Annotated in this window: 87 protein-coding genes and 3 pseudogenes (2 of these 90 cut by a window edge); 35 read left to right on the top strand and 55 right to left on the bottom strand. The window is 63.7% G+C overall.

Annotation, left to right across the window (positions count from 1 at the left end; genetic code table 11):
* Positions 1–1,404, bottom strand: the 5' portion of a protein-coding gene (locus tag B9A23_RS04165) for a phosphomannomutase (RefSeq protein ID WP_368655925.1). It extends 117 nt beyond the left edge of the window; the window shows 1,404 of its 1,521 coding nt (coding positions 1–1,404); the start codon lies at positions 1,402–1,404; the stop codon falls past the left edge of the window.
* 296 nt (positions 1,405–1,700) lie between these two features.
* Here B9A23_RS04165 and B9A23_RS04170 point away from each other — a divergent pair, with 296 nt between their 5' ends.
* From B9A23_RS04170 to B9A23_RS04185, 4 genes are all read left to right on the top strand, one after another.
* Positions 1,701–3,416 (top strand): ABC transporter transmembrane domain-containing protein, encoded by a 1,716-nt coding sequence (locus tag B9A23_RS04170; protein ID WP_139797314.1) that lies wholly within the window; start codon positions 1,701–1,703, stop codon positions 3,414–3,416.
* Between the two features lie 3 nt (positions 3,417–3,419).
* Positions 3,420–4,565, top strand: a complete 1,146-nt coding sequence (locus B9A23_RS04175; protein WP_084277617.1) for an efflux RND transporter periplasmic adaptor subunit — start codon at positions 3,420–3,422, stop codon at positions 4,563–4,565.
* Entirely contained in the window at positions 4,562–6,007 is a 1,446-nt protein-coding gene (locus tag B9A23_RS04180) for a TolC family protein (RefSeq protein ID WP_084277618.1), read from the top strand. Before B9A23_RS04175 ends, B9A23_RS04180 begins: the two co-directional genes overlap by 4 nt.
* Positions 6,008–6,084: 77 nt before the next feature.
* Positions 6,085–8,307, top strand: coding sequence for a TonB-dependent receptor (locus B9A23_RS04185; protein WP_084277619.1), 2,223 nt, complete (start codon positions 6,085–6,087; stop codon positions 8,305–8,307).
* 14 nt (positions 8,308–8,321) lie between these two features.
* Here B9A23_RS04185 and B9A23_RS04190 read toward each other — a convergent pair whose 3' ends face one another.
* Positions 8,322–9,809, bottom strand: a complete 1,488-nt coding sequence (locus B9A23_RS04190) for a sensor histidine kinase (RefSeq protein ID WP_084277620.1) — start codon at positions 9,807–9,809, stop codon at positions 8,322–8,324.
* 197 nt (positions 9,810–10,006) lie between these two features.
* Here B9A23_RS04190 and B9A23_RS04195 point away from each other — a divergent pair, with 197 nt between their 5' ends.
* The 3 genes from B9A23_RS04195 to B9A23_RS04205 all read left to right on the top strand — a co-directional run bounded on the left by B9A23_RS04195 (position 10,007) and on the right by B9A23_RS04205 (position 14,576).
* Positions 10,007–12,049: a sensor histidine kinase gene (locus B9A23_RS04195; RefSeq protein WP_254894975.1), complete on the top strand. Its 2,043-nt coding sequence runs from the start codon at positions 10,007–10,009 to the stop codon at positions 12,047–12,049.
* On the top strand, positions 12,049–13,701 hold the full coding sequence (locus B9A23_RS04200) for a two-component system response regulator (protein WP_084277622.1): 1,653 nt from the start codon (positions 12,049–12,051) through the stop codon (positions 13,699–13,701). The genes B9A23_RS04195 and B9A23_RS04200 overlap by 1 nt, the downstream gene beginning before the upstream one ends.
* Positions 13,702–13,808: 107 nt before the next feature.
* Positions 13,809–14,576 (top strand): SDR family oxidoreductase, encoded by a 768-nt coding sequence (locus B9A23_RS04205; protein WP_084277879.1) that lies wholly within the window; start codon positions 13,809–13,811, stop codon positions 14,574–14,576.
* Positions 14,577–14,666: 90 nt separating this feature from the next.
* Here the strand turns inward: B9A23_RS04205 and B9A23_RS04210 are convergent, their stop codons facing one another.
* A complete protein-coding gene (locus B9A23_RS04210; RefSeq protein ID WP_084277623.1) occupies positions 14,667–15,599 on the bottom strand; it encodes an oxygen-dependent tRNA uridine(34) hydroxylase TrhO in 933 nt (310 codons plus the stop codon).
* A gap of 127 nt (positions 15,600–15,726) precedes the next feature.
* On the opposite strand from B9A23_RS04210, the gene B9A23_RS04215 reads away from it, so the two are divergent.
* From B9A23_RS04215 to B9A23_RS04225, 3 genes are read left to right on the top strand one after another with little or no spacing between them, the layout of a single operon-like run.
* Complete coding sequence (locus B9A23_RS04215) at positions 15,727–16,176, top strand: MarR family winged helix-turn-helix transcriptional regulator (protein ID WP_084277880.1); 450 nt, start codon at positions 15,727–15,729, stop codon at positions 16,174–16,176.
* On the top strand, positions 16,169–17,257 hold the full coding sequence (locus tag B9A23_RS04220) for an HlyD family secretion protein (RefSeq protein WP_084277624.1): 1,089 nt from the start codon (positions 16,169–16,171) through the stop codon (positions 17,255–17,257). Before B9A23_RS04215 ends, B9A23_RS04220 begins: the two co-directional genes overlap by 8 nt.
* Positions 17,244–18,755: a DHA2 family efflux MFS transporter permease subunit gene (locus tag B9A23_RS04225; protein WP_084277625.1), complete on the top strand. Its 1,512-nt coding sequence runs from the start codon at positions 17,244–17,246 to the stop codon at positions 18,753–18,755. Before B9A23_RS04220 ends, B9A23_RS04225 begins: the two co-directional genes overlap by 14 nt.
* Positions 18,756–18,789: 34 nt before the next feature.
* Here B9A23_RS04225 and B9A23_RS04230 read toward each other — a convergent pair whose 3' ends face one another.
* From B9A23_RS04230 to B9A23_RS23495, 7 genes are all read right to left on the bottom strand, one after another.
* The gene (locus tag B9A23_RS04230) at positions 18,790–21,204 is read right to left on the bottom strand and encodes a response regulator (RefSeq protein WP_084277626.1); all 2,415 of its coding nucleotides are present in this window, start codon (positions 21,202–21,204) and stop codon (positions 18,790–18,792) included.
* A 143-nt stretch (positions 21,205–21,347) separates the two neighbouring features.
* Positions 21,348–22,670, bottom strand: a complete 1,323-nt coding sequence (locus tag B9A23_RS04235) for a PQQ-dependent sugar dehydrogenase (protein WP_084277627.1) — start codon at positions 22,668–22,670, stop codon at positions 21,348–21,350.
* Positions 22,667–23,098 carry a DUF2231 domain-containing protein gene (locus B9A23_RS04240; protein WP_084277628.1) on the bottom strand — a complete coding sequence of 144 codons (432 nt, stop codon included), beginning with the start codon at positions 23,096–23,098 and terminating at the stop codon, positions 22,667–22,669. Before B9A23_RS04240 ends, B9A23_RS04235 begins: the two co-directional genes overlap by 4 nt.
* A 72-nt stretch (positions 23,099–23,170) precedes the next feature.
* Positions 23,171–23,452, bottom strand: a complete 282-nt coding sequence (locus B9A23_RS04245) for a hypothetical protein (protein WP_084277629.1) — start codon at positions 23,450–23,452, stop codon at positions 23,171–23,173.
* Complete coding sequence (locus tag B9A23_RS04250) at positions 23,449–25,995, bottom strand: cbb3-type cytochrome c oxidase subunit I (protein ID WP_084277630.1); 2,547 nt, start codon at positions 25,993–25,995, stop codon at positions 23,449–23,451. The genes B9A23_RS04245 and B9A23_RS04250 overlap by 4 nt, the downstream gene beginning before the upstream one ends.
* Positions 25,992–27,029 (bottom strand): cytochrome c oxidase subunit II, encoded by a 1,038-nt coding sequence (locus B9A23_RS04255; protein WP_084277631.1) that lies wholly within the window; start codon positions 27,027–27,029, stop codon positions 25,992–25,994. The genes B9A23_RS04250 and B9A23_RS04255 overlap by 4 nt, the downstream gene beginning before the upstream one ends.
* Entirely contained in the window at positions 27,022–27,363 is a 342-nt protein-coding gene (locus B9A23_RS23495; protein WP_368655926.1) for a cytochrome c family protein, read from the bottom strand. The genes B9A23_RS04255 and B9A23_RS23495 overlap by 8 nt, the downstream gene beginning before the upstream one ends.
* A 72-nt stretch (positions 27,364–27,435) precedes the next feature.
* Here B9A23_RS23495 and B9A23_RS23500 point away from each other — a divergent pair.
* A pseudogene (locus tag B9A23_RS23500) lies at positions 27,436–27,999 on the top strand (cytochrome c); the annotation flags it as partial.
* A 13-nt stretch (positions 28,000–28,012) separates the two neighbouring features.
* Here B9A23_RS23500 and B9A23_RS23245 read toward each other — a convergent pair.
* From B9A23_RS23245 to B9A23_RS23250, 3 genes and pseudogenes are all read right to left on the bottom strand, one after another.
* A complete protein-coding gene (locus B9A23_RS23245) occupies positions 28,013–28,684 on the bottom strand; it encodes a cytochrome b (protein ID WP_139797315.1) in 672 nt (223 codons plus the stop codon).
* Positions 28,681–29,424: a cytochrome c oxidase assembly protein gene (locus B9A23_RS04275; protein ID WP_084277632.1), complete on the bottom strand. Its 744-nt coding sequence runs from the start codon at positions 29,422–29,424 to the stop codon at positions 28,681–28,683. The genes B9A23_RS23245 and B9A23_RS04275 overlap by 4 nt, the downstream gene beginning before the upstream one ends.
* A 262-nt stretch (positions 29,425–29,686) precedes the next feature.
* A pseudogene (locus B9A23_RS23250) lies at positions 29,687–29,980 on the bottom strand (NADPH-dependent oxidoreductase); the annotation flags it as partial.
* Between the two features lie 261 nt (positions 29,981–30,241).
* On the opposite strand from B9A23_RS23250, the gene B9A23_RS04285 reads away from it, so the two are divergent.
* Positions 30,242–31,144 (top strand): alpha/beta hydrolase, encoded by a 903-nt coding sequence (locus tag B9A23_RS04285; RefSeq protein WP_254895012.1) that lies wholly within the window; start codon positions 30,242–30,244, stop codon positions 31,142–31,144.
* Between the two features lie 11 nt (positions 31,145–31,155).
* A complete protein-coding gene (locus B9A23_RS04290) occupies positions 31,156–33,642 on the top strand; it encodes a glycoside hydrolase family 9 protein (RefSeq protein WP_084277634.1) in 2,487 nt (828 codons plus the stop codon).
* Positions 33,643–33,833: 191 nt separating this feature from the next.
* Here B9A23_RS04290 and B9A23_RS04295 read toward each other — a convergent pair whose 3' ends face one another.
* Genes B9A23_RS04295 through B9A23_RS04310 form a run of 4 tightly spaced genes read right to left on the bottom strand, consistent with a single transcriptional unit; the run spans position 33,834 to position 38,434 of the window.
* Positions 33,834–35,120: an MFS transporter gene (locus B9A23_RS04295; protein ID WP_139797316.1), complete on the bottom strand. Its 1,287-nt coding sequence runs from the start codon at positions 35,118–35,120 to the stop codon at positions 33,834–33,836.
* A complete protein-coding gene (locus tag B9A23_RS04300) occupies positions 35,117–36,163 on the bottom strand; it encodes an amidohydrolase family protein (RefSeq protein WP_084277636.1) in 1,047 nt (348 codons plus the stop codon). Before B9A23_RS04300 ends, B9A23_RS04295 begins: the two co-directional genes overlap by 4 nt.
* Complete coding sequence (locus B9A23_RS04305; RefSeq protein ID WP_084277637.1) at positions 36,160–37,458, bottom strand: fumarylacetoacetate hydrolase family protein; 1,299 nt, start codon at positions 37,456–37,458, stop codon at positions 36,160–36,162. Before B9A23_RS04305 ends, B9A23_RS04300 begins: the two co-directional genes overlap by 4 nt.
* A complete protein-coding gene (locus B9A23_RS04310) occupies positions 37,448–38,434 on the bottom strand; it encodes an MBL fold metallo-hydrolase (protein WP_084277638.1) in 987 nt (328 codons plus the stop codon). Before B9A23_RS04310 ends, B9A23_RS04305 begins: the two co-directional genes overlap by 11 nt.
* A gap of 79 nt (positions 38,435–38,513) precedes the next feature.
* Between B9A23_RS04310 and B9A23_RS04315 the strand changes: the two genes are divergently transcribed.
* Positions 38,514–39,155, top strand: a complete 642-nt coding sequence (locus B9A23_RS04315) for a TetR/AcrR family transcriptional regulator (RefSeq protein WP_084277639.1) — start codon at positions 38,514–38,516, stop codon at positions 39,153–39,155.
* Positions 39,156–39,161: 6 nt separating this feature from the next.
* Here B9A23_RS04315 and B9A23_RS04320 read toward each other — a convergent pair whose 3' ends face one another.
* The 4 genes from B9A23_RS04320 to B9A23_RS04335 are packed head-to-tail and all read right to left on the bottom strand — an operon-like array spanning position 39,162 to position 44,633.
* The gene (locus B9A23_RS04320; RefSeq protein WP_139797317.1) at positions 39,162–40,121 is read right to left on the bottom strand and encodes a fumarylacetoacetate hydrolase family protein; all 960 of its coding nucleotides are present in this window, start codon (positions 40,119–40,121) and stop codon (positions 39,162–39,164) included.
* Between the two features lie 17 nt (positions 40,122–40,138).
* Positions 40,139–41,254 (bottom strand): FAD-dependent oxidoreductase, encoded by a 1,116-nt coding sequence (locus B9A23_RS04325; protein ID WP_084277884.1) that lies wholly within the window; start codon positions 41,252–41,254, stop codon positions 40,139–40,141.
* On the bottom strand, positions 41,251–42,159 hold the full coding sequence (locus B9A23_RS04330) for a VOC family protein (protein WP_084277640.1): 909 nt from the start codon (positions 42,157–42,159) through the stop codon (positions 41,251–41,253). The genes B9A23_RS04325 and B9A23_RS04330 overlap by 4 nt, the downstream gene beginning before the upstream one ends.
* Positions 42,160–42,194: 35 nt before the next feature.
* The gene (locus B9A23_RS04335) at positions 42,195–44,633 is read right to left on the bottom strand and encodes a TonB-dependent receptor (RefSeq protein WP_084277885.1); all 2,439 of its coding nucleotides are present in this window, start codon (positions 44,631–44,633) and stop codon (positions 42,195–42,197) included.
* A 207-nt stretch (positions 44,634–44,840) separates the two neighbouring features.
* Between B9A23_RS04335 and B9A23_RS04340 the strand changes: the two genes are divergently transcribed.
* On the top strand, positions 44,841–46,136 hold the full coding sequence (locus B9A23_RS04340; protein WP_084277641.1) for a Rieske 2Fe-2S domain-containing protein: 1,296 nt from the start codon (positions 44,841–44,843) through the stop codon (positions 46,134–46,136).
* A 6-nt stretch (positions 46,137–46,142) separates the two neighbouring features.
* On the opposite strand, the gene B9A23_RS04345 is transcribed toward B9A23_RS04340, so the two are convergent.
* From B9A23_RS04345 to mdlC, 4 genes are read right to left on the bottom strand one after another with little or no spacing between them, the layout of a single operon-like run.
* Positions 46,143–47,066, bottom strand: coding sequence for a ketopantoate reductase family protein (locus B9A23_RS04345; protein ID WP_084277642.1), 924 nt, complete (start codon positions 47,064–47,066; stop codon positions 46,143–46,145).
* A 10-nt stretch (positions 47,067–47,076) separates the two neighbouring features.
* Positions 47,077–47,568, bottom strand: a complete 492-nt coding sequence (locus B9A23_RS04350) for an aromatic-ring-hydroxylating dioxygenase subunit beta (RefSeq protein WP_254894977.1) — start codon at positions 47,566–47,568, stop codon at positions 47,077–47,079.
* 5 nt (positions 47,569–47,573) lie between these two features.
* On the bottom strand, positions 47,574–48,923 hold the full coding sequence (locus B9A23_RS04355; protein ID WP_084277644.1) for an aromatic ring-hydroxylating oxygenase subunit alpha: 1,350 nt from the start codon (positions 48,921–48,923) through the stop codon (positions 47,574–47,576).
* Positions 48,920–50,476, bottom strand: a complete 1,557-nt coding sequence (gene mdlC / locus B9A23_RS04360) for a benzoylformate decarboxylase (protein WP_217806582.1) — start codon at positions 50,474–50,476, stop codon at positions 48,920–48,922. Before mdlC ends, B9A23_RS04355 begins: the two co-directional genes overlap by 4 nt.
* Before the next feature lie 219 nt (positions 50,477–50,695).
* On the opposite strand from mdlC, the gene otsB reads away from it, so the two are divergent.
* The 3 genes from otsB to B9A23_RS04375 are packed head-to-tail and all read left to right on the top strand — an operon-like array spanning position 50,696 to position 54,590.
* Positions 50,696–51,415, top strand: coding sequence for a trehalose-phosphatase (gene otsB, locus B9A23_RS04365; protein WP_254894978.1), 720 nt, complete (start codon positions 50,696–50,698; stop codon positions 51,413–51,415).
* Positions 51,412–53,196: a glycoside hydrolase family 15 protein gene (locus B9A23_RS04370; RefSeq protein ID WP_084277888.1), complete on the top strand. Its 1,785-nt coding sequence runs from the start codon at positions 51,412–51,414 to the stop codon at positions 53,194–53,196. The genes otsB and B9A23_RS04370 overlap by 4 nt, the downstream gene beginning before the upstream one ends.
* On the top strand, positions 53,193–54,590 hold the full coding sequence (locus B9A23_RS04375; protein WP_084277645.1) for an alpha,alpha-trehalose-phosphate synthase (UDP-forming): 1,398 nt from the start codon (positions 53,193–53,195) through the stop codon (positions 54,588–54,590). Before B9A23_RS04370 ends, B9A23_RS04375 begins: the two co-directional genes overlap by 4 nt.
* A 3-nt stretch (positions 54,591–54,593) precedes the next feature.
* Here the strand turns inward: B9A23_RS04375 and B9A23_RS04380 are convergent, their stop codons facing one another.
* On the bottom strand, positions 54,594–55,763 hold the full coding sequence (locus B9A23_RS04380; protein WP_084277646.1) for a zinc-dependent alcohol dehydrogenase: 1,170 nt from the start codon (positions 55,761–55,763) through the stop codon (positions 54,594–54,596).
* The gene (locus tag B9A23_RS04385) at positions 55,763–56,464 is read right to left on the bottom strand and encodes an SRPBCC family protein (protein ID WP_084277647.1); all 702 of its coding nucleotides are present in this window, start codon (positions 56,462–56,464) and stop codon (positions 55,763–55,765) included. Before B9A23_RS04385 ends, B9A23_RS04380 begins: the two co-directional genes overlap by 1 nt.
* A gap of 198 nt (positions 56,465–56,662) precedes the next feature.
* Between B9A23_RS04385 and B9A23_RS04390 the strand changes: the two genes are divergently transcribed.
* Positions 56,663–57,448 carry a Crp/Fnr family transcriptional regulator gene (locus B9A23_RS04390; RefSeq protein ID WP_084277648.1) on the top strand — a complete coding sequence of 262 codons (786 nt, stop codon included), beginning with the start codon at positions 56,663–56,665 and terminating at the stop codon, positions 57,446–57,448.
* On the opposite strand, the gene B9A23_RS04395 is transcribed toward B9A23_RS04390, so the two are convergent.
* Complete coding sequence (locus tag B9A23_RS04395; RefSeq protein ID WP_084277649.1) at positions 57,390–57,989, bottom strand: Crp/Fnr family transcriptional regulator; 600 nt, start codon at positions 57,987–57,989, stop codon at positions 57,390–57,392. The genes B9A23_RS04390 and B9A23_RS04395 overlap by 59 nt on opposite strands.
* Positions 57,990–58,004: 15 nt before the next feature.
* Positions 58,005–58,583 (bottom strand): hypothetical protein, encoded by a 579-nt coding sequence (locus B9A23_RS22705; RefSeq protein ID WP_176217881.1) that lies wholly within the window; start codon positions 58,581–58,583, stop codon positions 58,005–58,007.
* On the opposite strand from B9A23_RS22705, the gene B9A23_RS22160 reads away from it, so the two are divergent.
* The gene (locus tag B9A23_RS22160; RefSeq protein ID WP_176217882.1) at positions 58,564–59,916 is read left to right on the top strand and encodes a hemerythrin domain-containing protein; all 1,353 of its coding nucleotides are present in this window, start codon (positions 58,564–58,566) and stop codon (positions 59,914–59,916) included. The genes B9A23_RS22705 and B9A23_RS22160 overlap by 20 nt on opposite strands.
* A gap of 320 nt (positions 59,917–60,236) precedes the next feature.
* On the opposite strand, the gene B9A23_RS22165 is transcribed toward B9A23_RS22160, so the two are convergent.
* From B9A23_RS22165 to B9A23_RS04410, 3 genes and pseudogenes are all read right to left on the bottom strand, one after another.
* Positions 60,237–61,079 (bottom strand): TonB-dependent receptor domain-containing protein, encoded by an 843-nt coding sequence (locus tag B9A23_RS22165; RefSeq protein ID WP_139797319.1) that lies wholly within the window; start codon positions 61,077–61,079, stop codon positions 60,237–60,239.
* Positions 61,080–62,088: 1,009 nt separating this feature from the next.
* Positions 62,089–62,490, bottom strand: a pseudogene (locus B9A23_RS23505) (TonB-dependent receptor plug domain-containing protein); the annotation flags it as partial.
* A 245-nt stretch (positions 62,491–62,735) separates the two neighbouring features.
* Entirely contained in the window at positions 62,736–63,416 is a 681-nt protein-coding gene (locus B9A23_RS04410; RefSeq protein WP_084277650.1) for a GntR family transcriptional regulator, read from the bottom strand.
* A 95-nt stretch (positions 63,417–63,511) separates the two neighbouring features.
* On the opposite strand from B9A23_RS04410, the gene B9A23_RS04415 reads away from it, so the two are divergent.
* Genes B9A23_RS04415 through B9A23_RS04425 form a run of 3 tightly spaced genes read left to right on the top strand, consistent with a single transcriptional unit; the run spans position 63,512 to position 67,517 of the window.
* Positions 63,512–65,059 carry a malonate--CoA ligase gene (locus B9A23_RS04415; RefSeq protein WP_254894979.1) on the top strand — a complete coding sequence of 516 codons (1,548 nt, stop codon included), beginning with the start codon at positions 63,512–63,514 and terminating at the stop codon, positions 65,057–65,059.
* A gap of 55 nt (positions 65,060–65,114) precedes the next feature.
* Positions 65,115–66,350: an SLC13 family permease gene (locus B9A23_RS04420; protein ID WP_084277651.1), complete on the top strand. Its 1,236-nt coding sequence runs from the start codon at positions 65,115–65,117 to the stop codon at positions 66,348–66,350.
* Positions 66,351–66,404: 54 nt separating this feature from the next.
* Positions 66,405–67,517, top strand: a complete 1,113-nt coding sequence (locus B9A23_RS04425) for a helix-turn-helix transcriptional regulator (protein ID WP_084277652.1) — start codon at positions 66,405–66,407, stop codon at positions 67,515–67,517.
* Here the strand turns inward: B9A23_RS04425 and B9A23_RS04430 are convergent, their stop codons facing one another.
* On the bottom strand, positions 67,518–68,195 hold the full coding sequence (locus B9A23_RS04430; protein ID WP_084277653.1) for an SDR family NAD(P)-dependent oxidoreductase: 678 nt from the start codon (positions 68,193–68,195) through the stop codon (positions 67,518–67,520).
* Between the two features lie 164 nt (positions 68,196–68,359).
* On the opposite strand from B9A23_RS04430, the gene B9A23_RS04435 reads away from it, so the two are divergent.
* Positions 68,360–69,283, top strand: a complete 924-nt coding sequence (locus B9A23_RS04435; protein ID WP_084277654.1) for an SDR family NAD(P)-dependent oxidoreductase — start codon at positions 68,360–68,362, stop codon at positions 69,281–69,283.
* A gap of 56 nt (positions 69,284–69,339) precedes the next feature.
* On the top strand, positions 69,340–70,269 hold the full coding sequence (estDL136, locus tag B9A23_RS04440; protein ID WP_084277890.1) for a chloramphenicol hydrolase: 930 nt from the start codon (positions 69,340–69,342) through the stop codon (positions 70,267–70,269).
* A 4-nt stretch (positions 70,270–70,273) separates the two neighbouring features.
* Here the strand turns inward: estDL136 and B9A23_RS04445 are convergent, their stop codons facing one another.
* Both B9A23_RS04445 and B9A23_RS04450 read right to left on the bottom strand, forming a co-directional pair.
* Positions 70,274–72,244, bottom strand: coding sequence for a putative bifunctional diguanylate cyclase/phosphodiesterase (locus tag B9A23_RS04445; RefSeq protein ID WP_084277655.1), 1,971 nt, complete (start codon positions 72,242–72,244; stop codon positions 70,274–70,276).
* Between the two features lie 127 nt (positions 72,245–72,371).
* Positions 72,372–74,006: a choline dehydrogenase gene (locus tag B9A23_RS04450; protein ID WP_084277656.1), complete on the bottom strand. Its 1,635-nt coding sequence runs from the start codon at positions 74,004–74,006 to the stop codon at positions 72,372–72,374.
* A gap of 137 nt (positions 74,007–74,143) precedes the next feature.
* Here B9A23_RS04450 and B9A23_RS04455 point away from each other — a divergent pair, with 137 nt between their 5' ends.
* On the top strand, positions 74,144–76,228 hold the full coding sequence (locus B9A23_RS04455; RefSeq protein WP_084277657.1) for an alpha-glucuronidase family glycosyl hydrolase: 2,085 nt from the start codon (positions 74,144–74,146) through the stop codon (positions 76,226–76,228).
* A gap of 89 nt (positions 76,229–76,317) precedes the next feature.
* Here the strand turns inward: B9A23_RS04455 and B9A23_RS04460 are convergent, their stop codons facing one another.
* Positions 76,318–77,319 (bottom strand): LacI family DNA-binding transcriptional regulator, encoded by a 1,002-nt coding sequence (locus B9A23_RS04460; RefSeq protein WP_084277658.1) that lies wholly within the window; start codon positions 77,317–77,319, stop codon positions 76,318–76,320.
* Between the two features lie 59 nt (positions 77,320–77,378).
* On the bottom strand, positions 77,379–78,557 hold the full coding sequence (locus B9A23_RS04465) for a cytochrome P450 (RefSeq protein ID WP_139797321.1): 1,179 nt from the start codon (positions 78,555–78,557) through the stop codon (positions 77,379–77,381).
* Between the two features lie 82 nt (positions 78,558–78,639).
* Here B9A23_RS04465 and B9A23_RS04470 point away from each other — a divergent pair, with 82 nt between their 5' ends.
* From B9A23_RS04470 to B9A23_RS04495, 6 genes are all read left to right on the top strand, one after another.
* Positions 78,640–79,947: an MFS transporter gene (locus B9A23_RS04470; protein ID WP_254894980.1), complete on the top strand. Its 1,308-nt coding sequence runs from the start codon at positions 78,640–78,642 to the stop codon at positions 79,945–79,947.
* On the top strand, positions 79,944–81,113 hold the full coding sequence (locus B9A23_RS04475; protein ID WP_254894981.1) for a multidrug effflux MFS transporter: 1,170 nt from the start codon (positions 79,944–79,946) through the stop codon (positions 81,111–81,113). Before B9A23_RS04470 ends, B9A23_RS04475 begins: the two co-directional genes overlap by 4 nt.
* Before the next feature lie 120 nt (positions 81,114–81,233).
* Positions 81,234–83,408 (top strand): TonB-dependent receptor, encoded by a 2,175-nt coding sequence (locus B9A23_RS04480; RefSeq protein ID WP_254894982.1) that lies wholly within the window; start codon positions 81,234–81,236, stop codon positions 83,406–83,408.
* A gap of 33 nt (positions 83,409–83,441) precedes the next feature.
* Positions 83,442–84,941 carry a cytochrome c biogenesis protein ResB gene (locus tag B9A23_RS04485; protein ID WP_084277662.1) on the top strand — a complete coding sequence of 500 codons (1,500 nt, stop codon included), beginning with the start codon at positions 83,442–83,444 and terminating at the stop codon, positions 84,939–84,941.
* Positions 84,938–85,708 (top strand): OmpA family protein, encoded by a 771-nt coding sequence (locus B9A23_RS04490; protein WP_084277663.1) that lies wholly within the window; start codon positions 84,938–84,940, stop codon positions 85,706–85,708. Before B9A23_RS04485 ends, B9A23_RS04490 begins: the two co-directional genes overlap by 4 nt.
* Before the next feature lie 279 nt (positions 85,709–85,987).
* Positions 85,988–88,750 carry a TonB-dependent receptor plug domain-containing protein gene (locus tag B9A23_RS04495; RefSeq protein WP_084277664.1) on the top strand — a complete coding sequence of 921 codons (2,763 nt, stop codon included), beginning with the start codon at positions 85,988–85,990 and terminating at the stop codon, positions 88,748–88,750.
* A 75-nt stretch (positions 88,751–88,825) separates the two neighbouring features.
* Here the strand turns inward: B9A23_RS04495 and ybaK are convergent, their stop codons facing one another.
* On the bottom strand, positions 88,826–89,302 hold the full coding sequence (ybaK, locus tag B9A23_RS04500) for a Cys-tRNA(Pro) deacylase (protein WP_084277665.1): 477 nt from the start codon (positions 89,300–89,302) through the stop codon (positions 88,826–88,828).
* A gap of 55 nt (positions 89,303–89,357) precedes the next feature.
* Here ybaK and B9A23_RS04505 point away from each other — a divergent pair, with 55 nt between their 5' ends.
* Positions 89,358–89,864, top strand: coding sequence for a GreA/GreB family elongation factor (locus B9A23_RS04505; RefSeq protein ID WP_084277666.1), 507 nt, complete (start codon positions 89,358–89,360; stop codon positions 89,862–89,864).
* On the opposite strand, the gene B9A23_RS04510 is transcribed toward B9A23_RS04505, so the two are convergent.
* From B9A23_RS04510 to B9A23_RS04530, 5 genes are read right to left on the bottom strand one after another with little or no spacing between them, the layout of a single operon-like run.
* Positions 89,849–91,231, bottom strand: a complete 1,383-nt coding sequence (locus B9A23_RS04510; protein ID WP_084277667.1) for an MmgE/PrpD family protein — start codon at positions 91,229–91,231, stop codon at positions 89,849–89,851. The genes B9A23_RS04505 and B9A23_RS04510 overlap by 16 nt on opposite strands.
* Complete coding sequence (locus tag B9A23_RS04515; protein ID WP_084277668.1) at positions 91,228–92,745, bottom strand: tannase/feruloyl esterase family alpha/beta hydrolase; 1,518 nt, start codon at positions 92,743–92,745, stop codon at positions 91,228–91,230. The genes B9A23_RS04510 and B9A23_RS04515 overlap by 4 nt, the downstream gene beginning before the upstream one ends.
* Entirely contained in the window at positions 92,745–95,354 is a 2,610-nt protein-coding gene (locus B9A23_RS04520) for a TonB-dependent receptor (RefSeq protein WP_084277669.1), read from the bottom strand. Before B9A23_RS04520 ends, B9A23_RS04515 begins: the two co-directional genes overlap by 1 nt.
* Positions 95,355–95,414: 60 nt before the next feature.
* Entirely contained in the window at positions 95,415–96,443 is a 1,029-nt protein-coding gene (locus B9A23_RS04525; protein ID WP_084277670.1) for a hypothetical protein, read from the bottom strand.
* Positions 96,440–97,588, bottom strand: a complete 1,149-nt coding sequence (locus tag B9A23_RS04530) for a CapA family protein (RefSeq protein ID WP_254894983.1) — start codon at positions 97,586–97,588, stop codon at positions 96,440–96,442. Before B9A23_RS04530 ends, B9A23_RS04525 begins: the two co-directional genes overlap by 4 nt.
* Positions 97,589–97,674: 86 nt before the next feature.
* On the opposite strand from B9A23_RS04530, the gene B9A23_RS04535 reads away from it, so the two are divergent.
* Positions 97,675–98,601, top strand: a complete 927-nt coding sequence (locus B9A23_RS04535) for an alpha/beta hydrolase (protein ID WP_254894984.1) — start codon at positions 97,675–97,677, stop codon at positions 98,599–98,601.
* Positions 98,602–98,618: 17 nt separating this feature from the next.
* Here B9A23_RS04535 and B9A23_RS04540 read toward each other — a convergent pair whose 3' ends face one another.
* The 12 genes from B9A23_RS04540 to B9A23_RS04595 are packed head-to-tail and all read right to left on the bottom strand — an operon-like array spanning position 98,619 to position 114,666.
* Positions 98,619–99,905 (bottom strand): alpha/beta fold hydrolase, encoded by a 1,287-nt coding sequence (locus B9A23_RS04540; RefSeq protein WP_084277671.1) that lies wholly within the window; start codon positions 99,903–99,905, stop codon positions 98,619–98,621.
* Positions 99,902–101,077, bottom strand: coding sequence for a CaiB/BaiF CoA transferase family protein (locus B9A23_RS04545; protein ID WP_084277672.1), 1,176 nt, complete (start codon positions 101,075–101,077; stop codon positions 99,902–99,904). Before B9A23_RS04545 ends, B9A23_RS04540 begins: the two co-directional genes overlap by 4 nt.
* A complete protein-coding gene (locus B9A23_RS04550; RefSeq protein WP_084277673.1) occupies positions 101,074–101,997 on the bottom strand; it encodes an alpha/beta hydrolase in 924 nt (307 codons plus the stop codon). Before B9A23_RS04550 ends, B9A23_RS04545 begins: the two co-directional genes overlap by 4 nt.
* Complete coding sequence (gene dctP / locus B9A23_RS04555) at positions 101,994–103,025, bottom strand: TRAP transporter substrate-binding protein DctP (protein ID WP_084277674.1); 1,032 nt, start codon at positions 103,023–103,025, stop codon at positions 101,994–101,996. The genes B9A23_RS04550 and dctP overlap by 4 nt, the downstream gene beginning before the upstream one ends.
* Positions 103,022–104,323 carry a 2-hydroxyacyl-CoA dehydratase subunit D gene (locus B9A23_RS04560; protein WP_084277675.1) on the bottom strand — a complete coding sequence of 434 codons (1,302 nt, stop codon included), beginning with the start codon at positions 104,321–104,323 and terminating at the stop codon, positions 103,022–103,024. Before B9A23_RS04560 ends, dctP begins: the two co-directional genes overlap by 4 nt.
* On the bottom strand, positions 104,320–106,407 hold the full coding sequence (locus tag B9A23_RS04565) for a CaiB/BaiF CoA-transferase family protein (protein WP_139797323.1): 2,088 nt from the start codon (positions 106,405–106,407) through the stop codon (positions 104,320–104,322). The genes B9A23_RS04560 and B9A23_RS04565 overlap by 4 nt, the downstream gene beginning before the upstream one ends.
* Positions 106,404–107,282, bottom strand: coding sequence for a hypothetical protein (locus B9A23_RS04570; protein WP_254895013.1), 879 nt, complete (start codon positions 107,280–107,282; stop codon positions 106,404–106,406). The genes B9A23_RS04565 and B9A23_RS04570 overlap by 4 nt, the downstream gene beginning before the upstream one ends.
* A gap of 16 nt (positions 107,283–107,298) precedes the next feature.
* Positions 107,299–108,606 (bottom strand): TRAP transporter large permease, encoded by a 1,308-nt coding sequence (locus B9A23_RS04575; protein WP_254894985.1) that lies wholly within the window; start codon positions 108,604–108,606, stop codon positions 107,299–107,301.
* The gene (locus tag B9A23_RS04580; protein ID WP_084277677.1) at positions 108,606–109,055 is read right to left on the bottom strand and encodes a TRAP transporter small permease subunit; all 450 of its coding nucleotides are present in this window, start codon (positions 109,053–109,055) and stop codon (positions 108,606–108,608) included. The genes B9A23_RS04575 and B9A23_RS04580 overlap by 1 nt, the downstream gene beginning before the upstream one ends.
* Positions 109,052–110,155, bottom strand: a complete 1,104-nt coding sequence (locus B9A23_RS04585) for a CapA family protein (RefSeq protein ID WP_254894986.1) — start codon at positions 110,153–110,155, stop codon at positions 109,052–109,054. The genes B9A23_RS04580 and B9A23_RS04585 overlap by 4 nt, the downstream gene beginning before the upstream one ends.
* Before the next feature lie 17 nt (positions 110,156–110,172).
* A complete protein-coding gene (locus B9A23_RS04590) occupies positions 110,173–112,875 on the bottom strand; it encodes a TonB-dependent receptor domain-containing protein (protein ID WP_084277678.1) in 2,703 nt (900 codons plus the stop codon).
* A gap of 54 nt (positions 112,876–112,929) precedes the next feature.
* Positions 112,930–114,666: a CocE/NonD family hydrolase gene (locus B9A23_RS04595; protein ID WP_254894987.1), complete on the bottom strand. Its 1,737-nt coding sequence runs from the start codon at positions 114,664–114,666 to the stop codon at positions 112,930–112,932.
* A gap of 130 nt (positions 114,667–114,796) precedes the next feature.
* Between B9A23_RS04595 and B9A23_RS04600 the strand changes: the two genes are divergently transcribed.
* Positions 114,797–115,343 carry the 5' portion of a GntR family transcriptional regulator gene (locus B9A23_RS04600; RefSeq protein ID WP_084277680.1) on the top strand. The gene runs 119 nt beyond the window's last position, so 547 of the gene's 666 nt are visible here — the first part of the coding sequence; the start codon lies at positions 114,797–114,799; the stop codon falls past the right edge of the window.

The raw sequence follows: 115,343 nt of genomic DNA on the forward strand, positions 1-115,343 counted from the left end.
CGCGTTTCCCGAAGGACGGAAATGGATGATCGCACCATCTGCAAAGGTCATGCGATAGCCGTCGGTCTTGTCGATAGTGGTGGGGAAACCGGCAATTTCGCCAAAGAGGCGCGCGATCCGCGCCAGTTGTGCGTCTTCCTCCCCTTCCAAGAGCAGCGCCAGCAGCGCCTTGCTGTCAGCTTGCGGAAAATCAGCCACGCGATCACTGAAGGTGAAGCGTGGCGGCAGTTCTGCCAGAACATCGGCAATGGGGCATTGCCTTGCCAGGCTTGCAACCGCAATGATCGGCAGCGCAGCATCGCGCGTCGGCAGGGGTGCAAGACTTCCCACCGGACTGCCGAGTAGAAAGCCGCCGTTGGCTTCATAACCGCAGACGCGGGCTGCGGGATCAGCCTGCGCCGCCTGCATCATCTCGGCAATGACATAGGGTGATCCAATACGTGTCCGCAAGACCTTGGGCACAGCGCCGCTAAGTTCCAGGACAGTGTTTGAACTGACCGGCGTTACCGCCACATCGGCATCCATCGCCTTGGCACAAAGCAGGCCGACGATGTCACCACGCAGCCAGGTCCCACTGGCATCGGAAATCAGCGGGCGGTCTGAATCGCCATCGGTCGATATTATGGCATCGACCTGGTTCCAGCCTGCCCAGTCGGCAGCGAGTTCGCTGTCCTCCTGCCGGATTGCCTCGGTATCGACAGGTACGAAGGTTTCCGACCTTCCAAATGGGAGCGCCTTTCCGCCCAGTGCCTCGACGAGACTCACGAGCATGTCACGACCGACGGCGGAGTGCTGATAGACCCCGATCGTCAGGCCAGAGAGTGCATCAGAGCCAAAGTGCCGAACGTATCGAGCGACATACGGAGCCTCGACATCGACCGCTTCGGGAAGGTCAAAAGACGACAGCAGACCGCCGTCGTTGCCGAAACTGGCGGGATCCTGGCGTACGCGTTGCGCGACGATGCCAGCCTCGTCGCTCTTGAGCACTTCGCCATGGGGACGGTAGAACTTGATGCCGTTGCGATCGGCCGGGATGTGGCTTCCGGTTACCATCATCGACGGCATTCCTTCGCCCATGGCGTAGAAGGCCAGAGCGGGGGTAGCCGTGCGGCCGCAATAGACGACCTCACCGCCGCAATCGCGGATTGCTGTGGCACAAGCCGAAAGGATACGCGGGGTGCTGATGCGCAAGTCGCCTGCCAGCGCGACCCGATCACCGGCGGAAAACTCTCCAATCTGGCGCAAATACTGAAGGAACGCCGTTGCGTAGGCGTGGCAGAGCCGATCGGTCATGTCGTTGGCCAGACCGCGAACTCCGCTGGTGCCAAAAGGCACGCCCGAAGTCGCCATCAGTTCTGCAACCGTCGGTCCGGCTTCTTCGGGAAAGTCGTTCATCGCCAGCATGTTCCTTTGAGTATCCGGCAAGCCGCAGCCGGCCTGCCCAAACTGCCTTTAGACAAACCCTGCGGACTTGGCCAAACGCCTTTACTGCAATCCGAACCGGGCGAACCCCTCGCGGGTTCCCAACTGTGCTATCGATATCCCCGCCTGCTACAGCTATGTCCCGGTTCATATCGACTGCCGTCCAGCAAAAAAAGTTCACACAAGGTTGCCACATCGTAACCGTTTGCTCTCCACTTGTGCTGCACTTGCGAAGACCTTCCGCCATTGGCTCTAACAGATCGGATCGAACCAATTCCATGGCTTTGAATGCCGAAACCAGCCCGCCCGGGGGCGAGGCACACGGTAGCCACCACGTTCCTACCTTTCGCGACTTCCTTCGCTGGGCGCGCCAGGTGCTGGGACCGGATTCGGGTTTCATCCGCCTCGCGCTGGTCTTTGGCGTGGCGATCTCGCTGCTCTCGCTGGCAACGCCGATATCGGTTCAGCTTCTGATAAATTCGGTTGCGAACACTGCGCTTCCGGCGCCGTTGCTGACCCTTGCCGCGATACTGTTCGTTCTGCTCCTCTGTTGGGCCGTATTGAGCGCGTTCCGCGTGCATCTGCTGGCGCATTTCGAACGTCGTTTCTTCGCGCGGCTCGTGGCCGAGATCACGATGCGCGCGGTGCATGCTCAGAACCCGTTCTTCGTCGATGCGCGGCGTGGGGACCTGTTCAACCGGTTCTTCGACATGGGCGTCGTGCAGAAATCACTGACAAGCCTGCTGATCGCCGGATTCACGATCGTCCTGCAAAGCATCGTGGGGCTGGTGGTGACGAGCTTCTACCACCCGTTCTTCCTCGCCTTCAATCTGGTGCTGACGATCACCGTACTGGTGATATGGCGAGTCTGGGCAAATTCCTCGATCGCAAGCGCCGTGGCCAAGAGCCATGCAAAACACGCCACCGCCCACTGGCTGGGAACGGTCGGCGCCTCGAACGGCGTCTACAAGTCGAGCCGCCACATGGCTTTCGCCATTGCCCGGTCGGAAGACATGACGGCCGGATACGTCGCCGCCCATCGCCGACACTTCCACTATACCTTCGGACAGACGATCGCATTGCTGCTGCTCTACGCACTGGCAAGCGCAGGTCTTCTGGCGATGGGGGGCTGGCTGATTCTTCAGGGAGAACTTTCGATCGGCCAGCTGGTGGCGGCAGAACTGATCCTGTCGGGGGTGTTCTATGGCGTTGCGCAACTGGGCACTTACCTTGAGGTCTTCTACGAAATGGCCGGCAGCCTCGAGGAGTTGCACCTGTTCTGGGAAGTGCCGCAGGAAGCCATACCGCAGCCCGACGCAGCCTGTCCGCCTGATGGCTCGATCCGGCTGCGTGATGTTCGCCACGGCGGCAACCGCTATGACTTTGCCGTTCCGGCTGGCGCGCAGGTCGGCGTGATCGCAGAGCCTGGCGTTGATCGCAGCCTTGCTGCGCTGCTGAAGCGGCTTGAGGTGCCCAAGAGCGGCTTCGTGTCGGTTGGTGGCGCGGACCTCGGCACGCTCGACATGTATCGCCTGCGCTCCGACATCATCGTGCTTGATCGCCCGACGATCGTCGAGATGTCGGTGCGCCAGTACCTGTCGCTCAGTGCGCCGGGCCAAGCCGAGGCGATGCTGGAAGCGCTCGAACTGGTCGGGCTGGATCGGCGGATCGGTTCGCTTGAAGGCGGCCTTGATGCCCTGCTGTCCACTTCGGGCTGGCCGCTGTCGATCGGAGAGACAATGGCGCTCAAGCTGGCTGGCGCGGTGCTGGCCCGGCCGCGCGTGCTGATGCTCTCGGCGATCTACGATATGCTCCCGCCCGAACGGCTGGACCGAGTGCTCGAAGCGCTGCGCCCGCATGGCACCACGGTGCTCCAGTTCACAGGGCGCCCACAGGGCCTTGGCCGCGACATGTGGCTATGGCTCGGGGCATCGGAACAACGACAGGGCGCAACGCCGCAAGCGGTCGTGCCGACCCGCGAAGGGGACGTCTGAGCCATGGCTGCACCATCAAGCTCCCACCGTGCCCACGACTTTCCCGGCTTCGGTACGCTTGCGTCGCTGAAGGTGCCCCGCACCACACGCGCGCTTGGCCGGATGATCCTTGTGTCGATCCCCCTGATCCTGATCCTGCTGTTTGCGGTTGACTGGGTGCAGACGGCTCCTGGCCGCGGTGAGGTGATCGCTCTCAATCCCGAGGATCGCGTGCAGCAGGTGACTGCCTTGGTCCCGGGCCGCGTGGAAAAGTGGTACGTGGTCGATGGCCAACAGGTGCGAAAGGGTGATCCGATTGCCCGGATCATCGACAACGACCCCATGCTCCTGTCACGCCTGGGCGCCGAGCGTGAGCAGGTTCTCGCCCAGATCGCGGCTGCAGAACAGGCGATGACAACCGCTCGTCTCGACGTAAACCGCTTTTCGGCTCTCTACGCCGAAGGCCTGGCTGCGCGGCGCGATTATGAATCTGCGCAGATCAAGGTGGCCGAACTCAATGCAAAGCTGGCCGAGACCCGTGCCAAGCTCAACAAGGTCGATATCGCACTTGGCCGGCAATCGGCGCAGTTGGTTCGCGCGCCGCACGATGGACGGATTCAGTCGCTCAACACCGCCGCCGGTGCAACGCTGGTGAGCGCAGGCGACATGCTGGCGACCCTCGCACCAGATAACGCACAGCGCGTTGTCGAACTACTGGTCGATGGCCGGGATGTCGCGCTGGTCCGCAAGGGACAACCGGTGCGGCTGCACTTTGAAGGCTGGCCGGCGATCCAGTTCAGCGGCTGGCCCTCAGTGGCGCAAGGGATGTTCGATGGCAGGGTGTTGACCGTTGACCCTTCGGCGCAGACGAACGGCCTGTTCCGCGTGCTGGTCGAGCCGGCGCCAGGCAAGCCTGCCTGGCCGGACGTCAACTACGCGCGTCTAGGGTCGAAAGTGCGTGGCTGGATCCAGATGGAAACCGTCAGCATCGGCTACGAACTATGGCGCCAGCTGAACGACTTCCCGCTCGAATTCCCGACGCCCGTCGATCCCGGTCCTCGCAAGGGTACAGCAGCCAAGGCCCTGTCGGACAAGGACGCGGCAAAGCGTAAGAGCGCGAAGTCGGGCAGCTATGAAAGCGACGGTTACGGGAGCGAGGACGCGAAATGATCCGCCGCCTGCCCCTGCGGATCGCGCTGGGACTGGTCGTGGCGCTTGCCGGGGCTCTGCCGCCGGCAGCTGCCCAGACAAGTATCGCACCACCGGCGAAGGGAACTGCCACCTCTCCCGAGCTCACCCTGCGCGACGTGCTGGAATCATCGGCCGCGCACGCGCCGCAGATTCTCGAAGCCATGGCAAGGCAACGTCAGGCAGACGCGCGTGCGCTGACGGCAGAAGGCGCGTTCGATCTGGTCTTCAATGCCGAGGCGAACCTTCGGCCACTTGGCTATTATGATGGGTCCACGGCAGAAGTTTCGGCCTATCGACCACTGCAGAACAACGGCGGCCAGATCTATGGCGGCTATCGCGTCTCCAGCGGCAGCTTCGCCAGCTATGACGGCAAGCAGATCACCAACAAGCTGGGCGAGCTGAAGGCGGGTGGGGTGTTCTCGCTCCTGCGCGACCGGGTGATCGACGAGCGTCGCGGCCGGCGTGAGCTGGCGCAAGGCGATATCGACCTTGCCGAACTCGACCGCGATCTTGTGGCAATCGGGGTTCAGCGCCGTGCGATCGATGCGTACCAGCAGTGGGTGGCCGCAGGTCTCCGCGTGCGCATCTATCGCGAGCTGTTCGAACTTGCCGAAGCGCGCCAGGCCTCGATCGAGCAGCAGATCCGGCTCGGCGCCCGCCCCGCCATTCTCGGGATCGAGAACCAGCAGAATATCATGCGCCGAAAGGGGCTGATGCTGCAGTGGGAGCAGAACCTGCAGATTCAGGCAACTGCGCTGTCGCTGTTCCTCCGTGATGGCCTTGGCCAGCCAGTCGTACCCTCGCCCGACCAGTTGCCGCGAATGCTGACCGATGGTGTCGTCCCCCGGCTGGTCGACCAGAACTCGGCCATCTCCGGGCGTCCTGACTACCAGACGATAATCACACGCATCGAGCAGGCGGGAATTCGCGCACGCCTTGCCGAAAACGAACTCAAGCCCCGTCTTGACGTGCGTGCCGAAGCATCGAAGGATTTCGGTCCTGGATCGCCGGTACGGCGTCCCCTCGAAGGGTCGGTTGGCGTACGCTTCTCGGTTCCGCTCGAACAGCGTGCGGCCAAGGGACGGATCGCCGAAGTGGCTGCCGAACAGGACGCCCTGTCGCTCCGCTTGCGCTTTCTGGAAGAGCAGATCGGCGTCGAAATCTCGAACCTGCGAACGCAAGTTGCCGGCGCAGAAAAGCTTGCGGGTCTCGCCACCGCCGAGGCGGCTCTTGCCCGCCGCATGGCCGAGGCCGAACGCCGGCGCTTCACCTTGGGGGCAAGCGATTTCCTGCTGGTCAATCTGCGCGAGGAATCGCTGGCCGATGCCACAATTCGCGAGATCGACGCGAAATATCGGCATGCCGCGGCACAGGCAGAACTCGTGGCGGCCTTGGCCGACCGCGAGCAATTAGGCCTCTAGGGGGTTTTCCGGAGGCGGCGGTTGGCGCTGATGCAACCGCCTTGTCCTAGTGCGGGACAAACCCTTCCGGAGCCGTCATGTCCGTCCTTGCCGCAGGGCTGTGCAGCCTACTTGCCACCTCGGTTGAAGCTGCCGCGCCAGCACCCGAAGCCGCGTCGGCTGGCGAGGCTTCTGCCGAAATCGTTGTGACGGCGCAGAAGCGCGCCGAGAACTTGAGCAAAGTTCCGCTGTCGCTTTCTGTGCTGGACGGTCAAACCGTTGCAGCCGCTCGCTTCACGCAGGCCGACGATCTCGTCAGCCGCATTCCCAACTTGCGCTTCAGCGCCACCGTCGGAGAAAATACCCCGATCTTTTCGTTGCGCGGCGTCTCCATGTCAGACTTCAGCCTGAACCAGGCAGGACCGGTCGCAGCGTATTACGACGAGGTCTACAAGGGAAACTTCGCGTTCTTGGGGCTGCAACTCTACGATCTTGCCCGGATCGAGGTCCTGCGCGGTCCGCAGGGGACGCTTTATGGCAAGAACACGACCGGAGGCGCGATCAACTATGTCGCCGAGAAGCCGCGTTTTGAAAATGGCGGATACCTGAGAGCAGGCCTTGGCAACTACAACCGGGCCGAAATGCAAGGCGCGTTGAACATTGCTGCAACCAGCACGATCGCAGCCCGCATCGCTTTCACCGCCGCCCGCGCCGATGGCTGGTTCCGCAATCGCCTGCCAGGGCAGGACGATCTTTCTTCAACGCGCGAGTATGGCGTCCGCGGCACGCTGCTGTGGGAACCGTCGGACCGCGCAGAAATCGTTCTGCGGCTGTCCACCAGTCTGCAGAATCCTCGCAATTACGGCAACTATTCCAAACCCGGCCCGGATGGTGTCGGCGCAGGGGTGTACGAGGCCTATGGGCAAGGCAGCAGCTACTTCCGCGAAGGACTGGGCCCACGCGAACTGGAAGCAAATTTCACCGCCCGCCGCCGTGCCCGCACCTGGTCTGCTGCCCTTACCGGCACATTTCGGCTGACCGACGCCCTGACACTGACCTCGGTCAGCGGGTGGGACCGCGGCAGCCTTTTCGTGCCAGAGGATACAGACGGCAGTCCGACCCGCGCCCTGGAGATCCCCTATACCGATCGCGGTACGCAGCTCGGCCAGGAGTTGCGCCTCGCATGGGATGATGGCGGACCTTTCAGCGCGATTGCTGGAATACACCACCACCGCGAAGATCTGTTCAACGCTACCGACCTCAACTTCTGGACTGATCTCGACGTTGACGGCAATGGACAGGTTGATGCCGGCGATTGCACCGCGAACAGCAGCCTGCTGGCCTGCGTCATTTCCAACCGGTTCGATCAGCAGAAGCGGTCGTGGGCAGCATTCGGCGATGCGCGCCTCAAGATCGCCCCACGTACAACGCTCCGCGGCGGATTGCGCTTCACGCATGACAGCGGCCTGCAAAGCGGCCTCACTTCGCAGGTGCGCGGTGTCGATGGCGTGCTGGTTGCGACCCTGATTCCCCCGCTCGACCGGCGGTTCTCGGGCAACAACCTTTCCGGCAAGGTGGGCCTGGATCAGGAACTGGAGGGCGGCACACTCCTGTTTGCCAGCTACAGCCGCGGCTATCGCGCAAGCGGATTCAACGCACAGGCCTTTTTCGACCCGGCAGAAGCCGGCGTCGCACGCCCGGAAACGATCGACGCCATCGAAGCAGGTTCGAAAGGCAAACTTGGCACGCTCGCGCTGTCATTCACAGCATTCCACTACATCTATCGGAACCAGCAGTTTCTGTCGGTCAATCCCGCTGACGCAACGCAAACACTGGTCAATCTTGACCGTTCGCGCATCTACGGAGCGGAACTGGAGATCGATGCGCGCCCGCACCCCGATGTCTTGTTGAGCGGCGGGCTGGGCTTGCTTCATGCACGTGCCATCAGCGGCCTGATCAGTGGTCTCGACGTGCGCGGGCATCATCTCTCGAATGCGCCTGCCGTCACTGCGAACGGTAGCGTCACGTGGACCGCGTGGTCAGATGGCAAGACGCGGATCATTTTGCGTGGTGACGCTTCCTATGTTTCCTCGCAGTACTTCGAGATCGTCAACATCCCGCGCCTGCGCCAAGGCGGATATGCGCTGATAGGCGCCGGTATCGACTATCAGCGCGGCGACTGGACCCTGTCGCTCTGGGGCAAGAACCTCACCGACAGGACGTACTTCACCTCACGCATCGATCTGTCAGGTTTCGGCTTCGACTACAATCACGTCGGAACGCCCCGGACCTGGGGCGCGAGCCTGCGGCGCAGTTTCTGACCAGACCTTGCCGTTCAGGCGGGTACGGGAAAGGCGATCGTGAAGGTCGTCCCTTGCCCTTCCCGTGATTTCACACTGATGCGCCCGCCGTGGAGTTCCATATAAAATCGCGCTGCATGAAGGCCTACGCCACTGCCCTTGATGCCCTTGGCATTGGCAGAGCGGAAGAAGCGCGTGAACAGCCGGGAGAGGTCTTGTGACGGGATACCGATGCCATGGTCGGCGACCGTCAGCAGGATTTCACCGCCCCGCTCGAAGCAGCGTATCTCGATCGGCTGGTCGGGCTGCGAATACTTGATGGCGTTGGACAACAGGTTGTCAAGCACGCGTTCGACCAATCCCGCATCGAGCATCAGCGTCGCGGCATCGGCCAATTCGACCACAAACGGGCGCGCGGGGTTCAATGCGCGCTGGTTGAGCAATGCCCGTTCGACAAGCGGCCGTAGCGCCATGCGCTCAGGCCGAAAGTCCACCCGGCCCTCGGCAATGCTGGCCCATCCTAGCGTGCGGTCAACCGCTGCAACCATTGCGCGGGTCGTCTCGCGGATCGTCTCGGAGCGCTCGGCAATCGGCGAACCGGGTTCGGCAAGCTTGCCTATGCGCCGCGCGGCACCGTCAATGACTGCCAGCGGTGTGCGGAAATCGTGGCTCGTTACGGACAAAAATTGCCGCTGCATCTCGGCAATGGCACGCTCACGCGCCAGAGATTTGTGAAGCCTGCGCTCCATGCGGTAGGCCCGTGTCACGTCCTGCTGAGTCATGATCAGCGAGATCCGGCCCGTCGCCGGATCCGTCAGGCGCCGCAGGCTTACGTCATGGACGAGAAAGGTTGGTCCAGCCAGGCGCAAGGTTGCATCGGCACTGCCCGCTTCGAGCGCGCTGCGCCTCAGTTGAGAAGCTTCCGCATGATTGGCGAACATGGCAAGGAAGTTGTCGAGACCTGGCAGATTGACCATGCCCAGCGCGTTGGCCAGCCGTTCCGCGGCAGGATTGTGCATGAGCCATTGGCCACTTTCCGTGACCAGCGAAATCATCAGCGGCGTCTGGCGAATAGCCTCGATTGCCCGCAACTCGGGTGAATTATCGACCTTTTCGTGATCCGGATTGCCCGCGTCGACCAGAACGGCAACGCGGTGATCGGGAAGCTGCACGCCTGACAGACGACAATCTCGTGAAGCCGGTTGGTTCTTGGGGTAAAATGTCCACTGTTCGCGGCGTGTTTCGCCGCATTCCATGGCCGCGCGCAAATTCGCCAGGCGATCGATCGTGCCGAGTGCAGCCGGGCTGAAGTCTCGCCCGCGCAATGCACTGGCGTCGGCCGCATGCCAGAATTGCAAGCCCGCGCTGTTGGCCCAATGCATCCGGTTGCGGTCGAAATCGTAGATCCACAGGACGCGGTCGACCAGATCCAGCAGCCTGAGCGCTCCATCATCTGCGACCGGTAGCGAGGTTGCATCAGCCCTGTCGGAGCAGGGCACAGTCTGGCGAGGCTGAGCTGGCATATGTAATTCCGCTTATCCTCCAGTAGCCCAAATTAGCATCTGCAATGATACCCGCCTCATTCCCAAGGGACTGGCCGGTACCTGTGAAGACACGGAACAAAACGCAGAATACACAAGTACCCTTGGTGCGCTGGCTCAGCGCGTCTTATCTGCGTACCGCCGTTATTCCACTTTGCCTTATCGAGCTCGGTTTCCTCTTGAGTTATTGGGCGACCGGTAATTTCACGTATCAACGTAACGTTCAGACCGTAAATCGGGTTTCAGAACAATATCTTGTCGACATCGCTGCGCGAGAGGCAGCAAACATCGATGCAACGCTGAGCGGCATTGAAGGGCTTGCGAGGATTCTTTCGCTGGAGACGAAGGAAGCTCTGGCCACCCCATGGAAGCCGGACACTGCCGAGAAGGCCCGTTACCACATAGGTCCCGATGGCGTGTTTCATACGATCCGCGGTGGCCCGGACGACACCGCCAGTTTCTACAGCGGTTACGTCCCAGTCGGACGCAAGCAGATCGAGAAAGCCTGGCAGACCGGCCAGCTTGATCACACCATGCGTCACATCAAGACGGCATCACCCTTGGTACGGCAGGTGTATCTGAACACCTGGGACAGCTACAACCGCATCTATCCCTATTTCAACGTGCTCGAGCAATACGCGCCGCGCATGAACATCCCGTCCTACAACTTCTTCTACGAGGCGGACGCATCGCATAACCCCGCGCGCAAGGTCGTATGGACCGACGCCTACGTCGATCCTGCCGGGAGCGGCTGGATGGTTTCCGCAGTCGCGCCGGTCTATTCATCGCGCAAACTTGAGGCAGTCGTCGGAATAGACCTGACGATCGACACGATCGTGAAACGCATCCTTTCGCTCAATCTGCCCTGGCAGGGGTATGCCATGCTGATCGGCCGCGACGGTACGATCCTTGCGCTGCCCCCTGCAGGCGAAAAGGATCTCGACCTAGCCGAACTCAAGAACCACGATTATGCTGAAGCGATCGTTTCGGACACCTTCAAGCCTGATCGCTTCAACATTGCCCGGCGGCCGGAATTGCGCGAACTCGAGCGCGCTGTGCGTGCGGGGCGCGCGAAGGTCAGCCACATCAACCTTGCGGGCCGTGATATGCTCGCCACCACCTCGTCGGTAACCGGGCCGGGCTGGTCGCTGGTCGTCGTCGCCCCGGCGGCGCGCATTCTCGCTGATGCCAACTACCTCCACGATCAGCTAGTTACGGTTGGCGTTATTATGTTATTGATCCTGCTGGCATTTTATGTCGTCTTCTTTGCCTTCCTGCTTTGGAGGGCACGAGTCATGAGCCGCCGAGTCGCCGAGCCATTGCTGGCGATCGAGCAGTTGATCGACCGAATTGGCGCTGGTCATTACAGCCAGGCAGCCCCCCAATTCGGAGTGCGCGAAATTGACAATCTTTCTGCGCGGCTAGCCGACATGGGCCAGCGGCTTGGCGATGCGCATGACGTGATAGTCGAGCAGCAAGCTGAAATGGCAGGCACTCTCGAGAGCGAGCGTCGGGTCACCAGCGGCCAGCGCCGCTTCATCCAGATCCTCAGCCACGAGTTCCGCACGCCTTTGACGGTCATCGACAGTTGCGGACAGATCCTGCGTCGTCGTGCCGACCGGCTCACGGCGCAGGGAGTGGTAGAGCGATCTGACATGATCCGCGGAGCCGCGGGAAGGATCCGCGAGGTCATGCAGAGCGCCCTGCAGCTGGTGCAGATGGAAGATGGCAAGACCACCTGTCACCCAGCGCCGACCTCACCCGGTAGCCTGCTTCGCGATGCTGTGGCGTCAGCCCAAGGCACGCGCCATGTTACCATCGAGATTTCTCCAGAAGCGGAAACGGCAGCGGTCTTCGTCGATCGTGTCCTGGTTCATTCCGCTCTGGCGGCGATCATCGAAAACGCCTGCCGCTACTCGCCGGATACTGCACCGGTGACCGTCACCGCCGAAATCGATGGGGATCGCTGTATCGTGACAGTCACGGATCAGGGCAGCGGAATTTCTCCCGAGGACCTGCCGATGGTCCAGGAACGCTTTTACCGCGGATCGAACAGTACGGCTGTGGCGGGAGCCGGGACCGGTCTTTATCTCGCCAGCAGTCTGCTGGATGCAAATGGTGGGCTGCTCTCGATCCAGTCCGAGGTTGGCAAGGGCACGTGCGTCACCGCCAGCCTGCCCTTGGCCAAGGCAACAACCACCGAATTCTGGGAGGCTGCGTGATGGGGGTCTATTCACCCGAGAACTTCAGGGTGCTGTGCATCGAGGACGAGCCGGACATCCTGCGCGATCTGGCAGACGAGCTGGCCGACCATGGCTTTCGCGTGGATCAGGCTTGCAGCGCGGAGGCAGCTCTCGGCAAGATTTCGGCGTCCATGCCCGATCTGGTCATTTGCGACATGCAGATGCCGGGCATGAACGGCTTGCAACTGCTTGAAAATCTGCGCGCCCACAAGGATGCGCGCGCTCTGGTACCTTTCGTCTTCCTGACGGCATTCAGCGATCGCGAGACGGTCATCAACGGCCGCAAAGCCGGGGCCGACGACTATCTGGTAAAGCCTGTCGATTACGACCTGCTGATCGCGACAGTGGAGAGTCACCTCAGCAACGCTGCGCAGCGAGCCGCTGCGGCGAAGCAATCGGCGGTGGCGAACGGGACCGTTTCGCAGCGTGATGTTCTTGTCGAACGGCTGACGACCCTGTCGGCTGATGCAGCGCTCGCGGTGGTCAAGGCCGATAGCCACACGGAGGTTGCCCGGCGCTTTTCAGGGAACATCGACGCCGTCGTTGCCCGGCTGTCCCGCGCTGCAGGCGTCGAGGCGTTTCGGCTCAATGCCCATGGCTGGGCAGTGCTTGGCCTTGATTCGGCGCTTCTTGCCAGGACAATCGAACCACTGGTGCAATTGCGGCTGCGCGATACTTCCCGCAAGGGGTCGGCAAGGGCGACCCTGTCAGGCGTAATTGCCCCGGTCGGCAAGAACACGCCGGAGGACGAAGCCAACAGCCTCCTTGACCGGCTGATGGAATCGGCCCGCCTGCTGCAGCGCGAGGGTGGTGGACAGCTTCTTGAATTTGATGGCCCGGAGATGTCGGATGTGCGCCTTGCAAGCTCTATCCGTGCCGAGTTGATCACCGCCTTGCGACAGGGGCAGTTGCACGTCTGCTTTCAGCCCAAGGTCAGCGCCGGCAGCGGCGCTCCGCTTTCAGCCGAAGTGCTGGTCCGCTGGCAAAGTCCGATGCTTGGCCATCTCTCGCCTGCCACCTTCATCCCGGTGGTCGAACGCGCGGGCCTGCTTTCTCACCTCACGGACTGGGTTCTTCGGCAGGCCGCCGTCGCGCAGCTTCAGCTTGTGCGAAACGGGCTGCCACCACGCCTTGCGGTCAATATCGGCGGTTCGGAGTTTACCGCCGATCTGCCCGATCGCATTGCCGCGATCTTCGCCGAGCTCGGCGCGCGCGAAGATCTGCTCGAGGTCGAGGTAACCGAAACTTCGATGATGGCCGATCCGGGTCAGGCCGAGGGCATCGTGAACGCTCTTCATCAGCGTGGCATTGGCGTTGCCCTCGATGATTTCGGTACCGGCTATTCGTCGCTGAGCCACTTGCAGGCATGCCCTGTGGATACCATCAAGATCGACCGAAGCTTCGTCCAGGGCGTGGGAGAATCCGGTCCTGACCAGAAGATCGTCCTTGGCATCATCGGGCTTGCCCGATCTCTCGGCGTCGAGACCGTCGCGGAAGGGGTCGAGCTGGAATCGCAGCGCCGGTGGCTGGCCGCGCATGAGTGTGACACCCTGCAGGGATATGTCATTTCCCGGCCCCTGAGGTTCGAGGACTATTGCGCACTCCTGCGAGCTTGGCCGAAGGCGGCATAGCGTTTCGGCAAGACGGTGTAATTCGATAACCTCGCGAAACTCGCAAAGAGGCTGGCCGTTCTGCCATGAAACGCTTCTGGTTTCAGAAGCTCTTCCTGGAGCACATGATGGCAAGCCAGCCTACCAAAGATTTTTCCGACGCGCACACCGCGCAAACTTCGCTCGAAGGCCGCCGCGTCATCGTGACAGGCGGGTCAACCGGCATCGGCCGTGCCATTGCCGTGCTGTTGGCAAGCGAGGGCGCGCGCGTCTTCGTCTGCGGACGTGACGAACAGCACCTTGCCGATGGACTTCAGCGCATCAACGCAGTCGGTCAGGGCGACGGGGTTGCAGTGGACCTCGCCAAGCCTGAAGGCCTGCGTCGCTTCTTCTCGGCAGCCGACGCTTGGCTTGCCGGGCTGGACGTCGCAGTAATCAATGCTGCCGTTGGTGCAGAGACAGTGCTTGACGGCAACGAGGAAGAACTCCGCCATATCCTCGAGACCAATTTCGTTTCGTACCTGATCAGCGCGCGGGAAGCGGCGCGACGGATGCCCCACGGTGGGCACATTGTCCTGATCGGTTCGATGTCAGCGGAAACCCTGGGGGAGGGTGCATCGACCTATGTCGCGACAAAGGCCGGCATCCAGGGCTTTGCAACGTCGTTCCGCAAGGAAATGGCAGAGCGTAACATCAAGGTCTGTCTGATCGAACCCGGACGGACCGGGTCGGACATGCAGTACGAGAATTACAGCAGCCAGGAGCAGGCAGATGCCATCAACGCAGACGAGATGCTGCGTGCCGAAGATATCGCCGTGGCAACACAGTTCGTGCTGACCCAACCCGGTCGCACCGTGATTTCGCAAATGCTGGTGGAACCGCTCATCACCAAATAGCGACGGCACAGTTCCCATGTGCGCTGACCATGTTTGCAGCGGCACACATGGGGAACCTGCATGTTCGCCAATCAGCCGTTGCTGCCAGGATCAGTCGCGCGTCGCGCCGACGTGGGCCTGCCCCCTTGCCCGAGCCAGCTTTTCCTGCCGGTTCCGTTCGCGCGCCGAGGCTCGCTGTCGGTCGGACTTTTCATGGTAGCATGCCTCGCACGAGACGCCGTCCTCATACAATGGGGACGCACGCCCTTCATCATTGATGGGGCGACGACAGGCGCGGCACAGGACATGCGTGCCAAGTGCCAGACCGTGCCCCACCGTCACCCGCTCGTCGAAGACAAAGCATTCGCCGCGCCACAGGCTTTCCCGCTCGGGCACCTCCTCGAGGTATTTGAGAATGCCGCCCTTGAGGTGATAGACTTCCTCGATCCCCTCGGCCTTGAGGAAAGCGGTCGACTTCTCGCAACGGATTCCACCGGTGCAGAACATGGCGACCTTGGGTGGCTTGCCATCGCCCATGAGACGCTCGCGCTCGCGCCGAAACCATTCGGGAAATTCGCTGAACGACGTGGTCCCCGGGTCAATCGCGCCGGCAAATGTCCCTGCCCCGACTTCGTAGTGATTGCGGGTATCGATGACGATAGTCCCGGGATCGCTGATCAGCGCGTTCCAGTCCTGGGGCGCGACATAGGTCCCGACACTCGCGCGAGGGTCGATGCCCTCGACGCCCATCGTCACGATCTCACGCTTGATGCGGACCTTCATGCGATAGAAGGGCATAGACGCCGCTACGGAGAACTTGACGTCGGTTCCGGCAAGGTCCGGCTGCGAGCGGATGAAAGCTATGACCGTGGCGAGTTTGTCCTGCGCCCCGGCGATCGTACCATTGATACCTTCCCCGGCTACCAGCAGCGTCCCCTTGATCCCGTTCGTCCTGCACAGGATCTCGAGTTCGTCCCGCAAGGCGCGGGGATCGGCAATGGGAGCGAAGCGATAGAGCGCGGCAACGGCTACGGGCGATTCCATGCCGCTCCCCTTAATCCGAACCTTGCGCAAACGCCACCTGCGCAGGCGCGCCATTGCCTGCCCTTGGCGCGACAATGCCTCGAAACTTTGCATTGCAGAATATAACTACGGCTACTATCGCCATGGCGTGAGTGTCAGCGTCGCCTTTCTTTCGTCCGACATCGGGCGGCTGTTTCGCAAGCGCTTTGGCGCCAGCGTCCAGCACCTTGGCGTGACGGGCCCGCAGTGGCGCGTGCTGGCCGCCATCAAGCGAGATCCCGGGACCACTCAAGGCGCGCTCGCAAGCTGGCTTGAAGTCGAGCCGATTACCGCTGGCCGCATGGTCGACCGTCTCGAAAAGATGGAACTTGTCGAAAGGCGGGATGACCCCGCCGACCGCCGGTCGTGGCGGCTTCATCTCACGGCTAAGGGCGAGCATCTGCTCAGCCTGATGGCACCGCTTGCCCAGCAGGCGATCGACGACGCCGTATCCGGGCTCACCCAGGCGGAGCATGCAAAGCTTCTCGAACTGCTGGAGCGCGTGCGTGCGAACCTTCTTGCCAACCCTGAATGTGAAGCGCTGACAAGCCATGGCTGAAGCCGATCCCTTTCCGCCTGAGGGCACCACCGGGGCGTCGCCGGATAAAGCTGGCTTGCGGGCCGATACCAGCCCCGGCAAGGCCCGGTCGCGCAAGCTGCGCACGATCCTCATGATCGCCGGACCGGTTGCCATCATTGCCGGGGGTCTGTGGTACTGGTTCGGCAACCAGGGAACAGTCGAGACTGACAATGCCTATGTGAAGCAGGACATTGTCGCCGTTGCAGGTGAAGTTGGCGGATTGATTACCAAGGTCAATGTTCGCGAGAACCAGCAGGTGAAAGCGGGTGACGTGCTGTTCACGATCGATCCGGCGACCTTCGACGCGACGATCCGCCAGGCCGACGCGCAGATCGCAACCGCGCAGGCCCGGGTAACCGCGCTCAACGCCGATGTCGCTGCAAAAGCGGCGGATCTGGCTGCGGCCAACGATGATCTCGCTCTCGCTCAAGCCAACTTTTCCCGTGAAAAGGCCCTGATGGACAAGGGCTTCAACACCCGTGCCCGGATGGATGCGGCCCAGCACGCTGTCGCCGTAGCGCGGGACAGGATCGTCTCGATACGCGCAGAAGTGGCGCAGGCGCGGGCAGAACTTGCTAATGGCGCGCAAGTGCCGGGCGTCAATCCCGCAATTGCCGCGGCCCAGGCAAACCGCGCCAAGGCAACGCTGGATATCGCGCGCACGGTCGTTCGGGCGCCGACAGATGGCGTGGTGACACAGGTCTCGCGCCTCCAGGTCGGCCAGATGGTCTTCCCTGGGGCACCGATGGTATCGATCGTGCGCGATGGCAGCGCCCGGGTCGAAGCGAATTTCAAGGAAACCGATCTCAACCACATGCGCCCGGGTCAGCGCGCAGAGATTGAGATCGATGCCTACCCCGGCCTGAAATTGCAGGGCCACGTAGAGTCCATCGGCGCTGGAACTGGTTCTGAATTCTCCGTCCTTCCGGCGCAAAACGCCACTGGCAACTGGGTCAAGGTCATTCAGCGCGTGCCGGTCCGTATCGCGATCGACAGCAAGTCGGAGCGACCCTTGATCGCCGGCCTCAGCTCGGACGTGACCGTCCATGTCGGCAAGTAACCCCGCCGCACCGCCGATCGTATCGCGCAACCGGCCGCTGATGCTGGTCGGCACGATGGCGGCGATGGTGATGTACACGCTCGACACCACAATCGCCAACGTAGCCCTGCCGCACATGACTGCATCGTTGAGCGCGACGCAGGACACCATCACTTGGGTTCTCACCAGCTACGTCCTGGCCTCGGCCGTGGCCCTGCCCTTGGCAGGATGGCTGGTGGATCGCTACGGCATTCGCAACATGATGCTCGCTTCGGTGCTGCTGTTCACGGTCGCCTCGATGCTGTGTGGCGCTGCGCAAAGCCTCGAACAGATGGTGCTCTTTCGCGTTCTGCAGGGTCTGGGCGGCGCGTTCCTTTCTCCCCTTGCCCAGACGGTCATGCTCGATTCTAGTACGCCCGCCGAACGCCCCAAGATGATGGGTATCTACACCCAGGGCGTCATGCTCGGTCCCATCACCGGGCCGATCATCGGGGGCTTTCTGACCGACAACTACAACTGGCGTTGGGTGTTCTACGTGAACGTGCCGGTCGGCATAATCTGCTTCCTGCTGCTGATGCTTTTCCTGCCAAAGACCCCGACCCGCGATCGACCGGTGGATTTTCGTGGCTGGCTTCTGGTGGCGCTGGCGGTCTCGGCAATCCAGCTCATTCTCGATCGCGGTCTCACGCTCGACTGGTTCGCCGCCGGCGAGATCGTCGTCTACGCCGTGATCGCTCTGGCAGCCACGTGGGTTGCGGTCTTTCATCTGACCGGAACCGCCAATCCGCTGTTCCCGACCGCGATGTTCCGCGATCGCAACTTCACCGTCGGCCTCGCCTTCATGTTCCTGGTCGGGCTGGTGATCATGTCGGTCATGGCCCTTCTGCCTGGCCTGCTTCAGCACATCTACGGCTATACGCCCCTGCAATCGGGCGCCCTGCTTGCGCCGCGCGGCGTGGGGATGCTGCTCTCCATCACGCTGTTCGGGCGTTGGATGGCACGTGTCGATGCACGATTGCTGCTGGCGCTGGGCCTGACGCTCATGGGATCATCGCTCTGGATGATGACCGGCTGGTCGCTCGTGATGCCCCGCGGACCGATTATCGCCGCAGGCTTTCTGCAAGGCGTCGGCCTAAGCTTCACGTTCATGCCGATGAACCTGATTTCCTTCGCCACGCTCGCACCGCAATATCGCACAGACGCCTCGAGTCTTGGCAACCTGATGAGAAACATTGGCTCCTCCATCGGCATCTCGGCCGCATCGGTAGAATTGACTCGGAATATCCAGATCAATCATGCAGAGATCGGGGCGCACGTGACGCGCAACCTCGTCCCGTTCAATCTCGATCAGATCGCCGCATCTAATGGCGCTGCTGAAACCGGCCTTCGCGTGATCGATGGCATGGTCAATCAGCAGGCAGCCATGATCTCGTACATCAACGATTTCTATGCCATGGCACTGGCCTGTGCCTGCGCAATCCCTCTGCTGCTACTGGTAAGGCCAGGCCGCAAGGTCTGAGATCAGGCACCACTTTTCCCTTAGGTACCTTCGCCTATTGCCCCCGAAGCGCTTCTTCCAGAGCTGCCTGATCGAAAGGCTTTTGCAGATGCTTGATCTTGGTCGAGGAGCTGTCCTCGAATGCTGCGCCCTGATCACGCCCGCTGGCGATGACCACCAGCGTGTCGGGGTGCTGGGCGCGAATTTCGCGGACGAGATCCATACCCGAGCCATCGGGCAGGCCAACGTCCGTGACCACCACGTCAAAGAATTGTCCAGATAGAGACGACCGCGCATCGCGCAACGTGCCGACTTCTGTCGTCTCGTGCCCCATTGTCTCGAGCATGTCCGCCAGCATCATGCTGATCAGAACTTCATCCTCGACCACAAGGATCTTGAGCCGAGACTCTCTAGTAAGCGGAAATGCCGCATCTTCTCCATGAGCAACCGGATCTGAAACGCCGGCCACGACAGGCGGCCTGACCGGCCCGAGGATCTGTCTGATCTTCCGTGCCAGGCCCTCCCCGGTAAACGGCTTGGCGATCAGTTCTACGCCTTCGTCCAGCCGGCCAGCGTGCACGATCGCGTTCTGGGTATAGCCGGAGGTGAACAGTACCTTGAGATCGGCGATGTGCTGGCAGGCCAGTCGCGCAAGCTCGGCGCTGCGCAGCTTTCCGGGCATGACGACGTCAGTGAACAGCATGTCGATGCGGACACCGCTCTTGATCACCGCCAGCGCGCTGTCCGCGTTGTTGGCCTCGAGCACGCTGTAACCCAGGTCCTTCAGCAGTTCGACCGAGGTCTCGCGCACCGAATCATCGTCCTCGACGACGAGGATGGTTTCGGTCCCGCCAATGCTTGCGGAGGTAATCAGCAAATCCGGCCTGACCTCCTCGGCAAGGCGGGTGCGCGGCAAATAGATGCGGAACGTGCTTCCCTCGCCGGGCTCGCTGTAGATCTTGATGTGCCCGCCCGATTGCTTGACGAAGCCATAGACCATGCTCAGGCCAAGGCCGGTGCCGTCTCCCGGCCCCTTGGTGGTAAAGAATGGTTCGAATACCTTGTCGCGGATTTCGGCTGGGATACCGCAACCGGTGTCCGTCACCGCCAGCATCACATACTGGCCCGGACTGACTTCCGAATGGGACGTCGCGTAGGTATCGTCGAGCGACGCGTTTCCGGCCTCGATCGTGAGCTTGCCCACGCCTTCCATCGCATCCCGAGCATTGATGGCGAGGTTGAGCAGGACGTTCTCGACCTGAGCCGGATCGGCCATGCAGTTCCACAGTCCGCCAGAGATAACCGTTTCGATCTCGATCGCATCGCCAAGCGTGCGGCGGAGCATTTCGTCCATGCCGCGCACCAGCCTGCCGATGTTCACGGGTTTGGGATCAAGGGCCTGCTGCCTGCCGAAAGCCAGCAACTGCGCTGCCAGGTCCGCACCGCGCCTGACCCCGGCCAGCGCATTGCTGATGCGCCGCTGGTGGTCACTTTCGCCAAGCTCCTTCTGAAGCAACTGCAGGTTGCCGCTGATCACTTGGAGGAGATTGTTGAAATCGTGCGCAATCCCTCCCGTCAACTGACCGATCGCCTCCATCTTCTGGGCCTGGATCAGTTGCGCTTCGAGCCGCTTGCGTTCCTCGATAGCCTCGGCAACCCGCGCCTTCAACGTCTGGTTGAATGCCTCGGTCGCCCTGCGCGCTTCGATGTCGGCGGCGATGTTCCGGGCTTCAATTATGGTGCCAACCGTTTGCCCACCAATGCTCTTTACCGGTGAGGCCGTGAATCCCACTGGGTAAAAGCTGCCATCCTTGTGGACGAAAACCTCCTCGCCGCGGGTCTGGTTGTTTTCCGGAAACGCGCGGTCTATCGCGCATTCATGTATCGGGAAAGGGCGCCCGTCTGGGTAGGTGTGGTGCACGACGTCGTGCAGCGGCCGCCCCTGCGTCTCGGCAAAGCTGTATCCCGTAAGCTCTTCGGCTGCAGTGTTCATGAACACGCAGTGCTGCCGGTCGTCCATCATGAACACAGCCATGGTAGTGTTGCCAAGAATGGCGTCGAGCCGGCCCGATACTTCGCGCAAGGCCCGTTCAGTTTCGACCTGCGACGAGATATCCTGGACCGCCGCGTAAAACAGCGCGCTTCCTTCGGACTCGATCAACTGGAGGCGAACTGCCACTGTGTAACGACTGCCGTCGCAGCGCTCATGAACAGTCTGGAAATCCAGACGCTGCTGCAACCCCGAAACCAGCGGCTCGACGAGCTCCAGGAACTGTTCCTTCGAAACTTCGGGCTTGATGTCCCACGGCGTTAGTTCACGCAGTTCTGACAGCGAATACCCCAGATTGTCTCGAGCGCCGCGATTGACCAGCACGAACCGGAAATCTTCGGCAGAAAACAGGTAAACCTCGCTTGCCGAATCCTCGACAATGCGGCCCAGGCGTTCAACGGTAATTTCGTCGGAGTGCATCGATCGCCGCCTGGTTTGGATTGTGGTCTGTCGCTCTTACCGCCAAGCGCGCATCGTGCCATGACATTCGGTATGTTAAACAGCAGGTAATCCCTGCTGGCAAAGAAATAGGGCGAACTTCGCGCGCATTACACGCAACTTTGTCAACGGCTCTGCACCTGCGGAGCGGTTTGCGCCGACAGTGGCGTGATGCTCCACACCGTGTTCGATACGTCATCTGCAACCAGCAGCCTGTTGCGCGGTGCATCGAACAGCACACCCACGGGCCGGCCCCGCGCTTCTCCATCGGCCAGAAAGCCCGTCAGGAAGTCGATCGGCTTGCCGGAAGGACGCCCCCCGCTGAACGGCACGAACACGACCTTGTAGCCGGAGCGGTCGTTGCGATTCCAGCTCCCGTGTTCGCCTACGAATGCGCCTTCTCGAAACTTTCCGCCCATCCCCTGGCCGCTCACGAAGGTCAGCCCGAGCGCAGCCACGTGGCTTCCCAGGGCATAGTCCGGCTTTATCGCTTTCCTCACCATATCGGGCTTCTGCGGGTGGACGCGCGGATCTACGTTCTGGCCATAATAGCTGTACGGCCATCCGTAGAAGGCTCCTTGCCGGACCGATGTCAGGTAATCGGGCACAAGCTCAGGGCCGAGCTCATCGCGCTCGTTGACCACGCTCCACAGGCGGTTTGTCCAGGGATCGATCGCCAGCGCCGTGGGATTGCGAATGCCACTGGCGAAGATGCGGCTGCTTCCGCTTTCGCGATCGATTTCCCAGATCACTGCACGGTTTTCCTCGGCATCCATGCCCCGCTCGGCGACATTGCTGTTCGAGCCAATGCCTACATAGAGCTTGGTACCGTCGGGGCTGGCAGTCAGGGATTTGGTCCAGTGGTGGTTGATCACGGCCGGCAGCGCAGTGACTTTCTGTCCTGGCGCCGTGATCTTGGTTGCGCCGTCGGTATATGCAAAGCGCATCAGGTCACCCTGATTGGCGACGAAGATCTCTCCGTTCACGAACGCAAGGCCGTATGGCGCATCCAGCCCGGAGATGAAGGTCGTCTGCAGGTCGGTCTGGCCATCACCATTGGTATCGCGCAGCAGGGTAACCCGATCGCCGCCCTTCACCGGGCTTTTGCCCCGCGCCTTGAGCAGTCCGGCGATGATGTCTTTGGGGCGAACCTTCGGCGCCTTGCCCCCCGATCCTTCCGCCACGAGCACGTCGCCATTGGGCAAGACCAGCATCTGGCGAGGGATCTTCAGGCCCTTGGCGATCGGCACCACGCGAAACCCTGCAGGCACGGTAGGCAGTTCGCCGCCCCATGCGGCAGGAGGCGCAATGGCGATCGCGGGAATGAGGCTGTCCGCCTGGCCGGGCAGGTCGGGCGATTGTCCGGTCTGGTCAAGGTTCTGCGAGGAGGGAGAGCACCCCGAGGCCAAGGCCAGGAGGAGCAACGAAACCGGCGCAAGGCGCATCATGGGCGGACCTCCCGTATCACGGGTCTGGAATGAAACATGAATGCGGCAGCCAGCGCCAGAACGCTGCAGACCAGCGACATCGCAACTCCGGCCGTGCCAACCGACGCCCAGCCATCTTTGGCATGCTGAAACGCGTTGATTACGCCCACCACGAACATGATCGCCACGACCACCACGTAGATAGCGCTCTGCCCTTTACCCGCCCGGCGCAACAGCAAGGCGAGCACGGCCCAAGCCAGCAGGACACCGGCGAATACGTCGGCCCCCGCAATCAGCCATTGCGAGAAGTTCGTCCACTGCGGCACCGAAGACTGCAGGTAGGTGATGTCGCTGATCAGCGTTGCTGGATAGAGGGCAACGGGAAACGCCAGCACGATTGCGTGCAACGCGCTGGATAGCGGCGCGGTGCGCACACCTGGATCGGACATCGCTGGAACTCCCACCGTTGAATATGATGATGCATCAACCGGTCAGGCCCCGAAAAGGTCCGAACTGATCGATCACCCGATCAAGGCCGGCATTGCCCCAAACAGGATCGAGAGCGCAGAAATCCCGATTGCGAACAATAATATGGCGTTGCCACGCCGGGCTTGGCGAATTCGCCACAGCCACAAAAGGGCACCCAGCGCGGCAATAGTTGCAAACAGCGCGATCCATCGTGCAACGGCCATGCCCGGGAACATGCTGCTTGCACCCCACAATAACGAAAAGTGTGTTGCCCATACCGCGAACGCCCACGTAGCCCCTCGCCAGTCGGTCGTTTCCGTATAGCGCTCGGTCATGGCCAGCTCCCGGGGAAAAGGCGCACGACCAGCGACGTGATCAGGCCCTGCATTGCGACATAGCCGATGAAGCGCGTGACGATGTCCAGCGTGACGTTGGTCGGGCCCGAAAGAAGTCCCCGGCCACTTCGATAACCTAGATACAGCCCCATGATCACCGCAATCGCCGCGCAAACCGCCTGAAACGCCACGAGCGCGAAGACGGTTGCTCCCTGGCCGGTCATGGATGGATCAAGCCCGGCATCCTGCCAGCCAGTCCAATCGAGCCAGGAGCCGACCGCCAGCGCCACGCTGCCCAAGGCGGCGCACAACCATGGCCCCTGCCCCGGAAACACGCCTTTTTCCGAGCGGGCAAGCCGCCGGCGCGAAAGCGCAGCAAGGAGGAAAGCTCCGCATCCGCAGGCAGCAACCAGCGTGGTTTCGCCAAGCGGCGGCGGAGCGATCCAGACCTCGGGATGAATGCCGTAGAGGTAGAGGTATCCGAAGACGGACATGAACCCGATCATGCCCATGACCACCATAAGTGTGTTCAGCGCCCACCAGCCATGGCTCGCCGAACCTGTGATGGCTATCGGCAGCACGATGCCCGCGCCGACGTCCACCTCTTCATGTTTCAACGGGCGGTCGGTATCCCACAGCCAGCGCAGCACGCAGACAATGGCAACAAATCCGCAGAACAGTGAAAAGCCATAGGCCTGCACGGTCAGGCCGATGAAGTGGAGCGCGGTCCCCACGGCGGCCGCCAAGGGCCAGGCGGAAGGTCCGGGCATGATCTGGAGATATTGCGGCTCGGCGTTGACCGGGCTGGTGATCAAGGTTTCGCGCAGGCCCGTGGCGCTCCCCGGCAGGAAATAGCGCCCCTCGTCGACCCGGCGGGCAAGGTCGGGGTCGTCCCACAGCGGATCGCGGCTACGCACCAGCGGGATCGACCGCGTTGAATAGAGCCCTGTCGGCAACCATTCGAGCGTCCCGCCACCATAGACGTTCCCCGCCGATTCCTCAGCCGAGAAACGGAACTTGCGCGCCAGGTCCACGACAAACAGCAGCACCCCTGCGGCAATGATGAATGCACCCAGGGTGGAAACGAGGTTGAGAAGATCGAGCCCGCGATTTGGCAGATAGGTGTAGACGCGCCGGGGCATCCCCATCAGGCCCGACAAGTGCATCGGCAGGAAGCAGATGTGGATGCCGGCAAAGATGAGCCAGAACACCCAGTGCCCGAGCCGCTCGCTCAAGGCGCGGACGCTCGACATCCCGAACCAATGATAGAACGCGCCGAACATCGGCAGTACCATCCCGCCGATCAGCACATAGTGCAGATGCGCCACGATGAAGTAGGTATCATGGGCCTGCCAGTCGAACGGCACCATCCCGACCATGACGCCGGTCAGTCCGCCCATGACAAAGACCATCAGCCCGCCGATGACGAATAGCGCCGGCACCGACCAACGGATCTTTCCGCTTGCAAGCGTTGCGATCCAGCAGAACACCTGGATGCCGGCCGGCAAGCTGACTGCCATGCTTGCCGCGCTGAAGTAGCCGGTCGAGACGCGGGGCATGCCAGTGGCGAACATGTGATGGGCCCACACACCGAAGCTGATGAAGCCCGTTGCGATGATGGCCAGCACGTTAAGCCGGTAGCCGACCAGCTCGGTACGCGCGATGGTGCTCACCATCATGCTCATCAGCCCGGCGGCGGGCAGGAAGATGATGTAGACTTCGGGATGCCCGAAGAACCAGAACAGGTGCTGCCACAACAGCGGGTCGCCTCCCCGCGTGGGGTCGAAGAACGGCCAGTTGAACGCACGCTCCAGCTCGAGCAGCAAGGTGCCGAGGATCACGCTTGGAAAGGCGACGACGATCATCACCGCAAACACCAGCATCGCCCAAGCAAACACCGGCATGCGGCTCAGCGTCATCCCCGGTGCGCGGGTGCGAAGCACGCCGATAATGATCTCGATGGCGCCGGCAATGGCGGAAATCTCGATGAAACCGATGCCCAGAAGCCAGAAGTCGGTGTTGATCCCGGGGCTATAGGCCATGCTGGTCAGCGGAGGGTACATGAACCAGCCGCCGTCGGGCGCCAGCCCCACGAACAATGAACAGAAGAACAGCAGCCCGCCGACGAAATAAGCCCAGAATGCATAGGCCGAAAGCCGCGGGAACGGCAGGTCGCGCGCGGCCAGCATCTGCGGCAGCAACAACACGCCGATGGCCTCGACCATGGGCACGGCAAACAGGAACATCATCACCGTGCCGTGCATGGTGAAGAACTGGTTGTAGGTCTCGACCGGCAGGATGTCCTGCATCGGCGCAGCCAGTTGCACCCGCATGACAAGCGACAGGACACCAGCAAGCAGGAAGAACAGGAAGGCCGTGCCGACGTAGTAGATGCCGATGTAGTTGTTGTTTACCGCGGTCAGCAGCTGCCAGCCTTTGGGCGCACACCAGATCCGCTCAAGTTCCTCAAGTTCCCCCTCGGGTCGGGGACCTTGCGTCGGGAAGCGATCATAGAGCGCGTGGTCGAAACCGGTCTCGCTCATCGCGGTGCGTCCAGCCAGGCAGCAATGGCAGCGACTTCCTGCGCCGACAGCAGATCATAGCTCGGCATGCGATTGCCGGGCTTCACTGCCTGGCTGTCCGTTATCCAGCCCGTCAACGTGCCCCGATTGTTTGGCAGCACCCCAGCGCCAAGCGTGAGACGGCGCGACAGGTGCGTGAGGTCGGGTCCCGACGCGCCGTTTGCGGGCGTTCCGGCGACCCTGTGGCAAGCGGCGCAACCGTTCGCCATGAACAACGCGTGCCCGTCCAGCGCAGAGCCAGCCTCGGTCGCGCGGTCCCTTGCCGGCGTGGTGCGATCGGCTGCCGGCATCACGCCGGGCACCGCCTGCACCGCTGCCCCCGGAACGGCGACTGCTTCTCCACGAAGAAACCGCCGGTAGGTTTCGTCCTCATGCGCGGCGACGACGAAGCCCATCAGGGCATGTGGGCCGCCGCAGTATTCCGCACAGACACCCCCGAAGCGCCCGGCGCGGTCAGCCTGCACTTTCAGCAGGTTGGTGCGGCCAGGGATCATGTCCTCCTTGCCCGAAAGGTTGGGCACCCAGAAGCTGTGGATGACATCTGCACTGCGCAGTTCAAGCACCACCGGCCGCCCGACCGGAAGATGAAGCTCGTTGGCATCGCGCATCACCACGCGTCCATCTGCGTCCAGATATTCGACATCCCACCACCACATGTGCCCAGTCACACGTATCCGCTGCTCATCGCCCCGGATCGGATCGGTAAGCGATGCGGTCAGGGTCAACCCCCACACAAGCAGCCCGGCCAGCACCACCGCCGGGAAGGCCACGCCCATTGTCCAGATCAGCCTTTCGCCGCCCAGCCGCGCCTTCCAGCGCGTCGGTCCGGCCAGGGCCAGGTAGAGCGCTCCAGCCACGATCGCGGTAACCGCCACCCCCATGCCGAACAACGCCCAGGCAAGCACCGTCACGCTCTCTACGTAAGGTCCGGCGGGGTCCAGGACCGGCGGCGGCCACCCCCACCAGGCGTCGAAGGCAGTTGGAGCGTCAGTCATTGGCGATACCATAAAGATAAGCGGCGACATCGCGCGCTTCGGAGGGCGTTATCGGCATGGGCGGCATGGTGCTGCCTTCCTTGGTGGACGGCGCATTGCGAACGAAAGCGGCGAGATTGGCCGGAATATTGGGCAAGACGCCGGCGATCTGACCGCGTCCGTCGAAGCTGGTGAGATCCGGTCCGGCCCGCCCCTGCGGCCATGAGATGTCGGGGAAGGTGTGGCAGGCCGTGCAGCCGGCCCGCGCCACCACTCCACGGCCACGGGCTATGGAAGCGGCGTCAAAGTCATGGCGCGCTTGAGGCGGCGGCTTGCAACCCGCCACCGTCGTCACGAGCAGTACGGCACCGAAAAGCCGGCGCAGCGCGGAACCCGTCGGCCACCACTGCGATTGAAGGGGAGACCTATGACCCGCCCTTCCGCGTTCCTCGTTGCGCTTGGCGCCCTCAGCATCTCCGGATGCACCTCGCCCGTGCGGACCATTGACCCATTCGAGGCAACCGGAGAAACGGTCGCGTTCAGCGGCGGCGAAGCAGGTCCTGACAGCGCCTGTTCGACCTGCCACAGTACCCGAGGCCAAGGCGACGGCAACCTGGCGCCCCGCCTTGCAGGTCTCGACGAAGGCTATGCCCTGCGCCAGCTTGAAAACTTTGCCTCCGGCGCGCGGCGCAACCCGCAGATGCAAAGGATCGCCAGACGGCTCGATCTGCAAGCGCGCGAGAAAGTCGCAAAGTATTACGCGCGCCTGCCTCTGCAGGCCGCCTCCGCCACGCCCAGCACGGATTGCACAGGTGAAGCCATCTACCATGAAGGCATTCCTTCCCGCGGCATTGCGGCCTGCGCCAGTTGCCACGGCGCAGGTGGTAAAGGCGACGCAGGCAACCCGCCGCTGGCTGCCCAACCCGCACGGTATCTCGCCCACCAGCTCGATGCCTGGGCGAAGGGCGAGCGATATGGCGACGGTGGTGGCGGGATGCGCACCATCAGTCGCGCGCTCCATCCGGCCGATCGGCAAGCGGTGGCGGACTATGCCTCGCGCCTTGGGGATGCTCGCGACGGTCAGTCAACTCGGGCAACATGCCTTCGAAGACATCATCCTGATCGATAAGGTGATGCTTGATCGCCGCCAGCGCATGGGCCGGAACCAGCAGCGCCAGCACGATCACGCCCGCCACGTGAACGTCCATCGCCAGATCCATCACGCGGAACTGCCAGGCGCGTGACAGATCGTGGAAGGGCATGGCCGGAACGGGTATCAGGCCTCCGAGGAAGAGCGGTCGTGCCGGCTGGATCGCCGACCACATCGCCCAACCAGACAGGGGCAGGATCGTAAACAGCGCGTAGAAGATTGCGTGGGTCAGATGAGCGATAGTCGAGGAGAAGCCGGGTTTGTCCGCGTCGTTGACCGGACCGGGCACCACAAGCCGCCACAACAGGCGCAACAGGCCCAGCGCGAGAAGCGTTAACCCGATCTGGGAATGCAGCGCGTAGGCGGAAAGCTTGTCCCCTCCGGCGAGATAGCGCTGTATCCACCAGCCTGTCGCCAGTTGGAAGATAACCACCGCCGCCATGACCCAATGGAATGTCACGCCGACCGGGGTGTAGCGCCCACGGCTGCGATAGGAGTGCGCCCACCTTAGCAGATCTGTCCTCATGCAGCGCGCGGCTGACTTGCCGGACCAAGGGTCCGCCACAGCATTGCCGAGACAATGGCAAGGTAGGCGCCGCCGCCCACGACCCACATCACCAGACCCGCAATCTGCTGGTCTTCAAGCGGCGTCAGGCCCCAGGCCGAGGTCGTCAACCAGTGCGGGGCATAAACTGCGCGACCGGTGAAAACCAGCAAGGCGCCGAGCAAGCCCATCTGGACCATTTGCGCCAGCAGGGCCGCTGTCGCTTCAAGAGCCGCGGCCTTGCGCACCGAGGCCCACCAGGCAGCCGCGCTCAACAGGATCGACAATTGCATGATCCAGAACACGAGGCTGCTTGAGAGCGCTTGATCGTAAAGGGAGGGCACGTGCCATGCCCAGAGGATTGCTGTCTCCAAGACCGTTGCGGCAGCCACCGAAAGGCCTCCGAACGCGCGAGTGCCGACTGCTTTGACTAGGAGAGGGGCAAGGACGAGGATGAGAGCAAGATGGTGGACCGACCGCGCCACGAACAGAGCCGAACCGAGCGCGCAAAACGGCGTCACGAACAGGACCAGCATGCCTGCAAGAAGAGCGATCTGGCTCCGCGCCGTCGCCGGGAACTGACGCAGACCGAGCGCGACAAGCAGCGCCATGATACCGATCAGCAGCGGATCGAAGTTCCATTGCAACAACCAGCCCGCCGGAGAGGGCGCATCCCCGCAGTAGGGCTGCCACGTCGGGATGCCGGGCACCTGACCGTTCATCCTCGGACCCTTACTTTATGATTATCCTGATGCAATTCGCGTCCCTGAATACGAGATGAACTCGTCGTCTAACGCGCTGCCCGCCCAGTTGGTTTCGCCAAAACGCGAAAGGCCAGCCAAACGGCGCGACCGCCGCACATCCGGAAGCCCGGATTGCCGCAGACGCGCCGACTTATCGCTTTTGCGACAGTACCTTGTTCCCGAAACCAGAATATGCATGAAGACGGCAACCGCGACGCTTCTAACCGGGGTAGGGTCACACCTACAGCAAACCTGCAAGGTGCGCTGCATTACCCACCACCATCTGGCAGTCTCTGTCACCTTGCCAGGGGTCTTCTCCAGATCCTTGAAATCGGTCGACCGCATCGCCTCTCCAACCCAGTAGCATGCAGCCACGGCGGGAATGGTCCAGCTGACATCGTTCAGGGGTGCGCCAACTAGAAGTGCGCGCCGTCTTCGTTGCCAACCATCGCGGCTACGGCGACCTTGCCGTAGCTTCGCATGTGCCCCTGCTCGTCACTGTCCTCGAGAGGACTGCGTCCATCCGCTCGAGGACAGCGATCATTGCGTCGACAATTTTCATCATGCTCCCTCCGGCCGCAGATTGCACCCGGTTCTGAAAGCAAAACTGCGAGCAAAATAGCCGAGGCAGATGCAATGGCTTGCATAACTCAATTGGTAGCGTTACCAGAGTCGCAAGGAAGCGTTCGGCAGTCACAAGACCGGCGCGCCAACGAGGAGAGATGGCATGAGAGTTACGCCCGAGAGCCGATCAGCTGTGCGCCCGCGACATTTCGGATGGTTCGCCACTACGATCATGACGATTGCCCTTGCCACCACCACGCCAGCGCAAGCCCAGAATGATGCCATGACGCCCATTGCGATCCCGGCCCAGCCGGACGCGATCGTGCTCGGGACAGGGCCACTGCCAGGAGCAAAGAACGCGGAATCCTGGCATTCGCAATACGGCAGCCGCTTTGCCCGCAATGTCACGGTCGCAACGCTGACGCCTTATCTGCCGGACCCGGCGAAGGCAAACGGGACCGCGGTGATTGTAACGCCAGGCGGCGGCTTCAGGACGCTTTCGATGGAAAACGAAGGGTCTGACGTCGCCAAGGCCTTGGCAGCCAAGGGCGTTGCTGCCTTCGTGCTGAAATACCGGCTTAACCAGACCCCGGCCACAATGCCGGAGTTCGAAAGGTCGATGCAGGAAATGTTCTCGGGGCTCACACGTGCGCCGCAGCAGGCTCAGCAAAGCTCGCAGGATCGCATGGCGGCTCTGGCCCCGCAGCTTGCCGATTCCCGCGCAGCCTTTGCCCTGATCCGCAAGCGCGCAGCCGAATGGCATGTCAATCCCGATCGCGTTGGCATGGTGGGCTTTTCTGCCGGTGCCATGTTGACGCTGGCAACCGAACTTACCGGCGGTGAGGCAAAGCCCGCGTTCATCGGTCTTGTCTACGGCCCGCTGTTCTCCGTCGATGTCCCGGCTGAAGCTCCGCCCATGTTCGTGGCGCTTGCGGCCGACGATCCCTTCTTCTCGAATGGCGGCTTCGGCCTGATCGAAAGCTGGCAAAAGGCCAAGCGCCCGGTCGAGTTCCATCTCTACGAACAAGGCGGTCACGGCTTCGGCATGTATCCGAAGGCCACGACCAGCACGGGATGGTTCGAAGCTTTTGCCCGCTGGATGGAAATGCACGGCTGGCTCAAGCCGGCTCGCTGAGGAAATCGCGAATGACCAGAAGCTTTTTCGGCCGCCTCCTGGCCGCCACGACGCTCGCCACCATGACGCCTGCCGCGATGGCGGACCCGCTCAAGCTCGGCCCCCAACAGACGCTGGAAGGGCGGGGACTCAGCGTCATCATTGACCAGAACCAGTTCAGCCCGATCTTCTTTGACGAGAAGAACGCCGGGATACAGTTGATCCTGCACGGCGAGCGCGTGGCGACCGACGGCGCCGTACGCCTCAATCCCACACCCGAGCAGTGGGACCCCGTCCCTCTCTTCGTCAGTCGCAGCTTGGGCGCCGCGCCCGATCAGGTCCTCGTCAGATCGGCGTTCAAGGAACAGGACCTGTCCTATCAAGTCAGCGTGACTCCGGAAGAAGACGGCTTTCGCATCGCGGTCGATCTCGACAAGCCTCTGCCAAGGGACCTTGCGGGCAAGGCCGGTTTCAATCTCGATTTCGTGCCGCCTGCCTATTTCGGAAAGACCTTCCTGATGGGGGCGGCGCCGGGCCTGTTTCCGCGCAATGCCGGAGGCCCGATGGCCAAGGACGGTTCCGGTGACCCGCAGCCGCTCGCCTCTGGCGCGAACACTATAACGCTGTCGCCCGAAGACCCGATGACGCGGGTGACGATCACGTCCGACAAGGGTGCGCTGGCGCTCTACGATGCACGAAACCGCGCGCAGAATGGCTGGTTCGTCGTGCGCTCGCTGATCGCCGAAGGGGCGCAGAAGGACGCCGTCGTCTGGCACATGCGGCCAAACCGGATCAAGGACTGGGTCCGCATGCCCGTGGTTTCATTCAATCAGGCCGGGTACACGCCCGGACGCGAAAAGACCGCCCTGATCGAACTCGATCCAAACTACAGCGGACCGAAAGAAGCGGAACTGGTCCGCCTCAATGCCGACGGTGAAAAGGCGGTCTATCGCGCGGCAGTCACTCCGCGCGGCCGATGGAAGCGGTATGATTACGCCGCCTTCGACTTTTCAGCCGTCCGCGAGCCAGGCGTCTATGCCATTCGCTACGATGGTCGGACGACCAATCCGTTTCGCATCGCCGCGGATGCCTATGACCATATCTGGCAGCCCTCGCTCGACACCTTCCTGCCGGTGCAGATGGATCATGTCAGCGTTCGCGAGCAGTACCGGGTCTGGCAGGCGCGCCCTCACATGGACGATACGCGGCAGGCGCCGGCCAATCTTACCCATTTCGATGCCTACAACACTGGCCCTGAACTGGATTCACCGTTCAAGCCGGGCGAGCACATCCCCGGCCTTGCTGTCGGCGGATGGCAGGACGCGGGCGACTTCGACATCCAGACGCCGGACAACAGCTGGGTCATCAAGAATCTGGTCTGGACGCGCGAACTGTTCGGCACTGATTGGGACGAAACAACGGTCGATGAGAAGAATCGCGAGGTGCAGATCCGCAAGCCGGACGGGGTCGAGGACGCGATCCAGCAGGTACGGCACGGCACGCACCAGCTTCTGGCGCAATATCGGATCTTCGGCCATGCCATCGATGGCATCGTCGATTCCACCTTGCAGCAATACACTCATCTCGGTGACGCCGGCGCGCAGACAGACGGGCGGCTCTTTGACCCCAAGCTCGGCCCCAACGAGATCGAAGGTGACCGCTCGGGCCGACCGGACGATCGCTGGGCCTTCACGACCGACCAGCCCGCCACGGATCTCGACATGGTAGGTGCCCTTGCGGCGGCCAGCCGCGCGCTCAAGGATTCAGACCCGTCCTTGGCGAGCGAAGCGCTCTCCGCTGCCAAGGCCGTCTGGCAAAACCAGCGCACGCGGCTTCACGTGAAGAAAATTGGACGCGGGGCCGGCTTTGCCTCCGGAAAGCCGGAAATTGCCGACATCTCCGCCACGGCCGAACTGCTGCTGGCAACCGATGGCGATGCCACGTACGCGCGCCGCATGAAGGAGTTGCTGCCCTTCATCGAAAGTGACTTCGATCAGGCGGCTGCGCCTGCCGTAAGGGTGCTTCCCTTCATGGACGCCAGATATCGCGCCCGGATGAAGGACCAGGTCCGCAGGGCGAAGGCGAGGATCGACGCTCGCGTCGGCCAGAATCCGTTTGGCGTTCCAATCGGCGAAGGCTCGTGGGCCGGTTCGCACGAAGTGGCAGCGTTCGGCTCGACGATGTTCATGCTTCATCGTGCATTCCCCGATGTCGTGGACGGGTCCTACACGCTGCGTGCCATAGACTATCTGCTCGGTCGCCATCCCGCCAACAACCTTTCGCTGGTATCCGGCGTCGGTACGCAGTCGAAGCTGGCAGCCTATGGCCACAACCGCGCCGACTATTCGTTCATTCCCGGTGGTCTTGTCCCCGGCGTTATTCTGATCAAGCCAGACTATCCCGAAGCCAAGCCCGACTGGCCGTTCCTGTGGTTCGAAAGCGAATATACCGTAAGCACGACATCGGCCTACATCCTGGCGGCCAAGGCTGCGATCGCGGCCGCGCAAGAAGCGAAGTAAACATAAGTCAATGCAGTGCGGCGGGCGGTCCCCACAAGGGACCGCCGCGTTGCCGTTGATTTCGGTAGAGGCCGCTTGCGATTCATTCGGACAGAGGCGCGATCAGCAACAAGGAAGGTTATCTCCCTGAATTCACATACATGGGAGAGACCATGGCAAAGTTCGAGGAAACCACAGAACTGCGAACAAATTCAGTCAGAAATCGTACGATTGTGATGTAGGGCGCGCAGAGCCACAAGCACGAGCACACCGGCGGCAACTGGCGAAAGCAGCATGAAAGCCAGACCGTTCCGCAAGGCATCAGGCCTCAGGGCTGCCTGTCCTCCATCGCTGATTGCACCAACAATTGCCGGGCCCAGTGCACCGCCCACGAGGCCCATCGCAATCAGCAGGACTGTGGCAGCAACTCCACGATCCCGAGGCCCGACATGGTTGATCGTGTAATTGGTGATCGGCGGAATTACCGCGCTGAGGAAAAAGTTCATGGCCCCTGCACTGACAAGTGCCAGGCGCAGATCGGCCGCGAAGACGAAGCCCGCCATGAAGGGCAGAGCCAGCAGCACGCAGAACAGGGACAGCACCAGCATTCGCTCGGGCTGTCCACTGCGCTTTACCAGCATGTCGGCCATGAAGCCCGAAGCCACCGTTCCGATGATGCCGCCAAGCCCGACCGGAGGCCCGATCAGCAAGCCCACCTGTCCAAGAGCAACGCCGTGAACCCTGATCAGGAAGGCCGGTCCCCACGCCCCCAGCACCGCGCCCATCATGGTTGCAAAGCCAAGGCCGAGCGACAGGACCACTACATCGCTGTTTGCCAGCACACGCCGAAAGCCGCTGGCCAGGTCTGCCCAGTAGGCATCTACAGGTTGCCTGTCCCCTGCAGCTTCTCGACAAGGCTCGGTCACCGTAAGCACCATTACCGTCGCGACGATCACACCTGCCAGACCGCAGACGATGAACATGCTGCGCCATCCCATCGAAGCTGCCAGCACGCCCGCCAGGATCGTTCCGCCGACAATGCCGACGAAATTGCTCGATTGATAGATCGAGACGGCACGGCCACGGACACGCACCGAAAACAGATCCGGTATCAGCGACATGGCCACCGGAAACGCGGTGGCCTCGCCAATGCCAACAAGAATTCGCGCCATCGACAGTGTCAGGTAGTCATGCGCAAATCCGGTCGCAGCCGTTGCCAAAGACCATAGCGCTATGCCCGCAGCGAGAATGCGGACGCGATTGCCACGATCGATCAGGCGAGCGATGAATATCCCGCCGAGAAGGCTGAACAGGACGAAGAACAACCCGCTGGCGAGCGCCAATTGCGTATCGGTGAGGCCGATATCCTTGCGGATCGGTTCGGCAACCACGCCGAACAGCATCCGATCCCCTTGGTTGAACACGTTCGTGATGAACAGCATCGCCAATGCCCAGGAAGATGCGGCAGCGCTCCCCCGGGCAGGCGGTGGAGCGGTCACGCGACGCGCAATCCCAGAAGATCTGCCGCGTTAAGACCAAGAATTCGCGCCTTGTCCGCATCTGCAAGTCGCGCGTGGAAACCGACCGGATCGGGTTCAGCCATGTCGAACGGATAGTCCGTGCCAAGGCAGAGCCTGTTGGCGCCGTGCGTCCGCACAAGGCTGTCGAGCTGGTCCTGATCGAATACCAGCGTATCCAGCCAGAGCTTGCGCAGATAGCTTGACGGGGCGTGCTGGCAATGTTCGCTGCAATCAGCCCTCGCCCGCCAGCCGTGGTCCATGCGCCCCCAGTACCCCGGCATGTAGCCGCCTCCGTGGGCGACGCAGACCCTCAGACCGGGATGGCGATCCAGCGTGCCGCTGAAGATCAGATGACCGATGGCAAGCGTGGATTCGAGCGGGTTGCCGATAAGGTTGTTGAAGTAATACTCGCTCATCCGCTGGCCCTGGGTGAAGCCGAGCGGATGGAGGAAGATCAGCACGCCCAGTTCTTCGGCAGCAGCCCAGAACGGGCGAAGGCGTTCGGCGTGAAGGTCCTCGCCGTTGACGTTTGAGCTGATCTCGATGCCGCGCAGGTCCAGCTCGGCCACGCAGCGGCGCATCTCGGCCACGGCCAGTTCGGTGTTCTGCAACGGCACGGTGCCCATACCGACGAAGCGGTCTCGCTGACTGGCGACGGCGGCCGCGATGCCATCATTCACCGTGCGCGCGGCGTCCCGCCCGGTCTCGGCATCGGTATAGTAGAAATATTGCCCCGGGCTTGGCGAAAGCGCCTGAACATCGATGCCTAGCCGGTCCATGTCGGCAAGCCGCGTGTCGAGCGTGTTGAGCGTCCGCCCCATCGCGCCGAACATCGCCCGGTTGACCTCGCTGGTCTTGGCGCTGGTGAAGTCGTTGATACCGGGCGGCGGACCGGGGTAGCGCGCCTGCACGATGGCATCGGCCGCCGGTATCCCAAGGTGGCAGTGAATGTCGACGACAAGATGGCTGCCTCGCGCGCTGACGGGAATCGGTTTGCGGTTTCCGCAGGTGAACAGGCTCATGCTACGCTCCGGGCGGGCAGGATGGTGCCGGCACATTCGCCGAAACCAATGGGGACAAAGCCGTCGCGCACTGCGCGGCCGTGGATAAAAAGGGTGTCGCCGTCAGCCAGCATCTTGCGCGTGCTGCCGTCGGCAAGCACGACAGGCGCGGCATCGCCGAGCGTGATCTCGGCAAGGCAGGCTCGGCTTTCATCTTCCGGCCCTGAGACGGTCCCGGTGGCGATGAGGTCACCGGTTTCGATCGGCGCGCCGTTGGATGTCTGATGCGTCACCATCTGCGCCAGCGTCCAGTAGAGGTCGCGCGTGTTGGTCCGCACGATGCGCTGTGGTGACAGGCCCGGTCCGGCCAGGTCTGCCGTCAACTCGATCGCGAAGGCGCCTGCAGCAACATCGCGTTCGCCCCGCAGATGAACTGCCAACGGCGGCTCCCCTTCACCGCGGCCGCGCGCCGCGATACGAAAAGGGGCGAGTGCCTCCATCGTCACGATCCAGGGGCTGACTGTCGTAATGAACGACTTGCCGAGATAGGGCCCGAGAACGGATTCGAAGAACTGGATGCCGCGCGCCGACCAGTCATTGACAAGACAGCATCCGAACAGCGCCTGTTCGGCTTCCTCGACAGTCAGCGCCTGGCCGAGCGCATTGCCACCCCGGAGCCAGGCACCGAACTCCAGTTCGAAATCCAGCATTGGTTCGGGGCCGAAACGCACCTCGCCGCTTCCCGGCGAGGTTTCGAACTGGCCAAGCGGCCGCTGCACCGGGGTACCGCTCACCGCAACCGAACTGGCGCGCCCGTTATAGGCGACCGGCAGGGACAGCGCCGCAAGGCCGGGCGTTTTCCGGCCCATTCGCGCAATGTGATCGTAGGAAGTGCAGAAATCGGTGAAGGCGGGCGGCCGCACCGGCAAGCGCAGGCTGACTTCGGAAAGCGGCAGCAGGACAGCCTCCAGCACGGCTCGCTGACCTGCGTTGCTTTCGCAGAACAAGGCAGACAGCGCCGCGCGCAAGGCGCTGACGGCTGCTGGAGCGCAGTCCAGCAAGGGCGCCAGAGTCGCGCCGCACGCGGCGGCGGCCGCTTGTGCAGCGAGGCCTTCGAGCACCCCTGCGGCGTGCAGCGCGGCGAGATCGATCACCCGATCGCCCAGCGCCACGCCGCCGCGGACGCGGCCCTCGTGCTCGAACAGCCCGAACGGGAGGTTCTGGATCGGAAAATCGGTGCCGGGCAGGTTGGCCGCCGCGACCCATGACCGCCGCGCGGGATCATGCGTGACGTTGAGCGCGAACTCAGTGGTCATGGCCGCAACCTTCCCCGTGGGCCGCCAGTTCGCAGGCGTACCGTCCCATCTCGCCGAACAGGTCGCGCCCGTCCTCTGGTGCAAGCGGTGCACCCCAGTTTCGGTAAAGTGCGAAGACGTTTGCCACGATCCGCTCTGGGTCGGTCCAGCCGCGATACTCGGCCATGTTGATGTCGCGCCCTGCTTCCTTCCAGCCCATGCCTGCTTCGAAGCGGGCGCGTGCCTCGTCACTGACGTAGCGGAAATAGTCGCGCAGGTTGGCCACGGCTGTCGCATCGGTGATCGGACCATGGCCCGGCACCACCACTTCGGGATCAAGCGCGATGATGTGCTCGCAAGCGGCTATCCAGTTCTCGACCGGGCCGTCCCACATGATGGGGTGGCCTTCGTTGAACAGCAGGTCTCCGGTGAATACAACACGTTGCTGCGGCAGCCAGGCGATCGTGTCGGACGAGGTATGCGCCGGGCCGAGATCGATCAGTTCGAAAGCAGTATCGCCAACCTTGAGGCTGAGCGCCTTCTCGAACGTGCGGTTGGGCATGGCGACCGCATCGAGATCGCTCCAGTCGAACTTGCGGCCCATCGTCTCGCACAGAAACGCACCGGCATCGCCCATCGCCTGCCAGTTGTCGGCGAGGCTGGCAAAGCGAACGGGATCGAACTCGCCCATTTCGCGCGCGGTTTCGACCGTGGCGATTATCTCCGCGCCCTCGACCAGACTGTTGCCGACGAAGTGATCGGGGTTGGCGTGGGTGTTGACCAGCCGATCGATGTGATCGCCCCCTTCGACGGCGGCAAAATCCTCGAGCATCGTCCGGGTCAGGCTCCGGCTCATCAGCGTGTCGACCAGCAACGTCTGCCCTCGGGACACGATCAAGCCCGCGTTCGACCATCCCCATGTTCCGTCAGGCTGGATATAGCCATAGACGCCATTGCCGATGTCATGGACGCCTTGCGTAAAGGCCCAGTTCGCCATTCAGATCTCCTTCTCCCGGCGCAACCCTAACTGTTTTATTCCTGTTCTCAAGAATTAAGTGGCGCGCTAAGGTCCGCAAATGAGCGAAAGCAAGAAGCAGCGCCGCGGCAAGGGACGGCCCGTTGGCTCGGGAGAAGGCGTTGGTCGGGATTCCCTGATTGCGGCGGCCAAGAAGCTGCTTCAGGAACTGACCCCGGCGCAGGTGACCATCGCGGCGATCGCCCGTGAAGCAGGCGCCGACCCCGCCCTCGTTCGTTATTATTTTGGCTCGCGCGAGGCGTTGCTGCTCGAAGTCACACAGCAGATCACGATGCAGGCCGAGACGGAAAGCGCTCCTGCCGGACTCGATCCCGCAGCCGGATTGGAAGACCTGATTCACCGCACTTTCCGCTTCACCCGCTCGGCACGCTACATGCAGCGGCTTATGGCCGAGGAATTGAGCACCGTGCGCTCGCCCGAGGTGCGCGAGAAGCTGCGCGAATGGCAGCGCATGCCCGTGGACGCCTACCAGGAACTGCGGGAGCGGGACGGCGGGGCGCATCTGACCGACTTCACACCCCTTTTCGTGCACCTCGCGGTGATCGGGATCAGCGACTTTTTCCATTCGGGCGAGGAAGTGGTGAAGATGCTGGTGCCAGAGGGCACTGACCTCGCCGAACTGGAGCGCGAATACGAAGCGTTCATTCCACGCCTGCTGCTCGACGGCCTGCGCAAGCGCTGACGCCCGCTACCCTTCCGCGAGGCAAGGGTTGCGCTGCCTGCCAAGGCCGGTGATCTCGCCTTCCATGATGTCGCCGTCCTTGAGGTAGACTCCGAAAGCCGAGCCGTTGCCATAGGGCGATCCGGTGCAGATCAGACCGCCCGGCTGCAGTTCGACAAGACTGGACAGGAACGCGATCTGGCGTTCGATGCTGATTATCATGTCCTGCGTGGATTCGTCCTGATAGACCTTGCCGTTCACCGAAAGCCGGATGTTCAGCGCGTAGGGATCTGCCACGTTCCGGCGCGGCACCAGCATGGGTCCGAAGGGCAGGAATGTGGGAAAACTCTTGCCCGCCAGCCAATCTGGGCCAACGGCCGAGCCGTCCTTGCGGAAGATGAGCTCACGCGCCGTCACGTCATTGACCACGGCATAGCCTGCAACGTGGTCCATTGCCTGTTCCGGCGCGACATGACGGCAACGCTTGCCGATCACCACGCCCAGTTCCAGCTCCCAGTCGGGCTTTTCAACCTGACGCGGCAGAACCACTGTGTCGTTGGGGCCGATCACCGCCGAGGGCAATTTGATGAAGCAGAACGGGGTCGACGTGCGGGCCTTTTCGTCCATCACCCGTTCAGCGTGGGCGCGCAGTTCTTGGGGCGACTTGTCCGCCATTTCGGCGGTGCGCATCGAGGGGTCGCCCATCATCAGGCCGATCACGTGCTTGCGGTAATTGGCGCCAGTGCAGAACACCTGTCTCGGCACATAGGGCACCAGCGCTGTGCCCATGTCGAACGGGACAGCCTGCGCCCAGGCATCTGCTCCCAGCGCGGTGATCGCCTCGCAAGTTTCCTCCCACCGGCCGAGCAGCATCAGCATGTCACCGGCAATGCCGACGCGGGCCAATGGCAGGCCCTTGTCGCCGCGCACAGCCACGGCGCAGGGTGCGCCGTCAATGAGGATCGTTGCAATGCCGGTGATATCCACGGTCGTTCGCGCTTTCGTCAGTAGGGTTGCTGCAGGGCGGCGAGCGTGCCGCCAAGCATCCGGTTGGCCTCGACCTGATCGCCACCGGTCATCTCGATAGTGCCGATCCGTACCGAGTTCTCGACCACGATCCGGGCGCGTTCGAACCGGTGCGCCATGAACGCCGCGAGGGCCTGCTCAATGCCATCGTGCGCGGCAAGTTCGCGCCCGAGTACCAGTGCATCCTCGATCGCCATGCCCGCGCCCGAGGCCATGTGCGGCGTGGTCGCGTGCGCGGCATCGCCGATCAGCACGACGCGGCCCTTGTACCATGGGTCAGCCAGCAACTGCCATTCAAGCGGGCGATAGTTGACCAGCGAATGCGCACCAAGCCCGTCCCGCACTTGCGCGACATAGCTTCCGAAACCGTTGAGCAGTTTCTTGAGTCGATCGACCAGCTCGTGTTCGGCGTAGCGGGGATTGTCAGGCACATTCTCCAGCGCGAACATATACATGTGCGTTGACGAAACCGGGTTGAAGCCGAGCTTCACCTGCCCGCCGAAGAACATCTCGGTACCGGTCATGCCCTCGGGCCTTGGGGCGACCGCGCGCCAGCAACCTTGCCCGGTGAATACGGCCTGTGGAGCATCGGGGAACAAAGCGTTGCGGGTCTGGGAATAGATCCCGTCGGCCCCCACGACGAGGTCATAGTTCCCCTGCGTTCCGTCGGAAAAGGCCACCGCAACGCTATCGCCCTGATCGTCCATGCCGGCGACCTTCAGGCCGAGACGCACCCTGACTGGCGAGGCCTTGACCCGTAGCGACAGGATCTCATGCAGTTCCGAACGCATGATCCCGCCGCTGCACTGGATTGGCGGAGCATCAGGCGACGGCGGCACTTCGAAGAGGATCGACCCGTCCGGCGACCGGCCCTTGATGCCCGAAGCGACATTGCCCCTTGCCCGCACCTCGTCCAGCATCCCGAGGTCATCAAGCGCCCTCAGCGACGTGCCGGTAACGCTGATGCCGGCACCATAGGTGCGCCATTCGGGATCGGCGTCGATCAGATCCACCGGCACGCCCAGCCTGCTCAGCACCAGTGCCGCGCTCATCCCGGCAATGCCGCCGCCGATGACAAGTGCAGAGGCGATCATGCCGGCACCTGCCACAGCGCGGGGTCCGGCGCCATTTCGGCATGGGGCTTGTTGCCGGGGATGATCCGCCCGGTGCCCCACTGGTCCATCGTCTCTAGCCCCGGAGTGTGCACCTTGGGCTGCCAGGTTACCTCGTCCACTTCTTCAAGGTCGGAGGTGTACTCCACCGTGTTGCCGTTAGGAGTGGTGTAGTAGGTGAAGGTATTGTTGCCGGCCGTGTGCCGGCCCGGCCCCCACTGCAACTCAATGCCCGCTCCGTTCATCCGCGCCAGGCCGCGCATCAGCGCATCCACCGAGGCAACGTCGAAGGCGATGTGGTTGAGCGCCGGTGGTCCCGGCAGGATGGCCAGCCGGTGGTGTGCCGGGTTGCAGCGCAGGAACACCATGAAGTCGCCCAGCCAGTCCGAGAGACGGAAGCCGAGTACCTCGCGATACCACTGTTCGAGCGCCTTGTGCGCCGGCGAATGAAGCACGACATGGCTGATGCGCAGCGGCACCGCCATGGCCGGCGGCACCTCCGTCATGTCACGCTGGCGGCTTTCAGCCACAACTTCGAAGGCATGGCCGTCGGGATCGAAGGCCCGGAAGGCATAGCCGCCGGCTGGCCCCGACGCTTCGCCGGGTGCGCTGATGATCCGGGCGCCGGAAGCCTGCACTTGCCCGAACAGCGCGTCGACATCGGCCCTGCTCGCCGCCGAATAGCCGATCAGATCGGTCTTGCGCACATCATCCTGCCGCAGCCGTATCACGTAAGGATGCGCTGATCCGGCGGCGGCGAAATAGGCCATGCCGTCCTGCTCGCCGGCAGGCTCCAGCTTCCAGACATCGCGGAAGAAATCGCTTTCAGCCGTAGTGTCCGGCACGGCAAGGGCAACATACTGAAGGTCGGTAACCGAGACTGTCATGGAAAATCGCTCCGGGCCGCAACTGCTGGCCGATGTCAGAACTTGAAGCCTGCCCTGATGCCGTACGTTCGCGGCTGTTCCGCGTTGGCGACGACCAGGTTGGCGCTGTTGGTGAAAGGATTCACGATGCGCTGGTTGTTTTCCAGGTTGAACATGTACCCGGTGAGAGACCAGCGATCGTCCTCTGCCGCGATCGTTGCCGAAAGCGTGGTGACGTACGTCGACGGGGCCTTGAGATAGGGCAGGTAATCCGCGCTAACGAAGTTGGCGCTGCGGAACCGCGTGTTGGCCTGCAGGACCAGCTTGACCGTGTCCAGCGGGATGGTCTGCTGGCCGTTCAGAGTGACCGACCATTTCGGCGCGTTGAACGCCGGCCGGCCCGAACAGTCGATCGCAAAAACGTTGATGACCCCGCCCGGCGTCGTCTGGGTCTGCGGCGTGAACGGGCAAGCCGTGTTGGGCGGCAGGCCCTGGTTCGGCACGAAGTAGACGAAGCTGTCGTAGCTGGTGTCGAGATACTGCACCGAGGCGGAGAGCAGCGTGTTGCTGGCCGGAAGCAGTTCGACGTCAAGGTCGAAGCCCTTGATCGTGCTGTTGCCGATGTTCCGGGTCAGGAACACCGTCGAGGGTGGGCTGCCAAGATCATAGCCGAACTGGCTGAACTGCTGGTTGCGATACTTCCACAGGAAGCCTTCGAGATTGATCTGCAGCTTGTTGTCGAGGAAGCGGTTCTTCGTGCCGATCGTGTAGGCGTCCAGCGTTTCCGGCGCGTAGGATTCCAGTCCGCGCGCGAACGAGAAGCCACCGGCGTGGTACCCGGTTTCGAAGCTGGCATAGACCATGTTGCGCGGCGAGAAATCGTACTGCGCGGCAAGCCGGTAGGTGAACTTGTCGTTCTTCAGCCCGGAATTGATCGGGATGGGTGAGCGCAGCACGAACGGGGCGGTCGTCGAACCACCGGCCACCGGTGGCAAGACGAAGAGCGGCACGTTCGTTATGCGCACGCCATTGGAGGTATAGAAAGCCTCCAGGTCCGCCGCCGACTGAACGCGTGGCATCAGGGGCAAGGTGGGGCAGACATTGCCGATGCCCGGCTGCCCGCAGAAGAGGATGTAGACCTGCGACAGCCCGTTGAAGGTCTTCTTGTCCGAAGTGTAGCGACCAGCCGCAGTCAGGCTCAGCTCTTCGACAGGCCGGAAGGTCACCTTGCCGAAACCGGCCCAGGATTCCGTGCTGGTCTTGAAGGATTGGAAGGGCGTAAGCGTCAACTGGTTGTAGCGAGCAGTGGCCGAGATCCGCTCGTCAAAGTACATGCCGCCGACCAGATAGTCGACCTGATCACCGAATTTGCCGGCCCAACGCGCTTCGACGCTGGCCTGGCGATCCTTCTCCTTGGATGCCGCCTCGCGGAAGATGTTGGTGAAAACATAGTCTAGACTGGCTTCGCGCCAGGCGGGCTGGATCGTCAGCGTGCCGCCATCGGTCTTGTAGTTGAGCTCGCCGGTGACGCCCCAATAGCTGTTGTCATTGGAAGGCCGCCCGTCCTGCACCGCTCCGGCCCGGCCGGCTTGCGCAAGAAAGCGCGATGCCAGCAAGGCCTGCGATGCGGGATCGCCGGTACCCTGCTGGGTCGAAAGGCCCGAAGGAGTGAAGCGGTAACCGGCAAAACCGGTCGGCCCGAAGGTCGGATTCACCGAACCGACGTAGTATCCCGAGGCGCTGGCGCCGCCCTGATGTGCATAGTCGAATGCCAAGCGTAGATCGAGATCGGCACTGGGCTCGGCGTAGATCTGGACGCGTGCCCCCTCTTCACGCTGGTTGCCGGTGCCATCGCTGAGGAAGGCGTCGTGGTGCGAGAGGTTGCCTGCTGCCCTGATCGCGACATTCTCGCCAACCGGCAGGTTTACCGCGCCCTGCAGGGTCAACCAGTCGAAGTTGCCGTAGCCGACATTTCCTTCGACGCCGGTTGTGTTGAGCTTCGGGCGATTGGGGATCACATTGATGGCGCCGCCCGTGGCGTTGCGACCATAGAGCGTGCCCTGCGGCCCCTTCAGGACCTCGACCCGGGCAAGATCATAGAACACGCCGGAGGTGGAACTCGGCCGCCCAACGTATACGCCGTCGTAGTTGAAGGCGATGGCCGGGTCGGAATAGGCGTTCACCGTGTTGTTGCCGACGCCGCGCAGATAGAACGTCGTCGTCCCGCCCGACCCACCGATAGCGGCGAGCGCCGGGGACGTGCGTGACAGGTCTTCAGCGCGGGTCACCCGCTGGTTGGCAAGCTCGCTTGCCGAAACCACGTCGATCGCAAGTGGTGTCTTCTGCTGGCTCTGGCTGACACGTTCAGCGGTAACGATGATTTCGCCCAGCTGACCGGCCGCTGCATCGCCATTTGCGCTTTGCGCCTGCGCCACTGCCGGCAAGGCAGCCATAGCCATCGCGACGAAAGACACGTGCTGCGGGAATCGCTTCATCATCCATCTCCCTTTGCGCGCCCATTATTCCTGAGCTGCTGAATTATTAATTCCGGCTATCATGAAATATTTGGCTCTGCAAGCGGGTCTGATGTCCCACCCGCCGATTATTTCTTGCCAACAGGAATTAATTGCATAGCTTTGGGATCAACAGCTTGGGGCCTGCCAGAAGCGGTCTGCCACTGGGCCACGATTGGGAGATCGGACATGTTGAATTCAGCGGACAACACCCTGCTTACCCGGATCGGACCCGGTACCCCGATGGGCCGGATGTTGCGGGAATACTGGGTCCCGGCCTGCCGCTCCGCGAAGCTCGAGATCGATGGTGCGCCGGAGAAAGTTCGCCTGTTCGGAGAGAATTTCGTGGCCTTCCGCGCCACAGACGGTCGCGTCGGCTTTCTGCAGGAAGCCTGTCCGCACCGCTGCGCCAGCCTTCGCCTTGCCCGCAACGAGGGCAACGGCTTGCGCTGCATCTTCCACGGCTGGAAGTTCAGCGTCGAAGGCAAGTGCGTCGATGCCCCCACCGAACCGCGCAGCCAGCGTGAACGCTTCGCGCAGAGCGTTCCGGTTCGCAGTCATCCCACGCATGAGGCCGGCGGCCTGGTCTGGGTCTACATGGGCGAAAAGGAAACCCCGCCCCCCTTCCCCGATTTCGAATTCACGCAGCTGCCGGACTCGCACGTGTTTCCGTTGCGCGGCATCATCCGGACCAACTGGCTCCAGGGACTGGAAGCACTGCTGGATAGCGCGCACGTAACATTCCTTCACGCCACCAACCTCGACAGTGCAATCGGCCGCGAATTGTTTCAGGAGGAAAGCGACATGATGCTGGGCGATGGCGCCCCGATCTTCGAATTCGATGAGAAGCCCTATGGCTTCACCGAAGGCGCCATCCGTACCGAGTTGGGTGACCACGACTATGCTCGGGTTCGCGAAGTCGCCCTGCCCTTCTTCAGCTTCATTCCCGCCGCGCCAACCGGCCCGCGTATTGTCTGCTGCTCGATCCCGATCGACGATGTGACCACGGCGCAATGGTACATCTCGTACAACGTCGATGCGCCGGTGGATGGCAGCAACCTGACGCTGATGGGCAACTGGAGCGGCAACCCCGATCACTTCAATGCCGACATGGGCGATGAGTCCAACCTCTGGCATCAGGACCGCGCGGCGATGAAGGATGGCCATTGGTCAGGCATCGTCAACCGCGGCAACCCTTACGAGGATTTTGCCGTTCAGGAATCAATGGGTGCGATCGTCGATCGCAGCCAGGAATACCTCGGCACCTGCGACCGCGTGATCTACCGCGCCCGCCGCCTGTTGCTCGATGCTGTGCGCCAGTTCGATGAAGACGGCACACTGTCCTTCACCGGCGCAAGGGTCGATTATACGTCGATCCGCGCCTTGAGCTTCGCTTTTGCCAAGGAAGAGAATTGGAGGGACGTCCGGCAGAAACTGCTTGCCGATTTTCAGACCGATGGCGGCGGCGTGCCGGCGCAGATTTGAGTATGCTCAGGACACCAACCTGACCAGATCGGCCAGCGTGCTCGTGACCGGCACGCGCAGGCCCAGGGCTGCGGCCTCGCGCGCTATGGCGCCGTTGATCTGGTCGATCTCGGTCTGCCGGCCTGCAAGCCGGTCCTGCAGCATCGAAGGCTGGTGCGTACGGTGATGCTTCAGCGCCCATGCGATCTTGGCGTGGATGCGCTGGCTGTCCAGCGCGATTCCCTTTGCACCTGCCACGGCCACGGTCTCGGCAACGACCTGTTCGATGATTCGATGCCCGGCCGCCATATCGAACCCACCATTCGGCAGCCCTGTCACCGTGGCAATCGAATTGAGCGCCGCGTTGAAAGCGAGCTTTTCCCAGATGACGACTTCCACCTCGTCATCTACCACCGTGTCCAGGCCGGCTGTATTGAGCAGGTCGGCGATGTCGGGCACGTGCACCATGGCTTGCGGGCAAAAGCCTCCCAGCCGGATCTGGCCCTTGCCATGAGACGCCACCGTCCTCGCGTCCTTGAGGTCAGCGGGATAGTCGGTCACGCCCATCAGCACGTTCTCGCCCGGAAAGTGGGCGGCAATCACCTCGGCGTTGCCGATGCCATTCTGCAAGGTCAGGACCGGCGTGCCGCCGCCTGCAACATGCCCCACCGAAGCGACCGCCGCTGCGGTGTGCATGCCCTTAGTGAATACCACGACAAGCGAAAAGGGCCCTTCAAGATCGGCTGCGAGCCGGGCAGAGACCTTGGCCGTCACCACGCCCTCGTCCGCCTCCAGCACGATGCCCGATTCCTCAAGCATCGCCAGTCGTGCAGCGTCGATGTCGACAAGGGTCACCTCAGCGCCGCTGCTGGCAAGACGTGCGGCAAAGAAGCAGCCCATCGCTCCTGCGCCGATGATCGCCACGCTTTTGCCGGAATTGCGGTCGGTCATATCGGGCGCCTCAGATCGAATAGAAGTCGAGAACGGTCGGGATCACGTCGTTCAGCAGGATCACTTTCTTCGCGGCAATCAGCCAGCGCCCACTGTCATGGCGCAGCTGGTATTCGTACCGCCCGTAGAAAAGGTCGCTGCGTTCCGCCCGGGCATCGTAACGGTGCACGGTGAAACTGGCGAAAACCTGCGCCGCGCTGTCCTGCGCTTCGCTCACGATAACGTTGGTCACCCCATGGACGCAGCGCGCCCGTGGCGTCGACGCAACCGAAAGCCCGGATGTTGCCCGCTTGACGCGGTCCTCCAGGTTCCGGCGGCCCTTGTAGTAGACCAGCGAAAGTTCGGACGCGGGATCGCTGGTCGGCGTGGTTTCGTCCTTCCACGCCGGAATCCAGAACTCGGCGTCAGGATCATAGAGATCGAGCCATTCCTGCCAGGCCCCGGTGTCGAGCAGCAGCGCCTCGCGATAGAGCAGGTCTTCGGCCTCGGGTCGCGTGATCATCGCTGTCATTCCCCGAAAGCCCCGGCCATGCGCTGCGCCCATGCGCGATAGTAGCTCTGGTAAAGCGTCTCGTCGCACAGTTGCGAATCTGCCAGCACGCTGCGTTCTGGCGCCATGCCGAGCATCTCCGAAAAGGCGTTGCCCGATGGCCGCGAGGCGGTGGCCCCGCGCACGTAACTTTGCAGCCAGGGATCGACCTTGCCGGCAAACCCGCGCTGGCAGTTTTCGTAGCTAACCGTGTCGTCAGGCGTGGCCATGCCGGTGGGATTGAAGAAGTCCTCATACTGCCGCAGGCGCTGCTGACGCGCCCTTGCACTTTCCCCCTTGGGAGCGATGCACCACGTCCGCATCTCGGTCTTGCCCGGCGCGATCGGGCGGATCACGCGCAACTGGCTCGATGCGTTCTCGGCGATCTGCAGGTTGGGGAAGATGGTGAGATTGCGCATGTTGAACATCCAGTTGCGCTTGTCTTCGCCGAACTTGGCCTTGAGCGCCTCGGCCCGCTCATACAGCGGCAGCGCATCGCTGACGCCGAAGATCCCCCAGTTCAGCACATGGCCATTGGCAAAGCTGAAGCTGCCGCCGCCGATCCCCTCGGCCTCCTCCTTCCAGTAATCGCTGTTTTCCCAGACCGAGCGGACAACCCCGGCGTCACTAGCTTCGCGCTGCCGCTCTTCCAGGATGCGGATGTACGATGGGTGGGCCGAAGTGAAGTGATAGGCGTCCGCGCAGTTTTCGAGCTGAAGCTTCCAGTTGGCGTCATAGGTGAACGTCACCCGCCCCGGGACAAGCTCCACGCCTTCCTCGCTCTGGTCAGCCACCAGATCCAGCAGCTTTGACGCCTCGCCAAGATAATCTTCAATCGGCATCACGTCGGCGACAAGACTGCCGAACAGGAAACCGCGATATTCGGCAAAGTGCGGCAGGGCGGCAAGATCGTGGCTGGTGCCATCGAATTCCTGCGGGTAGCAGCCGGCCTTCTTCCACTTGATCGCCTTGTTTCGCCCCGCGCTGTCGAAAGTCCAGCTATGGTAGGGGCAAACGTGCACGCGCGCATTCCCGCTCCAGGTCTGGGCGATCCTCGCGCCCTTGTGCGGACAGGAATTCACGAAGGCACCCAACGCGCCCTCGCCATCCCGGCTGACCATCACCGGCACGCGCCCGACTTGCGTCGTGAAGAAATCGTGTGCGTCGGGCGCCTGCGAGGAAAGGCCGAGGAACACCCAGCCGCCTTCGAATATCCGCGCCATTTCGAGCGTGAACACTGCCGGATCATCGAAGATCGCGCGGTGCAGGCGAAAAACGCCGTCTGCTGGACGGTCGTCGATCAGATTGCAAAGGCGCCAATCCGTCATGCCACGCTCACTTCCACCAAGGTCGGATGATCGGCCGCGAAGGACGCGCGCAAGGCATCGTCCAGTTCCGCTGCACTGCTGACCCGCGCTGCACGCACGCCCTGCCCTTCGGCCAGCGCGCAGAAATCGAGATCGGGCAGTTGCGTGCCCGGCAGGTCCTGCATGGCGAAATGCCGACCGAAGCTGTGCAGCGCCTCATACCGCCCGTTCTTGACGATCACGAAGCTGACCGGCACGCCGAGTTGCGCCGCGGCGTGCAGTCCCTGAATGGCATACATGCTCGATCCGTCGCCCAGGAGGGCAATCACCTTGTCCCTTGGCCGCGCCAATGCCACTCCGATGGCGGCGGGAAGCCCGTAGCCCAAGCCGCCGCTGGCGGTGGTGTAGAAGGTGTCTCGCTCAACGATCGGCAGATGGTCATGCATCGGCCCTCGGCTTGATGGCGCTTCCTCGACGATCACCGATCCTGCTGGCCGCAGGCGCGCGATCTGTTGCAGGAGATAGCGGTCGGTCATCATGCTGCCGTCGAGGACGGGAGCCGACTGCCTGGGCGCGGCCGTGCTGGTCCGGCCGGGCTGCGGCCCCTTGAGCAGGCTCCGCAACGCAAGCCGACAATTGGCGACGATCGCCTGCCCCCCCGGTGCCCAGGCGGCATGAACATGATTGTCGCCGATCAGCCAGACCTGCGCTCCGTCCGGCACGTGCGGCCCATGCCCCTCGACATGGTAGAGCGACATCGGCCCGCCCAGTACCAGGATGAGGTCATGTCCTGAAAGGCTTGCAACGATTGCCTCGCGCCCTGCCGTGAGGAAGCCTTGGAGTAACGGATGATCTTCGGGAAAGCTGTTGCGCGAGGACATCGGCGCGACCCACACGCCGGCGCGGTGAAGCTCGGCCAAGGCGATTGCCTCGTCCCAGGCATCGTCGCGCGCCACGCCCGCACCCACCACGATCACCGGATTGCGCGCTTGCGCCAAGGCCTCTGCCGCTTCGGCCAGCGCCGCCGGATCGCCGGGATTGCCGGCAAAGACGCGTCGCGCTGGCACCGGCTCGCAGGGCTGGTCCCAATCGTCGATCGGCACCGATACGAAAGTCGGGCCGCAAGGGGGTTCCATTGCCACCAGATAGGCTCGTGCAATCGCCGCGGGCACGTCCTGCGCCCGCGCCGGCTCGCACGACCACTTGACGAAGGGCTTGGGAAAATCCGCTGCTTCCTGGGCGAACAGGAACGGTTCGTATGGCAGGATAGAGCGCGCCTGCTGCCCTGCGGTCACGACAAGCGGCGTCTGATTCTTGAACGCAGTAAACAGGTTGCCCAGGGCATGGCCTGTTCCGGCCGAACTGTGCAGGTTGACCAGCGCTGCATTCCGCGTCGTCTGGGCAAAGCCATCGGCCATCGCCAAGACAACCGCTTCCTGCAGCCCGAGCACATAGCGGAAATGCGCGGGGAAATTGCGGAACATTGGCAACTCGGTTGACCCCGGGTTACCGAAGATCGTCGTCATCCCGTAGGCTTCCAGCAGCGCGAAGGTCGCGTCCCGTACAGTAGCCATCGTCTCTCCCGGGCGCTTTTCCCGCGACATCGCGCGCGCCATCCCTGGATCGAATGTGCTACATCATAACATTTGCGACAATGGTCTTTCTGGCCAGCGTTTCACATCTGATCTTCAACGAAAAAAGCGGGGAACCCACCCGGGGTGCGGCGGTTCATAGATCAACAGCCACCATGCCCGGAATTTCAATTGGACCCGCAAGGCCCGACCGTTTTGCTATTGCCGCCCCCTGCTTTGCCGCAGGACGCCAGCCTGTTCCTCGATTTTGATGGCACGCTTGTAGAACTCGCCGATCAGCCGGACGCCGTGACCGCCGGCGACCGGGTTCGCACCTTGGTGCAAAGGCTTCTCAAAAAGCTCAACGGTCGGCTAGCCGTCGTGTCCGGCCGCGAGGTGGACTTCGTGCGTGACCGCATCGGCATTGCAGCCTTGCCGATTGCCGGCAGTCACGGACAGGAACTGCATTTCGGCGACGGCAGTCACGAAACGCCTCCGCCGCCTGCAGTCCTTGGTGCACTTGCCGAAACCCTTGATCGCGAGGCCGTGCGCCATCCCGGCGTACTGGTCGAGCGCAAGCCGCTCGGTATTGCCCTGCACTACCGCCAAGTTCCCGAGATGGAAGCGTGGAGCCGGACGCTGGCCACCGAACTTGCCGAACGTCATGGCCTGCAACTGCAGCCGGGCAAGATGATGATCGAACTGCGCAGTGCGGGCGGTGACAAGGGCACTGCCGTTGCGCGTTTCCTCGAACGCGCCCCTTTTGCAGGGACCACGCCGATCATGGTGGGTGACGATCTTACCGACGAACCCGGTTTTGCCAGTGCCGTGTCCGGTGGCGGCTGGGGCGTTCTCGTCGGCCCGCCGCGCGAAACCGCCGCGCGCTACTTCCTGCGCGGCGTACCGCAGGTCCTCGAATGGCTCGAAAGGAGCGCGGCATGAGCGCATCGCTGGAACTCTGGCCGATCGGCAACTGCCACGTCTCGGCTCTCGTCGACGAAGCCGGTCGCTTCGTCTGGGCCTGCGTGCCTCGCGTCGATGGCGATCCCCTGTTCAGTGCGCTGGTCGGCGGCGAGGCACCGCAGCACGGGTTCTGGGAGATTGCGCTGGAAGGTGTCGTCACCACGACACAGCATTATCTTCGCAACACTCCGGTGCTGGTCACCCGGCACGAGGATGCGCAGGGCAACGCCATCGAGGTCACCGACTTCTGCCCCTACCACGCCAACCAGGGGCGCACCTTCCGCCCGGTGGCATTCGCTCGCGTGGTGAGCCCGGTCGCCGGCAGTCCACGGATCACCGTGCGCCTGCGCCCCACGCGCGATTGGGGAAAGCCCTGCCCCGGCAGCATCGGTGGCACCAGCCACATCCGCTTCCCCGGCCCTGACATGACCATGCGCCTCACCACCGACGCGCCGACCGGCATGGTCGCGGGTGAGCGCACGTTCCGTCTGGAACGCCCGGTGCACTTTTACCTTGGCCCCGATGAAAGCTTCGCCGGCAATATCGGCCGCACGATCGACGACATGCTCGAACGCACGGTCACCGAATGGCGAGGGTGGGTGCGAGGGCTTGCCATCCCGCTGGAATGGCAGGACGCGGTGATCCGCTCGGCCATTACCTTGCGGCTGTGCCAGCATGCCGAAACCGGTGCCATCGTTGCGGCGCTCACCACCTCGATCCCCGAACACGCCGGCTCGCAGCGCAACTGGGACTACCGCTACTGCTGGATCCGCGACGCCTATTACACGGTGCAGGCGCTGAACCGGCTCGGCGCGCTGGACGTTCTGGAGAACTATCTCTCCTACTTGCGCAACATCGTCGACGATGCGCGCGGCGGCCATATCCAGCCGCTCTACGGCGTGCTGGGTGAAGCCGAGCTGGAAGAGCGCTTTGCCCCGGAACTGCCTGGCTTTCTCGGGATGGGTCCGGTGCGCGTGGGCAACCAGGCCTACGAGCAGATCCAGCATGACGCCTACGGCCAGATCGTCCTTTCGAGCGCGCAGGCTTTCTTCGACCACCGCCTGCTGCGTCCCTCGGGCATCGAGGATTTCGAAGCCCTGGAAAAGGTTGGCGAGCGTGCCTGGACTGCACACAACCAGCCCGACGCCGGCCTGTGGGAACTGCGCACACGGCAGTCGGTCCACACGTATTCCTCGGCGATGTGCTGGGCGGCATGCGACCGGCTCGGCAATATTGCCACCACCCTCGGGCTGACCGCTCGGGCCGGCCTATGGAACGATCGCGCCGCTACGATCCGCGCGGTCATCGAAAAGTCCGCCTGGCGCCCCGACACCAAGCGCCTTTCGGCGACCTTCGCAGGCGACGATCTCGATGCCAGCGTCCTGCAACTGCTCGACCTGCGCTTTCTCACGCCTGACGATCCGCGCTTCCTGTCCACGCTCACCGCCATCGAGGCAGGCTTGCGGCGTGGATCGCACATGCTTCGCTATGCCACGGAAGACGATTTCGGCCTGCCGCAGACGGCCTTCAATGTCTGCACCTTCTGGCTCATCGAGGCGCTCCATCTGACCGGGCGGTCGGACGAAGCGCGCTCGCTATTCGAGGAAATGCTCATGCGCCGCACCAAATCCGGCCTGCTGTCGGAAGACATTGACCCTGCCACCGGCGAATTGTGGGGCAACTTCCCGCAGACGTACTCGCTCGTCGGCATCATCAACTGCGCCGGGCTGCTAAGTCGTCCCTGGACGTCGGTAAGATGAGCCGCCTCGTTGTCATCTCGAACCGCGTCAGCGCGGGTGGCGGGGCGCAGGGCGGGCTTGCCGTCGCCCTCTCGGCGGCGCTTCGTGCCAACGGCGGCATCTGGTTCGGCTGGTCCGGCGAGGTCACCGAACAGTTCACCGGCCACATCAATTTCCAGCGCACCGATGGCGTGGCGACCGCCACCGTCGACCTCGAAGAGCAGGACGTCGAGGAATACTACAACGGATACGCCAATCGCACGCTCTGGCCGCTGTTTCACTATCGCATCGACCTGGCCGAATACGAACGCAGCTTTGCCGGCGGCTACGAACGCGCCAACCAGCGCTTTGCCGAAACCGTCCTGCCACTCATCGAACCCGAAGACGTCGTCTGGGTGCAGGATTATCACATGATCCCCCTCGGCCGCGAACTGCGCAAGCGCGGCATTGCCAACCGCATCGGCTTTTTCCTGCACATCCCCTGGCCGCCGCGCCGCCTGCTGGCCACCTTGCCCGAGGCCGCCGCGCTGGTCGAAACCCTGTTCGCCTATGATGTTATCGGCTTCCACACGCAGGAATGGCTCGATTCCTTCCTCGACTTCGTAAAGGCCGAACTTGACGCGGAAATCGTCGGTGAAAATCTGATCAGGTGGCAGGGCCACACCATCCGCCTGCTCGCCTGCCCGATCGGTATCGATGCCCGCGCATTCGAGGACATGGCCCGCAGCCAGAAGGCACGGCGCGCATATGAAAAGGTGCGCTCAAGCCTGGTCGGTCGCTCGCTGATCGTCGGGGTAGACCGGCTGGATTACTCCAAGGGGCTTGAGGAACGCTTCCTCGGCTACGAGCGCTTTCTCGAAGAGAACCCCGAAGTCCGCAAGAGCGTGGTGCTCATGCAGATTGCGCCGCCTTCGCGCGGTGCGGTGGAAAGCTACCAGCGCATCCGCTCCTCGCTCGAAGGACTCGCGGGCCGCATCAACGGGGCTCACGCCGGGCTGGACTGGGTCCCGATCCGTTATGTCAACCAGGGCTACCCGCGCGATGTGCTGGCCGGGGTGTATCGCGCCGCGCGCATCGGCCTTGTCACCCCGTTGCGCGATGGCATGAACCTTGTCGCGAAGGAATACGTCGCAGCGCAGGACCCGGAGGACCCCGGCGTACTGATCCTGTCACGCTTTGCCGGCGCGGCCAGCCAGATGCCGCAAGCCTTGATGGTCAACCCCTACAGCGCAGAGGAAATGTCCGACGCCATCCGCCGCGCGCTGGCAATGTCCATCCACGAACGCAAGGAGCGGTGGAAGGCAACCGTCCAGGACGTTCTCGAGCGGGACGTGATGTGGTGGCTGGAAACCTTTCGGGACGCTCTCGAACAGAAAGAAAGCGCCCCGGAGGAAATCCTTACGATCAAGGCCTGACCATCACGGCTTCAGCACGACCTTGGTCCAGGTGTCCTGCTGTTCCTTGAAGTTGCGGTAACCATCGGCTGCCAGTTCCAGAGGCAGCCGATGGCTGATCAGGAACGTGGTATCGAGCGTGCCGTCTTCGATCTTTTCCAGCAGGTCCTTCATGTAGCGCTGCACATGGGTCTGCCCCGTGCGGATCTGGAGCCCCTTCTCCATCAGGGCGCCCAGCGGGAACTTGTCCGTCAGTCCGCCATAAACACCGGGGATTGAAACCCGGCCGCCCTTGCGCACCGCCAGCAGCGCCTGGCGCAGGGCGTGCGAGCGATCGGCACCGATGCCGACCTTCTGCTTCACCACGTCGAGCATGTTCTCGATGGCAAAGCCGTGCGATTCCATGCCGACGGCGTCGATCACGGCATCAACGCCGATCCCGCCCGACATTTCCATCAGCGCCTCGGCAACGTTGCTTTCGCGGAAGTTGATGACTTCGGCGCCAAGCTGCCGCGCCAGTTCAAGCCGATGCGGATAGTGATCGATGGCGATGACCCTGGCCGCGCCCATCACCAGTGCCGATTGGATCGCAAACAGTCCGACCGGCCCGCAGCCCCAAACTGCCACGGTATCGTCGGGCTCGATCTCGGCATTCTCGGCGGCCATCCACCCCGTCGGCAGGATGTCGGAAAGGAACAGGACCTGCTCGTCGGTCAGGTGATCGGGCACCATGATCGGGCCGACATCCGAAAACGGCACGCGCACATACTCGGCTTGCCCGCCTGAATAGCCGCCGGTCATGTGCGAATAGCCGAACAGCCCGGATGAGGCATGGCCATACATCATCTCCGACGCGTCCTGCTTTTCGGCAGGATTGGAATTGTCGCAAGCAGAATACTGCTGGATCTTGCAGTGGAAGCAGCCGCCACAACTGATCGTGAATGGGACGACCACGCGCTGTCCCTTTTTCAGCGTGCTGCCTGGCCCGGTCTCGACGACCTCACCCATGAATTCATGGCCAAGAACATCGCCAGGCATGACGCCGGGTATGACCCCGTCATAAAGGTGGAGGTCCGATCCACAGATCGCGGTCGAGGTCACGCGGATGATCGCATCGCGCGGATTGATGATCTCGGGATCGTCGACAGTGTCGACACGCACATCGTGGGTGCCTTGGAACGTGAGCGCGCGCATCAGGCGGCCTCCTCTTTCGTCTGGTGCTTTTCCGCCTGCTTGGCGGCACGGGTCTGGTCCTTGCGGCGCGCCGAGGTGGCAATCTCGCCGGTTTCCATCAGCATCTTGAACCGCCGCAGGTCGTGGCGGCCCTGAACCTCGGGCTCACGCGCGAACATCTTGGCGATCAGGCGGCCAAGCTCGCCCGCCGGCGGCTTGTAGGCCACGCGCACACTGACGCGCGTGCCGCGCTCGCCCGGTGCATCATCGAAAGTCACGCGTCCTTCGGTATCGATGTCAGATCCGTCGACCGACCGCCAGGCTATGAGGCGCCCCTCCTCCTCGCTCACGATCCTTGTTTCAACGTCAACCGTGCGACCAGCGGGCGCTCGGAAGGTCCAGACGCAGTGTCCGTCCTCCCCCACCGGCTGAACCTTCTCGACGTTCTCCATGAACTGCGAAAGGTTGCCGAAGTCCCGCCAGAAGGCATAAAGCTCTTCGCGCGGCCGCCCGATTGTAACGCTTCGCCCGACGACATCGTATTTGCCGAAGGATCGTCCGCCCATCCAGCCGCGCGCTGTAAAGCCTGGCGCATCATCGGGCACATCTCCCCCGCCGCGCTTGCGCGACGAGGCAGCCAAGGCCACCCCGGCCACAATGGCTCCGGCCGCGACCAGACCGGCCAAGCCGGCAGCGCCGCGGCTGCGATCATCATCTTTCATGTCAGGAACTCCCATTTCGCCAGGAACATGGCGACAATGGGTATGAACGGTTGGGATGCTCCATGCGTTGCCTTACCGTCAGGGCGCTCGGCTTGTCTGTGGACCAGACCGCCCCATTAGCATCTTTATCTATGTTAATCATGCATTTGCTGGCATTTCTGAGGAAACAATTGGGCGGCCGTGCATTGCACAGCCATCATGTCCGACTTGCCCGAGAACCCAGGCGGTCATGCCGCTGTTCACAAGCTCCTCTCCCTCGCGCCGCTGCGCGAAGAGGACTGTCATCTCTACCTTGAAGCGCTCGGTCGCCGCGTCCGGCAGATCACCGCGCGGACAGACATCACGCACGAGGGCGACAACCCGCGCGCTGTCCGCGTCGTGCTTGAGGGCTGGGCCTGCCGCTACAAGGAACTGCCTGATGGCCGGCGCCAGATTCTGGCATTCTTCGTGCCGGGCGACCTGTGCGATTCAGCGGTTTTCCTGCTTGATCAGATGGATCATTCGATCGCTGCGATCACGCCGGTCACTCTGGGTGAAATCACCCCCGATGCGTTTGCGCAGATGACCAGAGAATCGACCGAGCTTGCCGATGCGCTTGCCTTGAACGAACTTGTGACCGTGGCGATCCAGCGCGAATGGACGCTCGGCCTGGGCCAGCGCAACGCGCTTGAGCGCGTCGCGCACCTGCTATGCGAACTGCATGCCCGGCTTGAAGCAATCGACCTTGTCAAGGACGGGCAGTGTCATTTGCCACTGACGCAGATCGACATCGGCTCGGCCACCGGGCTTACCTCGGTCCACGTCAATCGCGTGCTGCAGGAATTGCGTCGCGACGGCATCATAGAGCTCACCCGTCGCCGCCTCACCATTCACCGCCCGGCGGCGCTGGGCCGGGCGGCAATGTTCGATCCGGTCTACCTGCACCTCAGGCAGCTGCCCCGAGTGGCAGCTGTTCGCCCCGCACCAGAAGCGTTCGCCCCCTGATCTCCACAAGACCGCTCTGCCGCAGGCCTTGCAGCACACGGTTGACGTGAACCGGGGTCAAACCAACCACGTCCGCGATATCGCGTTGAGTAAGGGGAATCGTGCACAGCCCATCGGCACCTTGAGCGCCGCCCAGCCGAGCATATAGGTCCGCCAGCAGTTCGCTCACCCGTTCCACCGCATTCTTGCGACCAAGGCTCACGATCCAGCGGCTCTGTCGCTCCATCACCTGGACCATGTCGCCAAGCAGGCGCTTCACCCCATCACCGGGCTGCGAATGGATCGTCGCCAGCGGGACGACCGTGGCGCGCACGCCGGTCATTGCCAGCACTGGCAGTTCGGCCTTGCCTGAAAGCAGCCACTGCGGCTCGCAATAATCGCCGGGAAGATAAAGCACAGTGATCTGCCGCCTGCCATCGGGCAGAAGGCTGTACCGGCAGGCCCAGCCCTCCTCTAAGCGATAGATGGCAGTGCGGGTTTCGCCGGGTCTCGCAATATGCTGCTGGCGGCGAAAGTGCTTGATAGCGGTGGGGAGATCCATCGGTGTGTCCCTGTTCTAATCGCGCCCCGTCCACCCGCCTTGCTTGTGCGCCACAATTTCAATTAGGATATTGATCCAGATTGGTTTTTTCTCCGTGCGCGACGAAGCGTTGATTGTGCGCGACTGCCTGCCTGACGCGCGTTGAAGGCAGTTAGCCGAAGCTTGCCAACCTGCGTTAAAGGCATGGAGCATCACGCCAGAAACACGATTGCCTCCCTGCACGGCAGCGGAACGAACTGTCGGCAAAGCCACAGGAGGCAACACCATGTCACCACCAAACGGGTCCCAGTCCGAAAGCTCTTCGGGCGGCAACAAGCCCGGAGAAACCAGCAGCGACGCAGCCAAACAATCCGCCAGCACGGCGACAAAAGGCGGCGACGAAAACGCGGCCGCCCAGCAGGCCGGTTCTGCAACGTCAAAGCCGGCCCAAGCAATAGCAGTGGCCGCAGGGTCTGCCGCAAAAGGCAACGAACCGAAGAAGTCGCCCAGCATCACGCCCAAGGCAAAGGCCAACGGCAACAGCAGCGGCAGCGGCAGCGGCGCCCAATCACGCAGCGGCGGCGCGATCGAGGCGTTGAAAGCCGACCACCGCAAGGCCGAGCAGCTATTTGCGCGCTACGAAAAGGCCAAGGACAGTGAGAAGCGTAGCATCATCGAAGAAGTCTGCACGGCCCTCACCTTGCATACCCTGCTTGAGGAAGAAGTGTTCTATCCCGCCTGCCGCGAAGAAATTGAAGAGGCCGATCCGCTCGATGAAGCGCAGGTCGAACATGACAGCGCCAAGCTGCTGATCGCAGACCTCATGGCGATGCGGGAAAACGATCCCTTCCGCGATGCCAAGGTCAAGGTCCTGGCAGAACAGGTCCGGCACCACGTGGCCGAGGAAGAAGAACCCAAGGACAGCATCTTCGCTAAGGCGCAGGCCAAGGGGATCGACACTCCCGACCTTGCCGAAGAAATGCTGCAACTGCGCGAACAGCTTGAGGACGAGGATCGGCTGCCGGCCGGTCAGTCGGTGTCGATCCTCGTGCCGGGCGGGGAGACGGACCGCCAAGGCGAGCGACAAGCGGAGCGTCAGAGCCGCAATCGCCACGATTACGACAACAATGACCACCGAGAGGAGTACAACGAAATGGCAAGTTATCAGCACGGAGGACGAGGACGTGACGACGACGGTCGCTTCACCAGCAGTGGGCGCGGCGGAAACGGCTGGGGCAACGACGGCGGGAGGCGGAGCAGCAGCCGTTATGACGACGACGATGACCGCAGCCGCGCTTCGCGGGGGCGTGAACGCGACGACGATGACGATCGCGGCCGCTCGAACAATCGCGGTGGCGGGCGTGACAATGACGATGGTCGTGGCTGGCACGGCGATTCCCGCGGTCAGACCGAGGCCGCCCGCCGAGGCTGGGAAGGTCGTGGCGGTTCGTCGCGCTCCAGTTCGCGCAACGATGACGACCAAGGCAGCCGCAGCGTCGGAGTCCGTGGCGGCGACAATGACGGTGATCGCGGCGGCGACAATGGTGGACGCGGTGGCTGGTTCGGCGACAGCCGGGGTCACTCCGAAGCCGCTCGGCGCGGATGGGACAATCCCGATCACGGCGACAGCGGCTGGTACGGCGACTCGCGCGGTCATTCCGAAGCCTCGCGTCGGGGCTGGGATGATCGCGACAGTTCCTCGCGCTCTTCCCGCGGCAGGGACGATGACGATGATCGCGGTGGACGCGGTGGATCGCGTTCGTCGTCTTCGTCGTCTTCGCGCGGCCGGTATGATGACGATGACGATCGCGGAAGCCGTGGCAGTTCGCGCTCATCCTCCTCATCGCGCGGACGCAACGATGATGACGAGCGCGGACAGGGTGGCTGGCACAGCGATTCCCGCGGCCACTCCGAGGCAGCACGCAGGGGCTGGGAAAACCGTCACTGATCGAACTGTGCGGCAAGCAAGCGTTAACTATTGAACGCTATCGTCGCGTGGGCGGTCGGTTCTCCTCCATGAGCCGGCCGCCCCTTGCATCTGAAAGGTGCACGCAGGACGGCGACCGTCCTTACCCTCGCTTTTCCCCCAAGCTCCCTGAACCACCTGCCAGCTTGAGCTGCGCGCTGCAGCATGGCTGCTCTAATTTTCGCTCTTTCACCAGACAAGAAGATGGCCAAAGACGAAAAAGGGCGGACGGAGCCGAAGCCCTGCCCGCCCGATTGCCGTCCCGCCTGAAATAGCCTGCAGGACGGCGAGGGAGTTTCAGATCAGAACTTGAACCCGGCGCGCACACCGTAAGTGCGCGGATCGGCAAAGGTCACGCTGCCGAACAGGCCGGTCGAAGCGCCAGTGACGATCAGGTTGTTTTCCAGGTTCTCGACGAAGCCTGCGACGTAGAACTTGTCCTCCGGCGCATTGTAGGTGAGCGAGAGGTCCGTCTTGGTCGCTGCCGGCTGGTAGAAATAGGCGAAGTTGGCAAGATCGGTCACTTCATAGCGGCTGCGGGCAGAAGTCTGCGCATCGGCCACGATCTTTCCGTCGCCCACCGGTACCACGTAGTTCACGCCGGCAATCCAGCTCCACTTCGGGCTGCGATTGAGCGGGCGACCCGCAAAGTTGACCGAGCGACGCACGTTGGGCGTCACGGTCGTATCGTTATAAGCCGGTGCATACTCGTCATAGCGGGCATCAAGCCAGTTGAGCGCAAGGCGAACGGTAAAGCGGTCGGTCGGCTGCAGCGTGGCATCCAGTTCTACGCCATCGACCTTGGCCTTCGCCGCGTTCGTGGTGACTTGGCATGGACCACCACAGATGTCTGAAAGCTGCGAAAGCTGCAGGCCCTGGTAGTCATAGTGGAACACTGTGCCATTGAGGCGGAACGCCGGGCTGAAGCGGAACTTGAAGCCTGCTTCGTAGGCGGTCAGCGTTTCCGGATCGTAGTATAGTGCATTTGCAGGAAGCGCGCAATTCGCACCCTTGCCGATTTCGCAACCGTCGTTGAAGCCACCTGCCTTGTAGCCGGTCGAAACCGAGGCGAAGACGAGGCCCAACGGGCTGTCGTAATCGATACCGGCGCGCCAGGTCACCTTTGCTGAAGGTCCGCTTGGCATCGTTGTTCTGGTTGATCTGGCGCCGGATGAAATTGCCGATGCTGTACGAGTTGCCGATGCGGTCGTAGAAGTCGACCACGGTATTGCCCACGCGTGACTTGAGGTCGTTGGAATAGCGCACGCCGCCGGTAATGCGCAGGTCAGGCACCACTTCAAGCGTCGCCTGCCCGAATACCGACTTGTTTTCGGCAATGGTCGGGTCCTGCGGGAAGCCGAACCGCGTATTCGGCCCGAGCAGGTTGTTCAGGAAGAAAGCGATGCCTGACTTCTCCTTGAAGTAGTAGCCGCCGACCTGGGCCTGCAGCGGGCCGTCGCCGCCGTAGGCAAGGCGCACTTCCTGCGAGGTCTGCCAGTAACTGCCCTTGAAGTCGTTCGAGAACAGACCGTTGGCCGAGTTGCCGAATTCGCGGCGCTCGGATTCGCGATAGGAGCCAAGGTAGGTCAACGTGACGTTGCCCATCGTGTAGTTCAGTTCGCCCATCACGCCCTTTTCCTCGTTGTCGCGGAAGGCCTGCTGGGCCTGGCGCACGCTGAGAAGACGGGCAACATCGGGATCAAGGCCGCGATAGGTGGGCGCACTGAAGTTCTGGCGGCCACCGCTGGTGATGTTGCTGTAAAACTGCGAAGGCGGCACGCCGTTGGTCGGATTGCCCTTCACCTTGCTGTAATCGCCGACAAGCAGCAGGCTCAGGTCAGCGCTCGGCTTGAACAGGGCCGAAAGGCGCACCGACTTGTTGTTCTTGAATTTGTCGAGCTTCGAGTTGTCGTTGGGAACGCCATCGATGATGTAGTTGTCGCGCTGGTCGACGTTTGCCGCCACGCGGAAGGCCAGGGTATCGCCTGCCGGAATGTTGATCACGGCGGTACCGTTCAGGGCATTGAAGTTGCCGTAGGAAACGTCGGCACGGGCTCCAAACTCGAACTTGGGCTGCACGGTCAGGATGTTGACGACGCCTGCGGTCGAGTTGCGACCATACAGCGTGCCCTGCGGACCGCGCAGCACTTCCACGCGCTCGATGTCATAGAACGACACTTCCTGCGCCTGCGGGCGGGCAAGGTAGATGCCGTTGACCATGAAGGCAGCCGAAGGATCGCCCTTTTCGGTGCCGTCGGTGCTGGTCACGCCGCGAATGGTGATCTGCAGCCCGTTGCCACGGACGATCGAGAGGTTGGGCACGGCTTCTTCAAGCTGGGTCGGATTGGTGATGCCAGACTGGATCAGGTTTTCACCGCCAACGGCAGACATCGCGATCGGCGTCTTGGACAGCAGCGACGATGTTCGATTGGCAGTGACGATGATGTCGCCATTCTGCGCCTGTTGATCCTGGGCGTCCTGCGCCTCCTGGGCAAGCGCGGGGACGCTCATAAGTGCGAACGCCGATACCAGGCATGCACTGCGGGTTAGCTTCATGTAATCCTCCCTCTCTGACTGCCTTTTCACGAGACAGCGTTGTCAAGGTATCGGGAGGTCGCGGGACGTATGCCCCATACCGATGCAGCTCCCCACTCCCTGCACGCAGCGTGTGTCCCGCTCGTTGCCTGATTGGTGTTACATAAGCGCTTTGACAGCGCAAGTCAGAAAATGCGGCACCTAGCCTTTTGCATCATCAGGTATGCAATTCAGCCAGCTTTCACGGACATTGCATGCGTTATCGACTAATTGTGATCGTTCTCAAGCACACAGGTCGACCGATCGAATGCGCTCGCCGCGTGGAACATATGTGCTCTCATCAGCTTGGCGGCCTCCTCGCCATCACCGCGCAGCACTGCCTCGACAATCTCGCCATGTTCGTGCCGCGAATGCGCCGGACGGGTGGCCTCGCGCAACTGGGCACGACGAAACGCGGCCATACGTTCGCGCAAGGCCTTGGCCTGCTCCACGATAAAGGCGTTATGCGTGCCTTCGTAGATAGCGTCATGAAACAGCCAGTTCAGCCGGTCGTACTCGTCGATATCGCTTTCCTCGACCGCCCTCCGGCTCTGCTCGTGCAACTGCCGCAAGGTGGAGCGCTCCTGCGGCGTCATGCGCCAGGCTGCGAGCCGCACGCAGAGGGCTTCGATTTCTGCGGTCAGTTCGAACATCTCGAACACGCGCGCAACCGTGATCTCGGCAACGACCGCCCCGCGCCGTGGCCGCATCTCGACCAGCCCCGACGCCGCCAATTGGCGCAAGGCCTCGCGCACGGGTGTGCGCGAAGCACCGAACCGCGCGCCCAACTGCTGCTCGTCAAGCTGCGTGCCAGGTACGAGCGCGCCACTGGTTATCTCGTCGGCCAAAGCCAGCCGGATCTTGTCGGAAAGAAGCGGAGAGCCATTGCCCTCTTGCTCGGAAATCATGGTTGGTGCATGCCCACATCTAAGGATATCTGAATCTTGCATACACAGCGGCTCAAAACAACCGCTTCTGCAAGCACGCATCGAAAGACACCGTCTTGGCCGAATTGCCTTCGAACGCCGCCCGCCAGACCGACATCTGGTCACTGTTCCGTGCCGCCTGCACCGCGACCCCGGATGCACCGTTCCTCCTTCTCGCTAATGGAACTGTCACCACCTATGCGCAGGCCGCGGCACGTTCGGCGCAGATTGCCCATGCTTTCCGGAATGCCGGCGTCCGTGCCGGAGACCGCGTCGCCGTGCAGGTCGAAAAATCTCCTACTGCCCTCCTGACCTGGCTTGCCGCGTTGCAGGCCGGCGCGGTGTACCTGCCGCTCAACACCGGCTATACGATTGGCGAATTGCGGTATTTCCTGGGCGATGCGAGCCCTGCGCTGGTGCTCTGCCGCACCGAGGATGCAGACGCCATTGCCGCGCTCTGCGCCGATCTTGCCCTGCCCTCTGTGCTGACGCTCGACAGCGATGGCACTGCCGGCACCCTGGTCGAAGCCGCGGCAGACCAGCCCTCCACCTTCGACCACGCTGCATCCAACCCAGACGATCTCGCCGCGATCCTCTACACCTCGGGCACCACCGGTCGCAGCAAGGGGGCGATGCTCGCCCATTCCAACCTTGCTTCAAACGCACTTGCCTTGCGCGATTATTGGCGCTTCACCGCAGCCGACCGGCTGTTGCACGCATTGCCGATCTTCCACACCCATGGCCTGTTCGTCGCCACGAACATCACCATCGCGGCCGGCTCGGCAATGATCTTCCTCAACCGCTTCGACGTGGACGATCTCATTCGCCTGATGCCACGGGCCAGTGTGCTGATGGGCGTGCCGACCTTCTACAGCCGCTTGCTCGCGCACCCGGGCTTCACGCGCGATCTGGCGTCATCCATGCGCCTGTTCGTATCCGGGTCCGCGCCACTTTCGGCCGAAGTGCACAAGGACTTCCGCGCCCGCACCGGCCATGCCATTCTCGAACGCTATGGCATGACTGAGACGAACATGAGCACGTCCAACCCGTATGAGGGTGAACGCAAGCCGGGGAGCGTCGGCTTTCCGTTGCCCGGCGTCGACTTGCGGATTGCCGACCCGGCAAGCAGTGGACTCCTTCCGCAAGGCGAGATTGGCGTCATCGAGGTGAAGGGGCCAAACGTGTTCGGCGGTTACTGGCAAATGCCGGAAAAGACCGCCGAGGAATTCCGCGCCGACGGCTTCTTTATCACCGGCGACCTCGGCTTTATCGACGCGCAGGGTTACGTGCACATCGTCGGGCGCGCCAAGGACCTGATCATCGCCGGCGGCTTCAACATCTATCCCGCCGAGGTCGAAGCGGCGCTGGACGAAATCCCCGGCATTGCCGAAAGCGCGGTGATCGGCGTACCCCATGCCGACCTGGGTGAAGCTGTGGTCGGCGTGGTCAAGGCTTCCGATCCGGGGGTTGACGAAGCCATTGTCCGCGCCGCCCTGGCGGACCGGCTCGCCCGCTTCAAGCAACCGCGCAAGGTCGTCTTCGTTGATGAATTGCCGCGCAATACCATGGGCAAGGTCCAGAAGGCGCTGCTACGCGAGACTTACGCCAACTTGTTCGCCAACTGACAGACCGCGCACCGGCGCCGGCCTTGGGAGGGGCTGCCGACATGACTGCCGTACCATGCTGATCCTGCTTTCGGTGGCGATCCTCGTCGCCATCTTCATGGCTGCGGTATGGCTGCCGGTGAACATGGGCCTGATCGGCCTGGCCTGTGCGCTGGGCCTCGGCGTCCTCGTTGCGGGCCTGCCGGTCAAGGACGTGCTTGCGGGCTTCCCGGCAGATCTGTTCGTCACGCTACTGGGCATCACCTACCTTTTTGGCATCGCCAGCCAGAACGGCGCGATAGACTGGCTGGTGGCGCGCGCGGCAGCGCTGCTGGGCCGTCACACCGCATTCCTGCCCTTGCTGGTATTCCTCGTCGCGGCCGTACTTACTGCTCTGGGCGCAATGGGCCCCGCCGCCGTCGCCGTGGTCGCGCCGATAGCCCTGCGCCTTGCCCGCAGCCACGGCTTTTCGCCGCTGATGATGGGCCTGCTCGTCGTCCATGGTGCGCAAGCAGGAGGGTTTTCGCCGATATCGATCTATGGCGGCATCACCGCCAAGGTCCTCGTCGGCAGCAACATCGCGCCCGACCCGATGTACCTGTTCCTCGCCAGCGCGGCCTTCAACGGTGCCATCGCACTGGCCATCTGGGGTGTCTATGCTCGTCGCGAAGCGCAGGCGGGCGTCCACCACGATGGCGAGATCATTCCTGTCGCGCTCGACCGAAACGGCGCCTGGACGCTCGCCGGTCTTGCCGCACTTGCCCTGGGCAGCCTGCTGTTCAAGGTCGACATCGGCTTCATGGCCCTGCTCGTGATCCTTGGCCTTGCCATCGCCGCTCCTGCCACGCAGCGTGGCGCGCTTGCCCGCGTTGACTGGAGCACGATCCTGCTGATCTGCGGAATCGTCGTCTATGTTGCCCTGCTCGACAAGATCGGCACGCTCGATGCCGCCAGCGCCACCATCGGCGCGGTGGGATCACCGGTGCTCGCAGTACTGCTGCTGTGCTACCTCGCCGGCATCGTCTCGGCCTTTGCCTCGTCAACCGCCCTGCTTGGCGTGATCATCCCCCTGGCCGTGCCGATCCTTGCCGGCACCAACATTGCCGTCATGCCGGTGATCTCGGCAATCTGCATTGCCAACACGATCGTCGATACCTCGCCATTCTCCACCAATGGCGCACTCATCGTCAGCAATGTCCCCGAAGACGAACGTCCGGCCATGCTGCGCAAACTCCTCGGCTATGCCGCAATCATCGTGGGTGTGGGTCCGTTGCTCGCTTGGGCCGCGTTCGTCGGGCTGCCAGCCGCCTGACCTTGCATTTCAAAACTCGCCAGCTATCGCTTATCTCCCAAATGGGAGGTTGCTGTGGCATTCACGCATAGCGACCAGCAGGAACTGTTCCTGCCGCTGGTCGAGGGCGCGCATGAAACGCCGCCGTGGGGTGCATTCATGCGCAACCTCGTCGCGCGCACTCATGCGCGGCGGGCGTTCCTGATCATCACGCTCGCCAATGCCAGCGCAGCACAGGAGCCGGCGGTGCTGCACGTGGCCGCGCCGCGCGCGGTAAAGGAGCCGCCGCTCGATTTCCGCCGCATCGCCGCGCTTGGCCTGCGCCCCTATGGTCAGCTCCGCCCGGGCCGGGTCTACACGATCGACGAGATGCTCGATTTCGACGATCGCCGCCGCCTTGCCATGCAGCGCGAGGCCCTGGCCGATATGGGCATCCGCTATGGTCGCTGGCTGCGCGTTTCTGCGGCTGGCCTGGCTGATGCCTGGCTGCTGCTGGTGCGCGAGCGTGAGGACTTTTCCTCGTCGGCGGTTTCCACCATGTCGGCCATTGCCCCGCATCTCGCTGCGGCCCTGCGCGCGCTGGTGGCGCTGGCCGAACAGCGCCTGCGTGCCGCGATGGCACAAGCGCCGCTCGCGCGCCTCGGAATCGGCCAGATCGCCTTCGATGCCGCCGCGCGCGTCATGGCCAGCGATGCCTTGGCCGAACGCCTGCTCACATTCACCGTCGCACCCGATCCGCGTTCGGGCAGGCGCCTACAGCTCCTGCCGGCGGTGGCAGCCGCACTTGAAAGGGCCTGCGCCAGTATCGCTACAGGTTCACACGATAGTGGCGAGGTATTGCTTGTCGATCCTGCCCGCGATCTGCACCTGCTGCTGCGCAAGGGCGACCTTGCCCTTACCGAACCCGCCGCCTCTCCCGCCGTCATCGGCACCTTGCGCATCGGCACGCGTGAGGGCGAGCACGCTGGCACCGCGGCGCTGCGAGAGCTTCACGGCCTGTCCGAGCGCGAGGCCGCCCTCGCCCAGCGCCTGAGCCGTGGGGAAAGCCTGATCGAGGCGGGCCGAGCGCTTGGCCTGACCGACGAAACAGCGCGCAATTATTCGAAGCGCATCTACGCCAAGACCGGCACGCGCGGACAGGCGGACCTCGTACGCGAGGTCCTCACCGGCCTGGCTCCGCTGGCCTGATCAGCCCCCGCGCGATACCGGAAGCAGCGCTCCAGAAATTGCGCGTGCACCGGGGCTGGCCAAGAACAGTATTACTCTGGCCAGCGCGTCGGGCTGTACCCATTGTGCCCAATCGGCGTCCGGCATGTCTGCACGGTTGGCCGGGGTGTCGATGATGCTTGGCAGCACCGCGTTTACCGTGCAGTCGCTGCCGGCAAGCTCTGCTGCCAGGCTTTCGGTCAGCTTGTGAACGGCCTGCTTCGACGCGGCATAGGCGCCCATTCCCGCACCCGCGACAAGCGCCGATCCTGCACCGATGTTGACGATCGCAGCGCCCGGCATGCTCTTCAGCGTTGGCAGGGCGGCGGCGGTCATCGTCACGCAAGTGGTCGCATTCATCGCGAACATCCGCGCCCACGTGCCCGGCGCGTCCTCGTCCAGCGGCTCCCACACGAAGCCGCCCGCCACGTTGACCAGCACCGCGATGCCACCCATCACATCCGTGATTTCGGCCACGGCAGCCGCAGCCTGTGTCGCATCTGTCAGGTCGACCCCGCCAAGATCGAGACCTCCGGGGTTCGCATCGGCGGCTTGGGGCGCGAAATCGATCCGTGCAACCCGGTCGCCATTTTCGCGAAAGGCTGCGGCTACCGCCCGCCCCAGAACGCCGAATCCGCCCGTCACGACAACCGTCCGCATCCCTGTCTCCTCTTGGATAAAGCCTGCCAGGACTCCTCGCAGCAAGCCTTGGGACTGGCAAGGTCCGGTCCTTTGTCTTTGCCTCTGCACCGCACAGCCAACGCTTGCCGCCATCCACCCAACATTGTAAGCAACACTAACAATATCGGGCAGAGGAGCCAGCCATGCAATCATTCCACAACGAGATCGCCTTCATCACCGGCGGCGCATCGGGCGCAGGGTTCGGGCAGGCCCTGGTCTTCGGTCGGGCGGGCGCACGCGTGGTGGTGGCCGATATCCGCACCGCCGCAGTCGAGCAGGCCGTGGCTGCGCTTCAGGCAGAAGGCATCACCGCCCACGGCATCACGCTCGATATCATGGACCGCGCAGCCTACGCCCGCGCCGCCGACGAGGTCGAGGCCGTATTCGGCGCTCCGCCCAGCCTGCTGTTCAACACCGCCGGGGTAAACAGCTTCGGTCCGGTGGAAGATACCAGCTACGATGATTTCGACTGGATCGTCGGCGTGAACCTTGGCGGGGTGATCAACGGCATGGTGACGTTCGTGCCCCGCATGATCGCCTCGGGCAAGCCCGGCCACATCGTTACCACTTCGTCCCTCGGAGGCCTGATGGGCAGCGCGCTCGCCGCGCCCTATTCCGCGGCCAAGGCGGCGGTGATCAACCTCATGGAGAGCTATCGCCAGGGCCTTGAAAAGCATGGCATCGGCGTTTCTGTCCTTTGCCCGGCCAACATCAAGTCCAACATCGCCGAGGCCAGCCGCCTGCGCCCAGCCCAGTTCGGCAAGAGCGGCTATGTCGAGAACGACGATTCCATCGCCTCGCTGCATTCGATCCACCAGCACGGCATGGACCCGGTCGAACTGGCCGAACACGTCAAGCGCGGCATCGAAGCGAACCAGCTTTACATCATTCCTTATCCCGAGGCCAAGGAAGGCCTCGCCGCCCATTACGCGCAGATCCTGGATTCCGTCCTGCCCATGGAGGCCGACCCCGAAGGCGCCCGGCTGCGCACCGAAGCCCTGCAGAACTGGGCGGCTGACCGCGCCCGGGTATTCATGGAAAGCAAATCCGCAAAATCAGGGGGCTGACATTGCGCCTGCGCACACTAGGCTAGGCAGCAAAACGAGAGAGGGTGGACAATCGCATGGCACTCAACCCACAGATCGAGATGCTGCTTGGCCTGATGGCGCAGTTGCCGCCGACCGATTACGAGACGATCACGCCGCAGGTCATGCGCGAAGGCCGCATGATGCCGCCGCTGGAAAACCCGACGCCGGTGGCAGAAGTGCGCGATCTCGCGCTCGACCTGCCTGGCCGGACCATCGCCGCGCGGCTTTACCGTGCCGAAAGCGCACCCTCGCCCGCTCCGCTGGTGCTGTTCTATCACGGCGGAGGATGGGTCGTCGGTTCGGTCGACAGCCATGACGAACTCGCCCGCGCGCTCTGCGCAGCCAGTGGTGCCGCCGTGCTCTCGATCGAATACCGCCTCTCGCCCGAAATACCCTTCCCCGGCCCGCTCGATGATTGCCACGATGCGCTGCTCTGGGCCGTCGACCACGCTGCCGAACTCGACATCGATCCGGCGCGCCTTGCCGTCGCCGGAGACAGTGCCGGCGGAAACCTTGCTGCCGCTGTCGCCTTGCGCCTGCGTGATGCCAAGGGTCCGGCCCTTGCCCATCAGTTGCTGATCTATCCCGTCACCGACGCCGATTTCACCCGGCCCTCGTTCGTGGAGAACGCCGAGGGCTATTTCCTTACCACGCGCGCCATGCAGTGGTTCTGGAACCACTATCTTGGCGATTGCAGCGATCCCCACCCAGAAGCCGCCGTGCTGCGCCACTCTGACCTGTCCGGCCTGCCCCCCGCCACAGTGATCGTCGCCCATTACGATCCGTTGAGAGATGAAGGCCTGGCCTACGCCGAAGCCTTGCAGGCAGCAGGCGTGCCGGTCGAAATCGAAACCGCACCCGATATGATCCACGGCTTCTTCTCGATGGCGCCGATGGTGCCAGACGCTGCACCATACATTGCTCGCGCCGGTGCGCGGCTGAAGGCCGCTTTCGCCACCGGCTGACAGTTCAGCCGACCAGCCGCACCGTTTCGCCCGCCGCACGCCGGGCAATGTCGCGCGCGCGTTGCAGCTCTTCCAGCGGCATTGGCCGACCGAACAGATAGCCCTGCAATTCGTGGCATCCCGCCGCGCGCAGAAGGTTGGCCTGCATCTCGCTTTCAACGCCCTCGGCGATCACCTGCATGTCCAGCCCGCAAGCCAGCGTGATCGCCCCGGTCACCAGCATCGTCGCCTTGCTGCCCGGTGCTAGCCCGGTCAGCAGCGACTTGTCGATCTTGATGTGGCTGAACCCGTAGGACCGCAGATAGTGGATGCTGGTGAAGCCGGTGCCGAAATCGTCGAGTGCCACCGACATGCCCGCCGCCTTGAATGACTCCACCGCCCCCACGACGCGCTCGGGATTGGCGAGGAGATAGCCTTCGGTGATCTCGAGCTGCAGCCGCGATGGCGGAAAGCGTGTCTGCTCCAGCACGTGCATTACCTGCCGTTCGAAGGCCGGATCGCGGAACTGTGCGGGCGAAACGTTGACGCTCAGCTTCAGCCCGTCGAGCAGCGCCGCATCACGGCAGGCGCGCTCCAGCACAAACAGCCCCAGCGGGTGGATCTGACCTGTCGCTTCGGCAATGTCGATGAATTCGTCGGGCGGCAATGGCCCTTCCGGTCGGCGCGGCCAGCGCAGCAGTGCTTCCACCGAGACGATCGCCCCGCTCTGCGCATCGACGATCGGCTGGTAGAAGACCTCGAACTCGCCACGGTCCAGTCCGCGTCCGATCTGCGCCTCGATCGTGAGGCGGCGCAACCGCCCTTCGTCGAATCCGACATCATAGACCGCGACCTGTCCCTTGCCGCGAGTCTTGACGTGATACATGGCCGTGTCGGCGCGGCGCAGCAGTTCGCGAGGACGGCCTTCGACATCGGTATTGGCAGCAACGCCGATGCTTCCGCCCACTTGCAGCACATGGCGGTCCACCAGCACGGGCAGCGCGATCTCTTCCAGCAACGCACGACCAAGTATCAGCGCGCTGCTTTCGGCATCGGGGCCTTCGATCACGACCGCGAATTCATCGCCACCGACGCGGGCCAGCGTGGAATGCGGCGGGCAGTGCTGGCTCAGGCGCAAGCAGACGCTGCGGATCAGCGCGTCGCCCGCCTGATGGCCGTGCTCGTCGTTCACCGCCTTGAACCCGTCGAGGTCGATGAACAGCACTGCCAGGGTGTTGGCCGGCAGATCATGCCTGCTTTCCAGCCGGTCGAGCCGCGCAAGCAGCTCGCGTCGGTTCGGCAACCCGCTCAAGGGATCGCTGAACGCGATGCGGCGGTTTTCCTCGCTAAGCTTCTCGGTCTCGAGCTGGCGCTTGCGCAGGGTGGCCCGTGATCGCACCAGTTGCGAGAAGGCTTCGTTATAGCGCAGCGTAACCACCATCATCCCGGTGCTGACCAGGCACAGCACGATCGTTTGCGCCAGCCACTGGCCCTGATCAACCCACGAGAAATACAGCGCAAATGGCAGCGTGCAGGCCACGGCCGTGCGCATTGCGGCCGCGCGCAATGTCATCAGGCAGAACACCGTGCTGACTTCGGTGAGGCCGAGGAAGAACGTCAGGTTGCCCTTGGCGTAAGCGTTGCCCGCCGGATAAATCCACATGCACCAACCTTCGAAGGCCAGTGTCATGATCACGGCAAGGCGGCAGGTGCGGCGGATGTAATAGGCGATCTTTGCGTCCGACAAGGTCGCTGCGGCAGTCGGCTGGCGCCACCACCACAGCGCACGCTGCAAGGCATAGGCGCACATCGCCAGCGGCGCGACCAGTGTGGAAAATGGCGCGGTCACATCGGCGTATGTGATCGTGATGGCGAGCGCATTGCAGACCAGAATAGCGTACAAGAGCGGCATCTGCCGCGAGAACGACTTGAACTGCGCACGCGCCAGTTCGGCGTCCGAAGTATCGAGCCGGAAAAGATCAATCAGCGCGCGCATCGATCGGGTTTGTCTGCGTCCACCCGTTTCAAAGGTGTTAATATCGCATGACAATGCGTTGAAACGATTGAATTAACGCGCCGTCGAAATCCGTAGACCTACGTAGTGTGGAAGGCCATCGGTGCAGTCAGGCAACGGCAGGCAACACCTCGCGTCCCCTGATCACGTCCGCGATCTTCTCGGCGATCATGATCGTCGGGGCGTTGGTGTTGCCGCCGATCAGCGTCGGCATGACCGAAGCATCGACAACGCGTAGGCCTTCAAGGCCGATGACCCGGCAGTCCTTGTCCACCACGGCCAGCGGATCGTCGCGCATGCCCATTCGCGCCGTGCCGACCGGGTGATAGATCGTCTCGCCCTTTGCTCGCACCCACGCATCGATGTCAGCGTCAGACTGGACCTGAGGTCCCGGCCATATTTCCTCACCGCGATAGGGCGCCAGCGCGTCCTGGGCAGCCACGTCGCGGGCAATGCGAATGCCTGCGCGAACGGCCCGCCGGTCTTCTTCAGTGGCCAAGAAATTGGCGACAATGGACGGGTCATCGTAGGGATCGTTCGACGCGAGCCTGACCTGCCCCCGGCTTTCCGGGCGCAACTGGCAGACATGGATGGTGAAGCCGTCCCGGTTGGCCTTGACCTTGGCATGTTCCTGCATGATCGCGATCACGAAGTGAATCTGCAGGTCAGGCCGGTCAAGATCGGGTCGTGACTTGAGGAATGCGCCTGCTTCCAGCCCGTTCTGACGCCCGGTGCCCTTGCCGCTCAGCAAGTATTGCAGCCCGACCTTCAACTGGCCCAGCCCCTTTATCTCGTTGTAAAGCGAGATCGGCTGGGTGCAGGTCCAGTTGAGCGTGACATCAAGATGGTCCTGAAGATTGGAGCCGACGCCTCTCAGAGTGTGGACTGGTGAAATGCCCTGCGCCTTCAGCTGTTCGGGATCGCCAATGCCTGAAAGCTGAAGGATCTGGGGTGACTGGAAGGCACCGGCGCACAGCAGCACTTCGCGGGCGGCCTTGGCCCGCTGCAGCGTCTTGCCCTTGCCGAGGCTGTATTCGACCCCGCTTGCGCGCCCGTTCTCGATCACGATGCGGTGGACCCGCGCGCCGGTCACGATGGAAAGGTTGCGGCGCTGCCCGGCGATCGGCGTCAGATATCCGCGCGCCGCGCTCCAGCGCTGGCCATCGTTGATGGTAAGCTGGTAACGGCCGAAGCCCTCCTGATCGGCGCCGTTGAAATCAGGCGTCACCTTGTGCCCTGCCTGCCGGCCTGCCTCGATGATCCCGCGGTAGAGCGGGTGGTCCGAATTCTCGCCCCAGTTGACCTTGAGCGGTCCGCCCGCGCCGTGAAATTCCCCGGCCCCGCCGCAGTAATCCTCGGCTTTCTTGAAATAGGGCAGGACGTCGGCGTAGGACCAACCTTGGAGGCCCATCTGCCGCCACTGGTCGTAGTCGCGCGCATGGCCCCGAATGTAGACCATGCCATTGATCGCGGACGATCCACCAAGCCCCTTGCCGCGCGGGTGCCACATGCGCCGCCCGTCCATGTGCGATTCTGGCTCGGACCAGAAGCCCCAATTGTGCTTACTCTTCTGCTTGATCAGCGTGCCGACGCCCGCCGGCATCCGCACCAGCACCGATGTGTTGCGCCCGCCTGCCTCAAGCAGGAGAACCCGCACCTGCGGATCTTCGGAAAGCCGCGCGGCCAATACCGAGCCCGCGCTGCCTGCACCGATCACGATATAATCGAACTGATCTTCGCCCATCTGCGCGTCCTCTTCCCGAATCCACCGCCCGGTTACTGACATCTGGGTAATTAATCGTGCGATTAAGCGCAAGCAGCGGGTTGCCCCAGGCGACCTTCCGATGATACCGCTACCATAACGGTGGAAGAGGATGTCAGATGAACAGTGCACGGCCTCTGTGGATTCGCGCAGGTCTTGCAGCCTCTGCGCTGCTTGTTGGCGCGGCCACAGCACCTCCGGCACGCGCCAACGATGGCTACGATCTGTGGCTCGGCCCGCAAGGACCAACGGCGGCTGCGGCGAAAGTCGAGGTCATCGGCACGTCCCGCACCCTTGCCATCGCGGCTGAGGAACTGCGCAAGGGGTTGCCCCGAGAAGCTACTCCGGTTCTCCTCGCGCGGGCGGGGGAGCCAGCGCTTGCGCCGCTCAAGCTTGCTACCGACCAGCTCGGCAACGAAGGCTATCTCGTACACAGTGTCACGCTTTCGGGCCAGCGGCTGACCATCGTCACGGGAAACACCGACGTTGCAGTACTTTACGGCGCCTTCGCACTGCTTCGCCACGCTCGGGCCGGTGGCGATACCGCCAACCTTACACTGGCATCGACGCCCCGCATCCCCGTGCGCGTGCTCGATCACTGGGACAATCTCGATGGTTCGGTAGAGCGCGGATATGCCGGGCAATCGCTGTGGGACTGGTGGACGCTGCCGGACTACAAGGACCCCCGCTACGCCGACTATGCCCGCGCCAATGCCTCGATCGGGATCAACGGCGTGGTGCTCAACAACGTGAACGCCAAGGCCGACAGCCTGAGTGCGGCCTATATCGCCAAGGCCGCGGCGCTGGCGGACGTTTTTCGGCCCTATGGTCTGCGCGTCTATCTTTCGGCACGCTTTTCCGCGCCGATGGAACTGGGCGGTCTCAAGACGGCCGATCCGCGCAATCCAGCCGCTGCGGCATGGTGGCAAGCCAAGGCGGACGAGATCTACCGGGCCATTCCCGATTTCGGCGGCTTCCTCGTCAAGGCCAACAGCGAAGGGCAGCCCGGCCCGCGCGACTATGGCGCCAGCCACGCCGATGGTGCCAACATGCTTGCCGCAGCGCTTGCCCCCCATGGCGGCGTGGTGATGTGGCGCGCTTTCGTCTATGCCGAGACCGACCCGACCGACCGGGCAAGCCAGGCCTATGCCGAGTTCAAGCCGCTCGACGGGAAGTTTTCCAGCAACGTGATCGTCCAGGTCAAAAACGGGCCGATCGATTTTCAGCCGCGCGAGCCGATGCACCCCCTGTTCGGCGCCATGCCGGCGACAAGACTGGCTGCCGAATTTCAGGTGACCAAGGAGTATCTCGGCTTCGCCACCCATCTTGCCTATCTCGGCCCGCTATTTGCAGAGGCGCTGGATACGCCAACCGAGCGCAGGGCGGGTGAGACAATGGGATCGAGCCTTGCTGCCATCGCCGGCGTCGCCAACGTCGGGCGTGACCGGGACTGGTCCGGCAGCACTTTCAACCAGGCAAACTGGTACGCCTTTGGCAGGCTGGCATGGGACTTCACGCTCGACCCCCGGGCCATTGCGCGGGAGTGGACATTGCAGACCTTCGGCCTGCCACCCGCGGCCACCGACAAGATCGTTGCCATGATGATGCGATCGCGCGAGGCGGTAGTCGACTATACCGGCCCCTTCGGCCTTGCCCACCTGTTCGGCAGCGATCACCACTATGGCCCGGGACCGTGGATCGATGACCTGAAGCGGCCGGAATGGAACCCCGTCTACTATCATCGCGCCGACCGCAACGGGATCGGCTTCGATCGCACGGCGCGCGGCAGCAACACGGTGGCGCAATATGCCCCCGGCCTCGCCGCCCGCCTTGCCCGCCCGGAGACGACGCCCCCGGAATTGCTGCTGTGGTTCCACCACGTGCCGTGGACCTACCCGATGCCAGGCGGCGAGACTTTGTGGCAAGCGATGGTCCGACGTTATGATCACGGCGTAGCGGAGGTTGACCTGCTGCGGCGCGAATGGGCCAGCCTCAAACCGCAGGTCGATGCAGAACGGTGGACCAAGACCGATGCCTATCTCGGCATCCAGCAGCGTGAGGCACGCTGGTGGCGCGATGCCAGCCTCGCTTACTGGATGTCGATCAATGGTCTTGCCTTGCCGGCTGGAGTGCGAAAGCCGGACCACGATCTGTCCTGGTACAAGCAGCAGCATTTCCCATTCGCACCGGGTGGACCGCGCTAGGCAGTTCTTGCTTTGTTCTATCAGATGTTTCCCCGGGGAAACGATTTGTGCCGAAAAATGTTATATCGCAAGTATCTGATTAATCAGGCTTATGCGCTTTCACGAGCGACCAGTCGGAAGCCGACGTCCACCCAGCGCTCTGCCGGAGCCTGGTTGGGGCGGTGCTTGCGGATTGCGGCAATCGCCTCGCGGGCGATGCGCGCACCATCGACTTCGACTGACGTAATTGTCGGGCGCATTTCGCCGGCGATGGAGTTGTTGCCGAAGCCGACAACGGCGATGTCGTCCGGCACGCGCAGGCCGGCGGCCAATGCCTCGACGATGACGCCTTGGGCAAGATAGTCGGACCCGCAAACGACCACATCCGGCATCTGCGGCAGGCGACGCACCTCGGCGAAGATCCGGCGGGCATGGCCAAAGCGCGATGGGACCTCCACTTCGGATTCGGTCAGCGCATCGTGGCCCGAGGTCTGCCACTCCTCGACAAAGCCCTGCCGCCGCATGTTGGCGCGCGCGCCGACGGCCGTGACCAGATGCGGGCGTCGATAGCCGCGCGACATCAGGAAACGCGCGATATCGCGCCCGGCGGCGTGATGCGAAAAGCCCACAGCCATGCCGATCGGGTCTTCAGGCAGTTCCCAGACTTGGATGAACAGCGCGGGGCTGCGCCGCACCATGGCTTCGACCTGCGGCGTGACTGGCCCGGTGAAGATGATCGCATCCACCCGCCGGCTGAGCGCGGCCCGGATCAGGTCCTCGGTCCGCGCCTCCGACACACCGGTCAGCCCGAGCATGACCGTGGTCCCGGCGGCGGAAAGTTCCTCGACCATGGCCTGTATCGTGTCGTTGAAGATCGAATCCGTAAGATAGGGGATCAACACCGCCACCATCTTCGAGCGGCTCGAGGCAAGCCCGCCGGCAAGAAGGTTTGGGATGTAGCCCGTCTCGGCAATGGCGGTACGGATACGCTCGGCCGTGGCGGCAGCGACGACTTCAGGGTTATTGATGAAGCGGCTGACGGTGGCGGTGGACACACCTGCCCGTGCGGCCACATCATCGAGGGTCGGCGTCTTGTCGATCGTTCCGTTCATGGATCGACGCTAGCGCGGCGCGGCGCAAGGATGCAATCGCTGTCTTGCGCCGCTACGGTTCAGGAGAAGCGCAAGGGCACCGAAAGCGCGCCGATTTCCGGCCAGCGGCTGACGGTGACCGACCCATCGAGATCGAAGGCACTGGTCGAGGCAAGGATCTCCTCGAGCGCCACGCGCAACTGCATGCGGCCCAGGTGCACCCCGGGGCAATTGTGTGGCCCGCGCCCGAAGGCAAGGTGCTGAGAGATGTTGGGACGATCGAGAATGAACTTGTCGGGTTCGGGAAAGACCGTTTCGTCACGATTGGCCGAGGCATAGATCAGGGCGATGGCCTCTGCCGGCGGGATCGTGCGGCCACCCATCTCCACCGGGCAGACGGCGGTGCGGGCAAAGCCGCGATAGGGCGTGTAAAGACGCAGGAATTCCTCGATTGCAGCCGGGATCAGCGAGGGATCGGCGCGCAATTGCTGTTGCAGCGCCTGATCGCGCGAAAGGTGGACGCAGATGTTACCGATCATCACCATCGGCGCGACCATGCCGACGACGAGCACCTGGCGCACCGTGCCGACCAGCAGTTCGTCGGGCAGCGGCTCGCCCTCATGGCGGGCTTCGAGCAGCGCGCTGGTGGGATCGAGCGCCGGGTCCTGGGGATGTGCGTGCCGCAACGCGATCAGCGCGCGAGCCATTTCATAGAGACGAAGCGAGGTTTCCTTCATCGTCTCCGGCCGGTTGGAATGGACCGCAAGGATGAAAGCGCGGCCATTGTCATGCAGCGTATCGAGCCAGTCTTCGGGAATTCGCATCCATTCGCCGAACACGTGCACCGGCAGATAACTGGACAATTCGACGCAGATATCGCCGCCGCCCTTTGCCACCATCGGTTCAAGCAGGGCGCGGGTCAATTCGCGGGCGCGCGGCGCGAAGGTTTCGGCCCGCTCAAGCGAGAGCAGCGGATTCAGCGCCTTGCGGTAGGGCGTGTGCTCCGGTGGATCGAGATGCAGCGGTGGCCGCCGCCCGGTGTAGGCAACCTTGGGCACGACATTCTGCAACGAAGTGATGAAGGTCGACGAATCCGAAGCGGCCCGCTTCACGTCTTCATAGCGGGTCAGCGCCCAGAAGCCGCCCAAGCCTTCGGTCCAGGCAACCGGGCATTGCGCGCGGAGGCGGGCATATTCGGCATGGGGGCTGTCGAAGTCTTCCGGAACTTCCGGATCGAAATCCTGCAATCGGTCAGTCATGAGCGGTTGCATAAGCAGGCATGTTCAGCCATGCAAGCGCTATCATTCAGTTTGCAAGACATATGAACCAAGGGGAGCATGCGTGACGGCCCAAGTTGCGAGCCGCGAGGACGATGCACTGGAAAGCAGCGTTGGCGGCAAGGTTATCCGCAGGCTGGTCATCCCCGCGGCGCTGTATATCCTGATCGGCGCGATTGACCGGACCAATGTCGGCTTCGCGGCGCTGGAGATGAACCGCGCGCTTGGCCTTTCCGGCACGCAATACGGCTTCGGCGCCGGCGTGCTGTTCGTCGGCTACATGATCGCCAAGTATCCGAGCGTGCTGTTCTACGAAGCGGTGGGCCTGCGGCGCTGGCTGGCGACCATTACCGCCGCCTGGGGGCTATGCTCGTGCCTGATGGCTGCAGTCAGCAACGAATGGCAGCTCTATGCCTTGCGCGTGGCCATCGGCTTTTCGGAAGGCGGCCTGTCGTCCGGGCTGATGCTTTACCTCAGCCTTTGGGCACCGGAGCGCTATCGCGCCTCGATCCTTGCCATTCCGATCACGTCGATCTCTGTCGCGCAAGTCATTGGCGCGCCTGTTTCGGGCTGGCTGATCGATCTGGAGCGTCCGCTGGGCATGGAGAGCTGGCGGTTCATGTTTCTGATCGAAGCCCTGCCCGCGCTGGCGCTTGCGGGGTTCGCATGGGCCTGGTTCCCCGACACGCCAGCCGACGCGCGCTGGCTGCGCGCGGACGAGCGCAACTGGATCGCCCTGAACGTGAAGGGTGCCAGCAAGCCGGTGGCATTAGAGGACCGGCGCGAGCGCTGGGCGGTGCTGCGCGAACCGCTGGGCTGGCTTTGCGCCGCGATCTGGTTCTGCATCCTGGCATCGAACTACGGCATCATGTTCTGGCTGCCGCAGGTGGTGAAGAGCCTGTCAGGCCTGAGCGCTGCCGAAACCGGCCTGATCGTGGCGCTGCCCTGGGCCGCGAGCGGGATCGGGCTGGTGCTCAACGCCCGGCATTCGGACCGCACCGGCGAACGATATCTGCACGTGGCGATACCGGCCCTGCTCGGCGGCATCGGGCTTCTGGCGGCCAACCTGTTCGGCGCCGGCCTGCCGGGCCTGATCGCGCTGGTGATCGGCGGTGCCTGCACCGGGTGCACGGTGGCAGCATTCTGGGCGATCCCGACAAGGCTGCTTTCTCCCGGCAGCCTTGCCATGGGCATCGTCGTGATCAACATGACCGGAAGCCTGGCAGGGGCAACGGTGCCGCCGCTGATGGGATGGCTGCGCGAGACGAGCGGATCGTTCTTCCCGCCAACGCTGCTGCTGTTCGGCATTGCCGTGCTTTGCGCGGTCCTGACCCTGATCGCGCGGCGCATTGCCGGAGCGTCTGGCCAGTGACCGAGCAGGTCACGCCGGGTTACCGCGCGACGGTCCTGACGCTTGCGGCCATTGCGGCGATGGGATCGATGGCGATCCACATGCTGGTACCCGCCCTGCCCCTGATCGCAGCGGACTTTGCCATCGGAGAGGCCAAGGCGCAGCAAGTGGTCAGCGTCTATCTGGCTGGTCTGGCCGGGGGGCAACTGCTCGCCGGTCCCCTGATCGACCGGATCGGGCGGCGTCCGGTAATGCTGGCAGGCTTGGCGCTGTTCATTCTCGGCGGGGTAGTCGCGGGCATCGCGCCTGATCCGCAGTCGCTGCTGCTTGCGCGGCTGGTGCAAGCGGCCGGCGGAGCCTGTGGCGTGGTGACGGCTCGGGTGATGGTCGGCGACGTCTTCGGACCAGAGCGCGCCGCCGGGGTCCAAGCCACCTTGATGACGATCGTGCTGATTTCGCCGGCGGTTGCCCCGGTGATCGGCGGCACCGTTGCGGATCTGGCCGGCTGGCGGGCCGTTTTCGTGATGCTGGCGCTTGCAGGAGGTGCGGCGCTGCTGGCAGCCTGGAAGCGCCTGCCCGAAACCGGCACGCGAGAGAACCGGCCCGGCGGGCGCGGACTTGCCGCGTCCTACGCCAAGCTGGCGCGCAACCGGCAGTTCGTGCTGACCGTGGCGACGCTTGGGGCGGCAAGCAGCGGGCTTTACATGTTTCTGGGCGCGGCGCCCTTCCTGCTGGTCCATCGCTTTGGCCTGACTTCGGGCGAAGCCGGGCTGGCGCTGCTGTGGGTTGCTGGCGCGAGCATCTTCGGAACCCGGCTGGTCGTGCCGGTGGAGCGGCACTTCAGTGCACTGATCGTCGGCACGGCGAGCTCGGCAATGGGGGCAACTGCGGCGTTGGTGCTGGCGCTGGGCGGGATCGAAGGCGTGGTACCGCTGATCGCTCCGGTCATGCTGCTTGGACTTGGCGCCGGGCTGGCGGGGCCGGTCGCCTTCAACGCTGTGGCATTTTCCGAGGCCGGTCTCGCCGCCACGGCGACCAGCCTTGCCGGGGCATTGCAGATGCTGGCCAGCGGTTCAGCGATGACCCTGCTTGGCCTTGTCGCACCGATCGACCCGCTGCGCCTTGCCCTGGCGCTGGTCACCACGACCTGGACGGCGCTGCTGTGTGCGCTGGCGCGACTGCGTTGAGGCGCCACGCAAATTTCCGCTTGCAAGGGCTTACATTCGGAGTCATTTGCACTGTTATAGCCTAGAGCAGTAATTCGGAGGGGAATCTCGATGTTCATGCCATTTGCGCGTCGGCGCGCCATGATCGCAAGCTTGCTTTGCAGTGCAGCCAGCCTGATCGCCGTGCCTGCCATCGCGCAGGAGGCGCAGGCCGAAAGCAGCGACGGCCTTGCTGCAATCGTCGTGACTGCGGAGCGCCGCGAGCAGAGCCTGCAGGACATTCCGATTTCCGCCACCGTGCTTTCGGGCGAGGAACTGCAGCGCAAGGGGGTCAACAATCTCAACGACATCCAGCAGGTGGCGCCCTCGATCGCGATCAACACCTTCAACCGATCGACATACATCAACATCCGCGGCGTCGGCATCGCGCAATCGGCGCCCACGTCCAATCCGGGTGTGGCCTATTACATCGACGGGCAGCTGATCCCGCACGAGCAGTTCATCGGCCATTCCTTCTTCGATATCGGCACGATCGAAGTACTTCGCGGGCCGCAGGGCACACTGACCGGGCAAAACTCGACCGGCGGTGCACTCTATGTCCGCACGCCTGAGCCCGAATTCGGCAGCACCTTTGCCGTAGGCGACGTGACGGTAGCCAATTACGACCGCTATCGCGCCGTGGTGGCTGCCAACATCGGCGGCGAGAACGTGGCGCTGCGCGTAGCCGGTGTGCACGAGCAGCGTGACAGCTTCACCCGCAACATCGCGGCGAATGCGCAAAGCCAGCCCGGCAATCTGAACATGGACGCGATCCGCGCCAATTTGCGCCTGCGCGGGGCCGACGGGCGGCTCAACGTCAACGTGCGCGGCGAATATTTCGACGTGCGCAGCGACAACAATGCGGTGAAGAATCGCAACGACAAGGTGAGCAGCGATCCGTTCGTGATCGAGGAAGACGGCCTGTCGTTCCAGAACCAGGCGGGATATCGCGTCTCGGCCGAGGCACGCTATGACGTTTCCGACAGCGTGCAGGCGCGCGGGCTGGTTTCATGGCAGGACGGCTATACCCACGACCAGACCGATGGCGACCGCACCGCGACGGCCCTGCCGGTGCCGGCGAACCTGCCGACCAGCGGCGCCAACACGGCACGTTTCCCCGGCCGTGTCAGCAATGGCGACACGCGCTTCAAGACACTGATCGGCGAGGCCAACCTGCTGTCCACCGGCAAGGGGCCATTGCAGTGGGTCGTCGGCGCTTTCGTCCTGGACGAGAAGGTGCCGGTAACGCTGCTGCGCGACAACCGCAACGTGCGTGATCTGGTGCAGTCGAACAGCCCGATCATCACCGAAGCCAAAAACACCTCGCAATCGGTGTTCGGGCAGGTGAACTACTACCTGACCGACGCGATCGAGGTGCTGGCCGGTGCACGCTATTCCTGGGACAAACAGGTCTATACCCGCTTTGCCGTGCCGGGCGCAGGCTTTACCCTGCCCTTCACCAGCGAGACCACGTCAGAGCAGCTGACCGGCAAGATCGGCGTGAACTACCATTTCGGCAATGACAGCATGGTATATGTCACGGCGTCAAAGGGGTACAAGGCCGGCGGCGTGAACCTGACGCCCAATACCCCGGACTTCAAGCCGGAGCGCAACTTCGTGTATGAAGCCGGTCTCAAGACCGAGCTGCTCGACCGCCACCTGCGCGTGAACGGCGACGTGTTCTATTCCGACTACAAGGACATCCAGCTTTCCAGTCTGGTCGGCGGGTTGCCCGTCACCCAGAACGCGCTGGCGGGCAAATCGTGGGGCGGCGAACTGGAGCTGACCGCGCAGTTCGGCGGCTTTGCCGCCAATGCGGGCGTGGGCTACCTCGATGCCAAGTTCGCCAATTCGGCCTGCATTTCCGATACCAATGCGCCCGGAACCGATACCGGCTGCCCCACCAACCTGCGCTTCGTGCCCAAGGACCGGGTGCTGCCGTTCTCGCCGGAATGGACACTGAATGCCGGCGTGCAATACACGCTTTCGCTGGGATCGGTCGATCTGACGCCGCGGGTGCAGTGGTCCTATGTGGCCGAACAGTATGCCACCCCGTTCCCGAGCGCGAACACGCTGGTGCCCGGCCGCAACCTGTTCGATGCGCGCCTGACACTGGACATGGGGCGCAAGTACAAGCTGGAAGGCTTCATCAACAACCTGACGAACAAAACCTATATCGCCTCGCAGATCCAGAACAGCTCCAGCGCCGATGGCGGCATCATCTATGGCGCGCCCCGCACCTTCGGCGTGCGCCTGCGCGTGGAAATCGGCAACTGATCACGTGATCCAGGAACAAGGGGACAAGGGCTGATGCAACTCCTCCCGCAAAGGTCCTTGCCTCTTGCCCTCGGCGCGCTGGTGCTGGCCTTGTCGGTCGGCGCTCGCGGCGGGGACACCCCAGACCGCTGGTGGGCACCCGGTGAGGGCCGGGTCCTGCCGGCGGTCCTCGATTACGACAACGCGAATGGCACCTTGCGCACGCTGGTGGTGGGCGGGCCGCTGAAAACCAAGGGCCATCCATTCTTCGAACCGCTTGGCCCCAATGGCCGCGCCTGCGTGACCTGTCACCAGCCAGCCGACGCGATGAGCCTTTCCGTAGCCAGCGCGCAGCGCCAGTGGGAGCGGACCGGCGGCAAGGACCCTCTGTTCGCGGCGATCGATGGATCGAACTGCCCGACGCTGCCTCAACAGAAGCGTGAAAGCCATTCCCTGCTTCTCGAGCGTGGGCTGTTTCGCATCGAGCGCCCCTGGCCGGTGAGGAGCTTCAACGGCAAGCCGGTGACGCCGGACTTTACCATCGAGGTGGTGCGCGACCCCAATGGCTGCAATTCGGGCGTTTATGGACCGGCAGCCGGCAGGATCTCGGTCTATCGCCGGCCGCGCCCGGTGGCGAACATGAAGTATCTGTTGGCGGTCGGCTTTCCCTACGATCCCAAGCAGGGCTATGCGCTGCCGCTCGACCCCGATGACGGCAAGCCCCAATCCGGCAACCTTATGGCCGACAATCGCGCCGGCAACCTGCGGCTGCAGATGGAGGATGCCGGATCCAGCCACCTCGGCATGCTGAAGCGGCTGACACCTGCACAGCGCAAGCGGCTGCAGGACTTTGAACTGCGCGTATTTACCGCGATGCAGGTGAGCAAGGCGGGGGGCGCGGTGGACAGCGGCGGTGCCAAGGCCGGCCCGGCCCGCCTTCGCGACAGCGCACCGGGCGCCCTGGGATCAATCGGCGAGCCGGTGTGGAGCGAGTTCAAGGGTTGGGAATCGATCCCGCCCGAGGAAGCGGCCAGGCTTACGCCTGAGCAACTGGCCTTCCGCCAATCAGTGGCGCGCGGCGCGAAGGTGTTTCGCGACAAGACCTTCCTCATCACCGATACCGCCGGGATCAATTCCCGCATCGGCTTCGGCAATCCGGTGCGCAACTCCTGCGTGTTCTGCCACAACATGAGCCAGATGGGCAACGACGTGGCACCGGGTCAGGTGGACCTTGGCACCACTACCCTGCCCTTTGCCGATCCCTGGGCCGACCTGCCGCTGTTCAAGGTAACCTGCACCGGGCGGCCGCATCCGCACTATGGCAGGGTAATCTACACCTATGACCCGGGCTTTGCGCTGACTTCGGGCAAGTGCGCCGACGTTGGCAAGATCACCCTGCAATCCATGCGTGGGCTTTCGGCGCGCGCACCCTATTTCTCCAACGGTTTGGCAAAGGACCTGCGCGGCGTGGTCGACTATTACGAGCGGCGCTACTCCATCGGCTATACCGAGCAGGAGAAGCAGGATCTCGTCAACCTGATGAGCGTGCTGTGAAGCGGCTTGCGGTTCTGGCAGCACTGTACGGCTGCGGATCGACCCAGGCAGCGGAGGCGGGCGACCTGGTGCGGTTCGTGGCGTGCCCGGTCTATCGCGACACGGATTCCGGCAAGAAATCCGGATGCTGGCTGGGCGACGACCGCGACACCGGCATGCGCTGGGACGTGAGCCAAAGCCCCTACAAGCCGGACTGGAACTACGCCATGCTGGTTGAGGGCAGGCCATCGACCGATGCGGCGAAGCCGTGTGGAGCGCCGACCCTCGATCCGGTGCGGACTTCGCGGCTCGATACGCCGTGCGTGCAGCACATGATCCCGGCCGAAGGCTTCACCGGGCGCAAGTTCGTGCTGCCCCGCCGCAACATCGCGCCGCTTTCAGTAACCCGGCCAGTACCGGCCGGGCCTTATGCAGAGCGGGTCTTTCCGGTCTATTTCGAGTTCGACAAGGATTTCCTCGTCTATCAGTACGACGATTGGCTGGTGGACAATGCGGTGACCTGGATCAGGGCGGCCAAGCCCAAGCGCCTGATCGTGACCGGCTTTGCCGCGACGGAGCCGCAAGTGGTGAGCGGCGTGACCCTGGCCGAGCGGCCGGAGGTGGCGGGCGAACGCGCCGAAGCGATTGCCGAAACCCTGCGACGTCTGTTGCCCGGCATTGTGATGGACGTCCGGTCGGAACCGAGCGCGCAGCCCACGGACGATGCCGAGGCCGACGGCCTGCCATGGCAAAGCCAGCGGCGTGTGGAGATCCGCGCGCTCTTCTGAGGCACCAGGCCCTGAGAACTGACAGCCACTGGCGTCCGCAGCGAACGTTCCCTTTGGCGCTGCGCCAGTGGTGTTGCACATTCGCATCACCTGTGGGGTTGATGCTTCTGATCAGATTGACTGGCTGGGGCCGATGTGCGAGCCATGCGCCGTCGCAATTCGGAAACATTTTGCGAAGCTGCTGATTTCGCAATGAAATCGCGGTTTCAGCAGTTTCATCAGAGACGACACAAAAAGAAACAGCCGTACAGGGCGGCTGAGCACGAAATGAGGTCGATCATGTCCAGTTCCAGCCGGGCAATCCTGCTTGCGTCGCTTTCGGGGCTCGCCTTCGCGATGCCTGCCGCAGTTCATGCGCAGGACGCTACCGATACCCTTGAGACCGATCAGCCGACGATCATCGTCACCGGCACGCGCACATCCTCCCGCACGGTCGAGGATTCGCCAGTCCCCGTCGACGTGCTGACCAACGCTGCGATCACGCAGGGCGGGCAGGTCGAAACCAACAAGATCCTCAACAAGCTGGTGCCCAGCTTCAACTTCCCGCAGCCCGCCATTGCCGACGGTTCGGACGCGCTACGCCCGGCCACGCTGCGCGGCCTTTCGCCTGACCAGACGCTGGTGCTGGTCAACGGCAAGCGCCGCCACGTGGCAGCGCTGCTCAACATCAATGGCACGGTTGGCCGCGGCGCGGCAGCGGTCGACATGAACTCGATCCCTGCCCTTGCGATCGATCGCATCGAAGTGCTGCGCGATGGCGCATCGTCGCAATACGGGTCTGACGCCATCGCCGGCGTGATCAACATCCGCCTCAAGAGCGCCAGCGAAGGCGGCCGCGCCTCGATCAGCTACGGCAAGTACGACACGACTATCGACGGCGTCGCCAATGTCACCGGGCTGATCACCAACAACGGCCAGCCTGTGCTGGACCCCACCGACAGCCGCTATCTGCAAGCGCAGACCGATGGCGACCGCAAGGTGCGCGATGGCGAAAGCTATTCGGTGGCGACCAACGTCGGCCTGCCTTTCTTCGGCGCGGCCGGTGGCTACATCAACCTGACCGCCGAATACCGCCACCGCGGCTACACCAATCGCCAGGGCTTCGACCTGCGTCCGAACTACATCCGCCCTTCGGCAACCACGTTCGACCCGCGTGAGGCAAGCTTCGACCGCCTGCAATTCCGCTTCGGCGATCCGAAGGCCGACGATTACATCCTGTTCGCCAACGCGGCCGTGCCGGTGGGTGACTCGCTCGAGCTTTATACGTTCGCCAGCTTCAACCAGCGCGATTCGTTGAGCGCTGCAAACTATCGCCAGCAGAATGCCGCGGCCAACCGCGACTTTTCCGCGCTTGCCCCCAACCAGACGCCCAACAACGCCAACTTCGTCGCGCTGACGCCCGATGGCTTCCTGCCGTTCATCCAGTCGGACCTGACCGACAGCGCCGCGACCGTGGGCCTGCGCACCACCAGCGGCGACTGGAATGTCGACGGGTCGTTCGGCTGGGGCCGCAACGAATTCGACTATCGCGTCGAGAACTCGCTGAACACCAGCTTCGGTCCTGCCAGCCAGCGCAGCTTCGACGCCGGCGGCCTGCGCTATCGCCAGCTCCTTGCCAACCTCGACATCAGCCGCGAATTCGACATGGGGCTGGCCAGCCCGCTGACCGTGGCCTTCGGTGGCGAGTATCGCGACGAGAAGTTCCAGATCCGTCCGGGCGAACTGCAGTCCTACGCGATCGGGCCGCTGTTCCGCGCATCCTTCGCGACGACCGCGGTCAACTGCGCCGCGCAGTCGGGCGTGTTCAACGCCGGCACCGGCATCTGCAGCTTCCCCGGCCGTGCCGCCGGTGCGGGCGCGCAAGGCTTCCCCGGCCTTCCTGCCAGCAGCGCGACCAACCAGGGCCGCCATTCGTTTGCAGGGTATCTCGAGCTTGACGCCGAGCTGATCCCGGGCCTGACGACCACGGCTGCTGCACGGTATGAACACTTCTCGGACTTCGGCAGCACCTTCAATGGCAAGTTCGCCGCACGTTACGAGTTTGTCCCAGGCTTCGCGCTGCGTGGATCGGTTTCAAACGGCTTCCGTGCGCCGTCGCTGCACCAGCAGTACTTCACCACCACGTCGACCAACTTCATCGCTGGCGTGCCGGTCGACATCTCGACCGTGGCCGTGAACAGCCCGGTTGCCCGTGCGCTGGGTTCGAAGGACCTGAAGGCCGAAAAGTCGTTCAACCTCTCGGGCGGTTTCACTGCCAGCCCGGTTTCGGGCCTGACGCTGACGGTCGACTACTACAACATCCGCATCAATGACCGCGTGGTGCTGACCGAAAACCTCGGTGCAGCGGGCAGCGGCACGGCCGCGGTCAACAGCGCGGTGAAGGCGATCCTCGATTCCAACGGGTTCAACTCGGTGGGCGCGGCGCGCTTCTTCATCAACGGCCTGAACACCCGCACCGAGGGTGTCGATGCCGTGCTGAACTGGCGCCTGCCGATCGAAGGCATCGGTCGGTGGAACTTCACCGCCGCCTACAACTACAACAAGCAGAAGATCCTTGCCCGCAAGAACGATCTTGGCCCGCTGGCGACCATTCCGAACCTGATCCTGTTCGGCCGCGTCGAAGGCCTGCGCTTCACCGAAGGCCAACCGCGCGACAAGGTGGTGCTCAGCCTCGATGGCACTGTCGGCATGTTCGGCATCACCGCCCGCACCACGCGCTATGGCAAGGTCACCTCGCCCGGATCGGCAAATCCCATCGCCAATCCGACGAGCCTGACCGAATACGGGCCGGACGATATCTTCCTTGAAGCCAAGTGGATCACCGACCTCGAACTGCAGGCCAAGCCGACCGAGCGACTGACCTTCGCCATCGGCGCGGACAACCTGTTCGACGTCTATCCGACGCGTTCGCCCTTCGGACCGCGTCCGGCCTCGGTGGGCGGTTCGTACCCTGCCAACCAGCAGTACATTCCGTTCTCGATCTTCTCGCCATTCGGCTTCAACGGGCGCTATCTTTACGCCCGTGCCAGCGTGACGTTCTAAGGACGTAGGCATCTGATCGCATAACAGGGGACGGCGGCGCTTCGGCATCGAAGCGCCGCCGTAATGCCAGTAGGATCAGGCTGCGCTGATATCGGCGACCACTGCTTCCAGAGCGCTTGCCGCGTCCTCACCGGCAAGGAAGACCTGAAGCCCGCGCTGTCCGCCGTTTATGAAGATCGCGTCCCACAGCAGCGCGGTCTCGTCGATCACGACGGGCACGCGCTTCGTCTGGCCGAACGGGCTTATCCCGCCGACCTTGTAGCCGGTGAGGCGTTCGGCATCGGCGGGGCGCATCATCGTGGCAGACTTTGCGCCCAATGCGGCGGCGACGCGCTTCATCGACACTTCGCCGTCGCTGGGCGCGATGGCGCAGGCAGCCTTGCCGTCGATCAGCACCATCAGCGTCTTGAACACCTGCGCCGTTTCCACGCCCAGCGCGGACGCGGCGGCCTGCCCGATGGAGTCCGCATCGGGATCATAATCGTAGCTGCGCAGTTCGAACCGGATACCGGCCTGTTCGAGCGCTTTCGTTGCCCGGGTTGCCTGTGCCATAGCGGTCCTTTGGCAGGGCCGCCTGACGGACGCCAGCCTGTTTGGAGTTTTGTGAATGAGTGTTGCGTTTCGCCGGGAAAGTGATGACGAGCATCTCGAGCCAGTGTTCGAGCTGCCGATCCCGCCGGGGCCAAACCTGGTGACCGAGCGGGGCCTTGCCCTGATCCGTGCGCAGGTGGAAGCTTGCGATGACAAGGTACAGGCGCTGCTTTCCGAGGGCGCGGACGAGGCCGAGGTGAAGAAGGCACGGCGCGAACTGCGCTACTGGAGCACGCGCGCGGCCACGGCCGAGTTGATGTCGGCTCCCGATGGCGATGCCGTGGCATTCGGCTGCTCGGTGCACTTCCGGCTCAATGGCAAGACGCGCTGGATCACAATCGTCGGCGACGACGAGGCTGATCCTGCAGCCGGGCTGATCGCATGGTCCGCGCCGCTTGCACGCGCCATGATGGAGGCCGAGGAAGGCGAACTGGTGGACTTTGGCGGCAAGGCCGAAGCGATTGAGGTGCTGGCGGTACGTCCGGCGAGGATTGACGCCGAAGGCGCTTACACCGGCGGCTGAAACAGCGCGCCGACGTCAGCCAGGGTATCGAGCGCAAGGATGGCGTCGGCAAGGCGGTCAGCCGCCTCGGCCATGACCGGCACCGCCGCCCGTCCGACGCAATCGACGAACTTCGCCCGCTGCGCTGCTGCGGAGAGGGGGCGCGACGGGCAGCCCAGCGCGTTCTCCAGACATGCTTCACAGGTTTCGCCATTGGTCAGCACGATCCTGATCGCGCCGCCGACGCCGGGTTGCCATGTCGACCGAGGTTCGACGTGGGCCTTGACGCGGGTGGCCATGGCCAGAACCTCGGGATCGGCGAGGCTGGCAGCGTCGAAATCGTCAAGCCGCACCGCGCCGCGGACGAGGGCCAGCGCGATGGTGAACGGGATCGAGAACTTGGCGTCGATGGCCGTCTCGGGTGCCTGCTTGCGCGCCAGCGGTTCGACCAGCATCGACTGGATGCCATCGACGGTCACTTCGAGGTGGGCGATGTCGGGCGGCGCAATGCCGTGCCGCGCATAAAGATCCAGCGCCATTTCGATGAATGGGTGCGTGCCACGGCAGGAAGGCCAGGGCTTGAAGGTCAATTCACTGCCCCAGTAGTGCGTGCCGAGGCGATCGGTCAGATCGGCAGGGTCGAACTGCCCGCCGGCATAAAGTGCGAAGAAGGCGGACTTGCCCTCCAGCGGCTCTTCGAAACCGTCCACCCCTTCGCGCGCGAGCAACGCGGAGGTCAGCGCGGCTTGGGCGGGAAAGGCCTCCCGCACCGCGCGCAAGGTGGTGCGGCGACTGTGCTTGATTTCGCCCGGCATCGTTACCTGGCACAAGGTCAGCGAGAGGGCATCCTTGGTCTGCTGAGGGGACAGGCCCAGCAGATTGGCCGCACCCGCCACTGCGCCGAAAGCGGCAACGATCGGCGGGGGATACCATCCGCCCTGCTCCATCGGCTGGCGTAGCGAAAGCGCAATCCGGCAGGCCACATCGCCGCCCACTGCAAGCGCGGTAAGGAAGCGGCGTCCATCGACTGGGCCTTGCGACTGGGCCAGCGCCAGCAGCACCGGGACGAGCGAGGCATTGGGGTGGGCAGGCGCGCGATCGAAGGCGTCCTCATAATCCACGGCATGGGCAAGCGCGCCGTTGGCCAGTGCGGCGCCGAAGGGCTGGACAGTGTGGTGCGTGCCGATGATCGTGCATGGACCTGCCCCATTGGCGCGGGCAAGCGCGATGAACGGCGCGGCCTCGGGCGCAAGACCGCTTGCCGCGTAGATCACGCCGATCGCATCGAGCGCGGCGTTGCGCGCACCGTCACGGGCAGGATCGGGCAGGCCTTCCCAGCGGGCCATGGCGATGTGGCGGCAGAGCAGGTCGCTGAGAGTATCGATCATCGTTTCAGCCGGGCAGAGGGCCATGCCAGGAGGGCGGGATCTTGGCGACAGGTCCACTCGCCGCGCTCAAGCCGGGCCGATGAGGGGAAAGCGCAGATCGGGCGGGTGAAGCTGGACTCGCCTGCGATCTTGCGGGCCTCGATGCGCGCTGGCGCAACGCCCTGCTCGACCCAGCGGATCAGCGCCCAGAGCATGTCGTTTGCCGGGTTTTCGCTGACAGGCGCGTGGCCGGACGCGCCGAAGGTATCGACGCCGGGCCCGCCGCGACAGTGGTACATGCCGGGCACCATGAACAGGCGGACCGCTTCCGCGAGCTTCGCCAGACCCCCGTTATCGCGGGCGAGCGCGCCGTAGTATTCAAGCGTCGGCCCGGCGTTGGTCGATGGGTCCTGCCAGCCCTGATAGATGATGGCGCGGCGGTTCGCGGTCAGGAAAGGGGCTATCGCCGTGCTGTCTGCGCGAAGCTGCGGCATCACGCGATTGATCGTGGCCAGATCATCCGTGCGGCTGAATGTCAGCGCATCCCAATCGGGATCATTGTGCGCGGCATCGGCCCACATCGCCCGCAGCAGCGGCGATGGCGGGCCGGGACGGGTACGAACGGCAGGGAACAGGCCGCGATCCAACGCCTTGCCGTGTTCATCGCGCAGCGGGGCGATCACGGCATTCAGCATGGCGAGCCTGGGCGGGGTCAGGCAGCCCTCCGACTGGCCGGGCTTGCACAGGAGCTTGGCCGTACGGAACCGGCACTGAAGGGGGTTGGTGATGATGCCGTCCACCTTGCCGTCCAGCGGATCGCAGGCGCGGGTGACGGCGCTTTCATAGAGCGACCAATCGGCGTCGCTGAGCGCGGCCGCCGGCTTGCGCTGTGCTTCCAGGGCAAACCACATCATCCGCACCGATTGCAACGGCATGTTGGGCCCCGGCGCACCGGCAATAACGCCGTCGTAATCGAGCGGATGGATCTGCATTTCCTTGAGCGCCTGGCGACCGCCGCCCGAGCAGCCGGTGAAGTAGCTGCGCTTGACCGGCCTTGCATAGAAGCGGGCAGCCAGATCCTTGGCCGCAAGCGCCGAAAGGTGGACGGCGCGGTGCTCGTAATCGGTGCGGGCCTTGGGTGCCCGCATCCAGTGCGTGTCGGTAATGCGGTGGCCGCTGTCTGTGGTGACAGTGGCGAAACCCTGGGCCACGCGCAGGCTCATGTCGAGGTAGTTGAACACCCCGGCATCGCCGCCAACGCCCGCGCCGAGCAACCGGCCGTTCCACGCCATCGGCAACCACAGTTCGAAGCCGATGGTACGCTCGATCCGCCCTTCAACCCGGCAGAACGGCGCATCGACCGGAACGGACTTGTAGAATGTGGCCTTGTCGTTAGGCTTGTAGGCAGCGCCCGCGGGGATCGCCGTGGCCTTGTCGACCACTACGTCTCCGCTGGCACCGGCAAGCGCGCTGCAATCGCCGGGGCTGGCGTTGGCGACCGTGGCCGCCGCCAAAAGCGATAGCAGCGCCGCCATCAGAACTTCACGCCTGCCGTCATCGAGAACATGCGCGGGATCGGGTTGGCCGACTGCGGATCATAGCCGCGCGTGGTATCAACGAACGGCGGGTCCTCGTTTGCCAAGTTGCGCACGTCAAAGCCGATGCGCAGGCGTTCGTTGACCTCGACGTTCAGGCCCAGATCGAAGGTATCGTAGTTGGAAACCTTCTGCATCGGCGTGACCGTGGTGTTGGTGTACGACGCGAGGTGGTTCCATGTCAGGCGGCCCGAGAAGATGCCCAGCTTCGCGCCGATGTCCGCCTGCGAACGGAACTTCTGCGGGAAGTTGATCAGGCCGACGACGTTGGAGACCGCAGCGCCCGGCAGTGGCTGGAACAGGTACTTGGTGAAGTATGTGCCGGACACGCTCGCATCGAACTTGACCGCGCCGATGTCCCAGTTGGCATATGCGGCAAAGTCGATCCCGCGCACGCGCGAGCGGCCGAGGTTCTGGCGACGGCCATCGACGATGAACTGCACGGCATTGGCATTGATCGGCTGGTTGATCGGCAGGCCCGAGGCGATCAGCGCGTTCACTTCGGCCTGCGTCGGGTTCAGCTTCACGAACGAGGCGTAGAGCGGATTTGTGAGGATCCCCGGCGTGCCGCGCAGCGCCTGGATCTGGTCCTTGTAGTCGATATCGAAGTACGTCAGCGACAGGCGCACCGCGCTGATCGGGCGGAACTCGGCGCCGACCGACCAGGTCGTTGCCGTCTCGGGCTTCAGACCCGGATTGCCGCCAGCAAGGCCGATGCCAGTGAGATTGCCCGAGGCGCCCGGCAGCGTATCGTAATAGAGCCCGGCCCCTCCCGCGATGGTCGAAACTTCCGTGAAGGTTGGCGCGCGGAACGAGGTGCCGTAGCTGCCGCGCAATGTGAGCGCTTCCACCGGCTTCCAGGTGAGGCCGATCTTGGGATTGGTGGTGCTGCCGAAATCGCTGTACTTTTCATAGCGGCCCGCGATCGAGAGCGAGAGCTGCTCGATCCCCGGCATGGCGTTGCCGCTGCCAACGATCGGCACGAAGAGTTCGCCGAAGACGGCCTTCACGTTGCGCGTGCCGGAATCGGCCACGCTGCGCGGCGTAGCGGCCTGCCCGGTGAGGAGATCGGTGTAGGTGTACTCCTCGCGATATTCGCCGCCCAGCGCGACGCGGACGGCGCCACCGGGAAGATCGAACAGCGATCCATCGAGCTGGACGTTGGCGACATCGAGCTTGGTCCGGCCGGTGATGACGAACAGGTTGTCGCGGATCTTCGCCAGCGTCGCCGGATTGTTCGGACCGCCGAACACGTTGAGCGCAGTGGCCGGGTTGGTGTCGGCAAGTGCGGCGTTGAGCGCGGCGGTGTTCACGCCAAGTCGGCGATCGGCGACGTCCTCGGATTCACCGTGCGCGTAATAGGCGGTCGCCTTGAAGTCACCGACCAGCTTGGCTTCCATCCCGCCCACAACGTTCCAGGATTCACCGTGGTAAGGATTGAAATCGGGCCCCAGCGTCGGGACCATCGACCACAGCACCGTTTCCTGTGTGGTGCCCGGAACGGGGGTCACGAAGAACGGGTTGGTGTTGCGAACAGTGGCGCTGATGTTGTTGATGCCGGCGATGGTGCCGTTGCGATAGGAATAGAAACCGTCGGCAAACAGGCGCACGCTATCGCCGACGTCCTGCGAGACGGCCGCCGTCACGTTATAGCGCTTCTGTTCGGGAATCACGGTGTCGAGCGCGTTGTAGAAGCAGCGGTTGGCAGTGCCGGCGACCAGCGAACCCGCGTTAGCCGTGGTCGCACCGCCCTGCGGGATCGCGTAAGTCCTGCCACCGAGGCTGATCGTGCCGGGGTTGCAGTTCTGCACGCGCAAGTCGCGCCCACCGCGGTCGCGGTTGTCGTCCTGATAGAAATCAAGATCATAGCCGCGCAGGTGGGTGTTATGCGTGTATTCGGCGGCAATCATCGCCGAACCGCCGTTCCACTTCCTGCCAAGGATGCCGGCAAACTGCTTTTCGGTGTATCCGCCCTCGGCCATCCCGGCGCGGGCGCGCACTTCCACGCCATCGAAATTGCGGCGCAGGATGAAGTTGACGACGCCGGCGATGGCATCGGAGCCATAGACCGCTGAAGCGCCATCGGCGACGACCTCGACACGCTCCAGCGCGATGGCAGGAAGCACGGAAGGATCGGTGTACTGGCCCTGCGTACCCTGTGGCGGGAAGCGGCGACCATCGTAAAGCAGCAGCGTGGCGTTGGTGGAGATGCCGCGCAGGTTGATGCCGGCGCCACGTGTCGCATTGGCCGCGCCGTTCTGCGCCGAGCCGCCGTTGCGGTTGGCGCCCAATGAGACGACCTGCGGCACACGGCGCAGCAAGTCGCTGGTCGAGGTGACCGGCTGCTCGGCAATGTCGTCGGCGCCGATGGCGATGACATTCGAGCCGACGGGCGCAATGCCGCGGATACGGCTGCCGGTGACGACGATCGACTGATCGTCAGGTGTCGTTGTGGCCGTATCCTGCGCTTCCTGCGCGTGGACAGCAGTGATGCAAGCGATTGCAGAAGAGGCTGCAAGCAGCGCCTTCAGAGCGTTCCGGTTCCCCATTTTCAGTCTCCCATTTGTATCTTCACGGCCCGGCGCGCTCTTCCGGGCAAATCATTGCAATCAGGCGGATTCGCTGTGTGCCTGGCGCCTGGCTGACAGGCGCGGGGCGAGCGACAGCAGGACAATGGCGCCGACGAGGACGCCTGCGCCGATCAGTTCGGCCTCGCGCGGCATCTTCACGCCCCAGAACCAGGCGAGCAGGACCGACCCGCCGATCCCCGCAACAAGGCTGGCCGCACGTTCCAGCGGCACGCAATAGGCGTTCTCGCGCGGGTCCAGCAGGATGATGATAGCCAGCACGGAGATCACGGTCAGCGTCGCGCCGATCCAGAACAGGTCGAGCAGCACCGGATCACTCCACACACCGATGAAGCCCCAGGCGAGTTCGCCGGACTGCCCGCCGATGCCGCTTGCCGAAATGGCAGCGAGGATCACCACCGACATCGGCAGCGCGATCATCTTTTCCTCGACGAAATAACGCCTTACCGACGCTGGATCGCCGCTCTTCGAGATCTTGGTCATCACGAACAGGCGCAGGAAATAACCCAGCGTGTAGAGCACGACGGTGAGGATTGCGATCGGCGGCAGCTTGAGGCCGCCCCGGTCGGACAGGGTGATGAGCAGCGCGAACAGCACCATGGCCAGCGCGGTCCAGCTCCACCAGCGGACGCGGCGGCCGAACATCACATCCACCAGCGGCGCGATGATCAGGATATCGCCGCGCATGACAAGCTGGATGAAGGGAATGCTGACGTCGGGGATGGTGAAGCTGAGCGGCACGGTGAACAGCACCAGCGAGGTGCCGAGGCCTGACAGGAACGTGTAGAACGTGGGGAATGGCAGGCGGATCGGGCCGAGCGCGATCTTGTTGGCATCACGGTGCCAGCCTGACAGCCAGATGAAGCCCCACGTCAGCACCATGTTGATGATCAGCGAGGCGGGCAGCGTTTCAAGGCCGGTCAGCGGCCGGCCAAGACCGGCGTGCGGGGTGGAGGTGACAAGCTTGGTCACGATCACGTTCGGCAAGTACGCCAGCAGGTAAAGCAGGACGTAGCCCTCGAGCGGAAAGGCGGACTGACGCGCCTTCATGCCGCCTGCTCCAGTAAGACCATGCCATCGGCCAGCCGGTAGCGGCCATTGAGGCCGGCTTCCTCGGTGACGGCGGCGAGGTAATCGATGACGGCGGCATGATCCTCGCTGCCCGGCTCGGCAAGGCGGGGTACGGCATCGCGACCGATTACAAGCGGCAGCAGCCCGGCGCGCAGCACCTTGCCGCCGGCGATTTCCAGCCGCGCGATCATCGACAGGCGCGCGGCCTTGGGGAAGTTGTAGAGGCTCTCGAAATCCGGCTCCCATTCCTCGGCAAGCGCCCGGATTTCGTTGAAGCTCTTGGAATTGGCGTGGGCTTCATCCATCGCGAGGTCGGTGGCGAAGTTGCACAGCGAGTAGAACACCGGCTTGCCACCGATCAGTTCGCACCCCTTGAGGATGTGGGCGTGGCCCCCGAAGATCGCGTCGGCTCCGGCAGAGATCGCGGCGCGGGCTACATCGCGCTGATAATCGGCGATGACCGCGCGCACGAAGTGGATGCCCCAGTGGTGCGAGACGAGCACGACGTCGGCCTCGGCCTTCGCGGCGCGGATGTCGGCCTTCATCGCAGCCAGGTCTTCGCGGTGGGGATAGGTGTGGACCCGGGCCGGCGTGCCGGGCTGATCGTGCTCGATCTGCTCGTAGACGGTGAACGCGCGCATCGGCGCACAGCCGGGGCGACGCTCGTCAGCCCAGTAGGAATGCGGCAGGATGCTGGAATAGGCGAGGAAGGCGACGCGCGTGCCATCGCCGAGCGTGCGGATCACCGGGCGGCGGGCCTCGATGATGTTGGCCCCTGCCCCGACCACGCTCATGCCCGCACTTTCGAGGTGACGGCGCGTTTCGAAGAAAGCTTCGTGGCCCCAGTCCATTACGTGGTTGCCGGCCATCGAAATGACGTCGAAGCCGGCGCGGCCGAGCGCTGCGGCCCCTTCCGGGCGAGCGAGTACGGCATGGCGCGCCTGTGGCAAGCGCACGCCCCTTTCGGCAAAGCTGGTTTCGAGTTGGCCGAACGTGAGGTCTGCAGCGCGCAGGAGATCGGCCGTCCCGGCAAAGCAGGCGTCGTAAGCATCGCGGTCCATCGCGAGATCGCCAGTGGCCAGCACGGTGTGAATCACGCCTCTCCCTTCATTGTTATGCGACATTGCTTAAATGCGACCGGCGATTTACGCAAGCGCTTGCATAAGCGAATATGTTGGACAAATATGGCGTCGACATGATGGAGGACTGCTTGAAAAACACGATCGCCGCCGCCCTGGCCCTGTGCATTGTTGCAACGCCGCTGGCAGCGCAGGAGCAATCCGGCATGGCCGAGGAAATGCCGCTCGGGCCGGGCACTGGACCCTGGCCTTCGATCATGGTGCAGGAGCCAAGCCTGCCCGCGCACGTGATCTACCGCCCCGCCGACCTTGCGAAGTCGCGGGCGTTGGGTGTGCTTGTGTGGGGCAATGGCGGATGCAGTGCCGATGGTGCCAGCGCGCGACAGCACCTGATCGAGATTGCCAGCCACGGCTACGTCGTCATCGCGCCGGGCGAGATCATGAGCGGCCCGGGGGCGACGAAGAAGCGCGAACCGCGGGCGCCGGACAAGTCCGGCCAGTTGCCGCCGGTTGCGACGACAAGTGCCGACGTCAAGGCGGGCCTCGACTGGGCCCTGGCTGAGAATGCCCGCAAGGGCAGTGCGCTTCATGGCAAGATTGACACCAGGGCGCTTGCCGTTGCCGGGCACAGTTGCGGCGGCTTGCAAGCGCTCGAACTTGCGCCCGACCCACGCATTCGCACGGTGCTGGTCCACAACAGCGGCGTGTTCACAGATGGCACCAACCCCATTCGCGGCATCACCGTGAACAAGGCCATGCTGGATAAGCTGCACACCCCTGTGCTCTATGTTCTGGGCGGGCCGGATGACATCGCCTTCCCGAACGGCACCGACGATTTCAAGCGGATCGACAAGGTTCCGGCGACGCTCGTGCAGCTGCCTGTCGGTCATGGCGGAACCTTCCGCACGGCCAACGGCGGTGCAGTGGCGGGTATCGCTGTGGACTGGCTGGACTGGCAGCTTCGCGGCGACAAGGCGGCGGCGCGCAGTTTCACCGGCAGCAATTGCCGCCTTTGCGTGGTGCCGGGCTGGACGATCGAAAAGAAGAAGATCGACTGACACCGGACGCCAGGACGCTAGCGGCAGCGGGGGCCCGAGGGGCCCTCCTGCCGTACGCAGGGACGCAGCATCGGCGGCGGCGTGTGGTCGACGAACTGTGCCGGGCGTGAAGGCCACTTGCCCGAAGCGAGGCGCTGTTCGAGATGCGCAATCGCCGCAAGCACCTGTTCGGGCGGCAGGCGGCAATGGCCTGCGCCCTTGTGCCACAGCGGCTGCATCATCGCGCGCGGCGCAGCATCGGCATAGGCGCGCTGCAGCGAGGGCGAGGTCAGTCCGTCACCCACGGCCTGCAGAGAAACAAGCGGCACGCGCGGACGGGCACTGGGCGTGTAGTGGCGCAACATGTAACGCACCGCCGCTCGCTTGGCAGTGATGCGCGGCGTTCTTGCAAGGGTCGCCAGATCACGGTCCAGCCTGAGCCCCGCCTTGTGGTACATGGCCTCGACGAAAGGGCGGCGTCCCGAACGATCCAGTTGCCGGGCATAATCGACGCCCGTGTTCCACGAGAACGCGCCGCCGGCGCGGCCCTCCTGATCGTTGCGCGGCATGAAGGTGCCCATGACCAGCGTTGCGGCAATCTCGTCGACTTGCGCCTCTACATCGTCGGCTGCGGGCTCCGGGCGTTCGGGCCGGGTCCAGCCGGGAATGCCGCCAAGCACGCCGGCCAGCGCGATCCGCGCCCTGCCCTCTTGGGTCTGGAGAGCAGCGTCTATCGCCGCCATGGCCTTGCGGCCATTGGCCATGTCGTCGGCGACGTTGACCAGCGACAGCCCGGAATTGGGCGCGATCAGTGTGGCCGTGGTGAAGGCGCCGTCGAGCCCCATGTTCATCATGCCGACCGCGCCACCGATCGAGGGGCACATCGCCAGCGCGCCGTCAATCACCGGCCTGTCCTGTTCGGCCAGCGCGGTAGAGATCAGGCCGCCCATCGACGAGCCCCAGGCCAGCACGCGTGCGGGCCGTCCCTCTCGCGCGGCGAAGGCTTCGACCGTGGCACGCTGCGCCGGGACAGCCTGTTCGAGCGACCATCCGCCTGCGCCATAGTCTGAAGCAATCAGCGCATAGCCCCTGGCGAGGAGCAGATCGCGATATTGTGCGGGTGCTGGCTCGGCCGGATCGATCCGCGGCGAATAGCCATGGCTCCACAGCAGCAGGCTGCCGTTGAAGTTGGCGGGCACCATTGCCTGCCACTTCGCCCCGCCGGGCAGCACGCCATCGAGAATGCGCGGCTGCGGCGGCGCGTCCTGCGCGCAGAGCGGTGCAGCGAGTAGTGCGAGCGATGCCAGGAGCAGTCGCGACTTCACGCGACAGCGTCCTGCGCCAGCCAGGCGATGATTTCGGCGCGGTCGGCATCGAGCCGGGGCGGCGCGGCGAGAACCGGAGCCGATTGCCCGGCGACCCGATAGCCGGGTCCCGGTATCTGCACGTTCTCTTGCGGCAGGCCGGGGATTTCAACGTCGAGCAAGGCACCTTCACCAGCCAGCGCGCCGGCCTCATCTACCCGGCGCACCATGCCGCAAGGAATGCCGGCGTTGCTGAGCCGCCGCTCCCAGTCCGCGGCATCGCCCGTTGCGAAGACTGCGGAAAGCGCGGCGTGCATTGCGCCGAAGTTGGCGCGGCGGGCATCGGGTGTGGCGAAAGCCTCGTCGCTCAGCCATTCCTCATGCCCGAGTTCGCGGGCCAGCGCTGTGAACTGCGGGGGCTGAACGACACCAAGCGAGATCTGCCGGCCATCGCGCGTGCTGAACAGAGACGCCGTCGGCAGCCCGCTGTAGCCGGTATTGCCCATGCGGCTCATCGGCTTGCCTGTGACCAGGAACGGCGTCAGCGCCGAGGTCATGAAGGCAAGGCTGGCATCGAACATCGATACATCGAGCTTGCTGCCGCCGCCGCCACGCTCCCGTTGCATAAGTGCGCCGAGGATCGCCATGGCTGCGGTCTGCCCGGTCAGCGTATCGACGATGGGGAAGCCCACGCGCACCGGTGGATCGCCCTCGTCGCCGCTGAGCATCATCATGCCGCTGGTAGCCTGCACGATGTTGTCGATGGCGGGCCAATCGCGGTGGGGGCCGTCCTGGCCATAGCCGGAGACCGAGCAGTAGATCAGATCGGGGCGCAGATCGCACGCCGCCTCGTAGCCCAGGCCGAGCCGCGCCATCACGCCGGGGCGGAAGTTTTCGAGCAATACATCAGACCGGGCGATCACGCCCCTGGCAATGGCAAGATCGGCCTCATCCTTGAGATCGAGGGCGATCGACTTCTTGCCGGCATTGGCGGCGATGAAGGCAGGCGACATCCCGTCGTAGCGGCGGTCGGCACCATAGTTGCGGAAGCCGTCGCCGCCCTTCGGCTCGATCTTGATGACCTCGGCCCCCATCATCCGCAGCAGGTGCGAAGCGTATGGCCCGGCCATGACATGGCTGAAGTCGGCAATCCGAATGCCGGAGAGCGGGCCGGTGACAGAAGGCGAATTCATGGCTTCTCCGGAAATTGCTTGCGGACCACGGTCCATTGCTTGTCCTTGCACAGCCCGCAGTCGGGGCCGGTAAACATTGCGCCTGCCCTCGGCTTGCGCTTCAATTGCCAATCGAGCCACGCCGCGCCGATGCGGCCATAATCGCCGCCGTTGGTTAGGCCTAAGGTGCCGCCGTGCCCTATGGGCGAGTTGGCGAAGAACACCGGCACATGGGCGATGCGGGCAACGTCGTCAGTCCCGTTGGGGTAGGCGATATCGTCGGGGCCGCCGAGGATGTAGGCGACGGGCGTGTGCAGCTTGGCGAGGTCGTCCTTGGTTATGCCCACGCCGCTGAGGCCTGAACCGGCGCGCACGTAGACCCCACTGTTGAAGGCGACGACCGCGTCGATGCGCGGATCGGCAGCAGCCTTGAGGGCCTGCAGGCCGCCGCAGGAATGCCCCATGACGGCAATGCGCGAAAGATCGGCATGGCGCGCAAAGTCGCTGCCCCTGACCCACTCGATTGCGCCGAGCAACTGGCTTACCTGCGTTTCATCCGGCGTTGCGCGGGATGGCGGAGCACCGGTTGGTCGCGGGCCGTTGGCCGGAGGGAGCGCGTCAAGCACTGGCCGCTCCTCGCGCGGGGCACCGTTGGCGACGACGAGATAGCCGTGGCTCGCGATTTCCCGCAGGAAGTGGCTGGCCGAGAGGCCGTTGTCGCGGCAGCCGCCGTTACCCCAGAGAACGAGCGGAAGGCTCTGCTTGGGCCAACGGGCGGGACGGTAGATCGTGTAGCCGGGTGCATCGGCACGGCCTTGCGCAATGGCGGGCATGCCGCCAGATCCGGCAGGAGCGCCGATCGCCCAGACGCCTTGTGTTTCGGCGGAGGCTGGCGCCACGTTGAGCGCGATCATGATGGCGAGCGTCGTCAGGAGCTTCATGTACCACTCCCGCATGTGATCTGGTCCCGCCCCTTCACTGCGGCGCGGGCCGAACGGAACGCTGCCTCGCCATCGATGCCGAAAGTTGCAAGCGCGCGCGCGTTGGCCTCGGAATCGCGCAGGTAGGTTGCATCGAAGCGATGCTGATCGCGGGCACTGGCAGGACTGAAGGAAATCTTCGCAGCGACCGCTTCGGCCTTGCCCTTTTCAACCGCCGCGCGGACTTGGCGAGCCAGCGCCGCTTCCCACACGGCAATGCCCTCGGTCAGGATCTGGCGATCGACCTCGGACAATGCGTTCCAGCGCCTCTCGCTCATCGCGCGGGCTGGATAGGCGCCACGCGGCACGGCGATCTGATAGAAGTGCTTCGAGATTTCGGCGAAATGCAGCGACTTGAAGGTGTCTTCGCGTGCAATCACGCCGTCGATCACGCCCTTGGCCATGGCCGAATAGACCTCACCCATCGGCATGTTCACCGGGTCAGCGCCGAGAGAATCCAAGACGCTAAGCAGCTCGGTCGGGGCACGGATGCGCAGGCCTTTCATGTCCGCAAGGTTGCGCACCTGACGGTTGGTCGTGATCAGCCCTGGCAGCGTGCCACCCTGCACGGCGAGGACTTTCAGGCCGGCCAGTTCCTTGGCCACCTGCGGGTTTGCCCGAACGATGCAATCATAGAGCGCCACCTGCGATTCCACGCTGTCTGCGCCCTGATAGAACCCGGTCTGAATGCGTAGCAGGTGGGTGCCACCGCGCACATAGATCGGAGTGATCAGGCCGATATCTGCCACGCCATGGCGCAGTTCCTCCATCGACATGTCCGACGAAAGCAACGCGCCCGACCACACCGGCTTGATGCGGATGCGTCCGTTGGAGCGCTTCTCGATGAAGGCCATCCATTCCTGATCCGCCTTCGAGAACGGATGCCCCGGCGTATAGGGCGATGCGTAGGTCAGTTCAGTGACGTCCGGATCGGCCGGGCGCGCACAGGCAGCCAGGAGCAGGAGCAGAAGGGTGGCGAAAAGCCTCACGCGAGCCCTCGCTTCTGCAGGAACTCGGCTACCATGCCGACCATCCTGTCGTGATCCCAATTGCCGGCATCGACCATGTCGGCGTCGATCATCAGAACCGGCACGCCCGCCTTTTCGAGCGCCTCCGCAGTGATCTTTGTGCCCGATTGCGACAAGCGGTTCTCCGGCGGCAGCAGCACGACGCAGGCATCGATGCCGCAGCGCTCGGCCTCGCTGGTCATCCACCCGTTCATCCATGGCGGCAGGTGCAGCACCTCGTTCATCGAGCAGATGCGGCTGGCGAGCGCCTCCATCGGACGGCCCTGCACTTCGCGGATATACTGCGGCCCGGCAAACGGCATGTACATCGACCAGACGAACACCGCGCCCATGCGCTCTTCCAGCGCTTGGTAGAACCCGGGATCATGCCACACCCCCGCACCGATCCACATCAGGCGGATCTTCTCGTTGGCGGCTGTACCCTCGCCCGCCACGATGCGCTCAATCACCTCGTCACGGAAGCGCTTGGCATGGCCTACCGCCCAGTCCGAGCCGCGATGCCACTGCGGGATCATCGTGTTGGGCATCTGTTCGGCAATCGAGACCGGGCAGGGCCGCGCCTTGCCGATGGCCTGTGCCGCTTCCCAGATATAGCCTTCCTGCTCGTTGATGCGCTCCATCAGGTAATGGAGCTTTGCCTCGTCGAACTTGCGCCCCGTACGGTTCTCGAGCAGCGCGATCAGGTCGCGCATTTCCGAGACGGCGAGCGCGATGCGATCGGCATCGTAGACCTGTTCCCACTGGTCCTTCGAGTGAGCGAACCAGCGCGGATCCTTGTGCTCCCACGCCGGCGCTTCCATCGGGAAGAATTCGCTGTCCAGCGCATCGGCCCATTGCCCGAACACGTGCTGGATGCAATCGCAGGTCATCCGGGCGACGAGTACCGTGGGCTTGGGCAGGCCGCCCCACGGCGCGGTCTTGGGATCGTTGGCCAGCGTGCAGGCAAGGCCGAGCGAGCAGTACTTGCAGCTGTTCTTGGGGTAACCGGCCTGCGCCATCACTTCGAAATAGTGGTTAGAAAGCTGCTTGGCCGAGATGTAGGCAGACCACCACTGGTTCGTGATGATGGGAATGCCCATAACGTGGAATATCTCGTGCGGGGTATCGGCCTGGACGATGGCAAAGGGCTCGCCCTCGTCCACCACGCGGCGCCTGAGGTCTGCGCCGAACTGCTTCTGGTAGGCGCTGGCCGCAGCAGTGCAGGCAAGATCCTTGCGGCTGCGCTGGCCCGACGGTTTCGTGGTGGGTTCGGCGCTCACTGGAAGACTCCTGCCTGTTCGAGTTCGGCGATCCGGGCCTCTGACAGGCCGCACAGATCGCGGGCGATTTCATGGACATGCTCGCCCATGCCGGGCGCGCGGAAGGGGTGGAACTGATCCCGCGAGAATTGCAGCGGCGTGGCGATGTGGCCGAACGGCCCGAGCAGCGGGTGGTCGAGCGTGACCAGTGCGCCGCGCCCGATCAACTGGGCATCGATCTCGATCATGTCCTCGCAATCCTGCACCACCCCGCAGGCGATGCCCTGGGCCTGAAGCTCGGCGGCAATGGCGTGGTCCTGCCGCGCAGCGGTCCATGCGGCGGGATCGCCACCGGTGATCGCCAGCAGCCTGGCGTGGTCAGCCTCGGTGGGGCAGGAGACTGCGACCCAGCGATCCTCACCGGAAGCGGGCAGCACATCCTGCCAGAACACCCGCGCATCGGCATTGCCCCTGCGTTGTGGCCGCTCGCCGCGCTTTGCCTGTGCAAGATAGTCGCGCATCTGCTGGACGCAGATCTCGTACATCGAAGCATCGATATGGCAGCCGCGCCCGGTCTCGCGCCGATACTGCAGCGCGCCTGCAACCCCAGCCGCCATGACGTAGGGCACGATCACGTCACCGAACGGCACCGCGCCGGGAATCACCGGATCGCGATCCGGCCAGCCCGTCAGGTAGGTCCGGCCCGACAGCGCACCGCCGGTGCCATCGACGCCCCATTCCTGCGCCATTGGCCCGGTCTGGCCGAACACGCTGCCCGAAACCATGACGATGCCGGGATTACGGGCGGCAAGGCTGTCGTAGTCAAGCCCCAACTCGGCCATCGTGCCCGGCGAGAAGTTCTCCACCACCACGTCGGCCCAGTCGACAAGCGGATCGATCAGCTCGCGCGCCTCGGGCTTCTTCATGTTTAGCGAAAGGCTGCGCTTGGAGGTGTTGAGGTGCGAAAACCACGGCTTGTCGTCCCAGTTTCCGGGCTTCGAGGCCGAGACCTGAACATCGAGCCGCGCCAGATCGGGCCGGGTGCGTGTCTCGATCTTCACAATTTCGGCGCCGAGGTCACCCAGCGTCTTGGTGGTGATCGACCCGAGCAGCGCCCATGCGAAGTCAAGCACCTTGACGCCCGAAAGCGGTCCGGGGCGGGTGCCGGTGTGGACGGCTGGCGCGGCAACCTGGCCGGTGCCTTCGCGGAATGCGGCGAAGCGTTCGGGCAGACCATCGCTCGTGTCGAAGAACTGTCGCGCGGCAAGGTGGGGGTCCGCCAGAACGTCAGCCGGTTCGTTGGCCACGCAGGCATTTATCCCGCGCCGCAAGCCCTCGGTGGCGATCTCGTGCTTGCTGCGCGAAAGGAAGAAGGCCGCGATCGCAGCCTCCCAGACGGCGCGCGTTTTCGCCGGCAGGGTGGATCGGTTGTATGAAAGCCAGTCGGTCCCGGCCATGGGGTTGGGCATGCCGACCTCATCGATCCAATCGGACAGCGCCTGGTTGGCCGGCGCTCCCAGGCGGCCCGTCATCAGCGAATGGAAGCACCACCCGTCGGCCAGGCGCCAGATCGCGCGCACCGTGGCCTTGCCATAGGCGAGCGCGCCGCCGACCCGCACGAGCTTGCGCTTGTCGAACTGCCACACCAGCACACCATTGAAGTTTCGGCTGAAGGCGACCTGCTGGATCGAGACGTCGACGTGCTGGCCCTTGCCGTGGGTTCCGCGCGCATAGTGCGCCGCGAGCGCGCCTGACGCAGCAACCATGTCCGCATGGAAAGTGCAGGCGTCTCCGGCCTCCTTGACCGGCGGCAAGCCGGGCTCGCCGGTCACGCGCAAGGCCCCGCCCATCGCCGAGGCAACCAGTTCGCCACCCTTCCAAGCCGAGCGTGGCCCGCCCGACCCGAACGGCGTGACCGACACGTGCACCGCCGTTTCGGGAATGCTGACGCCTTCAAGCCCTTCAAGTCCAAGGTCGTCGATCACGAACGACGCACCTTCGACCGACCCGCCCAGTTGCGCGCCGAGTGATGCGAGAAAGCGTGCGAGCGCGCGATCCGCCATGCCGCCAAGTACGGCAACGCGATGTCCGGCAAGCGGCTTCATGCGCACACTCCTGCAAGGAAAGCAGAGATTTCGGCATCGATCCCGTCACGGCAGGACCAGTCGCGGCGGGTGGCGACCAGGACGGGCAGCCCTTGTGCTTCGAGCGCGGCACGCATGGCCGGCAGGTGCCAGACGGTGGTGTCGTCCTCCTCGATCAGCCACAGAATCGCCGCTCCGACACCGACCGCCAGGGCCCGTTCGGCAAGCGTGCCCGAGCGATCAAAGAAACCACGCGTATCAACGCGCCGGGCGTGAAGCTGACGGGCGAGCGCGACAAAGGCATCGCCGCCTTCGTCCACCGGCGGCCCCACATCCTGCCATACTTCGGCAAGCGTGCGACCAACCGCTGCCCAACCTTCGCCCTCAATCATGCGGTGCATGCGGTCATCGGGCAGCGGGCTTCCAGCGATCAGGCAAACGTTCGGCCCAGCAGGACTGGGCGAGGCGATTTGCTGCGCGCAGTTTCCGGCCGCGATCGCTGCGGAGAGCGCTGCTTCATCCACGCCCAGCCGTGCAGCCAGCTTGCGCAAGGCGGCTTCATCGCGGGCAATGCTGCTTTCGCGCGGACCCTTGGCAATATCCAGGATCAGGGGTTCCGGTCCCTTGATCGCGCCTGACCGCTGCAGCTCGCACAGGTAGTAGTACAGGCGCTGCGCACTGTCGTCGGCGCGCGAAAACAACACCGCTTCAAGGTGATCGAGCGCGCCGTCGGCCCAGTCCTGCAGGACCGAACGCGTCCAAGGCGCGAACTTGCTTTCCAGCCAGCGTTCCGCCGCGGGCATGGCGCGATCGACGTTCCACGTCAGCGGTCCGGCATTGCGGCCGGATGCCTCGAGCAGGGCATGCGGCAGGTTGGGTCCGGCATAAGCAAGCATGGTCAATTTCCCAGAGTCATTTTGCCAGCAGTTCTGGCAGCCCCAGCGCCAAGGCGGGGAACAGGATCAGGATAAGGAGATGCAGGAGATCGCTCGCCAGGAACGGCAGCACGCCCTTGAAGATGCGGTTTATGGAAACGTCCTTGGCCACGCCCTGAATCACGAACAGGTTCATGCCCAAGGGCGGATGGACGAAGCCGATTTCCATCGCACGGCACAGGAAGATGCCAAACCAGATGGCCGACATGCCTACGCCCTCCACCACCGGCAGCAGGATCGGCGTTGTCAGCAGCATCAGCGCAAGGCCATCGAGCACCGAACCGAGGAGCAGAAGGATTACGGCGACAAGGATCAGAGTCGGTACCGTACCAAGCCCGAGACCGGTAACCCACGCGCCGATGGCATCGGTCAGGCCTGTTACCGAGACGAAGACCGAGAACACCAGCGCACCGATGATGACCATGAGTATGAGGCCGCTCGTACGCAGCGTTTCCTCGAATGCCTGCATCATCATGGCGCGGTTCAAGCGCTTGCGCCACGCGGCGATGACAAGGGCGCCTGCTGCGCCGATCGAGGCTGCCTCGGACGGGCTGAACCAGCCGAGCGCGATGCCGCCGATGACGAGCGAGATCAGCACGATCATGTCGGCGATCCTGCCGATGGCCTGCCACCGCTCGGCCCACGAGGCGCGCTCGCTGGCAGGGGCGATGTGCGGACGCAGGCGCACGGCGGTCCAGATGACCGCGCAATACAGCAGCGCCTGGGTTAGCCCCGGTACGATTGCGGCGGTGAACAGCTTGCCGATGGACTGTTCGGCAATGATACCGAACACTATCAGCGCGCCCGAGGGCGGGATCATCTGCCCCAGCGTGCCGCCCGCAGCCACGGTGCCAGTGGCAAGAGCATCGGAATAGCCGCGCTTGCGCATTTCAGGCAGCGCGACGAGGCCGATGGTTGCCGCCGTGGCAAGGCTTGAGCCGTTGATTGCGCCAAAGCCTGCGCACCCGCCGACCGAAGCATAGGCCAGCCCGCCGCGCCGATGGCCGACCAGCTTGGCCGCCGCATCGAACAGGTCGCGGCTGGCGTTGGAGGAGAAGAACAGGTGCGCCATGAACATGAACAGCGGCAAGGTGCCGAGTTCGTAGCGGGTCAGCGTATCTACCAGCACCACCCCGCCCTTGATCAGCGCGGGTTCGAGACCAAGCACCAGGCACAGCCCGCCAAGGCCGACCAGCCCCAGCGCCACGCCGATGGGCAGGCCCGAGAGCAGCAGCGCAAACAGGATCAGGACACCGACAATTCCGGTCGCGGGCGTTGCGAACATCACTTGCGCCTCCGCATGGACTGCCCGATCAGCACAACGATTGTCGCCAGCAATGTCAGGTTGGCGAACACGCGCATCCAGCGCCACGATATGTCGAGCAGTTCGCTCTCCTCATGCCCGCTCCACAGATCTCCCATGAGCCACAGCGATCCGGCGAGCAGCCCGGCAAAGAACACCGCCCCAAGCAGCCCGGAAAGCCGCGCCATGACAGCCTTTCCGGCATCGCCCATGCGGTCCACCACCAGATGCACTTTCGCATGCGCCTGCTCTGCCGTCGCTACCAGCAAGGCCAGCGATCCGGCGACGAGCACGAAAAGCTGGACCAGTTCAATCGAGCCGCGCAATGGCAGGCCCACGTGCCGCCCGATCACAGCAACGGTATCGGTCGCGGTTGCGCCAAGCAGTGCGATGCCGCCGATCAGGGTTATGCCCTTGCGCATCATGCTCATACCGTCACCGCGCCGTCAGCGTTGATGGAGATCGGCGGCAGTCCGGCCTTTTCCGTGATGTCTTCGATGTATCGAGCGATCTGCGCTTTCCGCTCGCCCGCGGCCAGCACTGGCCTCCCGGGCGCCAGCACATCGACCGGCGTGATTCCAACCTCGATCCGGCCATCCTCATGAACCGTCAACCGTCCGAGCATGGCGTTGACCGCCTCGGGATGGAACGGTGCCAGCGTGTAGGCCGGGTCCGGTTCGAACCCGAACATAACCTTGCGCCGCTGCGCCCATTCGCGCCGGGCGGGATGGTCCTGTGCCGGGCTGAGAGCGCTGGTGACGACGCAGCCGTTGCCGAGCCCGTGGAATATGGGTTTGCCGCGATGAAACTCGATCCCGCGCACGATATGCGCGTGGTGGCCGATGACGACGTCGGCCCCGGCCTCGATGGCCGCATGGCTGATCGCCCGCTCGTAGGGCGCAAGCCGCGCCGGGGTATGGACTACCCCCTTGTGCAACGCGACCAGCACCAGATCCGCGCTCTTGCGCACGGCGGCGATGTCCTCGCGGAGCACTGCGAGCGCCTGTTCCGTCACGCGGACAAGATCGGCGGCAGGCGCAATCGGCGCACCATCGGCGGTTTCGATCTGCAGATAGGCGCACCCCGCCTGTGCTTCGCTGGCCCAACTGTTTTCCGGCCCGACGCAATTGTAACTGAGCAGGGCAACGCGCCTGCCGCACCGCTCGATCATCGCCGGCTTGCGCGCCTCGGCCAGCGACAGGCCTGCGCCCGCTCCGACGAGACCTGCCCCAGTCATGAGCGTGAGAGTGTCGGCAATCCCTTCCGCGCCGCAGTCGGTGATGTGGTTTCCGGCAAGGCTCAGCATGCGAAACCCCGCCGCAGCGATGGCGGCGATATTCTCGGGCGGAGCACCGGGCGCGGGAACATCACCTTGCAGTTCCTGTCCCCGCGAGGTGTGCGGCACCTCGAGATGGCCCACCGCAAGGTCAGCCGCTTTCAACGCCGGGGCGATGCCCGCCAGCCAATAGGGGGCGTCCGGCTCGTCGAGCACGAGGTCCCCCGCCAGCACTATCGTCATCGCCTTCAGCACTTAGGGCCCTTCACTTGTCAGAACGACTTGCGCAGGCTTACTGCAAACAGCCGTCCGATGGGATCGCTGGCCGTGGCATCATACCCGCCGCTGCCGTTGCCGCTGGGGGCAAGGTTCACGTAGGGCGGATCGGTGTCGAACACGTTGCGCACTTCAAGGCCTAGCGTCATGCCGCGCTCGAAGAAGCCGCTCGCGCGCTGATCGCCGATGCGGAAGGTCAGGTTGAGATCGACGGGCGTGTAGCTCCCCACCTTCTGCCCGCCGACGGTGAGGTTGTTGAAGTACCCGCCGACATGGGTTGCCTGCACACGGGCACTGAATGGGCCGTGATCCCAGGTCACACTGCCGCGCGCCTTGAACTTGAGAGGATTGAAGATGAAGTCGAGCCGGTCGATCAACGGGGCCTTGGGTGTCAGCGCGACGCGGTACTTGGTAAGATACGTGCCCGAGACGTTGAAGGTCAGCGCGTCCTCGGTGCCGAATTCCGCACGCCATGAGCCGAGGAAGTCGATGCCCCGTGTGATCGAGACACCAAGGTTCTGGCTGCGCCCATCGACGAACAGCGTCACGTTCGCCGCGCTGCCGCCGGGGAAGGAGCCGCCGGCAAGCGTCACGCCCTGTGCCAGCAGTTGCTGGACGCGAGTGGCAGCATCGGCGCCCCGCAGGATGATGCCGGTCCCGGCATATTGCGCCTCGGTGCCAAGGATGGCGAGATTGGAAAGGTTCGCCAGCACCTGGTTCTTGTAGTTCACGTCCCAGTAGGTGACGGCAAAGTGCAGGTTCGACGTGGGATCGAAGTCCGCGCCGACTGACCAGGTCGATGCCGTTTCGGGCTTCAGGTCAAGGTTCGGGCCTGACAGGGCATAGCCCTGCAGCGGCGCACCGCCTGCCGGGTTCTGGTAGGACTGGCCGAACAGGTTGTTCGAGTTGCCGTAGATTTCGGGGATCGTCGGCGCACGGAACGAGGTGCCGTAGCTGCCGCGCAGCTTGAGCCCTTCGACCGGCACCCAGTTCACGCCGAATTTGGGATTGGTGGTCCCGCCGACGTCGCTGTACTTGTCGTAACGAACTGCGGCGTTGATCTCGAGCCGCTGGATGCCGGCCGTGGCGTTATCGGGCCCGAAGACCGGGATGAACAACTCGCCATAGACCGAGTCCACCTTGCGGCCGAAGTTGCGGAAGGTAATCGGCACCGTCGGGTTGCCACGGGCAGAGCCCAGCGCGACCTTGAAGTCCTGCCGTTCGTAGCCCGCAGCCAGCTTAACCTCGCCGCCCGGAAGCGCGAACAGACCCCCGTTGACGCGCGCTTCATAGGTGCGCAAGCGGCCATTGGTTGGCGCCAGGAAGATCTGGTTGCCGATGGTTTCGAGCACGCTCTGGCTGGTGCGGCCAAGGCCATAGGGATCGAATGCGGTAGCCGGGTTGCTGCTGGCAAGGGCAGCGTTGAGCGCGGCGTTGTTCACGCCGAAGTACGAGCCCGAGAAGTCGTTGGTCTTGCCATAGCCAAACAGGGCCTCGGCCTCCCAGCCGCCCGGCAGCTTTGCCTTAAGGCCCGGCGTGATCTGCCACGAGCGGGCATAACCGCTCGAATCATTGGTCGGCAGATCGTAGCGGAAATTGTAGTCGAGCGTATAGCTCGTGCCGGTGAAGCCGGCCGGACGCACGAAGAAGGCATTGGTCTGCGGCACCGTCAGGCGCGCGTTCGAGAACGCCGAAGTGCGATAGAACGAGCGCTTCGAATAGAAGCCGTCGTAGAACACGTCGAGCCAGTCGGTCAGTTCATAGCGGCCCGTGCTGTTGACCGAGTCATACTTCTGGCGCGGGATGAGGTCCTGGTTGTCGAGCTCGTCGCACTTGTTGAGCGTGCCTGCGGCAAGCACTCCGGCCGTCGCCTGCGTCACGCCGCCGGCAGGAATAGCATAAGTCGTGCCGTTGGCGTTGATGTTGCCCGGCGTGCAACGAACGATGCGATAGTCGCCGCCGCCAAATGCGCGCTGGTCGCTGGTGAAGAAGCTGCGGTCGTCACCCGACAGGTTGGAGCGTTCGACATGCTCGTAGGCAACCATGATCTGGCCACGTTCGAACACTTTGCCGAGCGCTGCGCCAAGGGTGTATTCATGGAAATCGCCGCGGCTGGAAATACCGGCGCGGGCGAACACCTCGCCGCCATCGAGCGAGCGGCGCGGGATCAGGTTGACGACGCCGGCAACCGCGTCGGACCCGTAGATCGCCGAAGCGCCATCGGCCACCACTTCCACCCGCTCGATGCCGAGCGAGGGAATGACCGAGGGGTCGATCGAGCGGCTGTTGTTGGTTACGCGGTGCCCGTCGACCAGCACCAGTGTGGCATAGGGTCCGATGCCGCGCAGGTTGACCGAGTTGCCATAGGTGATGTTGCCGCTGCCGCCCGATTGCCCGCGCGAGTTTTCCGAAACGCCAAGGTCGAATACCTGCGGGATTTCCTTGATCATGCGGTCGACGGTGACCTGGCTCGAAGTCTCGATCTCCTTGCGGCCAAGCGTCGTGACCGTGGAGCCGACCGGCGCCTCGCCACGCACGCGGCTGCCGGTGACGATGATCTCGGCATTGCTCGCCGTTGCTTCATCGGGCGTTTCCTGTGCTGCTTCCTGCGCCATTGCCGCCCCTGAAAGCGTGATGGCCAGCGCGCAGCAACCCAGCTTCAGCATGGCCCGCGAGGCCCCGATCCTCTTGCCCTTCATAATCCCCTACTCCTTCCCTGAGCCGTCGATGCGGCTTTGCATTTCAACGAAAGTTCAGTTGTTTACCGGCAGATCGAGCCGGGATGCATTGGCGCCGCCGCGATGCACGGTGATGACCGGCGCGGGCGTCACGCGGATGTCCTTGAGATTGCGCTGGCGCGGATCGGCGCCTGCCACCGTCAGCCGCAGCCGCGCGCCTGCGGGCACCACTCGCGATACCGGCGTCATGTCGATGTTGACGCGCACGGCCTGTCCGGGCCGCACCGGCGCAACGTCAGCCTTGATCCCGGAATGCCACGGCAGGCCCATCGTATCGTAAGGGGCCTTGCCTTCCTTGCGGTGGGACAGGGCCAGCCTTCCAAAGGCCACGACTTCCGCCTTCCCGCTCGCATCAACCTGGTCGAGATAGACGAACACGTTGGCATCGGTCTTGTCGGCCGAGACGGACAGCCGCGCCACGGGGAAGCCCACCAACTTCATCGGCGCAGTCAGCGCGGGCGTGGTGTAGGACAGACCATTTGCGTCCATCGGCTGCGCCCAGAACGCGAAGTATTCAGGATCCGGCAAATCGTAGTTCACGGTAAAGCGGTCGGCACCAGCACCTGACGGCACGCTTCCCAGCAGGCCATCGTTAATTGAGCGTGCCGTGCCGCTCCTGCCATTGCCAAGGAACCAGGAAACCGGCTTCGCCCCTTCGCCGGGCAGCAGGCTGGAACGCACGTAGCCGCCCTTCCCGTCCAGACCTTCTAGCCAGTAAGTCGCTCGCGGGGCGGATTCCATGCCATTGGCTGCGCCCTTCAGGGCATGGTCGAAATAGCGGGTGATCTCGCCGGTAAAGTCGAAGCCCGGCGGCGGCACGCAATGGCTGCCGGGCCCGGCGAGGAACTTCGATCCCGGCAAGTTGGCGGCACTGAGCAAGGCTTGCGCGGTCGGCTCGTCCTGCCAGTTGCTCCAGAAATAGGTGGCGATCCCGGCAGCCCTTATGCGGTCGAGGTAGTTGAAGGTCCCGACCTCGTTCCAGAACTGGTTGCCGGTGATGACCGAAACGCTGTCGCGATAGGGCATGCCGTACCACAGCGGGGCCATCGGCGTGTTAGCGGCATGTTCGGCAACGGCGGCCTTCAGCATCGCTCCATTGCCATCGGCATCAACCGGGATGCTCGCCAGATCGACCTCGGCAGGCTCGTCCGGACGCGTGTTGAACTGCGCCGGAATGCCGCCGCGCCGCACGAAAGCGTACTTGTCGAGGTCGGAAGCGCCGATGAACACGGCCTTCAGCGAAGGCGGTGTGGTAGATGTGGTATGGAAAGTGGATCCGCCAAGGTAGGAACAGCCGATCATGCCGACCTTGCCCGACGAAAACGGCTGGCGCGCGAGCCACTCGACCAGATCATAGCCGTCGTAGGCCTCCGTGCGATCCTGAAAGCCCCGGCGATACCCGAAGGACGCGCCCTTGCCGCGAATGTCTGCCGTAGCCACGACGTAACCTGCCCGGATCAGCGAGCGCATGGCCAGCCGGTCATCGAGCGCCAGTTCAACGACCTTGCCGTCCTTGTCGATAAATCGCGCGCGATAGGGCGTGAACGAGAAGATCACCGGCAGGCGCTCGGCCACGGCGGCCTGGCCATTGGCGGGCCGGTAGATATTGACCGCCAGCTTCGTACCATCGCGAACCGGCACGTATATCGACGTGCGCACGACATCGGGGTAGCTTTCCGCAACCGCAGCGACTGGCGTCGCCACGCTGGCCAGCGCCACGATGGCGCCCGTAAGTTCGCGGAATCCCTTCACGATGCTCTCCCGAGCGGATTAATCTGCCGCTCTTGCAGGTCTGTGATCACCCATACCGCAAGCGCTTACAACAGAAAAATAGATGACGATATTGTTGACAATTTTATCAATAACATCGGATAATGTTGTCATGCCCGATCAGGAAACACCGCGTGCGCCAACAGGTCAGGAGATTGCTGACTGGGTCCGTCAGCGCATCCGCACCGGTCGCTTTGTCCCCGGCCAGCGGCTGGTGGAAGTCGACATCATCCGCCAGACCGGGGCGAGCCGGTCAAAGGTGCGCGAAGCGCTCAAGCGCCTTGAAGGCGAAGGTCTTGTCGAGATCGAGGAATTTCGCGGCGCGTCGGTCCGCAGTTCCACGCTTGATGAAGTGCGCCAGATCTATCGCGCGCGCATGGCGCTGGAAGGCATGGCCGCGCACGATTTCACACAGAACGCCGATCCAGCCCTGCTGGCACGGCTGCAGGCGCTGCAGGACCAGCTTGACGCATGCGTGCGCGAACGCGCGCCCGATCGCTTCGGCCGCCTCAACAACGAATGGCATCGCCTCATCGTCGAGGGATCAGGCAACAAGGTGATCGCCGATCACCTTCAGCGCCTCAATGTGCCGATCCACCGCCTGCTGTTCGAAAGCTTCTACGACGAGGAACGCCTTCAAACCGCAAATGCCGACCATC

Source organism: Novosphingobium sp. B1 (genome assembly GCF_900176395.1).
Lineage (GTDB): Bacteria > Pseudomonadota > Alphaproteobacteria > Sphingomonadales > Sphingomonadaceae > Novosphingobium.

What these genes read in the sequence shown, in the direction of transcription:
- B9A23_RS04170 (WP_139797314.1), top strand. Translation starts at nt 1,701, where the DNA reads ATGGCTTTGAATGCCGAAACCAGCCCGCCCGGGGGCGAGGCACACGGT.
- B9A23_RS04175 (WP_084277617.1), top strand. Translation starts at nt 3,420, where the DNA reads ATGGCTGCACCATCAAGCTCCCACCGTGCCCACGACTTTCCCGGCTTC.
- B9A23_RS04180 (WP_084277618.1), top strand. Translation starts at nt 4,562, where the DNA reads ATGATCCGCCGCCTGCCCCTGCGGATCGCGCTGGGACTGGTCGTGGCG.
- B9A23_RS04185 (WP_084277619.1), top strand. Translation starts at nt 6,085, where the DNA reads ATGTCCGTCCTTGCCGCAGGGCTGTGCAGCCTACTTGCCACCTCGGTT.
- B9A23_RS04190 (WP_084277620.1), bottom strand. Translation starts at nt 9,809, where the DNA reads ATGCCAGCTCAGCCTCGCCAGACTGTGCCCTGCTCCGACAGGGCTGAT.
- B9A23_RS04200 (WP_084277622.1), top strand. Translation starts at nt 12,049, where the DNA reads ATGGGGGTCTATTCACCCGAGAACTTCAGGGTGCTGTGCATCGAGGAC.
- B9A23_RS04205 (WP_084277879.1), top strand. Translation starts at nt 13,809, where the DNA reads ATGGCAAGCCAGCCTACCAAAGATTTTTCCGACGCGCACACCGCGCAA.
- B9A23_RS04210 (WP_084277623.1), bottom strand. Translation starts at nt 15,599, where the DNA reads ATGGAATCGCCCGTAGCCGTTGCCGCGCTCTATCGCTTCGCTCCCATT.
- B9A23_RS04220 (WP_084277624.1), top strand. Translation starts at nt 16,169, where the DNA reads ATGGCTGAAGCCGATCCCTTTCCGCCTGAGGGCACCACCGGGGCGTCG.
- B9A23_RS04225 (WP_084277625.1), top strand. Translation starts at nt 17,244, where the DNA reads ATGTCGGCAAGTAACCCCGCCGCACCGCCGATCGTATCGCGCAACCGG.
- B9A23_RS04230 (WP_084277626.1), bottom strand. Translation starts at nt 21,204, where the DNA reads ATGCACTCCGACGAAATTACCGTTGAACGCCTGGGCCGCATTGTCGAG.
- B9A23_RS04235 (WP_084277627.1), bottom strand. Translation starts at nt 22,670, where the DNA reads ATGATGCGCCTTGCGCCGGTTTCGTTGCTCCTCCTGGCCTTGGCCTCG.
- B9A23_RS04240 (WP_084277628.1), bottom strand. Translation starts at nt 23,098, where the DNA reads ATGTCCGATCCAGGTGTGCGCACCGCGCCGCTATCCAGCGCGTTGCAC.
- B9A23_RS04245 (WP_084277629.1), bottom strand. Translation starts at nt 23,452, where the DNA reads ATGACCGAGCGCTATACGGAAACGACCGACTGGCGAGGGGCTACGTGG.
- B9A23_RS04250 (WP_084277630.1), bottom strand. Translation starts at nt 25,995, where the DNA reads ATGAGCGAGACCGGTTTCGACCACGCGCTCTATGATCGCTTCCCGACG.
- B9A23_RS04255 (WP_084277631.1), bottom strand. Translation starts at nt 27,029, where the DNA reads ATGACTGACGCTCCAACTGCCTTCGACGCCTGGTGGGGGTGGCCGCCG.
- B9A23_RS23245 (WP_139797315.1), bottom strand. Translation starts at nt 28,684, where the DNA reads ATGAGGACAGATCTGCTAAGGTGGGCGCACTCCTATCGCAGCCGTGGG.
- B9A23_RS04275 (WP_084277632.1), bottom strand. Translation starts at nt 29,424, where the DNA reads ATGAACGGTCAGGTGCCCGGCATCCCGACGTGGCAGCCCTACTGCGGG.
- B9A23_RS04285 (WP_254895012.1), top strand. Translation starts at nt 30,242, where the DNA reads ATGACGATTGCCCTTGCCACCACCACGCCAGCGCAAGCCCAGAATGAT.
- B9A23_RS04290 (WP_084277634.1), top strand. Translation starts at nt 31,156, where the DNA reads ATGACCAGAAGCTTTTTCGGCCGCCTCCTGGCCGCCACGACGCTCGCC.
- B9A23_RS04300 (WP_084277636.1), bottom strand. Translation starts at nt 36,163, where the DNA reads ATGAGCCTGTTCACCTGCGGAAACCGCAAACCGATTCCCGTCAGCGCG.
- B9A23_RS04305 (WP_084277637.1), bottom strand. Translation starts at nt 37,458, where the DNA reads ATGACCACTGAGTTCGCGCTCAACGTCACGCATGATCCCGCGCGGCGG.
- B9A23_RS04310 (WP_084277638.1), bottom strand. Translation starts at nt 38,434, where the DNA reads ATGGCGAACTGGGCCTTTACGCAAGGCGTCCATGACATCGGCAATGGC.
- B9A23_RS04315 (WP_084277639.1), top strand. Translation starts at nt 38,514, where the DNA reads ATGAGCGAAAGCAAGAAGCAGCGCCGCGGCAAGGGACGGCCCGTTGGC.
- B9A23_RS04325 (WP_084277884.1), bottom strand. Translation starts at nt 41,254, where the DNA reads ATGATCGCCTCTGCACTTGTCATCGGCGGCGGCATTGCCGGGATGAGC.
- B9A23_RS04330 (WP_084277640.1), bottom strand. Translation starts at nt 42,159, where the DNA reads ATGACAGTCTCGGTTACCGACCTTCAGTATGTTGCCCTTGCCGTGCCG.
- B9A23_RS04335 (WP_084277885.1), bottom strand. Translation starts at nt 44,633, where the DNA reads ATGAAGCGATTCCCGCAGCACGTGTCTTTCGTCGCGATGGCTATGGCT.
- B9A23_RS04340 (WP_084277641.1), top strand. Translation starts at nt 44,841, where the DNA reads ATGTTGAATTCAGCGGACAACACCCTGCTTACCCGGATCGGACCCGGT.
- B9A23_RS04345 (WP_084277642.1), bottom strand. Translation starts at nt 47,066, where the DNA reads ATGACCGACCGCAATTCCGGCAAAAGCGTGGCGATCATCGGCGCAGGA.
- B9A23_RS04350 (WP_254894977.1), bottom strand. Translation starts at nt 47,568, where the DNA reads ATGATCACGCGACCCGAGGCCGAAGACCTGCTCTATCGCGAGGCGCTG.
- B9A23_RS04355 (WP_084277644.1), bottom strand. Translation starts at nt 48,923, where the DNA reads ATGACGGATTGGCGCCTTTGCAATCTGATCGACGACCGTCCAGCAGAC.
- mdlC (WP_217806582.1), bottom strand. Translation starts at nt 50,476, where the DNA reads ATGGCTACTGTACGGGACGCGACCTTCGCGCTGCTGGAAGCCTACGGG.
- B9A23_RS04370 (WP_084277888.1), top strand. Translation starts at nt 51,412, where the DNA reads ATGAGCGCATCGCTGGAACTCTGGCCGATCGGCAACTGCCACGTCTCG.
- B9A23_RS04375 (WP_084277645.1), top strand. Translation starts at nt 53,193, where the DNA reads ATGAGCCGCCTCGTTGTCATCTCGAACCGCGTCAGCGCGGGTGGCGGG.
- B9A23_RS04380 (WP_084277646.1), bottom strand. Translation starts at nt 55,763, where the DNA reads ATGCGCGCGCTCACGTTCCAAGGCACCCACGATGTGCGTGTCGACACT.
- B9A23_RS04385 (WP_084277647.1), bottom strand. Translation starts at nt 56,464, where the DNA reads ATGAAAGATGATGATCGCAGCCGCGGCGCTGCCGGCTTGGCCGGTCTG.
- B9A23_RS04390 (WP_084277648.1), top strand. Translation starts at nt 56,663, where the DNA reads ATGTCCGACTTGCCCGAGAACCCAGGCGGTCATGCCGCTGTTCACAAG.
- B9A23_RS04395 (WP_084277649.1), bottom strand. Translation starts at nt 57,989, where the DNA reads ATGGATCTCCCCACCGCTATCAAGCACTTTCGCCGCCAGCAGCATATT.
- B9A23_RS22165 (WP_139797319.1), bottom strand. Translation starts at nt 61,079, where the DNA reads ATGCCAAGCGGACCTTCAGCAAAGGTGACCTGGCGCGCCGGTATCGAT.
- B9A23_RS04410 (WP_084277650.1), bottom strand. Translation starts at nt 63,416, where the DNA reads ATGATTTCCGAGCAAGAGGGCAATGGCTCTCCGCTTCTTTCCGACAAG.
- B9A23_RS04420 (WP_084277651.1), top strand. Translation starts at nt 65,115, where the DNA reads ATGCTGATCCTGCTTTCGGTGGCGATCCTCGTCGCCATCTTCATGGCT.
- B9A23_RS04430 (WP_084277653.1), bottom strand. Translation starts at nt 68,195, where the DNA reads ATGCGGACGGTTGTCGTGACGGGCGGATTCGGCGTTCTGGGGCGGGCG.
- B9A23_RS04435 (WP_084277654.1), top strand. Translation starts at nt 68,360, where the DNA reads ATGCAATCATTCCACAACGAGATCGCCTTCATCACCGGCGGCGCATCG.
- estDL136 (WP_084277890.1), top strand. Translation starts at nt 69,340, where the DNA reads ATGGCACTCAACCCACAGATCGAGATGCTGCTTGGCCTGATGGCGCAG.
- B9A23_RS04445 (WP_084277655.1), bottom strand. Translation starts at nt 72,244, where the DNA reads ATGCGCGCGCTGATTGATCTTTTCCGGCTCGATACTTCGGACGCCGAA.
- B9A23_RS04450 (WP_084277656.1), bottom strand. Translation starts at nt 74,006, where the DNA reads ATGGGCGAAGATCAGTTCGATTATATCGTGATCGGTGCAGGCAGCGCG.
- B9A23_RS04455 (WP_084277657.1), top strand. Translation starts at nt 74,144, where the DNA reads ATGAACAGTGCACGGCCTCTGTGGATTCGCGCAGGTCTTGCAGCCTCT.
- B9A23_RS04460 (WP_084277658.1), bottom strand. Translation starts at nt 77,319, where the DNA reads ATGAACGGAACGATCGACAAGACGCCGACCCTCGATGATGTGGCCGCA.
- B9A23_RS04465 (WP_139797321.1), bottom strand. Translation starts at nt 78,557, where the DNA reads ATGACTGACCGATTGCAGGATTTCGATCCGGAAGTTCCGGAAGACTTC.
- B9A23_RS04480 (WP_254894982.1), top strand. Translation starts at nt 81,234, where the DNA reads ATGATCGCAAGCTTGCTTTGCAGTGCAGCCAGCCTGATCGCCGTGCCT.
- B9A23_RS04485 (WP_084277662.1), top strand. Translation starts at nt 83,442, where the DNA reads ATGCAACTCCTCCCGCAAAGGTCCTTGCCTCTTGCCCTCGGCGCGCTG.
- B9A23_RS04495 (WP_084277664.1), top strand. Translation starts at nt 85,988, where the DNA reads ATGTCCAGTTCCAGCCGGGCAATCCTGCTTGCGTCGCTTTCGGGGCTC.
- ybaK (WP_084277665.1), bottom strand. Translation starts at nt 89,302, where the DNA reads ATGGCACAGGCAACCCGGGCAACGAAAGCGCTCGAACAGGCCGGTATC.
- B9A23_RS04505 (WP_084277666.1), top strand. Translation starts at nt 89,358, where the DNA reads ATGAGTGTTGCGTTTCGCCGGGAAAGTGATGACGAGCATCTCGAGCCA.
- B9A23_RS04510 (WP_084277667.1), bottom strand. Translation starts at nt 91,231, where the DNA reads ATGATCGATACTCTCAGCGACCTGCTCTGCCGCCACATCGCCATGGCC.
- B9A23_RS04515 (WP_084277668.1), bottom strand. Translation starts at nt 92,745, where the DNA reads ATGGCGGCGCTGCTATCGCTTTTGGCGGCGGCCACGGTCGCCAACGCC.
- B9A23_RS04520 (WP_084277669.1), bottom strand. Translation starts at nt 95,354, where the DNA reads ATGGGGAACCGGAACGCTCTGAAGGCGCTGCTTGCAGCCTCTTCTGCA.
- B9A23_RS04525 (WP_084277670.1), bottom strand. Translation starts at nt 96,443, where the DNA reads ATGAAGGCGCGTCAGTCCGCCTTTCCGCTCGAGGGCTACGTCCTGCTT.
- B9A23_RS04530 (WP_254894983.1), bottom strand. Translation starts at nt 97,588, where the DNA reads ATGTCGCATAACAATGAAGGGAGAGGCGTGATTCACACCGTGCTGGCC.
- B9A23_RS04545 (WP_084277672.1), bottom strand. Translation starts at nt 101,077, where the DNA reads ATGAATTCGCCTTCTGTCACCGGCCCGCTCTCCGGCATTCGGATTGCC.
- B9A23_RS04550 (WP_084277673.1), bottom strand. Translation starts at nt 101,997, where the DNA reads ATGAAGCTCCTGACGACGCTCGCCATCATGATCGCGCTCAACGTGGCG.
- B9A23_RS04565 (WP_139797323.1), bottom strand. Translation starts at nt 106,407, where the DNA reads ATGAAGCCGCTTGCCGGACATCGCGTTGCCGTACTTGGCGGCATGGCG.
- B9A23_RS04570 (WP_254895013.1), bottom strand. Translation starts at nt 107,282, where the DNA reads ATGCTTGCTTATGCCGGACCCAACCTGCCGCATGCCCTGCTCGAGGCA.
- B9A23_RS04575 (WP_254894985.1), bottom strand. Translation starts at nt 108,606, where the DNA reads ATGTTCGCAACGCCCGCGACCGGAATTGTCGGTGTCCTGATCCTGTTT.
- B9A23_RS04580 (WP_084277677.1), bottom strand. Translation starts at nt 109,055, where the DNA reads ATGAGCATGATGCGCAAGGGCATAACCCTGATCGGCGGCATCGCACTG.
- B9A23_RS04590 (WP_084277678.1), bottom strand. Translation starts at nt 112,875, where the DNA reads ATGAAGGGCAAGAGGATCGGGGCCTCGCGGGCCATGCTGAAGCTGGGT.